Annotated in this window: 100 protein-coding genes, 6 tRNA genes, 1 other RNA gene and 1 pseudogene (2 of these 108 cut by a window edge); 37 read left to right on the top strand and 71 right to left on the bottom strand. The window is 66.2% G+C overall.

What is annotated here, in order from left to right; all coding sequences use genetic code 11:
• The 23 genes from rpoC to ACS8Y6_RS01965 all read right to left on the bottom strand — a co-directional run.
• Window positions 1-3969: the 5' portion of a DNA-directed RNA polymerase subunit beta' gene (gene rpoC / locus ACS8Y6_RS02075; RefSeq protein WP_440850410.1), read on the bottom strand. It extends 315 nt beyond the left edge of the window; the window shows 3969 of its 4284 coding nt (coding positions 1-3969); its start codon is at window positions 3967-3969; its stop codon lies off the left edge, out of view.
• A gap of 94 nt (window positions 3970-4063) precedes the next feature.
• The gene (gene rpoB, locus ACS8Y6_RS02070; protein WP_440850409.1) at window positions 4064-8146 is read right to left on the bottom strand and encodes a DNA-directed RNA polymerase subunit beta; all 4083 of its coding nucleotides are present in this window, start codon (window positions 8144-8146) and stop codon (window positions 4064-4066) included.
• A 243-nt stretch (window positions 8147-8389) separates the two neighbouring features.
• On the bottom strand, window positions 8390-8770 hold the full coding sequence (gene rplL / locus ACS8Y6_RS02065; protein ID WP_440850408.1) for a 50S ribosomal protein L7/L12: 381 nt from the start codon (window positions 8768-8770) through the stop codon (window positions 8390-8392).
• 69 nt (window positions 8771-8839) lie between these two features.
• Window positions 8840-9361, bottom strand: a complete 522-nt coding sequence (rplJ, locus tag ACS8Y6_RS02060; protein WP_440850441.1) for a 50S ribosomal protein L10 — start codon at window positions 9359-9361, stop codon at window positions 8840-8842.
• A gap of 260 nt (window positions 9362-9621) precedes the next feature.
• Window positions 9622-10317, bottom strand: coding sequence for a 50S ribosomal protein L1 (rplA, locus tag ACS8Y6_RS02055; protein ID WP_440850407.1), 696 nt, complete (start codon window positions 10315-10317; stop codon window positions 9622-9624).
• A gap of 3 nt (window positions 10318-10320) precedes the next feature.
• Window positions 10321-10749, bottom strand: coding sequence for a 50S ribosomal protein L11 (rplK, locus tag ACS8Y6_RS02050; protein WP_109992538.1), 429 nt, complete (start codon window positions 10747-10749; stop codon window positions 10321-10323).
• An 80-nt stretch (window positions 10750-10829) separates the two neighbouring features.
• On the bottom strand, window positions 10830-11363 hold the full coding sequence (nusG, locus tag ACS8Y6_RS02045; protein WP_440850406.1) for a transcription termination/antitermination protein NusG: 534 nt from the start codon (window positions 11361-11363) through the stop codon (window positions 10830-10832).
• A 16-nt stretch (window positions 11364-11379) separates the two neighbouring features.
• A complete protein-coding gene (gene secE, locus ACS8Y6_RS02040; protein WP_440850405.1) occupies window positions 11380-11754 on the bottom strand; it encodes a preprotein translocase subunit SecE in 375 nt (124 codons plus the stop codon).
• A 40-nt stretch (window positions 11755-11794) separates the two neighbouring features.
• Window positions 11795-11870, bottom strand: a tRNA-Trp gene (locus ACS8Y6_RS02035).
• A 160-nt stretch (window positions 11871-12030) separates the two neighbouring features.
• Complete coding sequence (gene tuf / locus ACS8Y6_RS02030) at window positions 12031-13221, bottom strand: elongation factor Tu (RefSeq protein WP_440850412.1); 1191 nt, start codon at window positions 13219-13221, stop codon at window positions 12031-12033.
• 106 nt (window positions 13222-13327) lie between these two features.
• Window positions 13328-13402 (bottom strand) — tRNA-Thr (locus tag ACS8Y6_RS02025).
• Window positions 13403-13438: 36 nt separating this feature from the next.
• Window positions 13439-13512 (bottom strand) — tRNA-Gly (locus tag ACS8Y6_RS02020).
• A gap of 157 nt (window positions 13513-13669) precedes the next feature.
• Window positions 13670-13802: non-coding RNA, RtT sRNA (locus tag ACS8Y6_RS02015), on the bottom strand.
• A gap of 45 nt (window positions 13803-13847) precedes the next feature.
• Window positions 13848-13932 (bottom strand) — tRNA-Tyr (locus tag ACS8Y6_RS02010).
• Between the two features lie 140 nt (window positions 13933-14072).
• A complete protein-coding gene (locus ACS8Y6_RS02005; RefSeq protein WP_440850404.1) occupies window positions 14073-15074 on the bottom strand; it encodes a transporter in 1002 nt (333 codons plus the stop codon).
• A gap of 179 nt (window positions 15075-15253) precedes the next feature.
• Entirely contained in the window at window positions 15254-16870 is a 1617-nt protein-coding gene (locus tag ACS8Y6_RS02000) for an APC family permease (RefSeq protein ID WP_440850403.1), read from the bottom strand.
• Window positions 16871-17136: 266 nt separating this feature from the next.
• Window positions 17137-17212 (bottom strand) — tRNA-Thr (locus ACS8Y6_RS01995).
• 295 nt (window positions 17213-17507) lie between these two features.
• Complete coding sequence (locus tag ACS8Y6_RS01990) at window positions 17508-18641, bottom strand: carbohydrate porin (RefSeq protein ID WP_440854892.1); 1134 nt, start codon at window positions 18639-18641, stop codon at window positions 17508-17510.
• A gap of 443 nt (window positions 18642-19084) precedes the next feature.
• Window positions 19085-20080 (bottom strand): biotin--[acetyl-CoA-carboxylase] ligase, encoded by a 996-nt coding sequence (locus tag ACS8Y6_RS01985; protein ID WP_440850401.1) that lies wholly within the window; start codon window positions 20078-20080, stop codon window positions 19085-19087.
• Window positions 20077-20700 (bottom strand): glycerol-3-phosphate 1-O-acyltransferase PlsY, encoded by a 624-nt coding sequence (gene plsY, locus ACS8Y6_RS01980; RefSeq protein ID WP_440850400.1) that lies wholly within the window; start codon window positions 20698-20700, stop codon window positions 20077-20079. Before plsY ends, ACS8Y6_RS01985 begins: the two co-directional genes overlap by 4 nt.
• 4 nt (window positions 20701-20704) lie before the next feature.
• Window positions 20705-22570, bottom strand: a complete 1866-nt coding sequence (locus tag ACS8Y6_RS01975) for an AMP-dependent synthetase/ligase (RefSeq protein WP_440850399.1) — start codon at window positions 22568-22570, stop codon at window positions 20705-20707.
• The gene (locus ACS8Y6_RS01970; protein WP_440850398.1) at window positions 22551-24350 is read right to left on the bottom strand and encodes a M61 family metallopeptidase; all 1800 of its coding nucleotides are present in this window, start codon (window positions 24348-24350) and stop codon (window positions 22551-22553) included. Before ACS8Y6_RS01970 ends, ACS8Y6_RS01975 begins: the two co-directional genes overlap by 20 nt.
• A 368-nt stretch (window positions 24351-24718) precedes the next feature.
• The gene (locus ACS8Y6_RS01965; protein WP_440850397.1) at window positions 24719-25378 is read right to left on the bottom strand and encodes an HAD family hydrolase; all 660 of its coding nucleotides are present in this window, start codon (window positions 25376-25378) and stop codon (window positions 24719-24721) included.
• Between the two features lie 133 nt (window positions 25379-25511).
• On the opposite strand from ACS8Y6_RS01965, the gene murB reads away from it, so the two are divergent.
• From murB to ACS8Y6_RS01935, 6 genes are all read left to right on the top strand, one after another.
• Window positions 25512-26501, top strand: a complete 990-nt coding sequence (gene murB / locus ACS8Y6_RS01960; protein ID WP_440850396.1) for a UDP-N-acetylmuramate dehydrogenase — start codon at window positions 25512-25514, stop codon at window positions 26499-26501.
• 252 nt (window positions 26502-26753) lie between these two features.
• Window positions 26754-28406, top strand: a complete 1653-nt coding sequence (locus ACS8Y6_RS01955) for an acyl-CoA dehydrogenase family protein (protein WP_440854939.1) — start codon at window positions 26754-26756, stop codon at window positions 28404-28406.
• A 96-nt stretch (window positions 28407-28502) separates the two neighbouring features.
• Window positions 28503-28940 (top strand): MarR family winged helix-turn-helix transcriptional regulator, encoded by a 438-nt coding sequence (locus ACS8Y6_RS01950; RefSeq protein WP_440854891.1) that lies wholly within the window; start codon window positions 28503-28505, stop codon window positions 28938-28940.
• On the top strand, window positions 28937-30355 hold the full coding sequence (locus ACS8Y6_RS01945) for a TolC family protein (protein ID WP_440854890.1): 1419 nt from the start codon (window positions 28937-28939) through the stop codon (window positions 30353-30355). The genes ACS8Y6_RS01950 and ACS8Y6_RS01945 overlap by 4 nt, the downstream gene beginning before the upstream one ends.
• The gene (locus ACS8Y6_RS01940; RefSeq protein ID WP_440850393.1) at window positions 30352-31518 is read left to right on the top strand and encodes an HlyD family secretion protein; all 1167 of its coding nucleotides are present in this window, start codon (window positions 30352-30354) and stop codon (window positions 31516-31518) included. The genes ACS8Y6_RS01945 and ACS8Y6_RS01940 overlap by 4 nt, the downstream gene beginning before the upstream one ends.
• Window positions 31515-33146, top strand: a complete 1632-nt coding sequence (locus tag ACS8Y6_RS01935) for a DHA2 family efflux MFS transporter permease subunit (RefSeq protein WP_440850392.1) — start codon at window positions 31515-31517, stop codon at window positions 33144-33146. The genes ACS8Y6_RS01940 and ACS8Y6_RS01935 overlap by 4 nt, the downstream gene beginning before the upstream one ends.
• 16 nt (window positions 33147-33162) lie before the next feature.
• Here the strand turns inward: ACS8Y6_RS01935 and ACS8Y6_RS01930 are convergent, their stop codons facing one another.
• The 3 genes from ACS8Y6_RS01930 to ACS8Y6_RS01920 form a co-directional block, all read right to left on the bottom strand.
• Window positions 33163-33933: a PilZ domain-containing protein gene (locus tag ACS8Y6_RS01930; protein WP_440850391.1), complete on the bottom strand. Its 771-nt coding sequence runs from the start codon at window positions 33931-33933 to the stop codon at window positions 33163-33165.
• 66 nt (window positions 33934-33999) lie between these two features.
• Window positions 34000-34833, bottom strand: a complete 834-nt coding sequence (locus ACS8Y6_RS01925; RefSeq protein WP_440854889.1) for an MBL fold metallo-hydrolase — start codon at window positions 34831-34833, stop codon at window positions 34000-34002.
• The gene (locus ACS8Y6_RS01920; RefSeq protein ID WP_440850389.1) at window positions 34820-35503 is read right to left on the bottom strand and encodes an NUDIX hydrolase; all 684 of its coding nucleotides are present in this window, start codon (window positions 35501-35503) and stop codon (window positions 34820-34822) included. The genes ACS8Y6_RS01925 and ACS8Y6_RS01920 overlap by 14 nt, the downstream gene beginning before the upstream one ends.
• A 39-nt stretch (window positions 35504-35542) precedes the next feature.
• On the opposite strand from ACS8Y6_RS01920, the gene ACS8Y6_RS01915 reads away from it, so the two are divergent.
• Together ACS8Y6_RS01915 and ACS8Y6_RS01910 are read left to right on the top strand one after the other, a co-directional pair.
• Window positions 35543-35923: a gamma-glutamylcyclotransferase family protein gene (locus ACS8Y6_RS01915; RefSeq protein WP_440850388.1), complete on the top strand. Its 381-nt coding sequence runs from the start codon at window positions 35543-35545 to the stop codon at window positions 35921-35923.
• Window positions 35920-37263: an MFS transporter gene (locus tag ACS8Y6_RS01910; RefSeq protein ID WP_440854888.1), complete on the top strand. Its 1344-nt coding sequence runs from the start codon at window positions 35920-35922 to the stop codon at window positions 37261-37263. Before ACS8Y6_RS01915 ends, ACS8Y6_RS01910 begins: the two co-directional genes overlap by 4 nt.
• 563 nt (window positions 37264-37826) lie before the next feature.
• Here ACS8Y6_RS01910 and ACS8Y6_RS01905 read toward each other — a convergent pair.
• From ACS8Y6_RS01905 to pyk, 4 genes are all read right to left on the bottom strand, one after another.
• The gene (locus ACS8Y6_RS01905; protein WP_440854887.1) at window positions 37827-38036 is read right to left on the bottom strand and encodes a hypothetical protein; all 210 of its coding nucleotides are present in this window, start codon (window positions 38034-38036) and stop codon (window positions 37827-37829) included.
• Complete coding sequence (locus ACS8Y6_RS01900; RefSeq protein WP_440850385.1) at window positions 38033-38635, bottom strand: Maf family protein; 603 nt, start codon at window positions 38633-38635, stop codon at window positions 38033-38035. The genes ACS8Y6_RS01905 and ACS8Y6_RS01900 overlap by 4 nt, the downstream gene beginning before the upstream one ends.
• The gene (locus tag ACS8Y6_RS01895; protein ID WP_440850384.1) at window positions 38632-39711 is read right to left on the bottom strand and encodes a patatin-like phospholipase family protein; all 1080 of its coding nucleotides are present in this window, start codon (window positions 39709-39711) and stop codon (window positions 38632-38634) included. The genes ACS8Y6_RS01900 and ACS8Y6_RS01895 overlap by 4 nt, the downstream gene beginning before the upstream one ends.
• Window positions 39712-39811: 100 nt before the next feature.
• Entirely contained in the window at window positions 39812-41233 is a 1422-nt protein-coding gene (gene pyk, locus ACS8Y6_RS01890; RefSeq protein ID WP_440854886.1) for a pyruvate kinase, read from the bottom strand.
• 219 nt (window positions 41234-41452) lie between these two features.
• Between pyk and ACS8Y6_RS01885 the strand changes: the two genes are divergently transcribed.
• Entirely contained in the window at window positions 41453-42634 is a 1182-nt protein-coding gene (locus ACS8Y6_RS01885; RefSeq protein WP_440854885.1) for an MFS transporter, read from the top strand.
• Here ACS8Y6_RS01885 and uxuA read toward each other — a convergent pair.
• A complete protein-coding gene (uxuA, locus tag ACS8Y6_RS01880) occupies window positions 42622-43797 on the bottom strand; it encodes a mannonate dehydratase (RefSeq protein WP_440854884.1) in 1176 nt (391 codons plus the stop codon). The two genes, ACS8Y6_RS01885 and uxuA, sit on opposite strands and share 13 nt — an antisense overlap.
• Before the next feature lie 192 nt (window positions 43798-43989).
• Between uxuA and ACS8Y6_RS01875 the strand changes: the two genes are divergently transcribed.
• Window positions 43990-45027 (top strand): LacI family DNA-binding transcriptional regulator, encoded by a 1038-nt coding sequence (locus ACS8Y6_RS01875; RefSeq protein WP_440850380.1) that lies wholly within the window; start codon window positions 43990-43992, stop codon window positions 45025-45027.
• Window positions 45024-45971 (top strand): sugar kinase, encoded by a 948-nt coding sequence (locus ACS8Y6_RS01870; RefSeq protein WP_440854883.1) that lies wholly within the window; start codon window positions 45024-45026, stop codon window positions 45969-45971. Before ACS8Y6_RS01875 ends, ACS8Y6_RS01870 begins: the two co-directional genes overlap by 4 nt.
• A gap of 27 nt (window positions 45972-45998) precedes the next feature.
• Here the strand turns inward: ACS8Y6_RS01870 and ACS8Y6_RS01865 are convergent, their stop codons facing one another.
• The gene (locus tag ACS8Y6_RS01865; RefSeq protein ID WP_440851552.1) at window positions 45999-46208 is read right to left on the bottom strand and encodes a hypothetical protein; all 210 of its coding nucleotides are present in this window, start codon (window positions 46206-46208) and stop codon (window positions 45999-46001) included.
• A gap of 146 nt (window positions 46209-46354) precedes the next feature.
• On the bottom strand, window positions 46355-47479 hold the full coding sequence (locus ACS8Y6_RS01860) for a nucleoside hydrolase (RefSeq protein ID WP_440851553.1): 1125 nt from the start codon (window positions 47477-47479) through the stop codon (window positions 46355-46357).
• 246 nt (window positions 47480-47725) lie between these two features.
• Here ACS8Y6_RS01860 and ACS8Y6_RS01855 point away from each other — a divergent pair, with 246 nt between their 5' ends.
• Together ACS8Y6_RS01855 and ACS8Y6_RS01850 are read left to right on the top strand one after the other, a co-directional pair.
• The gene (locus tag ACS8Y6_RS01855; RefSeq protein ID WP_440854882.1) at window positions 47726-48601 is read left to right on the top strand and encodes an ABC transporter ATP-binding protein; all 876 of its coding nucleotides are present in this window, start codon (window positions 47726-47728) and stop codon (window positions 48599-48601) included.
• Window positions 48598-49533 (top strand): hypothetical protein, encoded by a 936-nt coding sequence (locus tag ACS8Y6_RS01850; protein ID WP_440854881.1) that lies wholly within the window; start codon window positions 48598-48600, stop codon window positions 49531-49533. Before ACS8Y6_RS01855 ends, ACS8Y6_RS01850 begins: the two co-directional genes overlap by 4 nt.
• 41 nt (window positions 49534-49574) lie before the next feature.
• Here the strand turns inward: ACS8Y6_RS01850 and nadA are convergent, their stop codons facing one another.
• From nadA to nadB, 3 genes are read right to left on the bottom strand one after another with little or no spacing between them, the layout of a single operon-like run.
• Window positions 49575-50522 carry a quinolinate synthase NadA gene (nadA, locus tag ACS8Y6_RS01845; RefSeq protein ID WP_440854880.1) on the bottom strand — a complete coding sequence of 316 codons (948 nt, stop codon included), beginning with the start codon at window positions 50520-50522 and terminating at the stop codon, window positions 49575-49577.
• A 53-nt stretch (window positions 50523-50575) separates the two neighbouring features.
• Window positions 50576-51448, bottom strand: a complete 873-nt coding sequence (gene nadC, locus ACS8Y6_RS01840) for a carboxylating nicotinate-nucleotide diphosphorylase (protein WP_440854879.1) — start codon at window positions 51446-51448, stop codon at window positions 50576-50578.
• Window positions 51448-53010 (bottom strand): L-aspartate oxidase, encoded by a 1563-nt coding sequence (gene nadB, locus ACS8Y6_RS01835; protein WP_440854878.1) that lies wholly within the window; start codon window positions 53008-53010, stop codon window positions 51448-51450. Before nadB ends, nadC begins: the two co-directional genes overlap by 1 nt.
• 362 nt (window positions 53011-53372) lie before the next feature.
• Here nadB and ACS8Y6_RS01830 point away from each other — a divergent pair, with 362 nt between their 5' ends.
• Window positions 53373-54803 carry an MATE family efflux transporter gene (locus ACS8Y6_RS01830; RefSeq protein ID WP_440851559.1) on the top strand — a complete coding sequence of 477 codons (1431 nt, stop codon included), beginning with the start codon at window positions 53373-53375 and terminating at the stop codon, window positions 54801-54803.
• A gap of 59 nt (window positions 54804-54862) precedes the next feature.
• On the top strand, window positions 54863-55651 hold the full coding sequence (locus tag ACS8Y6_RS01825; protein WP_440851560.1) for a hypothetical protein: 789 nt from the start codon (window positions 54863-54865) through the stop codon (window positions 55649-55651).
• Between the two features lie 194 nt (window positions 55652-55845).
• Here ACS8Y6_RS01825 and sthA read toward each other — a convergent pair.
• Window positions 55846-57234, bottom strand: a pseudogene (sthA, locus tag ACS8Y6_RS01820) (Si-specific NAD(P)(+) transhydrogenase); the annotation flags it as partial.
• Between the two features lie 124 nt (window positions 57235-57358).
• On the opposite strand from sthA, the gene ACS8Y6_RS01815 reads away from it, so the two are divergent.
• Complete coding sequence (locus ACS8Y6_RS01815) at window positions 57359-57934, top strand: DUF2452 domain-containing protein (RefSeq protein WP_440851561.1); 576 nt, start codon at window positions 57359-57361, stop codon at window positions 57932-57934.
• 101 nt (window positions 57935-58035) lie between these two features.
• Here the strand turns inward: ACS8Y6_RS01815 and ACS8Y6_RS01810 are convergent, their stop codons facing one another.
• From ACS8Y6_RS01810 to ACS8Y6_RS01800, 3 genes are all read right to left on the bottom strand, one after another.
• Window positions 58036-59091: a 3-deoxy-7-phosphoheptulonate synthase gene (locus ACS8Y6_RS01810; RefSeq protein ID WP_440854877.1), complete on the bottom strand. Its 1056-nt coding sequence runs from the start codon at window positions 59089-59091 to the stop codon at window positions 58036-58038.
• A 417-nt stretch (window positions 59092-59508) separates the two neighbouring features.
• Window positions 59509-61485 (bottom strand): bifunctional tRNA (5-methylaminomethyl-2-thiouridine)(34)-methyltransferase MnmD/FAD-dependent 5-carboxymethylaminomethyl-2-thiouridine(34) oxidoreductase MnmC, encoded by a 1977-nt coding sequence (mnmC, locus tag ACS8Y6_RS01805; RefSeq protein WP_440854876.1) that lies wholly within the window; start codon window positions 61483-61485, stop codon window positions 59509-59511.
• A gap of 136 nt (window positions 61486-61621) precedes the next feature.
• The gene (locus ACS8Y6_RS01800; RefSeq protein ID WP_440851478.1) at window positions 61622-61777 is read right to left on the bottom strand and encodes a hypothetical protein; all 156 of its coding nucleotides are present in this window, start codon (window positions 61775-61777) and stop codon (window positions 61622-61624) included.
• Window positions 61778-61999: 222 nt separating this feature from the next.
• Between ACS8Y6_RS01800 and ACS8Y6_RS01795 the strand changes: the two genes are divergently transcribed.
• Window positions 62000-62407 carry a YbaN family protein gene (locus ACS8Y6_RS01795; RefSeq protein ID WP_440851477.1) on the top strand — a complete coding sequence of 136 codons (408 nt, stop codon included), beginning with the start codon at window positions 62000-62002 and terminating at the stop codon, window positions 62405-62407.
• 125 nt (window positions 62408-62532) lie between these two features.
• Here ACS8Y6_RS01795 and ACS8Y6_RS01790 read toward each other — a convergent pair whose 3' ends face one another.
• A complete protein-coding gene (locus tag ACS8Y6_RS01790; protein WP_440854875.1) occupies window positions 62533-64977 on the bottom strand; it encodes a membrane-bound PQQ-dependent dehydrogenase, glucose/quinate/shikimate family in 2445 nt (814 codons plus the stop codon).
• Between the two features lie 244 nt (window positions 64978-65221).
• On the opposite strand from ACS8Y6_RS01790, the gene ACS8Y6_RS01785 reads away from it, so the two are divergent.
• Entirely contained in the window at window positions 65222-65554 is a 333-nt protein-coding gene (locus tag ACS8Y6_RS01785; protein WP_440851475.1) for a hypothetical protein, read from the top strand.
• A gap of 223 nt (window positions 65555-65777) precedes the next feature.
• Here ACS8Y6_RS01785 and ACS8Y6_RS01780 read toward each other — a convergent pair whose 3' ends face one another.
• Window positions 65778-66776 carry a LysR family transcriptional regulator gene (locus ACS8Y6_RS01780; RefSeq protein ID WP_440851474.1) on the bottom strand — a complete coding sequence of 333 codons (999 nt, stop codon included), beginning with the start codon at window positions 66774-66776 and terminating at the stop codon, window positions 65778-65780.
• Window positions 66777-66870: 94 nt separating this feature from the next.
• Here ACS8Y6_RS01780 and ACS8Y6_RS01775 point away from each other — a divergent pair, with 94 nt between their 5' ends.
• Window positions 66871-68064, top strand: a complete 1194-nt coding sequence (locus ACS8Y6_RS01775) for a CynX/NimT family MFS transporter (RefSeq protein ID WP_440851473.1) — start codon at window positions 66871-66873, stop codon at window positions 68062-68064.
• Between the two features lie 107 nt (window positions 68065-68171).
• Here the strand turns inward: ACS8Y6_RS01775 and ACS8Y6_RS01770 are convergent, their stop codons facing one another.
• The 3 genes from ACS8Y6_RS01770 to ACS8Y6_RS01760 all read right to left on the bottom strand — a co-directional run bounded on the left by ACS8Y6_RS01770 (window position 68172) and on the right by ACS8Y6_RS01760 (window position 70490).
• Window positions 68172-68966, bottom strand: coding sequence for a metallophosphoesterase (locus tag ACS8Y6_RS01770; RefSeq protein ID WP_440851472.1), 795 nt, complete (start codon window positions 68964-68966; stop codon window positions 68172-68174).
• A gap of 167 nt (window positions 68967-69133) precedes the next feature.
• Entirely contained in the window at window positions 69134-69868 is a 735-nt protein-coding gene (locus ACS8Y6_RS01765) for an SDR family oxidoreductase (protein WP_440851471.1), read from the bottom strand.
• An 85-nt stretch (window positions 69869-69953) separates the two neighbouring features.
• Complete coding sequence (locus ACS8Y6_RS01760) at window positions 69954-70490, bottom strand: asparaginase domain-containing protein (protein WP_440854874.1); 537 nt, start codon at window positions 70488-70490, stop codon at window positions 69954-69956.
• A 203-nt stretch (window positions 70491-70693) separates the two neighbouring features.
• On the opposite strand from ACS8Y6_RS01760, the gene ACS8Y6_RS01755 reads away from it, so the two are divergent.
• Window positions 70694-71770, top strand: a complete 1077-nt coding sequence (locus ACS8Y6_RS01755; RefSeq protein WP_440854873.1) for a hypothetical protein — start codon at window positions 70694-70696, stop codon at window positions 71768-71770.
• Between the two features lie 8 nt (window positions 71771-71778).
• Here ACS8Y6_RS01755 and ACS8Y6_RS01750 read toward each other — a convergent pair whose 3' ends face one another.
• A complete protein-coding gene (locus tag ACS8Y6_RS01750; RefSeq protein WP_440854872.1) occupies window positions 71779-73407 on the bottom strand; it encodes a dihydroxyacetone kinase subunit DhaK in 1629 nt (542 codons plus the stop codon).
• Window positions 73408-73438: 31 nt separating this feature from the next.
• A complete protein-coding gene (locus tag ACS8Y6_RS01745; protein ID WP_440854871.1) occupies window positions 73439-74302 on the bottom strand; it encodes an EamA family transporter in 864 nt (287 codons plus the stop codon).
• Here ACS8Y6_RS01745 and ACS8Y6_RS01740 point away from each other — a divergent pair.
• From ACS8Y6_RS01740 to ACS8Y6_RS01710, 7 genes are all read left to right on the top strand, one after another.
• Window positions 74301-74828, top strand: coding sequence for a DUF6314 family protein (locus ACS8Y6_RS01740; RefSeq protein WP_440854870.1), 528 nt, complete (start codon window positions 74301-74303; stop codon window positions 74826-74828). The two genes, ACS8Y6_RS01745 and ACS8Y6_RS01740, sit on opposite strands and share 2 nt — an antisense overlap.
• Window positions 74818-75177 carry a DUF427 domain-containing protein gene (locus tag ACS8Y6_RS01735; RefSeq protein ID WP_440854869.1) on the top strand — a complete coding sequence of 120 codons (360 nt, stop codon included), beginning with the start codon at window positions 74818-74820 and terminating at the stop codon, window positions 75175-75177. The genes ACS8Y6_RS01740 and ACS8Y6_RS01735 overlap by 11 nt, the downstream gene beginning before the upstream one ends.
• Window positions 75178-75239: 62 nt before the next feature.
• Window positions 75240-75848 carry a rhomboid family intramembrane serine protease gene (locus ACS8Y6_RS01730; protein ID WP_440851464.1) on the top strand — a complete coding sequence of 203 codons (609 nt, stop codon included), beginning with the start codon at window positions 75240-75242 and terminating at the stop codon, window positions 75846-75848.
• Between the two features lies 1 nt (window position 75849).
• Window positions 75850-76062, top strand: a complete 213-nt coding sequence (locus ACS8Y6_RS01725; protein WP_440851463.1) for a hypothetical protein — start codon at window positions 75850-75852, stop codon at window positions 76060-76062.
• A gap of 2 nt (window positions 76063-76064) precedes the next feature.
• Complete coding sequence (locus ACS8Y6_RS01720; protein ID WP_440854938.1) at window positions 76065-77234, top strand: FAD-dependent oxidoreductase; 1170 nt, start codon at window positions 76065-76067, stop codon at window positions 77232-77234.
• Window positions 77235-77248: 14 nt separating this feature from the next.
• Window positions 77249-77324 (top strand) — tRNA-Glu (locus ACS8Y6_RS01715).
• A gap of 237 nt (window positions 77325-77561) precedes the next feature.
• Window positions 77562-78353, top strand: coding sequence for a YrhK family protein (locus ACS8Y6_RS01710; RefSeq protein WP_440854868.1), 792 nt, complete (start codon window positions 77562-77564; stop codon window positions 78351-78353).
• 113 nt (window positions 78354-78466) lie between these two features.
• Here ACS8Y6_RS01710 and yccS read toward each other — a convergent pair whose 3' ends face one another.
• Window positions 78467-80650, bottom strand: a complete 2184-nt coding sequence (gene yccS / locus ACS8Y6_RS01705; protein ID WP_440854867.1) for a YccS family putative transporter — start codon at window positions 80648-80650, stop codon at window positions 78467-78469.
• A gap of 404 nt (window positions 80651-81054) precedes the next feature.
• On the opposite strand from yccS, the gene ACS8Y6_RS01700 reads away from it, so the two are divergent.
• Complete coding sequence (locus ACS8Y6_RS01700; protein WP_440854866.1) at window positions 81055-81783, top strand: sulfite exporter TauE/SafE family protein; 729 nt, start codon at window positions 81055-81057, stop codon at window positions 81781-81783.
• On the opposite strand, the gene ACS8Y6_RS01695 is transcribed toward ACS8Y6_RS01700, so the two are convergent.
• On the bottom strand, window positions 81725-83863 hold the full coding sequence (locus ACS8Y6_RS01695; protein WP_440854865.1) for a putative bifunctional diguanylate cyclase/phosphodiesterase: 2139 nt from the start codon (window positions 83861-83863) through the stop codon (window positions 81725-81727). The genes ACS8Y6_RS01700 and ACS8Y6_RS01695 overlap by 59 nt on opposite strands.
• 408 nt (window positions 83864-84271) lie before the next feature.
• On the opposite strand from ACS8Y6_RS01695, the gene ACS8Y6_RS01690 reads away from it, so the two are divergent.
• Both ACS8Y6_RS01690 and ACS8Y6_RS01685 read left to right on the top strand, forming a co-directional pair.
• Window positions 84272-85252, top strand: coding sequence for an SAM-dependent methyltransferase (locus tag ACS8Y6_RS01690; RefSeq protein WP_440854864.1), 981 nt, complete (start codon window positions 84272-84274; stop codon window positions 85250-85252).
• A 192-nt stretch (window positions 85253-85444) separates the two neighbouring features.
• On the top strand, window positions 85445-87586 hold the full coding sequence (locus tag ACS8Y6_RS01685) for a carboxy terminal-processing peptidase (RefSeq protein ID WP_440850731.1): 2142 nt from the start codon (window positions 85445-85447) through the stop codon (window positions 87584-87586).
• Window positions 87587-87699: 113 nt separating this feature from the next.
• Here the strand turns inward: ACS8Y6_RS01685 and ACS8Y6_RS01680 are convergent, their stop codons facing one another.
• From ACS8Y6_RS01680 to ACS8Y6_RS01670, 3 genes are all read right to left on the bottom strand, one after another.
• The gene (locus tag ACS8Y6_RS01680; protein ID WP_440854863.1) at window positions 87700-88122 is read right to left on the bottom strand and encodes a DUF6789 family protein; all 423 of its coding nucleotides are present in this window, start codon (window positions 88120-88122) and stop codon (window positions 87700-87702) included.
• Between the two features lie 508 nt (window positions 88123-88630).
• A complete protein-coding gene (locus tag ACS8Y6_RS01675) occupies window positions 88631-90004 on the bottom strand; it encodes a BamA/TamA family outer membrane protein (RefSeq protein WP_440850733.1) in 1374 nt (457 codons plus the stop codon).
• Between the two features lie 147 nt (window positions 90005-90151).
• The gene (locus ACS8Y6_RS01670) at window positions 90152-90646 is read right to left on the bottom strand and encodes a cupin domain-containing protein (RefSeq protein WP_440850734.1); all 495 of its coding nucleotides are present in this window, start codon (window positions 90644-90646) and stop codon (window positions 90152-90154) included.
• Window positions 90647-90843: 197 nt separating this feature from the next.
• On the opposite strand from ACS8Y6_RS01670, the gene ACS8Y6_RS01665 reads away from it, so the two are divergent.
• Window positions 90844-91251, top strand: a complete 408-nt coding sequence (locus tag ACS8Y6_RS01665; protein WP_440854862.1) for a hypothetical protein — start codon at window positions 90844-90846, stop codon at window positions 91249-91251.
• A gap of 62 nt (window positions 91252-91313) precedes the next feature.
• Here the strand turns inward: ACS8Y6_RS01665 and ACS8Y6_RS01660 are convergent, their stop codons facing one another.
• The 8 genes from ACS8Y6_RS01660 to ACS8Y6_RS01625 form a co-directional block, all read right to left on the bottom strand.
• Window positions 91314-91979, bottom strand: coding sequence for a DsbA family oxidoreductase (locus ACS8Y6_RS01660; RefSeq protein WP_440850736.1), 666 nt, complete (start codon window positions 91977-91979; stop codon window positions 91314-91316).
• A gap of 166 nt (window positions 91980-92145) precedes the next feature.
• The gene (locus tag ACS8Y6_RS01655; protein ID WP_440850737.1) at window positions 92146-93381 is read right to left on the bottom strand and encodes a cation:proton antiporter; all 1236 of its coding nucleotides are present in this window, start codon (window positions 93379-93381) and stop codon (window positions 92146-92148) included.
• A gap of 177 nt (window positions 93382-93558) precedes the next feature.
• Window positions 93559-94257 carry a hypothetical protein gene (locus ACS8Y6_RS01650; protein WP_440850738.1) on the bottom strand — a complete coding sequence of 233 codons (699 nt, stop codon included), beginning with the start codon at window positions 94255-94257 and terminating at the stop codon, window positions 93559-93561.
• A 135-nt stretch (window positions 94258-94392) separates the two neighbouring features.
• Window positions 94393-95811 (bottom strand): sugar porter family MFS transporter, encoded by a 1419-nt coding sequence (locus ACS8Y6_RS01645; RefSeq protein WP_440850739.1) that lies wholly within the window; start codon window positions 95809-95811, stop codon window positions 94393-94395.
• Between the two features lie 166 nt (window positions 95812-95977).
• Complete coding sequence (locus ACS8Y6_RS01640) at window positions 95978-97435, bottom strand: UdgX family uracil-DNA binding protein (RefSeq protein WP_440850740.1); 1458 nt, start codon at window positions 97433-97435, stop codon at window positions 95978-95980.
• Between the two features lie 2 nt (window positions 97436-97437).
• Complete coding sequence (locus tag ACS8Y6_RS01635) at window positions 97438-98211, bottom strand: DUF3307 domain-containing protein (RefSeq protein WP_440850741.1); 774 nt, start codon at window positions 98209-98211, stop codon at window positions 97438-97440.
• Window positions 98212-98313: 102 nt separating this feature from the next.
• Window positions 98314-98958 (bottom strand): hypothetical protein, encoded by a 645-nt coding sequence (locus tag ACS8Y6_RS01630; RefSeq protein WP_440850742.1) that lies wholly within the window; start codon window positions 98956-98958, stop codon window positions 98314-98316.
• Between the two features lie 22 nt (window positions 98959-98980).
• Entirely contained in the window at window positions 98981-100258 is a 1278-nt protein-coding gene (locus tag ACS8Y6_RS01625; protein ID WP_440850743.1) for a putative DNA modification/repair radical SAM protein, read from the bottom strand.
• A gap of 121 nt (window positions 100259-100379) precedes the next feature.
• Between ACS8Y6_RS01625 and arfB the strand changes: the two genes are divergently transcribed.
• Window positions 100380-100805 (top strand): alternative ribosome rescue aminoacyl-tRNA hydrolase ArfB, encoded by a 426-nt coding sequence (gene arfB / locus ACS8Y6_RS01620; protein ID WP_440850744.1) that lies wholly within the window; start codon window positions 100380-100382, stop codon window positions 100803-100805.
• Window positions 100806-100808: 3 nt separating this feature from the next.
• On the opposite strand, the gene ACS8Y6_RS01615 is transcribed toward arfB, so the two are convergent.
• Window positions 100809-101693, bottom strand: coding sequence for an AraC family transcriptional regulator (locus ACS8Y6_RS01615; protein WP_440850745.1), 885 nt, complete (start codon window positions 101691-101693; stop codon window positions 100809-100811).
• Between the two features lie 248 nt (window positions 101694-101941).
• Here ACS8Y6_RS01615 and ACS8Y6_RS01610 point away from each other — a divergent pair, with 248 nt between their 5' ends.
• Window positions 101942-103006: an NAD(P)-dependent alcohol dehydrogenase gene (locus ACS8Y6_RS01610; RefSeq protein WP_440850746.1), complete on the top strand. Its 1065-nt coding sequence runs from the start codon at window positions 101942-101944 to the stop codon at window positions 103004-103006.
• 87 nt (window positions 103007-103093) lie between these two features.
• On the opposite strand, the gene ACS8Y6_RS01605 is transcribed toward ACS8Y6_RS01610, so the two are convergent.
• Both ACS8Y6_RS01605 and ACS8Y6_RS01600 read right to left on the bottom strand, forming a co-directional pair.
• The gene (locus ACS8Y6_RS01605; RefSeq protein WP_440850747.1) at window positions 103094-103447 is read right to left on the bottom strand and encodes a hypothetical protein; all 354 of its coding nucleotides are present in this window, start codon (window positions 103445-103447) and stop codon (window positions 103094-103096) included.
• Between the two features lie 62 nt (window positions 103448-103509).
• Window positions 103510-104343, bottom strand: coding sequence for an alpha/beta fold hydrolase (locus tag ACS8Y6_RS01600; RefSeq protein WP_440850748.1), 834 nt, complete (start codon window positions 104341-104343; stop codon window positions 103510-103512).
• Between the two features lie 262 nt (window positions 104344-104605).
• On the opposite strand from ACS8Y6_RS01600, the gene ACS8Y6_RS01595 reads away from it, so the two are divergent.
• Together ACS8Y6_RS01595 and ACS8Y6_RS01590 are read left to right on the top strand one after the other, a co-directional pair.
• Window positions 104606-105271, top strand: a complete 666-nt coding sequence (locus ACS8Y6_RS01595; protein WP_440850749.1) for an MtnX-like HAD-IB family phosphatase — start codon at window positions 104606-104608, stop codon at window positions 105269-105271.
• A gap of 27 nt (window positions 105272-105298) precedes the next feature.
• Window positions 105299-106711 carry an aspartate aminotransferase family protein gene (locus ACS8Y6_RS01590; RefSeq protein WP_440850750.1) on the top strand — a complete coding sequence of 471 codons (1413 nt, stop codon included), beginning with the start codon at window positions 105299-105301 and terminating at the stop codon, window positions 106709-106711.
• Window positions 106712-106801: 90 nt separating this feature from the next.
• On the opposite strand, the gene ACS8Y6_RS01585 is transcribed toward ACS8Y6_RS01590, so the two are convergent.
• A complete protein-coding gene (locus ACS8Y6_RS01585) occupies window positions 106802-108025 on the bottom strand; it encodes a beta-ketoacyl-[acyl-carrier-protein] synthase family protein (RefSeq protein WP_440850778.1) in 1224 nt (407 codons plus the stop codon).
• 36 nt (window positions 108026-108061) lie between these two features.
• Entirely contained in the window at window positions 108062-108328 is a 267-nt protein-coding gene (locus tag ACS8Y6_RS01580; RefSeq protein ID WP_440850751.1) for an acyl carrier protein, read from the bottom strand.
• Window positions 108329-108534: 206 nt separating this feature from the next.
• Between ACS8Y6_RS01580 and ACS8Y6_RS01575 the strand changes: the two genes are divergently transcribed.
• Window positions 108535-109518, top strand: a complete 984-nt coding sequence (locus tag ACS8Y6_RS01575) for a peptidogalycan biosysnthesis protein (protein WP_440850752.1) — start codon at window positions 108535-108537, stop codon at window positions 109516-109518.
• Window positions 109481-110380, top strand: a complete 900-nt coding sequence (locus tag ACS8Y6_RS01570) for an arginase family protein (protein ID WP_440854861.1) — start codon at window positions 109481-109483, stop codon at window positions 110378-110380. The genes ACS8Y6_RS01575 and ACS8Y6_RS01570 overlap by 38 nt, the downstream gene beginning before the upstream one ends.
• Window positions 110381-110429: 49 nt before the next feature.
• Here the strand turns inward: ACS8Y6_RS01570 and ACS8Y6_RS01565 are convergent, their stop codons facing one another.
• From ACS8Y6_RS01565 to ACS8Y6_RS01540, 6 genes are all read right to left on the bottom strand, one after another.
• Complete coding sequence (locus ACS8Y6_RS01565) at window positions 110430-110810, bottom strand: DMT family transporter (RefSeq protein ID WP_440850754.1); 381 nt, start codon at window positions 110808-110810, stop codon at window positions 110430-110432.
• The gene (locus tag ACS8Y6_RS01560) at window positions 110807-111166 is read right to left on the bottom strand and encodes an EamA family transporter (RefSeq protein WP_440854860.1); all 360 of its coding nucleotides are present in this window, start codon (window positions 111164-111166) and stop codon (window positions 110807-110809) included. Before ACS8Y6_RS01560 ends, ACS8Y6_RS01565 begins: the two co-directional genes overlap by 4 nt.
• A gap of 40 nt (window positions 111167-111206) precedes the next feature.
• A complete protein-coding gene (locus ACS8Y6_RS01555; RefSeq protein WP_440850756.1) occupies window positions 111207-112043 on the bottom strand; it encodes an alpha/beta hydrolase in 837 nt (278 codons plus the stop codon).
• Window positions 112044-112113: 70 nt separating this feature from the next.
• The gene (locus tag ACS8Y6_RS01550) at window positions 112114-113091 is read right to left on the bottom strand and encodes an efflux RND transporter periplasmic adaptor subunit (protein ID WP_440854859.1); all 978 of its coding nucleotides are present in this window, start codon (window positions 113089-113091) and stop codon (window positions 112114-112116) included.
• 23 nt (window positions 113092-113114) lie between these two features.
• Window positions 113115-113837, bottom strand: a complete 723-nt coding sequence (locus tag ACS8Y6_RS01545; protein WP_440850758.1) for an ABC transporter ATP-binding protein — start codon at window positions 113835-113837, stop codon at window positions 113115-113117.
• Between the two features lie 4 nt (window positions 113838-113841).
• Window positions 113842-114190, bottom strand: partial view of an ABC transporter permease gene (locus ACS8Y6_RS01540; RefSeq protein ID WP_440850759.1) — the 3' portion only. 785 nt of this gene lie beyond the right edge of the window; 349 of the gene's 1134 nt are visible here — the last part of the coding sequence; the start codon falls outside the window, past its right edge; it ends in the stop codon at window positions 113842-113844.

The raw sequence follows: 114190 nt of genomic DNA, 5'->3' as shown, positions 1-114190 counted from the left end.
GGCCGCCGAAATGAACGACTCGGTCGACAGGCTCGCCTTGGTGATGCCCAGCAACAGCCGGTCGAAGGTCGCGGGCTGCTCGCCCTTGGCCTCGACCCGGCGATTCTCGTCCAGCACCGCCTGGTACTCGGCCTGCTCGCCCTGCAGGAACTTGGTATCACCCGCGTCGACAATCTCGACCCGACGCAGCATCTGGCGAATGATCACCTCGATGTGCTTGTCGTTGATACGCACGCCCTGCAGCCGGTAGACGTCCTGAATCTCCTTGACCAGATAGTCCGAGAGCTTCGGAATCCCCTGGAGACGCAGGATGTCGTGCGGCATCGGCTCGCCGTCGGACACGATTTCGCCCTTCTCGACGTACTCGCCCTCGAAGACGTTGATCTGACGCCACTTCGGCACCAGCAGCTCGGTCTCGTAGCCATCGGAATCGACGATCTTGAGGCGCTGCTTGCCCTTGGTCGCCTCACCGAAACGCACGGTGCCCGCGGCTTCGGCGAGAATCGCCGGCACCTTGGGCTTGCGCGCCTCGAACAGGTCGGCCACGCGGGGCAGACCACCCGTGATGTCGCGGGTCTTGGACGATTCCTGCGGAATACGGGCGGTGACGTCACCCACCACGATCTCCTGCCCGTCCTCCACTACCACGATCGCCTTGGGTGGCAGACTGTACGCCGCCGGGATCTCGGTACCCGGGAAGTTCAGCTCATTGCCGTCGCCGTCGAGCAGCTTGATCACCGGGCGCAGGTCCTTGTTGGCCTGGCCGCGCGATTTCGGCTCGGTCACCACCAGCGTGGAAACGCCGGTGATTTCGTCGATCTCGCGCTGCACCGTCACACCTTCGATGAACTCCTCGAACTTCACCTTGCCGGCGACTTCCGAGATGATCGGATGGGTATGCGGATCCCAGTCGGCGAGACGCTTGCCGGCCTCGACCTGATCGCCCTCGCCGACGTGCAGCCGCGCGCCGTAGGGGATCTTGTAGCGTTCCTTTTCGCGGTAGTTGTCGTCCATGACGCCGATTTCGCCCGATCGCGACACCGCGACCAGATGCCCGTCCTCGGCGTGCGCCACGGTCTTGATGTTGTGCAGCTTGACCGTGCCGTCGGTCTTGGTCTCGACGCCGTCGGCCGAAACCGCACGCGAGGCCGCGCCGCCGACGTGGAAGGTACGCATGGTCAGCTGCGTGCCGGGCTCGCCGATCGACTGCGCCGCAATCACGCCGACGGATTCGCCGATCGAGACCCGCTCGCCACGCGCCAGATCCCGGCCATAGCACTGCGCGCACACGCCGAACGATGCTTCACAGGTGATCGGGCTGCGCACATGCACCATGTCGATGGAGTTGACCTCGAGCTTGTCGACCTCGCGCTCGGTGAGCAGCGTGCCGGCATCGATCAGGGTCGTGTTGTCGGCCGGGTCGACCACGTCGCGCGCCAGCACGCGACCGAGCACCCGTTCGCGCAGGGGCTCGACCACGTCGCCGCCTTCCACGATCGGGTACATCGGAATACCGCCCTCGGTGCCGCAGTCCACGTCGGTGATAACAACGTCCTGCGACACATCCACGAGACGCCGGGTCAGATAACCCGAGTTCGCGGTCTTGAGCGCGGTGTCGGCCAGACCCTTGCGGGCGCCGTGCGTGGAGATGAAGTACTGCAGTACGTTCAGCCCCTCGCGGAAGTTGGCCGTGATGGGCGTCTCGATGATCGAGCCGTCCGGTTTGGCCATCAGGCCACGCATGCCGGCCAGCTGGCGGATCTGGGCCGCGCTACCACGGGCGCCGGAGTCCGCCATCATGAAGATCGAGTTGAACGAGGTCTGGTCGACGGGGTTGCCCTCGCCGTCCACGACTTCGTCCAGGCCGAGCTTGTCCATCATGGCATTGGCGATCTGCTCGTTCGCCCGGGACCAGATATCGATGACCTTGTTGTAACGCTCGCCCTGGGTCACGAGACCAGAGGTGTATTGATCCTCGATCTCCTTGACTTCGTCCTCGGCCCGCGCCAGCACGGTCTGCTTTTCTTCCGGAATCACCATGTCGCCCACGGCGATCGAGATACCGGCCTTGGTCGACATGCGGAAACCGGTGTACATCAACTGGTCGGCGAAGACCACGGTCTCCTTGAGACCGACGTTGCGGTACGCCTGATTGATGACTTCGCTGACCGTTTTCTTGCCGAGCTCCTGGTTGATCATGGCGAACGGCAGGCCCGGGGGCAGGATGTCATAGAGCATCGCCCGGCCGACGGTGGTCTCGACGATGCGCGTGACCGGCGTCGTATTGCCATCCTCGTCCATGTCGACGTCGTCGAGACGGACCTTGATCAGGGCCTGCAGATGCACCTGCCCGGCGTCATAGGCGCGATGCACCTCGGCCGGATCGGAGAAGGTCATGCCCTCGCCGGCCTGGTTCACCCGCGAACGGGTCATCCAGTACAGCCCGAGCACGACGTCCTGGGTGGGCACGATGATGGGCGCGCCGGAGGCCGGCGACAGCACGTTGTTGGTCGACATCATCAGCACGCGCGCTTCCAGCTGTGCCTCGACGGACAGCGGCACGTGCACGGCCATCTGGTCGCCGTCGAAGTCGGCGTTGAAGGCGGTGCAGACCAGCGGATGCAGCTGGATCGCCTTGCCCTCGATCAGCACCGGCTCGAACGCCTGGATACCCAGGCGATGCAGGGTCGGCGCGCGGTTGAGCAGCACCGGATGCTCGCGGATCACGTTTTCCAACATGTCCCAGACTTCCGGTTCTTCGCGCTCGACCATCTTCTTGGCCGCCTTGATCGTGGAGGCGTACTCCAGACGCTGCAGGCGGGAATAGATGAACGGCTTGAACAGCTCGAGCGCCATTTTCTTGGGCAGGCCGCACTGGTGCAGCTTGAGCGTCGGGCCGACCACGATCACCGAACGGCCCGAGTAGTCGACGCGTTTGCCGAGCAGGTTCTGGCGGAACCGGCCCTGCTTGCCCTTGATCATGTCGGCCAGCGACTTCAGCGGGCGCCGGTTGGAACCGGTGATCGCCCGGCCGCGGCGGCCGTTGTCGATCAGCGCATCCACCGATTCCTGCAGCATGCGCTTTTCGTTGCGCACGATGATGTCCGGCGCGTTCAGGTCGAGCAGCCGCGCGAGGCGGTTGTTGCGGTTGATCACACGCCGGTACAGATCGTTGAGATCCGAGGTGGCGAAGCGGCCGCCATCCAGCGGCACCAGCGGACGCAGGTCCGGCGGCAGCACCGGCAGCGCCCGCAGGATCATCCACTCGGCCTTGTTGCCCGACTGATGGAAATACTCCAGCAGCTTCAGGCGCTTGCCGAGACGCTTGATCTTGGTGGCCGAACCGGTCGCACCCAACTCCTCACGCATGCGCTGCGCTTCGGCGGCCATGTCCATGTTCTTGAGGATGTCGAGAACGGCCTCGGCGCCCATCTTGGCGGTGAATTCATCGCCGTACTGCTCCACCGTTTCGAGGTATTCCTCTTCGGACAGCAGCGCATAGGGCTCGAGCGGCGTCATGCCGGGATCGGTCACGACGTAGGCTTCGAAATACAGCACGCGCTCGATCGCGCGCAGCGGCATGTCGAGCAGCAGGCCGATACGGGACGGCAGGCTCTTGAGGAACCAGATATGGGCCACCGGCGCGGCCAGGTCGATATGACCCATGCGCTCGCGCCGCACCTTGGTCTGGGTGACCTCGACGCCGCATTTTTCGCAGATCACACCGCGATGCTTCATGCGCTTGTACTTGCCGCACAAGCACTCGTAGTCCTTGACCGGGCCGAAGATGCGCGCGCAGAACAACCCGTCGCGCTCCGGCTTGAAGGTCCGGTAGTTGATGGTCTCGGGTTTCTTGACCTCGCCAAAAGACCAGGAACGAATGGTCTCGGGCGAAGCCAGGCTGATTCGAATGGCGTCGAACTCTTCGACGTCGTCCTGGCTCTTGAACAGATTCAGCAGATCTTTCATGTCCTACTCCGGATCGTGAGGGGCGTGGTTGCAACGCGCACGGTGGGTCGCACCGTGCCGGCGGCCGGTTGCCCGGCCGCCACCGCGTTCCTCACTAATCGTCTTCCTCGAGTTCGATGTTCAGACCGAGCGAACGGATTTCCTTGGTCAGAACGTTGAAGGACTCCGGCATGCCGGCGTGCATTTGATGGTCGCCGTCGACAATGCTCTTGTACATCCGCGTGCGGCCGGCGACGTCGTCCGACTTGACGGTGAGCATTTCCTGCAGCGTATACGCCGCGCCATAGGCCTGCAGGGCCCAGACTTCCATCTCACCGAAGCGCTGGCCGCCGAACTGGGCCTTGCCGCCGAGCGGCTGCTGGGTGACCAGGCTGTACGGCCCGGTCGAGCGGGCGTGCATCTTGTCGTCGACCAGGTGGTTGAGCTTGAGCATGTACATATAGCCCACGGTCACCGGACGATCGAAGGTCTCGCCGGTACGGCCGTCGATCAGGTTGGCCTGGCCGGACTCGGGCAGGCCCGCCAGCTTGAGCAGCTCGCGGATCTCGTCCTCGTTGGCCCCGTCGAATACCGGCGTCGCCGTCGGCATCCCGCCGACCAGGTTATGCGCCATGGCCAGCATCTCCTCGTCGGTGAGCTGATCGACGTCTTCCTGCGTGCCCTCGTCGACGTGATACGCCTTCTTCAGGAACGCACGGATTTCACCGACCGCCTTCTGCTGCTCGAGCATCTCGCCGACCCGCAGACCGATACCGCGCGCGGCCCAGCCCAGATGGGTCTCCAGAACCTGCCCGATGTTCATGCGCGACGGCACGCCCAACGGATTCAGCACGATGTCGGCCGGGGTGCCGTCTTCCAGATACGGCATGTCCTCGACCGGCACGATCTGCGAGATCACACCCTTGTTACCGTGACGGCCGGCCATCTTGTCGCCCGGCTGCACACGGCGCTTCACGGCCAGATAGACCTTGACCATCTTGAGCACGCCCGGCGCCAGTTCGTCACCCTGCGTGATCTTTTCCTTCTTCGAGGCCAGCTGGCGCTCGAAGTCGGCTTTCTGGTCCTTGAGACGCTGCGCCACCGCCTCGAGCTGCGCCTGCGCCTGTTCGTCGTGCAGGCGAATATCGAACCACTTCTCGCGATCCAGGTCGTCCAGATAGCTCGCGGCGATCTTGCTGTCGGCCTTCAACCGGTTCGGGCCACCGTCGGCCACCTTGCCGAGCAGCATGCTGCGCAGGCGATCGAACAGATCGTCCTCGAAGATACGCTGCTGGTCGGCCAGATCGCGACGGACCTCGTCCATCTCTTCTTCTTCGATGGACAGGGCACGGGCGTCCTTCTCGACGCCGTCGCGCGTGAACACGCGAACGTCGATCACGGTACCGTCCATGCCCGGCGGCACCCGCTGCGAAGAATCCTTCACGTCGGATGCCTTCTCACCGAAGATCGCCCGCAAAAGCTTTTCCTCCGGCGTGAGCTGTGTTTCGCCCTTGGGCGTGACCTTACCGACCAGAATATCGCCGGCCTTGACCTCGGCGCCGATGTAGGCGATGCCGGAAGCGTCCAGCTTGGACAGCGCCGACTCGTTGACGTTCGGGATATCGGAGGTGATCTCCTCCGACCCGAGCTTGGTCTCACGCGCGACACAGGTCAGTTCCTCGATGTGCACCGAGGTGAAGCGGTCTTCCTCGACCACACGCTCCGAGATCAGGATCGAGTCCTCGAAGTTGTAGCCATGCCAGGGCATGAACGCCACCAGCAGGTTCTGGCCCAGGGCCAGCTCGCCCATGTCGGTGGACGGGCCGTCGGCCAGCACGTCGCCACGCTCGATGACGTCGCCCGGGGAGACCAGCGGCTTCTGGTTCAGGCACGTGTTCTGGTTCGAACGCGTGTACTTGACCATGTTGTAGATATCCACGCCCGATTCGTCGGCGGACGTCTCGGAGTCGTGAACACGCACCACCACGCGCGAGGCGTCGACCTTGTCGACCACGCCGCCGCGGCGCGCGGTCACGGCGTTCCCGGAGTCGATCGCCACCTTGCGCTCGATGCCGGTGCCGACCAGTGGCTTGTCGGCACGCAGGCACGGCACGGCCTGACGCTGCATGTTCGAGCCCATGAGCGCACGGTTGGCGTCGTCGTGCTCGATGAAGGGCACCAGCGAGGCCGCGACCGACAGGATCTGCTTGGGCGACACATCCATGTACTGGACCTTGTCCGGCCCCGACATGGTGAATTCGCCCTGATAACGACAGGACACGAGCTCGTCGGTGAACTGGCCGGTCTCGTCGACCCGGGCGTTGGCCTGGGCGATGACGTAACGGCCTTCCTCGATCGCCGACAGATATTCGATCTCGCCGGTGGCCCGGCCGTTTTCGACCTTGCGATACGGCGTTTCCAGAAAGCCGTACTTGTTGGTGCGGGAATACACCGACAGCGAGTTGATCAGACCGATATTCGGGCCTTCCGGCGTCTCGATCGGGCAGATGCGACCGTAATGGGTCGGATGCACGTCGCGCACTTCGAAGCCGGCGCGCTCGCGGGTCAGACCACCCGGGCCGAGGGCCGACACACGGCGCTTGTGCGTGACCTCGGACAAGGGGTTGTTCTGGTCCATGAACTGCGACAGCTGCGACGAGCCGAAGAACTCCTTGATCGCGGCGGCCACCGGCTTGGCGTTGATCAGGTCCTGCGGCATCAGGCCTTCGGATTCGGCCACCGACAGCCGCTCGCGGACGGCACGCTCGACACGCACCAGGCCGGTGCGGAAGGCGTTCTCCGCCATCTCGCCGACCGAGCGCACGCGCCGGTTGCCGAGGTGGTCGATGTCGTCGGTCTGGCCCACGCCGTTACGGATCGAGACCAGCTCCTTGAGCACATCGATGATGTCCTGGTTGGACAGCACCGATTCGCCCTCGGCCTCCTCGCGGCCCAGACGACGGTTGAACTTCATGCGGCCGACCGCTGACAGATCGTAGCGCTCGGGATTGAAGAACAGATTGTCGAACAGGTTCTCGGCCGCATCCTTGGTCGGCGGCTCGCCCGGACGCATCATGCGATAGATCTCGACCATCGCCTCGAGTTTCGAGGTGGACGGATCCTGCATCAACGTGCTCGAGATATAGGGGCCGTGATCGAGATCGTTGATGTACAGCGTCGGCACATCGGTGATGCCGGCGGTGCGGAACGCCTCGACCAGCTCCTCGGTAATCTCGGTGTTGGCGGCGGCCAGCTCTTCACCGGTGTCGGTGTCCACGATCGCCCGCGACAGCACCTTGCCGATCAGGTAATCGGCCGGCACTTCCAGCTTGGAGACGCCCGCATCCTCGAGCTTCTTGATGTGACGCACGGTGATCCGGCGTCCTTCCTCGACGATCACGTCATCGCCGGCCTTGATGTCGAAGGTCGCCGTTTCGCCGCGCAAACGCTCGGGCACGAGCTCCATCTCCACGCCCTTGTCGGACAGGTGGAACATCGTGGTTTCGTGGAAAATATCGAGCATCTGCTCGGTGTCATAGCCGAGCGCGCGAAGCAGGATGGTTGCCGGCAGCTTGCGACGCCGGTCGATACGCACGTAGACGTTGTCCTTGGGATCGAACTCGAAGTCGAGCCACGAACCACGATACGGAATCACGCGCGCGGAGTACAGATACTTGCCCGAGCTGTGCGTCTTGCCGCGGTCGTGATCGAAGAACACGCCGGGGCTTCGATGCAGCTGGTTGACGATGACCCGCTCGGTGCCGTTGATAATGAAGGTGCCAGTATCGGTCATGAGCGGCATCTCGCCCATGTACACTTCCTGCTCCTTGATATCCTTGACCGGTTTCGGGTTCGCCTTACTATCCTTGTCGTAAATGATCAGGCGAACGGTCACGCGCAGCGGCGCGGAATAGATCATGCCGCGAACACGACACTCTTTTTCGTCGAACACCGGCTGGCCCAGCCGGTAGCTGACGTATTCGAGCGCGGCGCTGCCGGAATGGCTGGCCATCGGAAAGACCGAGCTGAAGGCGGCATGCAGCCCGGCTTCGGCGCGCTTGTCCGCATCGAGGCCCTGCTGGAGGAACTGGCGGTAGGAATCGATCTGGGTGGCCAGGAGAAACGGCATCTCCAGCACCGACGGCTGTTTAGCGAAATCCTTGCGGATTCGTTTTTTCTCGGTAAACGAGTAGGCCATGTCACTCAACCCTCTTGGTTGGACGGACCGCGAGTGGGGCACTCTCGCGGCGGGTAGCGCGGACTTGTCAAAAGCTCCAGTCTGACCCGGCCGTGGTTGCCGTCGGGTCACACTGCAGATTTCGAATGCAGCGACAACGGGAAAAGGCCGGCAGCGTCATGCGCTACCAGCCATTTCACCAAACGCGTCAAGTTATCGTCTTGATCAACTCGCTATGCGTTTTCCCAGCCGCAGAAAAGCGGATTACTTGAGTTCCACCGTGGCGCCGGCGTCCTCGAGATCCTTCTTGATCTTGTCGGCCTCTTCCTTTTCCACACCTTCCTTCAGCGTGGCCGGAACACCTTCGACCATTTCCTTGGCTTCCTTCAGACCCAGGCCCGTGATGGCGCGAACGGCCTTGATGGCACCGACCTTGTTATCGCCAAAGCTGGTCATCACGACGTCGAACTCGGTCTGCTCTTCTTCAGCAGCAGCCTCGCCACCGGCACCAGCGCCGGCGGCCATGGCCACCGGCGCAGCGGCCGAAACGCCAAACTTCTCTTCCATCATTTCGACGAGCTCCACGACGTCCATCACGGACATCTCGGAGATCGCTTCGAGTACTTCTTCCTTCGTAGCAGCCATTGTATAGCTCCTGTTCAATATGTTGGGATCAACCGATCCGTTTCAACAACGGGTTTTCAGCTCGGATTATCAAGCAGCCTGCTTTTGATCGCGGACTGCTGCCATGGCGCGGGCAGCCTGGGCGACCGGCTCGCGTGTCGTGCGGGCCAGCTTGTCGATGGGCGCCTTCATGACGCGCATCAGCTGGGCCAGCGCTTCGTCGCGGGTCGGCAGCTTCGCCAGACGGTCCAGCTGATCGCCGGGCAGCAACTGCCCGTTGAACGAGACCGCCGTGACTTTCAGGGCTTCGTTGGACTTGGCGAATTCGCTCATGACGCGTGCCGCCGCACCCGGATCCTCCAGCGAAAAGCCGAGAATCACCGGGCCGACGAACGCTTCACTCATGCATTCGTAGTCCGTGCCCTTGAGCGCCAGCTTGGCCAGATTGTTCTTGACCACCTTCAGATAGGCGCCGCCGTGGCGACCCTCGATCCGAAGCCGGTCCATCTGGCCCGCGGTGAGACCACGATATTCCGCCAGAACGGCGGAATGCGCGCGGGTCGCCACATCGCTGACTTCTGCCACCATGGCCTGCTTGGCTTGAAAACTCATGGCCATAGTCATCACTCCTTACACATGCCGACGACCATCCGCCGGCGGTGACTGAATCCGCCTCGCGACGGACCCATTCGACGACTGCGATGCCACCGGGGTCGCATCGCACACGTCATCTGCGCAGGCTGATCTATCGATCTTTAAGAACCGGACGGCCGGTTCGCCTGGCGGTCTTTGACGACGCAGCCATCTCGGAGCGGGCTGCGCTACAAAGAACGGTTGACACCCGGGTGCACGCACCCGGCCATCTCGATTACTTACGCCGCGACGCTGGAATGGTCCACGGTCAGACCGGGACCCATCGTCGTCGACAGCGACACCTTCTTGAAATAGATGCCCTTGGCGTTGGGCGGCTTGGCCTTCTTCAGGTCCTGGATCAGGGCCGAAAGATTTTCCACCAGGGCCTGGTTGTCGAAATCGGCCTTGCCGATGGGCGCATGAATGATACCCGCCTTGTCGGTGCGATACTGCACCTGACCGGCCTTGGCATTCTTGACCGCGGTTTCCACGTCGGCGGTGACCGTACCCGTCTTGGGATTCGGCATCAGCCCCTTCGGACCCAGGATCTGGCCCAGGCGACCGACCACCGGCATGGCGTCGGGCGTAGCCACGACCATGTCGAAGTCGATCTGGCCGTTTTGCACCTGCTCGGCCAGGTCGTTCAGGCCGACCACGTCGGCGCCGGCCGCCTTGGCCTTCTCGACATTGTCGCCCTGCGTGAACACCGCCACGCGGACGCTCTTGCCGGTGCCGTTGGGCATGACCGTCGAGCCGCGCACGTTCTGATCCGACTTGCGGGCATTAACGCCGAGATTGACCGAGACTTCGACCGTCTCGTTGAACCGGGCGCTGGCCAGCTTCTTCAGCAGATTCAGGGCCTCGTCGACGGGATACACCTTGACCGGATCGATCTGGTCGCGGATTGCCGCCTTGCGCTTGGACACTTTCGCCATGGCTTAGCCCTCCACCTTGATGCCCATGGAACGGGCACTGCCCGAAATAATACGGACGGCGGCCTCCATATCGGCCGCATTCAGATCCGGCCACTTGGTTTCGGCGATCTGTTCGACCTGGGCACGGGTGACCGTCCCCACCTTGTCGCGCAGCGGATCCGCGGCGCCCGAGGAAATATTCGCGGCCTTTTTCAGCAGGATGGACGCCGGCGGCGTCTTCTTGATGAAGGAAAAGCTGCGATCCGAAAACACGGTAATCACGACCGGCGTCGGCAGACCCGGCTCCATGTCCTGTGTTTCGGCGTTGAAGGCCTTGCAGAATTCCATGATGTTGACGCCGTGCTGACCCAGCGCCGGACCCACGGGCGGGCTCGGGTTCGCCTTGCCGGCCGGAATCTGCAGCTTGATATATCCGGTGACTTTCTTAGCCATTGATTTACTCCTTTCAGGTACTCACGCCGCGGGGTCGGCCCGGGCTCCCTGTCATTGCGCCATGCGGCAGCGCGGCCGGATCAGGTCTTCTCGACCTGATCGAATTCCAGATCCACCGGCGTCGAACGACCGAAAATGGTCACCGCGACACGCAAGCGGTTCTTGTCGTAGTTCACTTCCTCGACCACGCCATTGAAGTCGGCGAACGGGCCGTCGATGACACGCACTTCCTGACCCGGCTCGAACACGGTCTTCGGGCGCGGCTTGTCGACCGACTCCTCGACCCGATTGAGAATCTGGTCGGCCTCCGAGTCCGAGATCGGCGCCGGCCGATCGGCCGTGCCGCCAATGAAACCCAGCACGCGCGGCACGCTCTTCACCAGATGCCAGGTGTCGTCGTTCATTTCCATGTGCACGAGTACGTAGCCCGGAAAGAACTTGCGCTCGGTCGTGCGGCGCTGACCATCGCGCACCTCGACCACCTCTTCGGTCGGCACCAGCACCTCGCCGAAGTAGTCCTCCATTTCATGGCGCGCGATGTAATCCTTGAGGGAATCGCGCACTTTCTTCTCGTACTGAGAGAAGGCTTGAACGACGTACCAGTGCTTGGCCATATAAACAGCTCCGCGCTCAGGCGCGCCCGGTCAACAGAGTGACGGCGTAACCGAGAACGATATCCAGCGCCCAGATGAACGCCGCAAGGATCAGAACGAACACCACGACGAGCAGCGTGGTCTGCATGGTTTCGCGGCGCGTCGGCCACACCATGCGCCGCAACTCGGTGCGCGACCCCTGGACATACGACCATGCCGTCCGGCCAAGCGCCGACTGGAAGGCGATCAGCGCCGCCACCGCGACACCGGCCAGCATGCCCAGCACGCGAACCACGTCGGTGTACGCCGTGAAATAATAGTAGCCGGCGATGCTGGCAATCAGCACCACTATGGCCAGCCATAGCAGCGCCGTATCTAGCGCGCTTGCCGTGCGTTGTTCGGAGGTTGCCATCGACTACTCGACCGAAGACGAAAAACCGTGCGTCTAAAAGTGGCAGGCCAGGAGGGACTCGAACCCCCAACCTGCGGTTTTGGAGACCGCTGCTCTGCCAATTGAGCTACTGACCTAGACGCAAACTTTCTTCTTTACCACGAAAAAGATCGCGGATGGTACCACAGATCGCGGGCTTGGCAACTCGCGCAGCCATGATACCAGACCTTGAAGCCTAATCGGCCCGCGACGCATCACGCCGCGGGCCGATCAGGCGACAGCCTCAGCGCAAACGGCTCAGGCCGTGATCTTGGTCACGACGCCCGCACCCACAGTGCGACCGCCTTCACGAATGGCGAAGCGCAGGCCTTCTTCCATCGCAATCGGATGAATGAGCTCAACGTTCATCGTCACGTTGTCGCCCGGCATCACCATCTCGGTGTCCGCCGGCAGCTCGCAAGCGCCCGTCACGTCCGTCGTGCGGAAGTAGAACTGCGGACGATAGCCCTTGAAGAACGGCGTATGACGACCGCCCTCTTCCTTCTTCAGCACGTACACTTCGCATTCGAAGTTGGTGTGCGGCGTGATCGATCCCGGCTTGGCCAGCACCTGACCACGCTCGATGTCTTCGCGCTTGGTGCCGCGCAGCAGCGCGCCGATGTTGTCGCCTGCCTGACCCTGGTCCAGCAGCTTGCGGAACATCTCCACGCCGGTGACCGTCGTCTTGGTCGTGGGGTTGATGCCCACGATTTCGATGTCGTCACCCACGTTGACCACGCCGCGCTCGACACGACCGGTGGCGACCGTGCCGCGGCCGGAGATCGAGAACACGTCTTCGACCGGCATCAGGAACGCTCCGTCGATGGCACGCTCGGGGTCCGGAATGAATTCATCCATGGCCCGCACGAGCTTGGCGATCGATTCCGCCCCGTGCTCGCCTTCGTCGCCTTCCAGCGCCTTGAGCGCACTGCCGATGATCACCGGCGTGTCGTCGCCCGGGAAGTCGTAGGCGTCCAGCAGTTCGCGGACCTCCATTTCCACCAGCTCAAGCAGCTCTTCGTCGTCCACCATGTCGGCCTTGTTCAGGTATACGACAATGAACGGCACGCCCACCTGGCGCGCCAGCAGAATGTGCTCGCGCGTCTGCGGCATGGGGCCGTCGGCCGCCGACACAACCAGGATCGCGCCGTCCATCTGCGCGGCACCCGTGATCATGTTCTTGACGTAGTCCGCATGGCCCGGGCAGTCCACGTGCGCATAGTGACGCGCTTCACTCTCGTACTCGACGTGCGAGGTGGAGATCGTGATGCCGCGCGCCTTTTCTTCCGGCGCCTTGTCGATGGCATCAAACGCCGACAGCTCCGAACCGAACAACCGGTTCGACACCACCGTCAGCGCGGCCGTCAGCGTCGTCTTGCCATGGTCCACGTGACCAATCGTGCCGACGTTGACGTGCGGCTTGTTACGCTCGAATTTTGATTTGGACATTGCCTCGCCTTTCGCCGTTGGGCCTGCGTATATCAACCGAGACGCGCACAGCTCTTGGAACTGACGCCTCGACACCAAAACGCGGGCGATGCACACCCGCCTGACTTGGAGCCCATGACCGGAGTTGAACCGGTGACCTCATCCTTACCAAGGATGTGCTCTACCTCTGAGCTACATGGGCTAAGCAAATTGTCACCCAGGACGCCGCATTGCGACCTGGAGCGGGCGACCGGAATCGAACCGGCATCATCAGCTTGGAAGGCTGAGGTTCTACCGTTGAACTACGCCCGCACGCTCAACGCCGACAAACTCTCGCCAATCACCGCGCGCAATGCAAGCGCGATCAATCGACGCTGGCTCGATCCGATGCCATCGAAGCCGACCACGCCGACTTGGATGCGCCAAGCCTCGATGCCGCACCGCGGATTCGAAGCCCGAATTGTTCGCCTGGTGGCGGAAGAAGGATGACTCGCCGCTTCGCGTCTCACCCTGCGGGCCGGTCGCGTGCCGCGACCGTTCTCGGTCGCTTCGCGCCCTCGTCGAACCTCTATCGGTTCGAACCCTCCTCGGTCTAACTCCGTGCCAACCAGATGTCTGTGTTGTCGTTACCTGCGTCGATATTCAAATGGTGGAGGGAGGAGGATTCGAACCTCCGAAGGCTGAGCCGACAGATTTACAGTCTGTTCCCTTTGACCGCTTGGGTATCCCTCCACGAGAGCCGCGCATTGTTGTGAATCCGGACACGGTTGTCAACCGCGAATTTGTCAGCCGCCCGCGCGTGGCCGGCACACCGCGCCCACGCATTTCGCCGACGCAACAGGCCCCAGGCGCACATGCGCTCGGGCGCGTGGCTAGTAGTAGATATTGAAAGCGGCCTGCGGTGTGACCGCGTCCCCGGTATTGCGGCCGGCAACGACGACGTCAGCGCCGACAATGACGCCGTAGTGGCTGTTCCAGTTGTATTCGATGGCCGGCGCGACATCGACCGCCTCGCTGGCATTGGCATTCGTGTTGACGGAGGTCACAAGCCCATTGCTCGCCTGAACCCCTCGCACCGAATCACCTCCGGAATGGCTGTAAATGACGTCCACGGCCGGCGCCCAATGACGCGTCATGCTGTACTCGAACGCCAGATCGGCGGAAAACGTGTTGCCGGCATCGACCGTGCCGTTGAAGCCGCGGCCGGTACCGTAGACGCTGACGCCGTTCACCGAAGCGTTGTCGTCGGGAATGGTGTAGGTCAGATCGAGGCGAGAGCGCAGAATCCGCCCGTTCGGCATCCAGAAATAATCCTGGGTGAACAAACCGAGAGTGCTGGTCAGAAGGCCGCTACCCAGCCCGTTCGCCGGATGGTCGCCCAGCCCATCGTACTTGCCGGTCGGAAAGACTTCCGAGAACGCCAGCGCCGTGGTCGGCAACCAGCTGCCTTCGTGGAAGGCGTGCAGCATGTACTGAAAGCGAAGCTTGGTGTCACCGAGCCGTATCCCCTGACTATCAGCGCCATGCTCGACCACGTTGTAGCCGAACTCCGGCAGCACCGCGACCAACAGCCTGTTGGTCAGGCCGTATTCCAGCAGTGAGACCGAGCGCAGCGCATGAACGTTCGGCGTGTTGCGGCTGTGCCAGTTATTGTCGTAGTGGCCGTGCTGAATCGAATCCAGCACATAGGGCTCTATATCCCAGTGCCCTTGCGGCAGCGAGGTCGCGTTGGGTGCGGCGAGCGGCCCAGTGAACAAGGCGTCGTCGAGCGATTGACGCGAGGCGCCGGCGGCCAGCGCGCCAGCGCTCGCCTGCGCCAGCGTCAACGCGAGGCCGGCACAGATAGCGGCGCGATTGATGGTTCTCCTCGACATGGAGTTCACCTCTTTTTAGCTGATGCTTTTTAGTTGCTGTCTTGTTTGCGGGGAATCGGCAAAGCGGCGCCGACCGGCGCCGCTTGTGACCGTCGGCCCGGCCGCCACCGGACCGAACCGACAAGCTCAGCGGCGCCACCTCGCCGGAGGCGACACCACCGATGCGCCGCGCGCGGCGACTATGGCAGCGAGGGCGCGTTCTCGCCGGGATCGTCTTCCAGAATGCGGGCGATCGCACGCTCGGTCTCGGCCGGCGACAACGAGGTCTTGTAGGCAATCGCAAGGACCACGAGGCTCCAGATCGCGATCAGGATCAGTTCGACAACGAACGGGAGCACGCCCGCTCCACCGCCGATACCGCCCAATGCCGAGAGCACCCACATGCCGCCGAACCAGGGCAGCAGCCACGAGATATAACGCCAGCCGAAGTCCTCGGCCGGCATCCGCGCAACCAGGTGGTAATACAGCGCATAGATCACGAAACCGACAGCGATCAGGATGAACAACACCGAGTTGGTGTAGAAGCCGGCCCAGTAGATGATCCAGTTACTCAGGATGAAGGTGATCGGCGCCAGCACTTTCGCCCCGGCCAGCTTGAACGGGCGCTCGGCGTTGGGCGCGTTGCGGCGCAGGCACAGCAGCACGACGGGGCCGATGCCATAGGTGAGCACGGTGATCGAGGTGATGTACTCGACCATCTTCTGCCACGCCGGGAACGGCAGCAGGAACAGACAGCCCACGATCCACATCACCAGCACGCCGACCCACGGCACGCCCTGCGGGCTCAGTTTGGCGAGCCCCTTGGGCCCGGTGTCGAGCTGGCCGTTGGCCAGCAGGATGCGCGAGCCGCCGGTCATATACATCAGGCCGGTGCCGCCGGGCGAAACATAGGCGTCGACGTAAAGGATGGTCGCCAGCCAGGTCATGCCGAGGCCGGCCGCCAGACCCGCGAACGGGCCGAGATCGCCGGCGAACGACAGCGTCGCCCAGCCGCTCGTAAGCTGGTCCGGGGACAACGCCATGATGAAGGCGATCTGCAGGCCGACATAGACCACGCTGGCCAGCACGACCGAGCCGATTACCGCAAACGGCATGTTGCGATGCGGATCACTGCTCTCGCCGGCCAGCTCGATGGCGGTACGAAAACCCAGGAAACTGAACACGATGCCGGCGGCCGGCAGCGCGGTGAAGATACCGGAGAACTGATAGCTGTGCGGCGCGGCGTGCATGTTCTCGGGATGCCAGGCCACCACGATCAGCCCGATGATCGTCGCCACCGGCACAGCGATTTTCCACCAGGTGATCGCGGAATTGACCTGCAACAGCTTTCGAATTGCCAGCAGGTTCAGCAGCGCGAATATGCCGAGCAGAACGACCGACGCGAAAAACCCGATCACCGTCAACACCCCGTTTTGGGGACTGACCAGGAACGGTAGATAGTTGTTGGCGTAGGTGACCACGGCCTCCGCCTCGACCGCGGGCACCGCGACGTAGGCCAGAAACAGCATCCAGCTCCAGATCCGCCCGAGACCGTCGCCATGGCTGGCATGGCTGATGTGCACGAGCGCGCCACTGCGCGGGAACATCGTTGCCAGCTCGGCGAAACAGAACGCCAGCATCATGATGATGATGGCGCCGATCACCCAGCTGAGAATGCTCCAAGGGCCGGCCAGCTTGGCCGCATGATAGGCACCGAACAGCCATCCCGAACCGATCATGCTGGTCGTGCTGGCAAACAGCAGCCCGATCGGTCCGGCGTGGCGCTTAAGCTGCCCGCCCGATTGAGATGAGGCCATGACATGTCCCCCTTTGTTATCTGCGTGTATTGATTTGGATATCGATCAGCGCGCGCCGGACAGGCGACGGCACGTCGGCGGAACGCCGATGGGGGCGGACTTGCGAAAATCGCGCCAACCCGATCAAGGTTCAAACACCACGCATGCACCGCCCGCCGCGACAGCAACGCCGCCTCTGGCTGACAACGCGACCGAGTGCTGCAAGGCATGCGGTCTGCGTAAGCCCTGAATAATGCACCAAAACCAAGCAGCGCACGAGAGGAGGGTGGAGCCCGCGACCGGAGTCGAACCGATGACCTGCTGTTTACAAGACAGCTGCTCTACCAACTGAGCTACGCGGGCGAAAAGGCAGTGCGCGCCTATTCTGACGGCTCATGAGGCGCCTGGCTACCCGGACGCCTCATGCGCGAACGCAACCGACCCGAAGACCAGCGAGCCGCTGCACTGCCCCGGCTTTGATGTCTAGTCTTTTCGTCGCATACACCGCCGCGCCCGACATCGGAACGCGGCCGGGCGCGGCCTGATGCCATCCGCCCAGACAGCCTGCCGCTGGCCACCGGTGTCGCCCGCTGGCCACCATGCCCGGCTATTCCGCGCGTGATCGCCGGGGCCCGATACCCCGAGGCCCGGCAAGCGCCTACCAGGTCAGCGACACGCGCCCCCCCACCACAGTGGCATTGTCGACGGCCCGATTCGCCCCCGGATTGATGATGTACTGAACGTCCGGCTGCACCGTCAGATAATTGTTGATCGGCGCCTGATAGGTCAGCTCGACTGCCGTTTCGGCCCGGTCGCTGTTCGCTGTGGCCTGTCGAAAGACCCGCGACACATGGGCCCGCGCAACGGCCAACCCGAGAACATCGTTCGGCCGCCGGCGCAGCAGGCCGGTGACATCGAATCCACCGCCGAGATAGCGATTCAGCGGATTCCGGTCGCTCTCGGCGCCGCCGATCTGGGCAAACGCATCCAGTTTCGGCGTATTCGCCCCTCCGAGCAGGCGCTGCTGACCAATCACATAGAAACCGTGATCGCGATCGCGCGCCCGACCGGCCGGGTCGTCGTACTTGCTGGTCTGGTACCAGCCGCCGACCGCCAGCTTGTAGGGCTTGTCGCCGTCGCCGGAAATACCGGCCTCCACGGACGAAAAAATACCGTCTCCCGAGCGGAAAGCGATGTGCGTACCTGCCGGATGGCCGGGCAGGCCCGGCACCCCGTCGAACACACTGCCCATCACATAGGCGCCGCCGGAAGACTGCCAGCGCACCACCGCCCCCACGGCCGTGGTCGGATACTGGGACACATTCGATATCGCGGTGGTGGCGCCCAGACCGAAGGAGCTGTTGATGAACACGCCGGCCGCATCCAGCGTATCGAACAGGGCGTTCCAATCCTGCAGGCCGAGCCGAATCATCAAGCCCGAGTCGCCGAAATCATGTTGATACCAGGCGGAATACAACTTGGTCGTATTGCGGGCCTCGATGTTGTCGAGCCCCTGCAGATCACCGACATCGTTTGAAATCGAACTGCCGAAGGTGCCCAGATAATCGAAATAGAACCGGTTATCGGCCGAGCCACCCCAGACGCGACCGTCGATGCCGGCACTCAGGTTGATCGCGCCCGGCGCGGCGGTGCCATGACGCAATCCCCCGCCGACGTCGCTGAACAGATCCTGGCTGTAGGTGGCACCGAGATCGACCCCCGGAGCGACGGTTGCCGCCAGAGCACACGGGGCGACGACGGCGCCCGCCGCGCAGCACGCCATGAGGCGCATGCTTTTCCGCGAAAAAACGTTCAAGAGTTCATTCCCCCCAATTTCAAAATGACACGCGTCAGTAAAAGGTGTAGTGCTTGACCCCGGAACCGCCATCGGCGCTGGCGGCATAAGGCAAAATCGGCCCGGGTCAAGCGATCAGGATATATGCAAATGATTCGCATTTGCAATACGGAATCATCGAAGCATGAACCCGCTGCCTGTCTGCCGGCCTTCAGCGCAAGGCGGCAGGTCAGGCGCGACCCGCGCGGGGTTGCATGTGGCCCCGCGCGCTTGATGGCCGGTTTGCGACTGGCTGGTGGTACCGTGAAGCTGCGGCACCGGCGGCTGCGGGGGCAATTGCGGCAGGCCGATACAACGGTGGCGGCGCCGATGGTAACCACCGCCCGTGGTTACCGGCCATGGCGCGTGAATCCCGGCGCTCGCGCCGGCGGTCTTCAGGGTCACACCGGCCGCAGACTGACATCCCCGGAGTAAACCGCCTGGCGGCGACCGTCGATCTCCACCATCAGGCTGCCATCGGCGCCAATGCCACAGGCCACGCCGCGACGCCGCTGGCGCGCGTCGATCAGATCCACCGTCTGCCCCAGCACGCGATCGAATGTGCGCCAGCGCGCGGCGAACGGCGCAAAACCGGCCCGCTCGAACTCATCCAGCGCGCCCAGTATCGCCGCCAGACAACGGCCGGCGACAACACTGCGGGGCGGGGCATCCCGCAGGTGATCGACCAGTCGCGTCCAGGGCTGGCCAATGCGCTCGGATTCGCCGCGCGGCATGGCGATGTTGAGGCCGACGCCGATGACCAACCGTGCACTGCCGCCGGCCTCGGCGCGCGCTTCGGTGAGAATGCCGCCGACCTTGTCGCGCCCGATCCATAGATCGTTGGGCCATTTCAGCCCGGCGTCCTCGACCCCGAGCGCCTGCAAGACCTCGGCGATCACAACCCCCACCCCCAGACTGATTGTCGCGACCGGCGAGCGCGGCGCGGCCAGATCGTAGCCCACCGACAGGTGCAGATTGCTGCCGAAAGGCGACACCCAGGGCCGCCCCGCGCGCCCGCGCCCGGCGGTCTGGCGCTCGGCCAGACAGGCCCGGGTCGCGCCGTCGCCATAGGCCGCCAGCACGCTGTTGGTCGAATCCACGCTCTGACGCAGGATCAGTTGATCGAGCATGCCGCCATGCTGCGGCGACAGCTGCGCGCGCACGATGTCGGCATCCAGCAGATCCATCCCGCCGGCGAGCCGGTAGCCCTTGCCCGAAACCGCATAGACATCCAACCCGCCCCGGCGCAACCGTGCGATGCGCGCCGACACGGCGGAGCGCGTCACACCCAGCCGCGACGCCAGCGCCGGGCCCGAAATCCAGCCGCCGCCGGCCAGCGCGGCGATCAGTGGATCGGCTGGCTCGACCTCGTCGACCTGGGCGCCCGCGCCGCTCACCGCCGCCGACGCCAGATCCGTGCGCGCTCGAAACGGTTTTCGTTGCCGGCGCGCATGCGCGCGATATTGCTCCGATGCGTGTAGATGATGATCAGACTGGCCGCGACCACGAACACATGCCCGGCCGGCGGCACCGCCGGCACGAAGAAACTGGCCAGGGCGACGGCGAGCATGCCGATCATCGTGGCCAGGCCGACGAAGCCCGAGGCCACGAGCACGGCCACCCATACCGCCGCGCCGAACAGCAGTGAGCCGGGCAGCAGCACCGCCAGCACTCCGATGCAGGTGGCCGCTCCCTTGCCGCCGCGGAAGCCGTAGAACACCGGGTAGACGTGGCCGAGAATGGCCATGATGCCGCATACGAACGGCCACGGACCCAGCGTGTGCAACAGGACCGGCACGAAGCCCGCCGCGACCGCGCCCTTGACGATGTCGAACACCAGTACCGCCAGCCCATAGCCGCGCCCGCCGGCGCGCAGTGCGTTGGTGGCACCGGCATTGCCGCTGCCGCTGGAACGCAGGTCGTCCTGGTCGAACAATGGCCCGAGCAGCAGGCTGCCGGACAGCGAGCCGATGAGATAGGCCGCGCTCACGGCCACGATGATCAAAATCAGTTGCATGAACTCACCCCAGGTTCGTGTTCTGCGACACGTCGCTTTTCTCCGCGGCGGCACGACGGCCGTAAAGCCGGTCGATTTCGCGAGCATAACAGCGCGCCACCCGTCGACGCCGGATCTTGTCGGTGGCCGAAAGCAGGCCATTGTCCTGCGTCCAGCGATCGGTGGTGACCGCGACCCGCCGGATCTGGGCGTGGGCCGGGAAGCCGGCGGTCAGCTTGGCCAATCGATCGATGAAGTAATTCTCCAGCCGCGAACTGTGCAGGCTGGCCGCCAGGCCCGGATCGAGTCCCAACCGACGCATGATCGGCACCAATCGATGGGCCGGACAGCTCACCACCGCCGCCAGCACCGGCCGCGCCTCGCCCACCACGATGGCGCGGGCGATCAGGGGGTCGAGGCGCAGGGTGTCTTCGATCGGCTCGGGCGAGGCTTTCTCGCCCGAAGTCATCACGATGATCTCCTTCATCCGGCCGGTGAGATACAAGCGCTTCTTGTCCAGCCGGCTGACCTTATCGCCGGTATGCAGCCAGCCGCCCGCGGCCAACACCCGCGCGGTCGATTCCTCGTCGTTCCAGTAGCCACGCATCACGCCCGGCGAACGCACCAGCAGCTCGTTGTCCGGCCCGATCTTGGTGGCCACGCCATCGATCACCAGGCCGACACTGTCGAGTTCGTTGTCGTCGACCCGGTTGACGCTGACCACCGGGCCGGCCTCGGTCAGACCGTAACCTTGCAGAATCGGCAACCCGAGCCCCACCAGCGTGCGCGCCACCGGGTAGGGCAACGCCGCCGCACCGGATACCGCGACCTGCATCTGGGCACCGAACAGGCGCAGGCAACGCCGGGCGACGAAATAACGCAGCAACGGCCAGACCAGATGCGACAGCCGGAAGCCGGCGCGGCCCTGTTCGCGCTCGAATACGCTCTCGCCGATATTGATGGTGGCCACGACCAGACGGCGCACGATGCGCGGGCGACGCGCCATCCAGCGGGTCAGCTCGACGTAGAACCGCTCGTAGACACGCGGCACGCCGATCAACGTGGTCACCGGTTCGCGCGCCAGCGTCAGGCCGAGGAAGCGCGGATGCCGGCAGAACACGATGCGCGCCCCCACGATCATTGCCCGGTAGGCGTCCACTACGCGCTCGTAGCTGTGCGCCAGGGGCACGTAGGACAAGGCGCATTCGGCGTCGATTGCGGGCAGCGCATCGGCCACGCTCTGCGCGTTGGACAGCAGATTGGCGTGGGTCAGCATCGCGCCCTTCGCCCGACCCTGCGACCCCGAGGTATAGATCAGGCTCGCCAGATCCTGCGGGGCCGGCGGCTCGACGCGCGGATCGGGGCGATCGCGGGCCTCGGCCAGGGCGTCCTCGGCCGCGACCAGCCGGGCCTCGCCGGCCCGCTCGCCGGTGAACACGAAGGCATGGATCAACGTGTCACAGGCCTGCTGATCGAAAATACGCCGAACCCAGCGCGACTTGACCGCCACCATGACCTTCGCCCCGCTGTCGGCGACGAGGTGGGCGTTGCTGGCCGGCGTATCGGCACAGAACAGGCCGACCGTGATCGCGCCCAGACTCATCGCCGCCTGCTCCACGCACAGCCACTCGGGCGAATTACGCAGCATGATCGCCACACGATCGCCGCGGACCACGCCGTGCGCATGCAACACCCGCCGCCAGGCGGCCACACGCTGGGCCGCCTGGCGCCAGCTCAGATCACGCCAGACATGCGTGCGTGGCGAGTAGAACCGGTAGGCGATCGCATCGGGCGAGGCCGCCACGCGCGCATCGAACATCTGGCACAACGTGGCCGGGCCTTCGCGGTCCAGCCAGTGCGCCGGCCGACGCTCAGCTGTCGCCGGGCTCACGATGCAGCCAGGCCGCGCGGCGGGCATGGGCGGCCTCGTCGGCGGTTTTATCGATGGACAGATGCCATTCCGGCGCGGCATCGCCCGCAAGTGCCATCTCGCGAACCAGGAGCTGATCGCCCCGGAACAGATGCACACGCAACGCCGCGCCGGCCGGGTAACGGGCCAGCTGGCGCGCCAGTTCGCGCCCGACCTCGATACCGTCGAAGGCGAGCATGCGATCGCCCGGCGAAATGCCGGCGGCCTGGGCCGGGCCGTCGTCCAGTACATGCATGATGCGCGCCGGGCCCGAGCCCTCGGAAAGCATGAGCCCCATGCGCCCACGCACGATCGAGGCATCGTCGGTGGCCGGCTCGGCCAGGGCGCGAATACCGAAATCGCCGAGATAATCGGCCCAGGGCGCATCGGCCGTCGTCTGCAGATGAAAATCGAAGAAATCGACCAGATCCAGCCCCGACACCTCCGCGGCCAGACTCGCCAATGCGTTCTCGGGCGCCGGACGGTCGTCGCGACCATAGCGCTGCCAGGCGGCCTGCATGACCGTATCCAGCGAAATCCGGCCTTCGGTTTCCAGACGAATCTTGAGATCCAGGCCGAGCGCGAGCTGCGCGCCCTTGCCGTAATAACTCACCACGGCATTGGGCGTGTTCTCGTCCGGCTTGTAGAACTTCAACCAGGCGTCGAACGAGGACTGCGCCAGGCTCTGCCGGTGCCGCCCCGGCGTGCGCTCGATGCGCGTGGCGAGCTTGGCCAGCCGATCCAGATAACCCTGTTCGTTGATCACCCCGGCACGCACCAGACCGAGATCATCGTAGTACGACGTCACCCCCTCGTAGGCCCACAGATCGCGGAAATACGCTTCGCTTGTGAGATCGGACCCGGCCACCGCGGCCGGCCGGATGCGCTTGACGTTCCACAGATGAAAATACTCGTGGCTCGCCAGGCCGAGCAGATTTTCGTAGGCCGGGTCGCGCTTGCCGGTCGACGCCACGCGGGCCGCGCTGGGCAGCGCGTTGCGCGGGACCTGCAACACGCTGGAATCGCGATGCTCCAGGCCGCCGAAACCGGCATCGGTAACCTGCGACAGAAACAGATAGCGCTCGGCAGGCAACTCGCCGAACACATCGGCCTGGGCATTGCAGACCGCGGCGAGATCGATCGCCAGCTGGCGGGTATCGGCATCGTGCGCACCGAGCAACACGAAGGCATGCGCCACCCCGCGCACGCGATAGGGCACGGTCTCGATCGCCTCGCCCATGGCGACCGGCTGATCGATCAGACCCCAGTAGTTCGTGGCCTGATAGTCGCCGAACCCGAACTCATCGACCTCGGCCGCCGGCAGCGTGGTCACCAGCGACCAGTCATAGCGCGCGGGCGGGCGCGCCAGATGCAGCTTGATCGGCGCATGTTCGTGCCCGGCCGGACGCAGCGCCAGCGAGCTGAAATTGATGAACCCGCGCATGTCGTCCAGGTAGGCCGCGCGCACCGAGGCATCCCGGGCATAGAACTCACAGGTCACACAGACCCGCTCGGCCGCTTCGGCGAGCTGCCAGCTCGATCGATCAAGCGCCGTCACGGCAATCGGCCGACCGTCGGCCGCGTCGACGGCTTCGATGGTCAGCAGATGGCGCGCGAAATCGCGGATCAGGTAGCTGCCGGGAATCCAGGTCGGCAGATGCAGGGTCGGCGCCTCGGCCGCCGCCATGCTCAGTTGCAGCGTCACGCGCAGACGATGCGCCGCCGGATCCACCGGCGTCACGATGTAATTCAGTGTCGACATGCTTGGGTTTCAGGCGCCTCCCCGACCGGCGCGATATAGAACTCGGTTAGTGTACGGGCTCAAAGCGCGGCTGCCCACGCGGGCCTGTTGCCGTTTCGTACACGTGCCGCGTTGGAGACCGCAAATCGTGTCCGGCAAGGCGCGAGTCGCCGATCGTGGCGCGCCACGATCAAGACTTGCAACGCCGCCGGGCGCCCCTAGTAAATTTTTTTATGGGCGGCCCAATCCTTCGGGACAAGCGCTGTTTTGCGGCAAGACGAGGCGTAGCGAACGTGGCGTAGTGGTTCTACGTGAGAGAGCTACAACGCTGGATTGCCGCAAAACAGCGCTTGGCGCGGACGCGGACGAAACGGCAACAGGCCCGCGATTCACCAGCGCACCACCTCCAGCCCGAGCCCGCCGACCTGATGAAACAACCGCTTGGACGGACACACAGCGACGCCGTGTTCGGCCCAGGACAACAACGGCAGATCAGCATGCGAATCGGAGTAAGCCGCCACGCCCGCACCATCCTCCGGCATGCCGGACAAGGCCTTGACCCGGCGCAGTTTCTCGTCGTCGCGGCAGTTCTGGCCGTCCATACCCACCAGCCGTCCGCGGCTGTTCCACGCCGAGCGCGTGGCGAGCACTTCCTCGATGCCGAGTTTCGCGGCGATGCGCTCAACGTAGATATCGAAGCTGGCCGAGGCCAGGACCACGCGCACGCCCCGGCTCTGGAACTCGCGCAACTGCACCAGACCCTGCTCGCGCATCGCCTCAGCCAGCAGATCGTCGACGAAGCGCTCGGTCCATGCCGCCACCCGCGCCCGCGGCTCGCCGCCGATGAAGGCGCGCAGCATCTCGGTCTTGAGCCAGGTGCGGTCACCCCAGCGCCAGAACTTCAGCAGGGCCAGCGGCAGTCGCCACAACAACAGACTGCGGCGCTTCCGGTGATGGCGCAGATAACCCACGATGAACGGCAGGAACGTGTCGTATTCGGTGAGCGTGACATCCAGATCGAATACCACGATGCGCGGCGAGAATGACAATGCGACGCTCGCTGACTTAAAAATCCATCGTCACAGCTTAGCTCATCGCGCCGGGCAACCCACGCATGCCCCGTCTTGCAAAGGGCGGCCAGAGTCCCGACCATCGGCGCATTGCCACTCGCCCTTGAGCCCCATGCGCAGCCCCCGCTCTCCCAGCCTCTCCCAGCAACGCCGGCTCGCCGCCCGTCTCGGTTCCGGGCTGTCCCGGGACGTACCGCTGGCCGGCAAGACCAGCTTCGGCATCGGCGGTCCGGCCGCCCTGTATTTCGAGGCCACCACGCCCGAGGCCCTGGCCACCGCGGTCCGCGTCGCGCGCGAGGAAGACGTGGATTTCTTCCTGCTCGGCTCCGGCGCCAATATTCTGATCGGCGACCGCGGTTTTTCGGGCCTGGTGATTGCCAACCACGCCCGCGCGCTGACGGTGCGCGGCACGCGCGTGTTCGCCGCCAGCGGCGCGCTGATCTACCCGGACGTGATCGATGCCGCGGTCGGGCACAGCCTGTCCGGACTGGAACACTACGTCGGCATTCCGTCAACGGTCGGCGGCGCGCTCTGGCAGAACCTGCATTTCCTGTCGCCCGCGCCCGAGCGCGAGCGGACCCTGTTCATCGGCGAGGTGCTGGCATCGGCCGATATCCTGAGCGCCGACAACGAGCGCTGCATCGTCGATGCCGATTACTTCGAGTTCGGCTACGACCAGTCCGTGCTGCACCACCGCGACGACATCGTCCTGTCGGCGATTTTCGAACTGGAGCCGGCCAACGGCGAAGCGCTGGCCCGCGTGATGGAAGAGAATCTGCACTGGCGCGCCGAGCGCCATCCGCCGCTGGATACCGAGCCCTCGGCCGGCTCCATCTTCCGCAAGATCGACGGCATCGGCGCCGGCCGGCTGATCGACGAGGCCGGCCTGAAGGGCTTCACCTGGGGCGGCGCCCAGATTTCGCCGCGCCACGCCAACATCATCGTCAATCGCGGCGATGCCACGGCCGCCGATGTCTGCGGCCTGATCATGCACACGCAGAAAACGGTCGAGGCCGCCACCGGCTACTGGCTCACGCCGGAGATCTCCTTCGTCGGCGATTTCGCCCCGGTCAAACGGGTGCGTCAATCGGCGACCGGGTAACCGAACGGTCATCGCCCGGTCACCGATTCGTCATCGACAGCCGATAATTTCAGTTGTGTCGGCCCACACCGGCACACACCAACAATCGCATCGTGTTTGATACCGGTTTCGGGGGTATGCCCCGTGCCGGCGGCCGGCCCGAGGGCCGGTCTTTTTTTTGCCACAAACGGAAAATAAATCCTTTCGCTTATTTTCCAAGCGGCGTCGATCGTGCTAAACCGTCGATATAGTCATATTCCGCCGGAGCCGCGCGTGCATCGCCATCCCTATCGTCCGCGTCGCGAACTCGCCACCCACACGATCACCAACCAGCCGCCGCCGCTGGTCGATTACAACGCGTTCGCAACCGATACGGCGCTGGCGGCCGCGCTGGCGCGCGAAGGCGGCGGCTGGGGCGCCGAACGCGCCCGGGCGTACGGCGCGATCGCGGGTGGCGAATTACTCGATCTGGGCTTCAGCGCCAACGAAAATCCGCCGATGCTGCATGCGTTCGACCGCTACGGCGCGCGCATCGACGAAATCGAGTTCCATCCGGCCTATCACCGCGCGATGCAGCTGGCCAAGGAACACGGCCTGCATTCGCTGAGCTGGACCGCGGATCGTCCGGGCGCGCAGGTCGTGCGCAGCGCCCTGTACTACCTGCACAACCAGTTCGAGGCCGGCACCGCCTGCCCGCTCACCATGACGCATGCCGCCGCGCCGGTGCTCGCCCGCTTTCCCGAGCCCGGCGCCCGCTGGCTCGATGGCGTACGGGCCGCGGCCTACGACCCGCGCGTGATCCCGGCCGCCGACAAGACCGGGCTGACCGTCGGCATGGGCATGACCGAGAAACAGGGCGGCTCGGATGTCCGCACCAACACCACCGTGGCCAGCGCCACCGACCGCGCGGGGGTATTCACCCTGCGCGGGCACAAATGGTTCTTTTCGGCGCCCATGTGCGACCTGTTTCTGGTGCTCGCCCGCGAGGGCGATGGTCTGTCCTGCTTCGTGCTGCCGCGCTGGACCGAGGCCGGCGAGCGCAACGCCATCGATATCCAGCGCCTCAAGGACAAGCTCGGCGACAAATCCAACGCCTCGTCCGAAGTGGAATTCCGCGATGCCGAGGCCTATCGCATCGGCGAGCCCGGCCGCGGCGTGGCGACCATCATCGAAATGGTCGCCCAGACCCGGCTCGACTGCATGCTCGGCTCGGCCGGGCTGATGCGCCAGGCCGCGGTGCAGGCGATTCACCACGCGCGCCACCGCGAGGCCTTTGGCCAGCGCCTGGCCGATGCCCCGCTGATGCAGGAAGTGCTGGCCGATCTGGCGCTGGAATCCGAGGCCGCGATCGCCTACGCGATGCGCCTTGCGCGTGCGTTCGAAGGTGCTACCGAGCACGAGACGCATCTGGCGCGGCTCGCCACGCCGGTGGGTAAATACCTGATCTGCAAGGCCGCGCCAGCCATGGTCAACGAGGCCCAGGAATGCCTGGGCGGCGGCGGCTATGTCGAGGAATCGATTCTGCCGCGGCTCTACCGCCAGGCCCCGCTGAACTCGATCTGGGAAGGCTCGGGCAACGTGCAATGCCTCGACCTGCTGCGCGCGTTGGCCCGGAACCCGGACAGCATCGCCGCGCTGGAAGCCGAACTGGACACGGCCGCCGGACGCCACCCCGCCTTTGATGCCCACTGCGCCGCACTGCATACGCGTCTTGGCGAAAACGCGGACGACACGGCCGATGCGCGCCGCCTGGCGGGCGACATCGCGCGCGCGCTCCAGGCCGCGATCCTGCTCACCGGCGACGCGCCATGGGTCGGCGAGGCGTTCTGCGCGGCACGCCTGGCGCCCCGCCGGCCGGACGTCTATGGCACGGCCGGCCTCGGCGACGCCGCCACGCCTTTGATCGAGCGCGCGGCCGTGATCTGATTCGTGCCTGTCACGGTATGTTCACATAGAAATAGTCTTGACCGCTGACTATTTCCAAAGAATAATATCGGCCTGCTCCATCATGGAGAGCCGAGCGTGCCCATCCGTCTCCCCGATTCCATCCGTACGCGCCTGCCGTACCTGCTGGCGCGCGCGCATCAGCGTCAGCTCGATGTGCTGGCGCGGCATACCGCGGCGTTCGACATTGCCGGGCGCGACTACGCCGTCATGCTGCTGCTGGAGGCCCATCCCCGACTCTGGCAAAGCCAGATCGCCGAGGCGCTGGGGCTGGATCGCACCACGGTCACGTATCTGGTCGACGGGCTGGAAAAACGCGACTGGGTGGCGCGCCAGCGCGATCCCGCCGACCGGCGTGCGCACGTGGTCGGCCTCACCGATGCGGGCGAGCAGGCCCTGGCCGACATCAAGCCGGCGGTGATCGAAGCCAAGAAGGAGCTGCTCGCTCCCCTCTCCGATGATGAACAGGATCAGCTGCGCGATTTGCTCACGCGCCTGATCGCGGAGGCGCCATGAACCGTCGACTGATTCAGCTTGGCCTGCTCGGCACATTGGCCGCCGCGCCGATCATGCCGGCGCTGGCCACCGGGGCCCGGGCGCCCGGCGGTGGCGACGATTCCGCACTGGGGCCCACGCGCTCGCTATCGCTCGAACAGGCGGTGAACGATGCCCTGGCCACTAACGTCAATACCCTGATTGCGCGCGCGAAAGAGGATGAAGCGGCCGGCCAGCGGGTCTCGGCGCGCTCGGCCTTTCTACCGCATGTCTCCGGCCAGGTCAGCGAATCGCGGCAGAAGACCAACCTCGCCGCGCAGGGCTTCAGTTTCGGCTCCGATGTCGGCCCCCAGGCCGGGGCGGCGGCGGGCGGCCCGAGTTTCCCGAGCACGGTGACCTACAACAACTTCGATGCGCGGGCCAAGCTGCGTCAGACCCTGTTCGATTACAGCGCCTGGCAGGATTACCAGGGCGCCAGGCTCGGCGAGAAGGTGGCCGCTGACAAGCTCGCGGTGGCGCGCGAACAGGTCGCGACACAGACCGAGCTCGACTACGTACAAGCGCTGTCGACACGACGCGCGGTCGCGGCCGCGAAAGCCAATGTCAAGCAGGCGCGAACACTGCTCAAACTGGCGCGCGATCAGGCGCATGTCGGCGTGGCCACCGGCCTGGACGTCACCCGTGCGCGGGCGCGGCTGGCCCGCGATCAAGCCGATCTGGCACAGCGCCGGACCGAACGCACGCGCGCCGAAATCCAGCTCGCGCGGACCACCGGGCTGCCGCTGGATGCCCATCTCAAGCTGACCGATCCGCTGGTGTTCCGACCCATGCCGCTCGGCCCGATCAATACCGCGATCAACACGGCCCTGGCCGACCGGCCCGAGATCACGGTTGCGCGGATGCGCATCGCCCGCGGCCAGCGCCACCTGGCGTCGGCGCGGGGCCAGCGCCTGCCGACGCTCTCGGTCGAGGCCGACTACGGCGCTTCCGGCAATACACCGAGCCGTAACGACCAGCCCACCTACGCCTTCGGCGCCAGCCTGAGCCTGCCGATCTTCGCCGGCGGCCGGATTTCCGGGCAGATCGATTCCGCCGCCAGCCAGCTCGACCAGCAGCGTATCCGCTTCCACGATACGCAGCGGCAAATTGAACAGGACGTGCGCACTTCGCGGCAAACGCTCAAGACCCTGTCCCAGCGCGTGCGGGCCGCCCGCGCCAACCTCACGCTCGCCAAGCAGGAGCTGAGCCGCTCGCGCGACCGGTTCTCGCACGGCGTGGGCGACAACATCGAAGTGGTCGATGCCCAGTCCAATCTCGCCGATGCCCGCAACAGCCGCATCGATGCACTGGCCGAATACACCCGCGCCCGCATCAATCTCGCCGCCGCCCTCGGCCGCGCCCAGCAATTCAGTCTCACTCAGCCGGTAACGCCATGAGCTCGACCGATCATGCCAGCGAACAGACCGCCGAACCGGCCACCCCGCCGCGGAAACGCAACGGCAAGGGCCGCCGCGTGGCGCTCATTGCCGTGACCCTGGTGGTCGTCTGCGGCCTGGTCTGGTTCGTGTGGTGGTTCCTGCATCGCAACGACGTGTCGACGGACGATGCCTACGTACAGGCCAATATCGGCCAGATCGCGCCGCGCGTGACCGGCACGGTGGCCAAGGTGTTTGTACGCGACAACGAGCACGTCAAAAAGGGCGACGTACTGTTCACGCTCGACCCGGCTGACTTCAAGGCGGCACTGGCCAAGGCCGAGGCCAACCTGCAGGCGGCCAGGGCCTCCTACAACGCCAGCCAGCAGGATCTGTCGGTCACGCGCCAGACCAGCGCGGCCGACATCGACAATGCCAGGGCGGCACTCGAATCGGCCCAGGCCGAGGCTCAGCGCGCCGAGGCGGACGCCAAACGCTATCGTGCCCTGTACGCCCGGCACGAAATCTCCAAGCAGCAGCTGGACCAGAAGAACACCCAGGCGAAATCGACCGAGGCCCGGGTGCGCCAGGCGCGCGCCAAGCTGGCCCAGGCCAAGGCCTCGCCGGATCGAATCCAGTTGAAGCAGTCGCAGGCCTCCTCGGCGAAGGCCAGGATCGCCCAGGCCCGGGCGCAGGTGGATCAGGCGCGACTGAATCTCTCGTATACCGAGATCCGGGCCTCGCATGCCGGCAAGATCGCGAAGAAATCGATCGTCGCCGGCAGCCAGATCAGTGCCGGCCAGGCTGCCATGGCCCTGGTCCAGACCCATCCGTGGGTGGTCGCCAACTACAAGGAGACCCAGCTCGACCGGGTCCGCCCGGGCCAGCCGGTTTCCATCGCCATCGATGCCTATCCGGACCATGAGTTCACCGGCCGGGTGGAATCGATCCAGCCGGGCACCGGTGTGACCTTCTCGCTGCTGCCGCCGCAGAACGCGACCGGCAACTTCGTGAAGATCGTGCAGCGCGTGCCGGTGAAAATCATCTTTTCCAAGCCGGCCCAGCTCAAGGGGCTGGATGTCTCACCGGGCCTGTCCGTGGAGCCGACCATCAACGTGGCCGGGCCGATCCAGCATCTGGACCGGGCCGATATCCCGGCGACCGAGACCGGCCACGCGCAATGAGCAGCATCGACGCGGCCGGTGACACCCCGGCCGATCCGGCCACCATCGCCGCACGCGCCGATTATCCGTCCGGCCGCTGGCTGATCGCCGCAGTGGTCGGGCTGGCGGCGTTCATGGAGGTGCTCGACATCTCCATCGCCAATGTGTCGCTGTCGCATATCGCCGGGTCGCTGTCGGCCAGCCAGGACGAAGCGACCTGGATCCTCACCGCCTATCTGGTTTCCAACGCCATCGTGCTGCCCATTTCGGGCTGGTTCTCCCAGGTGCTGGGCCGCAAGCGGTTCTTCATCGGTTCGATCGTGTGTTTCTCGATCGCATCGCTGGCCTGCGGCATGGCGCCCTCACTGGCCTGGCTGGTAGTGTTCCGCATCATCCAGGGCGCGGCCGGCGGCGGCCTGCAGCCGGTCTCCCAGGCGGTGCTGGCGGATTCCTTCCCGCCGCGCGAGCGCGGCATGGCGTTCTCCATCTACGGCGTGGCCGTGGTGTTCGCGCCGGCGATCGGGCCCACGCTCGGCGGCTGGATCACCGACAACGTCTCCTGGCACTGGATCTTTCTGCTCAACGTGCCGGTAGGCATCGTACTCACCATCCTGGCCTGGGCTCTGGTCCACGACAGCGCCGCCTACGAAAAGGCACGCAAGGCCAAGATGGCCGATGGCTTTTCCATCGACTACATCGGCTTCGCCCTGCTGATCGTGGGGCTGGGCTGTTTGCAGATCATGCTCGACAAGGGCCAGGACAACGACTGGTTCTCGTCGACCTTCATCATCGCGATGGCGGTCGCCTCGGGCCTGTCACTGATGGCCCTGTTGTTGTGGGAGCCGTTCCAGCGCCATCCGATCATGGATCTGAGCCTGTTCCGCTACAAGAACTTTTCCATCGCCAACATCATGATGTTCATGCTGGGTTTCGTGTTGTTCGGCTCGACCCTGCTGATTCCGCAGTTCGTGCAGCAGGTGCTCGGCTATACCGCAACGCTGGCCGGGCTGGTGATCTCGCCCGGCGGCTTCGTGATCGTGGTGATGATGCCGATCGTGGGCATGCTCTCCGGCCGGTTGGATGCGCGCTGGATGGTCGGCATCGGGCTGACGCTGGTCTCGATCTCCATGTTCCACATGACCGGCTTCGACCTGGACAGCTCGTTCTCACAGCTGGTGCTCGCGCGCTGCCTGCAGACGCTGGGCCTGGCCTTCATCTTCATTCCGGTGACCAGCATCGCCTATGTCGGCGTGCCGGCGGACAAGACCGACCAGGTTTCGGCCATGGTGAACCTGACCCGCAACATCGGCGGCAGTGTCGGTATTTCGCTGGTCACCACCTGGCTGGCCCGGCGCGGCCAGTATCACCACGAAGTGCTGGCCTCGTCGGTCACGCCCTACGACCACCAGACCCAGGCCCTGCTGCATCAACTGACCCAGCACTTCATGGCCACCGGCGCCGCGATCAACGAAGCGCGCCATCAGGCCCAGGCCACCATCGCCCACCTTGTGGCCCAGCAGGCCCGGCTCATGTCCTATATCGATGATTACTGGATTCTGGGGGTCGTGATTGCCTGCCTGGTTCCGCTGGCGCTGCTGATGTCATCCGGCAAGGAACACGAAGACAGCGACCCCCCGGCGGCGCACTGAGCCCGGTCGCCCCGGGCTACGGCTTGGGCTGAAACAGCAGCGACGGGGCCAGCGACCGGAGTTCGTCGCGGTCGCTCTGGTGTCGCTCGGCTTCGCGATCGATTTCGCAGGTCAGAAACCACAGCCGCCGCGCCTGCTCATCGCTCAGCCCCGCGAACATGAGGCCGGCCTGGCGCCGGGCGCCGGAATACGCGGCCACGTCACGCACACGCGCGCCGAAAACGCCCTGCTCCCCGTTGGGGAACAGCAGGCGTACATTGACCGTTTCGTCGGGTTCGATCGGCGCGGCGTCGGCTGCCAGCGCGACCCGGCATCCGCCCACCGACAGATCGACCAACTGGCCGTGTATGTCCGGCGCTTCGGGCCGCGCCAGGCCGACCTCGACCCGCATGCGGCCGGGCACCGGGCGCGCGCGCCAGTCATGGCGTGCGTGGCGCAGCGTCAGCCGCAGGGGCAAACGGGTGCGCAACTCCGTGTACCCGGTGCGCGCATCCGGTGCCACCAGATCACAGCGCATCGCCGAGGAGACCAGATGCCCGGCACGCCGTCCCGCCTCGAGTTGCAGCATGTCGCCCACCGCGATCGGCACGGCATGGCCGGCGTCGGCGCGCAGCCAGCGCAGCCGCTCGGGATCGGCGCCGGTCTCGGCCAGCAGGACATGATGCCCGCGACCATCGGCCAGCCCGCGCAGCAGCACCGGTTCGCCCTGCTCGCAAAGATCGGTCAACGTCGCCGCCACGGCAGCAGGATCGGTAATCAGCGTGTACGAATTGGCGTCGATCGACATGACCGTAAAATGGCAGCGCGGATATCATCCTATCGGCCGCGGTGCGCGCGACTTGAACCCACTGGCTCAGGGACTGCGCCAGCCGCCCCCGTCGGCCACGGCCCGTCCCCGGGTTGCCAGGTGCAGCAGATGCGCATGGACCTGCAACGCAGCCATGGCCTGCAGTCGATCATGCAGCTGCGGATAGAGTGTTTGCGCGATATCTTCCGCCGTGCGCGGCGCATTGGCGGACAGCGCCGCCGCCACTTGCGACTCGCGCTGCCGGCGGTGGGCGATCACCTCGGCGATCGCCGAACCGGGATGTTCGATCACCCGCCCATGGGCCGGGGCGATACGCTGGACATGCAGACCGGCCAGGCGTTCCAGGGTCGAGAAATAGGCTCCCATATCGCCGTCCGGCGGCAGGATTACCACCGTGGCACCGGTCATCAAGGCATCGCCGGCCAACAGGACGCCGATGTCCGGGAGTTCGAAAGCCACATGGTCGGTCGCGTGCCCGGGGGTATGCCGGACCACCATCGACATGTCGCCCGCGGCGAGCGTCTCGCCGTCGGCCAGCGGCTGGTCGACCGGCACCGGCCGGTCGTAGTGGGCCAGCTCGGGCTTGGGCCAGGCCCGCACCGGCGCACCGGTGCGCTCGGCCAGCCGGCCCGCGCCGCCGACATGGTCCGGATGCCGATGGGTCAGACAGATCGACGCAATCTGGCCGTCGCAGGCCGCGATCAATGCATCGAGATGAGAATCGTCGTCCACACCAGGGTCGACGATCACGTACGGGCCCCGGCCCACGATGTAGCTGTTCGTGCCCGGGCCCGTCATCAGCGAAGGGTTGGGTGCGGTCAGACAGCGCAGCCCCGCGTCGACCGTCACCGGCCCGGCGATCCGGTCATGCCGCTCCATCATCCCTTCCCCCTTGTGCGAGACCGGCCAGCGCGGCGACCGTATTCCGATAATGCGTCAGTCTTGCCAGCGTGGCACGGGTCGGCGTCATCAGCCAGCGACGACCGGCGTCGGCGTCGGCGAGTGCCACGGCCGGCGCGACCCAATCCGCCGCTACCGTCTCGCCCCCGTCGGCGCGGGCCGGCTGATCGACCGGCGCGGCCAGCGCATAGAAACGGGTGGCATAGCGCTTGGGCGGGCCCGGCGGCGTCGTCCAGTGGGCAAAGGCCACCGGCGCGGTGAGGTCGAGGTCGAGTGCCAGGGCATCGACGACGTCCGCCCAGGCACGGCGACCGGCATTGAGCGCGATGCGCTCGGCCGCCACGCGCGCGGCGTCGAGCGCCGTCGCGGTGAACAGCAGCCCGGCTTCCTCGAAACACTCACGCAGCCCCGCCATGCGCCACGCCGCATCCGGCAACCCACAGCCGGCGCGACAACGTTCCGCCAGCGCCGTATCCGCCGCGTCCACCGCCCCGCCCGGAAATACATCGGCACCGGCACCGAAAACGTGGCCGTGATGACGGCGCAGCAATAACACTTCGAGTCGGCCCTGCCGGCCGTCGCGCAACACGGCCACGGTCGCGGCGTTGCGGATCGCTACCGAATCATGCGGATGGGGCGCCTGCGTCATATTCGATAGGATACCGACATTACCTCTGTACACTTCATCATGCATCGCGTATTCGTCTACGGCACGCTGCGTGCCGGCGAGCTCAACGAGTCCTGGCTCGGCGGTGCCGTGCATCGCGGTTCCGCGACCACGGCGCCAACGTTCACGCTGGTCGACGCCGGCGTCTATCCGGCGGCCCTCGACTACGGCCGCACGCCGATCCGGGGCGACATATACGCCGTCGATGCCGCCACCTTCGCCGATCTCGACACGCTCGAAGGCTATCCGGTGTTCTATACCCGTCGTCGTATCATAACCTCGGCCGGCGAGGCCTGGATCTACCTGTGGGCTGCCGCGCGCAACCGGGTCTGGCCCGTGATCGATTCCGGCGACTGGCCACGCTATCGGCGTTTACGCGATCAACCGGGAGAACTTTCGTGAGCCGTAGCGCGCCACCGCCACCAGAATCGGGCCGCAGTCCGATCCGCGATCTCTACGACTTGATTACGGGCGACGAGAACGCCCGTGTCTGCACCGACATCTCGGATGAGGCCTGTCGCGAGCAACCGACCAATTTCTTCGTCCACCTCGTGTCGCTTTTCGCCAACAAGGCCGGCGATCTGGTGGCCAGTCCGAAACTGGTGCTGCCGTGGCTGATGGCCGTGCTCGGCGCGCCGACCTGGATGGCGGGCCTGCTGGTCCCGATTCGCGAATCTCTCGCCCTGCTGCCCCAGCTGGTGATTGCCGGCTGGATGCGTGCGCATCCGATCCGCAAGTGGTTCTGGGTCGCGGGCGCCGCGGTGCAGGGGCTGTCGGTACTGGCCATGATCAGCGCCGCGCTTGCCTTCGACGGCGCCGTGGCCGGCGGCCTCATTCTTTTGCTGTTGATCGTTTTCTCGCTCGGACGCGGTGTGTGCTCCGCGTCCTACAAGGACGTCCAGGGCAAGACCATTGCCAAGACCCGGCGCGGCACGCTCTCCGGCTACGCCTCCAGCGCGGCCGGCGGCCTGGCCGTGCTGCTGGGCGCAATCCTGTGGTTCGTGCCGGCCAGCCAGCACCTGAAGCCGATTCTGGGCCTGCTCGCCCTGGCCGGCGTGCTGTGGGTCGCCGCGGCCTTCATCTTCGCCGCCCTGCGCGAGTTTCCCGGCGCGACCGAGGGCGGCGGCAACGCCCTCAAGACCGCGGCGGACAGCCTCGCGCTGCTGCGCGACAAGCCGGCATTCGGCCGCTTCGTCGCCGTGCGTGGATTGTTGATCGCCACCGCGCTCGCCGCGCCCTATTACGCCCAGCTCGCCCGCGCCGCCGGCGGCCCGAGCCTGGCGCATCTGGCGATCCTGTTGCTGGTCAGTGGCCTGGCCTCACTCGTGTCCGCCCCGTTCTGGGGGCGTTTTTCGGATTATTCGTCGCGTCAGGTCCTCATACTCACCGGCGTGGCGGCGGCCGTATTGAATGCGCTGGTCGCCCTCGCCGTCTGGACCGGGTTCGGTCATATCGCCGGCGTATGGCCATTTGCCGTGGGTTATTTCATGCTGGCCGGCATCCATGCCGGCGTCCGGCTCGGGCGCAAGACCTATCTCACCGACCTCGGTAACAGCGAGGATCGCGCCCGACTCACGGCGGTGGCCAACACCACCATCGGCGTGATCCTGCTGGCCGGCGGCGGCCTCGTGGCGGCGATCGGCCAGGCCGGTCCGGCCGTGGCGGTGGCCGTGCTCGCCCTGCCGGCGCTGGCCGCCGCCGCCCTGGCGCGCGGCCTGCCCGAACTCGAACAGGCCGCATGATCGATGACGACCGAACGACACCGGGCGCCGTTATGCTTTTCGGGCTTCGTTTGGCGAAGAAAACTGTCCGCAGATCAACACAGATTTACGCAGATGCGGTTCTGCTTTCGCGGCATAGTGGATTCGAGGCGCGCACCGGCGACGGCGTCGGATGGGCTCGAAGTGAACAAGTCCGGCGGAGAACAAAGCGGTAGGTCGGATTAGCGCGCAGCGCGTAATCCGACGCTCGATCGGCGGACTCTGTGGCTCGGCTGTCGGATTACGGTGCAAGCACCTAATCCGACCTACGTAACTATCCTTGGGAACAAAGCGCAGGCAACCGTTCGCGCCACGCTCGAACCAACGCCCCAAACGACTAACCGCCATCTGCGTACATCTGTGTTGATCTGCGGACAAATGCCTTAAGGAACGAAGAGAAAAGTCACGCGGAGCCCGAAACCACGGACGTTGCGAGCCCAGTCCGCCAATGGTCGCTTCGATGAATCAAAAGCCCACTACGAGGCGGTTGTTGCCATGGCCTGTACGCTGCTTTGGCTGTCTATGTGATGAAACATCGACATGCCCTAACCGGCGGCATTCAGCGATCGATCGTATTCGCGCCAGCCGTCGAAGCACTTGCAGAGCGCGGCCACGCCGGCGCCCGACAGCCGAAACGGCGCGATGAGAAACGCGCCCGGCTTGAACAGGGTCGGCCACAGATAGCCGGCGATCGCGAGTGCGGCCGCCCAGATCGGGAACAGTACCGCGATACGGGCCGGACTCGGCGCCCTCATGCCATCACCCCGGCGGCGCTCGCCTGGCGCAACGGATCGAGCCCGGTCGCGCGCAGCAGTGCCGCGGTTTCATAGACGGGCAGGCCCATCACCGCCGAAAAACTGCCCGACAGATGCGAGATGAACTGCCCGGCATGGCCCTGGATGGCATAGGCGCCAGCCGCGCCCTGCGGCTCGCCGGTGGCCCAGTAGGCCGCGATCGCCGCCTCGTCGAGCACATCCAGGGTCACCTCGCTGACCACCGTCGTGGTTTCGGTCACGCCGTCCGCGAACAGGGCCACGCCCGTGATCACGCGATGCGTGGTTCCGCCGAGCGCACCCAGCATGCGCTGCGCGTCGGCCAGATCGACCGGCTTGCCGAAGGCCTCGGCGCCGTGTGCGACCACCGTGTCCGAGCCCAGGATCCGGGCGGCCGGGTAAGCCGCCGACAGGGCCTCGGCCTTGGTTCGCGCCAGTCGCTCGGCCAGCGCATCGGGCGTCTCGCCCGCGCGCGGGGTTTCATCGATATCGGCCGGGATCGCGGTGAACGCCAGCCCGAGTTGTTGCAGCAGGCGGGCCCGCTGCGGCGAGGCCGAGGCCAGGATCAACGCATCGCTCATAGGTTCTCCACATGCTCGATCAGGCGCCCGGTCGCGACCAGATCGAAGAAAGCATCGCGCATGAAACGCCCGGCATCGACCGCCTGGCGCCAGGCCCGTTCACGCCGGGCGTCGTCGCCGGCATAACGATGAAAATCGCGCCGCCCGGGCACCGCGCCGTCGACCAGGCGATCCCTGAACGCCGGGCCGGGGCCGACCAGCAGCACATGATCGGCATGGCGCGGCGCCCGCCAGCCGAGCCGCTTGTCGAGCCAGCCCGGCACCAGCCGCGTGTCGAAATGCGGCATGAGCACGATCGGCGCCGCGGTATCGGCCGCCAGCAACGGCTGGTCGATGTGATAATCGGTGAGGCCGCCGTCGCGGTACAGCCCGGGCGGCGCGCCGGCCGGATTCTTCACGGCCTGCATGATCAACGGCACATTACCACTGGCGAAGACCGCATCCCGCAGATTGTCATCGGTCAGCGCCACCGTGCGGCTGGCGATGCCGTCCTCGGCATAGATCATCGACTGGCCATCACGGGCAAACACCACGCGTTCGAAGAACGCGCCCAGCCAGCGGCGCGAGGCCGCATTGGCCAGCCCCGCGGCCACCGAACCGGCGGCCAGCAGCGCGCGATGATCGGTGGCCATCGCCGCGCGCGAGCGGACCGTCATCGCATGCAGGCGATAGCGCGGATGGGTCAGCACGCCGCGGCGCACCTCGGGGGTAAGCACTTGATCGAGAATAGCCGCGAGCGTCGCGGTGATCTCGGCGGCATCCGGCTTCATGCTGTAGCGCTGGCCGATATAGGCCTCGGTCAGCGCATCGATCGCCGCGCCCGGATCGCTGGGGTGACAGGCCACCGCGCCCGCCCAGGCGCCGATCGAGGAGCCCACGATCGGCAGCGGCGCTTCGCGTTCGGCGAACCAGTCGGTGAACAGCGCGCGATAAAAGGCGGCAATCGCCAGCCATTTCGGCCCGCCGGCCGCGCCCGCGACTGCGCCCACCCGCGCGGGGGTGAGCGCGCCTTCGGCGAGCGCGCCGCGCGCGGCGGGCCCGGCCTTCAGGGTCAGATAGCGGGCGCTGTCGGTCATGGCATGTAACGAAAAAGCCGGCGCACCGCAGTTCGCGATACGCCGGCCGCGGCGAATATCACGGGGTGTATCTCACGACGACACGCCCTGGCGCCGTCGATTACTCGACGGTCAGGATCTTCATCGTGTTGGTACCACCCGGACCGGTGAAATCGCCCTTGGTGATCAACACGCGGTGGCCGGCACTCACATCGCCACGCGCCCTGAGGCAGGCCATGGCTTCGGTACTCGGCACCATGCTGTCCAGCTCGCTCGGCTTGAACGCCACCGGATACACATTGCGGCACAGGGCCAGATACTGCTCGGTGCGCGGATAGTGCGTCAGCGCGAAGATCGGCACCGGTGCGCCCTGGCGCGACATCAGCATGGCGGTGGTGCCCGACTCGGTCAGCGAGATGATGGCATCGGCGTGCATGTTGCGGGCGGTATAGACCGTGGCCATGGCGATGGCCTCGTCGGTGCGCCGGAAATGCGCCGCCAGGCCGGCGGGCGCGCGTTCGGCCACCGCCTCACGTTCCGCGCCCTGGCAGATGCGGCTCATGGCTGCGACCGTCTGCACCGGATACTTGCCCACGGCCGATTCGGCCGACAGCATCACCGCATCGGTGCCGTCGAGCGTGGCGTTGGCCACATCCAGCACCTCGGCGCGGGTCGGCGTCGGGTTTTCGATCATCGACTCCATCATCTGGGTCGCGGTGATCACCAGCCGGTTCATCTCGCGCGACTGGGCGATGATGCGCTTCTGCACGCCCGGCAGTTCGGGATCGCCGATCTCCACGCCGAGATCGCCGCGGGCCACCATGACCACATCGGAGGCACCGATGATTTCCTCGAGCGCATCCAGCGCTTCGGCGCGCTCGATCTTGGAGCACAGCCGGGCACTGCCGCCGGCCTCGCTCATCAGCCGGCGGGCCTGATGCATGTCGGAGGCACCACGCACGAACGACACGGCCAGGAAGTCCACTTCCAGCGACGCGGCGAGCTTGATGTCTTCCATGTCCTTTTCGGTCAGACCGCCGGCCGACAGGCCGCCGCCACGCAGGTTCACGCCCTTGCGCCCGGACAGCTTGCCGCCGACCTCCACGCGGGTGACGATGCGCGGGCCGTCGACCTCGGTCACGGTCAGCGCGATGGCGCCGTCGTTGACCATCAGCTGGCTGCCCTTTTTCACGTCCGCGAGCAACGGCTTGAAATGGATGGCAACCGCATCCTTGGTGCCGGCGCCGGCCTCCATCTCGGTATCGAGCGTAAACGTCTGCCCGTTCTCGAGTTCCACCGAACCGTCCACGAACGATTCGATGCGGATTTTCGGGCCCTGCAGGTCACCCAGCACGGCCACGGCCTTGCCGAGTTCCCTGGCGACCTTGCGCACGGTATCCACGCGCCGGCGGTGCTCGTCGGCAGCGCCGTGGGAGAAGTTGATGCGCACGGCGTCGACGCCGGCCTCGATCAACTGCTTCAAAGTTTCCGGGCTGTCGCTGGCCGGGCCGAGGGTGGCGAGTATCTTGGTTTTGCGATGCATGCGGGGGACGCTAGCACAACCATTTGAAAAGCGGCAGACCCCCGGGCCGTGAGCCGCGCCAGCACATCGCCGACGCGGATGGGAACGTGCGCGAACCCGGCGGTCCTGCGCAGTGGCGCGCGCCCGGTCACGGCTCGATTGGACACGCCGACGCGGCGCTCGCACGCAACGGCAACAGGCCCTAGACTGCGGCCGGTCATCCGTTAACGTCCGTTGCCGATGTCCGCAACCCCGCCCGGCGTGCTGGCGCGCGCCGGAATCTTCGTTCTGCTGTGGCTCACCGGGATGACGATGCGCGCGCCGATTCTGGTGGCCGCCCCGCTCGGCCCCCGCATCGCCGAGGCGCTGTCGCTGAACCAGACCGGTGTGGGTGCACTGACCACGCTGCCGGTACTGGCACTGGGCCTGGGCGCGGTGCCAGCCGCCTGGCTGATCGCCCGCTTCGGCGCCCGCAATGCGCTCATGCTGGCGGTGATTCTGACCGGCGTGGCCTCGGCGGCGCGCGGGGTGGCGCCGGATGCCGGCATCCTGCTCATCGCCACCGCGGCTACGGGGCTCGGCATCGCCATCATGCAGCCGGCGCTTCCGGCGCTGGTCGCGCGTTGGTGCCCGGGCTTTGTGGCCCTGGGCGCGACGGTCTATCTCAACGGCATGATGGTGGGCGAATTCGTCGGCGCGGGTCTGACGCTGCCGGGGCTGCTACCGGCGGTCGGCGGCAGCTGGCGCGCGGCGCTGTTCGCCCTGTCGATCCCCATCGTCGTACTCGCGCCGTTCCTGCGGATCCCACGGCTGCACGGCGAGCGTCCCACGCTCGATCAGGTCGCGCGCTGGCCGGACTGGCGCGACGCGCGCGTCTGGCGCTTCGGCGGCCTGCTGGGGCTGACCGCGTCCACGTTCTTCGGGTTGAACGCCTATATGGGCGCGATATTGGCCAGCAAGCATCTGGCGTCGCATATCGATCTGGTGCTGGCGATCTTCAATGCCGTGCAGCTGTTCGTCTCGCTACTGCTGATGGCCACGATACGCCGCCTGCTGGCACTGCCACGGCTGCTGTTCGCCACCGTCGTGCTGCATATCGCGGGGCTCGCCGTGGTGATGGCCAGCGATTCGCTGTGGCTGATCGGCGGCGTGGTGGCGATCAGCCTGGCCTCGGCGGTGCAGCTGATTGCGTTGACCAGTCTGCCCGCGCTGATCCTCACGCCCGCACGGGCCGGGGCGGTGGCAGCCGGCATGTTCGCCGTCGGCTATGTGCTGGCCTTCATCGTCCCGCTGCTCGCCGGCAGCCTGGTCGATGCCAGCGGCACCACCGCCAGCGCGCTGTATTGCCTGCTCGGCCTGAACATGCTGTGCCTGCCGCTGGGCTGGCACACGATCACCGGCCTGGAGGGTCAACGCGCATAGCGCAGCCCCTGTTCCAGACCGCGCAACTCGGCCAGCCCGCGCAACCGGCCGTAAAGCGGATAGCCGGCACGGGTGGCGCGCGCGGCGTCGCCGAGCACGTGATGGCCGTGGTCGGCGCGCATCGGCAGCAACGCGCCGCCGGCGGCCTGTCTTCGATCCTCCTCGTCGAGCAGCACCGCCATCACGCCCGCCATATCGGCATCGCCGCCCAGGTGCTCGGCTTCGGCGAACGAACGGGGCTCGACCAGATCGCGGGCCACCGAGCGCAGATGCACGAAGTGGATACGCGCCGCGAGCGCGCGGACCATCGCCACCAGATCGTTGTCGGCGGCAGCGCCGTAGGAACCGGTACAGAACGTCAGGCCGTTGGCCGGGCTATCGACGGCGTCGAGAATCCAGCGGGCATCGTCGGCGCAGGAGACGATGCGCGGCAGGCCGAACAACGGTCGCGGGGGATCATCGGGATGAATCGCCAGACGCACGCCGGCGGCCTCGGCGACCGGCACCACGCGCTCCAGGAAGTAGCGCAGATTTTCGCGCAGTCCGGCATGGCCGATGCCGCGATAGGCCGCGATCGCTTGCCGGAACCCGGCCAGATCGTAGCCGGCGTCGGCGCCGGGCAGCCCGGCGGTGATGTTGTCGGCAAGACGCTGGCGCGCGGGCTCATCCAGCGCATCGAAATGCGCCTGCGCGGCGGCCCGGTCGGCCGGGTCATAGTCGTTCGCCGCGCCGGGGCGCTCCAGGATGAACAGATCGAAGGCCGCACAGGCAATGTAGTCGAAGGCCAGCGCGGTGCCGCCGTGGGGCAACGGCCGCGCGAGCTCGGTCCGGGTCCAGTCGGCGACCGGCATGAAGTTATAGGCCACGGTCTGCACACCGGCCGCGCCCAGCCGGCGCAGCGTGCTGGCCCAGGCATCGATGTCGGCGTCGCGGTCGGGGCCGCCGGTGCGGATCGCCTCGGTCAGCGGAATACTCTCCACCACCGACCAGCGCAGTCCGGCCTCCTCGATGGCTGCCTTGCGCGCCTCGATCGCGTCAACCGGCCAGGCGGTGTCGTTGTCGATCTCGTGCAGCGCGGTGACGATGCCGGTCGCACCGGTCTGGCGGATCTCGGCGAGCGTGACCGGGTCCGGCGGACCGAACCAGCGCCATGTGTATTCCATGGTCCTCTCCTGTTGTTCGTACGCCCCGTGGCATCGGCAGGCACCGACCACGATGTCTATACTTGCACCATAACGATAGTGTCATCTTCGGCCAGACAGCCCCGTACGGTCGAACGATGCCCATTGGCGTCCCCTGCTCGATACCGCGGCACTCTGGCCGAATCGGGTACGGGGCGTGTTTCGAGGAGTCCGATGAGCGATTCGCGGCCGCAGGCCCACGACAGTACACGTCGCCCCACCATTCGCGATGTCGCGCGCGACGCGGGTATTTCCAAGACCAGCGTCTCGCGTTATTTCGGCGAGGAGCGTCATCGCCTGTCGGAGGCCATGCAGGCCCGCATCGAGCGGTCGGTGAAACGCCTCGGGTTCCGGCCCGATCGCATCGCCGCCAGCCTGCGCGGCGGGCGCACCCGACTGATCGGCGCGCTGGTCGCCGATATCCGCAACCCCTACAGTGTCGCCCTCATTCATGCCGCCGAGCGCGCCTGCGGCGAGGCCGGCTATTCGCTGATGGTCTGCAACACCGACAACGACGAAACCCTGGAGCGCCGGCACCTGGAGGTGCTCGACGGTTACAGCGTGGACGGCCTGATCGTGAACACGGTTGGCCGCAATACCGAAGCGCTCGAGGCCATGCGCGAGCGCGGACTATCGATGGTGCTGGTGGATCGCCAGATCGACGCACTGGATTGCGACATGGTGGGGCTGGACGATGTCGCCGCGGTGGACGAAGCCATCGCACATCTGGTGGCGCGCGGCTATCAGCGGCTGGAACTGATCATCGAGCCGGTCGCCGGCATCAGTTCGCGCATCGCCCGCGCCGAGGCCTTCACGACGGAATGCCGGCGCCGCGGTCTGGCGGCGGACCGGCACGAAGCCGTGATCGAACAGGCCGGTGCGCCAGGGCTCGACGAACGGCTGGCCGAGCTGATGGCCGAGCCCCGCCCCACCGCCGTACTGTGCGCCAACGGCGTGGTCACGCTCGCCGTGTGCCATGCACTGCAGCGCCTGAACGGCTTCCACCGGCTGGGCGTGCTGGGCATCGACGAACTCGCCTGGTGTGCTCTGGCCGGCCCCGGCATTTCCACGCTGGCACAGCCCGTCGATGCCATCGGCCGCCGCGCCATCGGGACGCTGCTGAACCGTATCAACGGCGACGCCGCACCGGCCGCGGTCCATCGCCTGCCGGCCACGCTCAAGGCCCGCGGCTCGACCGCGCCCCCGGCATGACGACCGGGCCGCACGACGCACGCGTGGATGTAGTCACCTTCGGCGAAAGCATGGCCCTGTTCGCGGCCGACACGCCCGGCGATCTGGCGCACGTGACCCATTTCACCCGCCGGCTCGCCGGTGCGGACAGCAATGTTGCCATCGGCCTGGCCCGGCTCGGGCTCGCCGTGGACTGGACCAGCCGCGTCGGCAACGATGCCTTCGGCCGCTTCATCGTCGAATCGCTGGCCGCCGAGGGCATCGACGGCCGCCACGTGGTCGTCGACGACACGCGCCCCACCGGCCTGCAGATCAAGTCGCGCAGCGAGGATGGCAGCGATCCGGAGACCGAATATTTCCGCCGGGGCTCGGCCGCCAGCGCCCTCGGCCCGGCCGATTTGCCGGCCGAACGCATGGCCGGCGCGCGGCATCTGCATTGCACCGGTATCCCGGCGGCGATCAGCGGTTCCGCGCAGGCCTTGTGTCATCACGCCATGGATGCCATGCGCGCGGCCGGCGGCACGATCTCGTTCGATCCCAACCTGCGGCCGAGCCTGTGGACAAGCGAACAGGCTATGCGCGAGGCGATCAACGCCCTCGCGGCCAAGGCCGATTGGGTGCTGCCCGGCATCGACGAAGGCGAGATTCTGACCGGCTCGCGTGTGCCCGAGGCCATCGCAGATTTCTATCTCGGCGCCGGTGCCGGCGAAGTCGTGGTCAAGCTCGGCGCCGAAGGCGCGTACTGGCAGTCGGCCCAGGACCGCTGCCGGGTGGCGGGCCGGGCGGTCGAGCGGGTCGTGGATACGGTCGGCGCGGGTGACGGTTTTGCGGTCGGCTTCATCAGCGCCCGGCTGGAAGGCGCTACGCCGCGGGCCGCGCTCGAGCGCGCCAATGCGATCGCCGCCCGCGTGATTCAGTATCCGGGCGATTCGGACGGGCTGCCGCGCCGCGACGAGGTGGACTGACCGACCGGTGGCGCGACCGCCCGGCGATCAGTCGTGGTCGGGGTCGCGCCCTTCGTGATCGCCGTGGTCATCATCCCGGTCGTGGCCATAACCATGATCGTCATTGTCCCGGCCACGGTCATGGCCGTGCCCGTAACCGCCGTGGTCTCCATGGTTCCAGCCGCCGTGGTCGTGATACGGCGGCACGCAGGCGGCCAGCAACACCAATAACGGGGCCGCGAACAGAAGTCGTTTCATGGCCATGCTCCGTTGCACTTTCTTTGTACAGGCTAAACTGTACAGCCTGAACAATGCATGAAACCGCCGGGGCGAAGCCCGGTCACTTGCGACCGGCTGGTGACCACCGAACTCGCGCGGCGACAATACGAGTGCGCGGGCCGCGCTCAGTCGTGTCGACGCACCGCCGGATCGCGGGCAAGCGGGGTCGGCGCCCGCATGAGCGCGATGAACGCGCGGTCGAAGGCGGCGCGATCCAGCTTCATCTGCACGATCGCCGGTGGCCCAGCGGTCTCGGGTTTGCTGCGCTTCGTCCAGGCGAGCGTATTACCATAGCTCGGGCCATGGCTCATATCCGCATCCAGGTACAGCTGGCGCGTTTTCGTCACCAGTGCCGGGTGCAGCCAGGCCAGCGCGGCGATCTCGTCCCACATGTAGTAGCGCTCGGTGTCGTACCGGGCCAGGTACTGCGCCGCCGGACTGTGCGATTTCGCGATCGCCGCCTGCATTTTGTCCGAATACCAGCTCTGCAGCGAGATATCCACGGGCGTATCGATGATCTTGCGCCAGTCGGCCGTGAATACGATATGCGCCGCTTCCGGATCGAACCAGACATTGAATTCATGACTCGGGGTGGTGCTGAACTCGGCATCGTCGGTCGTCGGCGAGATCGAACCGCCCATCACGACAAGCTGCTTGGCCGTGCGGGCGAAGCTCGGATCGATGCGTTGGGCCAGCGCCAGATTGGTCAGCGGCCCGGCCGCGAACACCGTCACCTGCCCCGGATGGGCATGCACGGCAGCGATCAGGAAATGGGCGGCATCCTCTTGCCGCGCGGCGATCGAGGGCCGCCCTTCGGGCATCGCCTGGCGCGCATTCGGGTCGCTCGGATACGCCTTGGGGTCGGTTCCGTCGCCGCCCCAGGCGCCGAGCCAGGCAACATGCCCGTCGAGTTTCTGCTCGGCGAGCGTTTTCCTGCGGCTGCGCACCAACGGATGTACCGCCCCCTCATACACCGGAATATCGCGCCGTCCGATGAGTTCGAGCATGCGCAGTGTGTGTTGCGTCTCCGCTTTCATCCACGCATTGCCGGTGACCATCGAGATACCCAGAACCTTCACCTGCGGCGCCTGGATGAGCGCCAGCATCGCACGCATGTTGCTGCCGCCGGGCCCCGAACCGTCCTGATCGATGACCACCAGCCGCGGGGTGGATGCCGGTGCGGCGAAGGCCGTGCCCCCGATACAGATCAACACGCAAGCCAACCAGCACAGGCCCAAACAACGTCTCATGGCTTTCCCCCTGACGAATACGCGGTCCGGCGACGCGCATGAATCCGATTCATCGCACGGCGCCATCGGCCTCGCGGCGCATAAATCGGCGCTTTGAATCGTGACACGCCGGGGCTATTCCGAAAAGTGGACCGCCCACCGGGCGCCAGCCGAGAAAAACAGACGGCATGGCGCCGGAGATTGGGGTGGATTCAGAAAGGACATGCCAAAATCATGCGCCGGCATTCCTCCCGCGAGTCATAGGTCATGAACGACACCCCGGTCATCCACGCACGCGGGCTCGGCAAGCGTTTCCAGCGCAAGGTCGCGCTCGCGGATGTCGACCTGAACGTGGGCCCGGGGCGCATCGTCGGCCTGATCGGGCCCAACGGCGCCGGCAAGACCACGCTGCTCAACCGGCTGCTGGGGCTGGCCAATGGCGAGGGCGAACTGCGCATTCTGGGCCACGACCCGATCCGTGATCGCGATGCGCTCATGCGCGAGGTGTGCTTCATCTCGGACGTCGCCACCCTGCCGCGCTGGCTGCGGGTGCGCGAGGCGGTGGCGCTGGTCGGCGGCCTGCACCCCCATTTCTCACGCGCGCGCTGTGAGCGTTTCCTCGCCCGCTCGGCACTGGATCCGGCGAGTCGGGTCGGCCAGCTGTCCAAGGGCATGATCGTGCAATTGCATCTCGCGCTCATCATGGCGATCGATGCCCGGCTGCTGGTGCTGGACGAACCCACGCTCGGCCTCGACCTGCTGTTCCGGCGCTCCTTCTACGACAACCTGCTCGGCGACTATTTCGACGCCAGGCGCACGATTGTCGTCACCACCCACCAGGTCGAGGAGATCGAGCGCATCCTCACCGACGTCATCTTCCTGCGCGACGGCCGCAAGATTCTCGATGCCTCCATGGCGGAGCTGGCCGAACGCTTCATCGAGGTCCGCGTGGCCCCGGCCCGGCTCGCGGCCGCCCGCGCGCTCGGCCCGATCGGCGAGCGGCGCCTGCCCGGCGCCCACGCCCTGATCTTCGATCGCGGGGCCGGAATCGATCGCAACGCCGTGGCCGCGCTCGACGACAACCCGCGCCCCCCCGCTCTGGCCGATCTGTTCACGGCCTGCATGCACCCGGAGCCCGCATGAACACCGCCTGGCACAACATCCGCTGGCTGCTGCGGCGCGAAGCCATGGAGCATCGTCGCTTGATCATGGCGCCGGTGCTTCTCGGCGGCGTCATGATCCTGCTCAACCTGCTGCTGCTCGTCTCCAGCCTGTTCGGCCACGGCGGTCGCCGGATCCATTTCGAATTCGACAACGGCAGCGTGCTGAACATGCTCGCGCTCAACCTGCAGCCGCTCGGCCCGGGCAACGCTGCCGATCTGGGTCCGGCGATTTCGCTGCTGCTGCTGGCCACACTGCTGCTGTTCGCGCTCGCGCTGGGGGCGGCGATGGTGTCCTACGCCCTGGGCTGTCTGTTCGAGGAACGCCGCGATCGCAGCATCCTGTTCTGGAAATCGCTGCCCGTGAGCGACGGTCAAAGCGTGGCCGCCAAAACACTCATCGTCATGATCGCCGTGCCGGCGATCTACACGGCCGCCGCACTCGTGACCGGCTGGATCTGCATCGGCATCTACATTGTGCCCCTGCTCGGCGCCGGGGCCGCGGCCCGCGATCTGATCGCCCAGACTCATCTGTTGGCAATCAGCGGCCTGACCGTGGCCGCGCTGCCGGTCTATCTGCTGACACTGGCGCCGGCGGTCGGCTGGCTGCTGCTGTGTTCGGCCACGGCCCGCCGCCATCCGGCGCTCATGGCCGTGATCGTGCCGGCATTTTTTGCCATGCTCGGCGGGCTCGGGCTGCCGAACCCGGTCTGGCATCTGCTGGTCGGCCCGATCCTGCCCACCGGATTCACCCGCGCCCTGTCCGCGCTCGGTGCCCAGGGCGGCCTCGGCCCGGCGCTGGCCGCCGTTTATCGTCCCGTCACGACCCTCGATCTGTGGCTGGGGCTACTCTTTGCCGCGGCCTGCCTGATCGCGGCGACAATGTACCGGCATCGGTTCACAACGCTGGTGTAAAGAGCGCGCCCATCGCCACGACCGGCGGGCGACAGGCCGCGTCAGCCGATCGCCAGCATCCGGTCGATGGGACGGCGCGCGGCCTCGGCCAGCACCGGGTCGACCTTCACCTCATAACGATCGTAGGCCAGTGCATCGCGCAGCTTGGCCAGCGTGGTCAGCTTCATGTACTCGCAGACCGAGTTCTCGCTGGCCGGGTGGAAGGTCTTGCCGGGATTTTCCTTTCTCATCCGGTGCAGGATGCCGGTCTCGGTCGCCACCACGAATTCCTGTGCCTCGGACTCGTGCGCATGCGTGAGCATGCCGCTGGTGGAGTGGATATGGGCATCCTTGCAGTCGAAGCTCATCGCCGAGTTCATCATGCAGGCCGTGGAACAGCCGCATTCCGGGTGAATGAGGATCTCGGCGTTGGGGTATTCGCGCTGCTTGGCAGCCAGATTCATGTCGCCGATCTTCTCGTGCACGTGGCAGGAGCCCGGCCAGATGTGCAGCTTGCGCCCGGTGATCATCTCCACATAGGTGCCGAGGAAGCGATCCGGCAGGAACAGAATCTCTTCGTCTGCCGGAATCGCCTCGATCACCTGTACGGCGTTGGATGAGGTCACGCAGTAGTCGCATTCCGACTTGATCGCCGCCGAGGTGTTCACATAGGCGACGACGGTCGCGCCCGGATGCTCGGCCTTCCAGGCCTGCAGCTGTTCCAGCGTGATGCTCTCGGCCAGCGAGCAGCCGGCGTTGAGGTCGGGGATCAGCACCGTCTTGTCCGGCGAGATGATGGATGCCGTCTCGGCCATGAAGTGCACGCCACAGAATACGATCACATCGGCATCGGTAGCCGCGGCCTGGCGCGATAGGCCGAGCGAATCGCCGAGATAGTCGCAGATATCCTGAATCTCGGGGCGCTCATAGTTGTGCGCCAGGATGACGGCGTTCTTGGCGGCCTTGAGCCGCTGGATGTCGGCGACGAGCTGTTCGTTGTGGGTGGTCATGTCGTGCTTCTCCTCCCGGCCGATAACGGCGGCCGGCCTCGCATGAGGCCGGATTATGACTGAATGCGATCGACGCGCTGGCTGATATCGAAAGCGATCACCGAATGGGTGAGCGCGCCGATCGAGATGAAATCCACGCCGGTGGCGGCAATGCTGGCGATATTGTCGCGCCCGACATTGCCGGACGCCTCAAGCCGCGCCCGCCCTGCGGTGCGCTCGACCGCGGCGGCCATGGTGTCGGGCGTCATGTTGTCCAGCATGATCAGGTCGACGCCCGCGGCCAGGGCCTCGTCGAGTTCATCCAGCGTGGTGGTCTCGACCTCGATGCCGATGGCCGGCGCGTAGGCCCGTACCGCCGCCACTGCCGCGGTGATGCCGCCGGCGGCGGCGATGTGGTTGTCCTTGATCATGGCCAGATCGTACAGCCCGGCGCGATGATTGACGCCGCCGCCGATGGCCACGGCCTTCTTGTCCAGATCGCGCAGCCCGGGCACCGTCTTGCGGGTATCGAGAATACGCGCGCGATGGCCGGCGACCCGGTCGACGTAACCCCGGGTGGCGGTGGCAATGCCGGACATGCGCTGGGCGATGTTGAGCGCGGTGCGCTCACCGGTGAGCACCGCCCGCCCGGCGCCTTCGAAGGCGACCAGTTCGGTCCCGGCGGTCACAGCGTCGCCCTCGGCCACCACCGGGCGCCAGTCCAGATCCGGATCGAGCCGCCGGAACACGGCCTCGGCCTCGGCCAGCCCCGCGATCACGCCCTCGGCCTTGGCCACCCAGCGCGCGGCAACCGGCGCGCCCGCATCGAGCACGGCGTCGGTGGTGACGTCGCCGGTGTGCACATCCTCGGCCAGCCAGCGGTCGATGCGGGCCGGGTCGATCGTGGATTCGATCTTGGATTGGATAGGGGCGGCGGGCTGATTCATTACTTTACCGATACGAATACGGGCCGATCGCGATGCACGGCGGGGCGCGTATCGCGCCGGCAATGTACGCCGACACTGGTCTCGCGGGCCAGTGCGGCCCGGGCGATGGCGTCGGCCAGCGCATGAACATGGCGATCGAGGAAGGCGAAATAGTCGTCGGCCCGATCCGGGGATGCCGACAGCGGCGCGGCCCGGGCCGTTTCGATGGCAGCGAGCGCGGCCTCCAGCCCGGCGCGATCCCGCTCGATCCCGACGTGGCGCATCATCAACGCACCCAGATCGCGGCGCCGCGTGGCGAATGCGTCAGCGTGCCCCGGCTCGACCCGCCATATCGGCCCGTTGTCGACCCGGCCGGGTCGCGGCGCAGCGCGCTCGGCGGCGTGGGCCACGGCACGCTGCGCGAACACCAGGCATTCCAGCAACGAATTGCTGGCCAGACGATTGGCGCCGTGCACGCCGGTGGCCGCGACCTCGCCAGCGGCATACAGGCCGGGCACATCGGTCGCGCCGTGGTGATCGGTGGCCACGCCGCCGATGCAGTAGTGGGCCGCGGGCGCGACCGGCACCGGCTCGCGTCGCCAGTCGATACCACGCTCGGCGATCGCCGCCATGATGAAGCCGAAGGACTGTTCCAGCATCGCCGGATCGAGATGGCGCAGATCCAGTCCGACGTAGGGCACGTCCTGGCGCGCGATCTCGGCCGTGATGGCGCTGGCCACGACATCGCGCGGCGCCAGTTCGGCACCCGGCGCATCCGCCAGAAAGCGCTCGCCGGCGGCGTTGACCAGCGTCGCCCCGGCCCCGCGCAGCGCTTCGCTGATCAGAAACGTCCGCCCGCTGGCTTCGTGGAACGCGGTCGGATGAAACTGGACGAACTCCAGGTCGGCCTGGCGCGCGCCGGCCGCGCGCGCCAGGCCCACACCCACGCCGAGCGCGCCGGCCGGGTTGGTGGTGCGCTCGAACAGCGCGGAATAACCGCCGGTAGCGAGAAGGGTCGCCGGCGCCCGCACCCTGAGTTCGCCGTCCACGTCCTGTCGGTGGATCCGCGCGCCCGCGCAGCGACCGTCGGCATCGCGCAGCAGCCGATGGGCGAAGCCGTGCTCGACCACCGTAATGGTGTCGCACTCACGGATACGCGCGATCAGGAAATCGACCAGCGCCTTGCCGGTCTGTACGCCCAGCGCGTGCAGGATGCGGTGATGCGAATGCCCGCCTTCCAGGCCGCGTCGCAGGCGACCGTCGGCGTCGGTGTCGAACGGCATGCCGGCGGCGATCAGCGCGCGTACCACGGCCGCGCCCTCGGCCACCAGGATCTCCACGGCCGCACGGTCGCACAGGCCGCGCCCGGCGGCCAGCGTATCGGCGACATGGGCTTCCAGCGCATCGTCGTCGGTCGTGACCGCCGCAATGCCGCCCTGGGCCCAGTAGCTGCTGCCCGAGGCCAGCGCGCCGTCGGTGACCAGGACCACACGCCCGAGTGCAGCCGCCTGCCAGGCCGCGTAAAGGCCGGCCGCGCCGCTGCCCAGCACCAGGAAATCGCAGTCCAGGGTGTCCACTGTCACGTTCGCTCTGTGCGGGGCGTTTCAAGCCCGGTTCAATCGAAAGACGGTGGCTGGCCCGGGTCGCGCCTCGGCGCGTTGGCTCCCGGGCCCGCCACGTCCAGCGGGCGATGGCGATCATCGCCGCTGTCCTCGCATCGTCCCCTGTTCCGGGAGCGCGGCGCCAGCGACGCGCGTCGCCCGGCCGGGCCGAGATGCTTTTGGCACAATGCCAGCCCTACAACATACCCCATTACACGCCGAATGTTCAGCCCGACCGATTCCGGCGACGCGGCCCGGCGCGTTCGATCGACGAACGCCGGCCGATCGCGCAAGATGGCGGCCCCGCGGTTGCCGGCGATGCCCCGGCCTTCGTAGTCGTTGCCATGTCCTTTTACCGTCGCGCCCGATTGTCCCGCATCGAAGCCGGTCGCCTGGCGCGCCTGGCGCTGCCCATTCTGGGCGCGCAGCTGGCACAGATCGGCATGGGTACGGTCGATGTCGCCATGGCCGGCCATGTCGATGCGACCACGCTGGCCGCGGTATCGGTCGGCTCGAGCGTCTGGATTCCACTGGTGGTGTTCATGGTGGGCACACTCATGGGGCTGACGCCGATCGTGGCGCAGCATGCAGGCGCACGCCGCCCGGACCTGATCCGCCCGGCGGTGCAGCAGGCGCTGTGGGTCGCGCTCGTGCTGGGCCTGGCAAGCGCGCTGGCCGTTGTCTATGCCGGCCCGCGAATCTTCGCCCTGATGCAGGTGCCGGCGGATATCGCCGCCCTGGCCACGATCTATCTCGACGCGGTCGCCTTCGGCCTGCCGGCGATCGCGATCTACGAGACCCTGCGTTTTTTCTCCGACGGCATCGGCCACACCCGCGCCTCGCTCATCTTCGCCGTCGCCGGGCTGGCCGTGAATATCGTCGCCGATGGCGTGTTGATGTTCGGCGGCCCGGGGCTCGCCGACGTGTTTGGCCCGGCTCTGCCCGGCTGGCTCGCCGGCCTGCCGGCGCTCGGCGCGGCGGGCTGTGGTATCGCCACGGCGGTGTCGATGGCGTTGATGGCACTGGCGCTGTTCGTCTACACCCGGCGCGCGGCGGTCTATACCGCCTCACGGACCGGGCCGGCGTGGTCGGCGCCGTCGCCGTCGCTGATCCGCGAGCAGCTTCGCATCGGCTTTCCGGTCGGCGTCGCGATCTTTGCCGAGGTGTCGTTGTTCACCGCGATCGCACTGTTTCTCGCCGGTTACGGCGAAGTGGTGATCTCCGCCCATACGGTGGCGCTCAACTTCAGTTCGGTATTGTTCATGCTGCCGCTGTCGCTCGGCATGGCGCTGACCGTGCGCATCGGTCAGGCACGCGGGCGCGGCAAGTACCGCCATGCGCGCTTCGTGGCCTGGAACGGCGTGCTCTGCGCGCTGATCGTCGCCGTGCTGATCGATGCCATCCTGATCTTCGGCGGGCCATATGCCGTACGCCTTTATACCGACGAACCCGCCGTACAGGCGCTGGCGATCAACCTGCTGCTGGTGGCCGCGATCTATCAGTTCTCGGACGCCGCCCAGGTTTCGATCGCCGGGGCGCTGCGCGGCTACAAGGACACGCGCATCATCATGGCGGTCACCGTGTTTGCCTATTGGGGCGTGGGACTCGGTACCGGCTATATCCTGGGTGAAGGCTGGCCGGGCGTGTTTGCCGGGCTCGGCGTCTACGGCTACTGGATCGGGCTGATCGCGGGGCTCAGTGTGGCCGCGGTGCTGTTGGGCTGGCGGCTACGCCACACCGCGGATACCACCCGGCCGCAGGAGATCGGGCATTGAACGCCACGAGATATTCCCGCGCTGATAGATTAAGCGCATTCTGATCGTCCGCCAGGCTCATGCGCTTCCGTTCGTCGTTGGTTTTCTCCGCATTTCCGTTGTATCGGCCGGCCCTCGGCCTGGCTATTTTCGCCGCGCTGGCGAGCGCCGGCTGCGCGACGCAGGCGCCGCCGGCCTCGCGCGGGGTAAAGCAAAAACCGGCGAAATCGGCCACCGCACCCGCCGACCCGGCCCAATGGGTCGGCCGTTGGCAGGGCCCGGGCGCGGCCGCGCTCACGATCATGCCGCGCGCCGACGGCCATTTCGAGATCAATCGCCGCAACCGGCAGGGCGTGAGCACGCACTACCAGGCCACAGCGGCCGGTGGCCGCCTGTATTTCCAGCGCCTGGGCAAGACGCTTGCGATCCGGCCCGGCCGCGGCAGCGAAACCGGCAATCCGGCACTGGCCGACCTCAGCGATTGTCTGCTGATCGTACCCGGGGGCGGCGGTTATTGCCGGCGCGCCGACTCCGCCGATGCCCTGCCGCTGACGCCCGGCGCCTACGTGGCGGTAAAAACCGCATGCGACGCGGCTCAGCGCACCAACACGGTGTTTTTTACCGGCACCGGTATCGCCCGCCCGGGCCAGAATGGCTGTCGGGCAACGCTGGTGAGCCAGCAGGGCATGATCTTTCATCTCGACGACAGCTGTGCCGGCAACACGGCCGGCAGCGGCGCCAACGAAACCGTTTCCGTGCCCGACGCCCATCACATGGCGTTGGCAGCCAACGGGCAGCCAGTAACGCTTTATCGCTATTGCGCGACCGGGCTGTTACCGCCTGCGCTGCAGGCCGAGCGGCCCCATTGACTGCGGCAGCAAAACCAGGGGCACGAACGGCTGCGGGCGTGGCGCTGTTTTCAGGCGCGCTTAGCATCCCGCGCTGCGGATGACTCGACAGGCTCGACTCGTTCGGCATCGCCAGTGGCATCCTGCGCCGGCGCCATCGCATCGGCGGGCGTCGGGTCGGCCAGTTTTTGGGCCGGTTCGGTGAACACACCATCGATCCGATTCAGACCATCCAGCGCCGCGGTGCGATACGCCTCGGCCATGGTTGGATAGTTGAAGGTGGTGTTCACGAAGTAGTCGATGCTGTTGCCGGCCCCTTGCTGGCTCATGATGGCCTGGCCGATATGCACGATTTCCGAGGCCTGGTCGCCGAAGCAATGAATCCCGAGGATTTCGTGCGTGACCGGGTCGAACAGCAGCTTGAGCATGCCGACCGTGTCGCCGGTGATCTGGGCGCGCGCGGTTTCCTGGAACAGCGCCTGGCCGACTTCGTAAGGCCGGCGCGATTCGGTGAGCTCGCGCTCGGTGGGGCCGAGTGAGCTGATCTCGGGAATGGTATAGATGCCGGTCGGCACGTCGTCGACATAGCGAAATCCCGGCACGCCAATGGCATCGGCGCTGGCGGCCCGCCCCTGGCCATAGGCGGCACTGGCCAGGCTCGGCGTACCGATGGCATCGCCCACGGCATGGATGTGCGGGAATTTTGTGCGATAACGCTCGTCGACCGCGACCTGGCCGCGCTGGTTCGGCTCGATGCCCAGCTGATCCAGCCCCATGTCGTCGGTGTTGCCGGTACGGCCGTTGGCCCAGAGCAGCGCATCGGCGCGCACTTTCTTACCCGATTTCAGATGCAGCGTCACGCCGTCGTCGTCGGGCGCGATGCGATCGTATTCCTCATTGTGCCGGATCAGCACGCCGTAGGTCAGCCGCAGGTGATACGACAAGGCATCGCTGATCTCGTCGTCGAGGAACTCGAGCAGTCGTTCGCGGCTGTTGATGAGCTGCACGCGAACACCGATACCCGAGAAGATCGAGGCATATTCGCTGCCGATCACGCCCGCGCCGTAGATGATCAGCGAGCGCGGCGTAAAACCGGGGTCGAGAATGGTGTCGGAATTGAATACGCGCGGATGTGAGAAATCCACATCCGGCGGCTCGTACGGTCGCGATCCGGTGGCGATTACGGCCTGATCGAAGACCAGCGTATCGACCTGGCCGTTGCTGCGGGTTACCTGCAGGCGATGCGCGTCGACGAACCGGGCATGGCCGGCCAGAACCTCCACGCCGTTGCGGGCATAGAAGCTCGAACGCATCTGGATCTGCTGGCCGACCACGCGATGCAGCCGTTCGAGCAGCCACGACAGGGGCGCGTCCGGGGTGCGCAAATCGTAGAGCATGCGCGAGGACTGCACCGACAGCAGCTGCTTGACCGCTTCGCGCAACGCCTTCGAGGGAATGGTGCCGCGGTGCGTGCAATTGCCGCCCACATCCGCCAGACGCTCGACCACCGCGACCGATCGCCCGTGCTTGACCGCGTTCAGGGCCGCACTTTCGCCGGACGGGCCGGTGCCGATCACCACGACTTCGTAACGCTTTTCCGCCATGAATCGCTCGCTCGAACCTGTATAAAGCACGAATTGTCGCATGTTGCGTGCCGACTCGCCGCTTCGCGGGGACGGCCGCCGGGGCTTACACTGACGTCCGACCATTCGCTCGCTAATCGCGCGCATGACGAATCCGAATCCCGACGGCAAGGGCGTGTCGCCGGTTCTCGCCACGCTCGACGAAGCCCGTGGCGGTCTGGCGGCTGCCGCGCCCAAGCACATCGATCAGGTCGCCACCGAGCTGTTTACGTCGCTGTTCGTGCTCGAATCCGAATTCCGCTTCAAGCCGGTGGTCGGCAAGACCTATTATCTGTACCGCCAGCCCGAGCGTTTCTGGCTCGGCATCACGCCACCCGACATGCTCGGCGAGACGGTGGCCGGGCGTTTCATCGGCACCTGCGTGCTGCAACCCGACATGACCTGGACGCTGGAACTGGCCGCAACCGTTGCCGCCGACGCGCACTTCATGGCCTGGCTGGCGGCCAGGCGCGCCGCTTTCGAACGCCGCCTGGGCGAGGCCGAGACGGTGGACGACATCCTGCCGGTGTATGAATCGCGGCTGTCGTTCTATCGCCGGGCCTCGGCCTTCGGCGTAGCGCATTCCCTGTCGCGTTCGATGAGCGCCTCGGGCATCAGCGGATTATCCTACGACGAGGCACGCGGCCTGTTGACCGACGCCTGTGCACGCGACCGCGACTGAAGACACGCAATTCATGCCGCGAACGGACATTACACAGCTGGCCACATGCCCGCTCGCGGCCGGCCAGTGACCGGCCGCGATCCAGCGGTTGGTTTCGCGGGTCAGCGATCACAGGCGGCGCGTATCGCCTCGGCCGTGGCCTGCCAGCCCAGGCATTCGTCGGTGATCGACACGCCGTAGGCGAGATCGCCGCCGAGGGCCTGCTTGCCGTGCTCGATATGGCTTTCGAGCATGACGCCGGCGATCGCCTGCTCGCCCGCCCTTCGACGCGCGCCCAGTTCGACCATGACCTCGGCCTGACGGGCCGCGACCTTGCCGCTGTTGGCATGACTGCAATCGACAATCAGGCGCTCGGGACAGCCCAGTGCCGCCAGCGCGCCGCGCGCCCGGGCCACGCTTTCGACGTCGTGATTGGCCCCGCCGCGGCCGCCGCGCAGGATCAGGTGCGCATCCGGATTGCCGGGCGTGGCAATCGCCGCCGGCCGGCCGTGGCGATCGGTGCCGAGATAGTGCTGGGGATGCGACGCCGCGGCGATGGCGTCGATCGCGGTGCCGATCGCACCGTCGGTGCCGTTCTTGAAACCGACCGGCAGATCGAGCGCGCTGGCGCGCTCGCGATGGGTCTGCGATTCGGTGGTGCGCGCCCCGATCGCGGCCCAGGACAACACATCCGACAGATAATCGGCCGCGATCGGGGTGAGCAGCTCGGTGGCGACCGGCAGGCCCAGCTCGGCCAACTCGATCAGCAGGCCACGGGCGGCGGCGAGACCGGCGCCGATGTCGTTGCTGCCGTCGAGATGCGGGTCGTGCAGCAGGCCTTTCCAGCCCACGGTCGTGCGCGGTTTCTCGACGTAGGCGCGCATTACCAGCACGGCATCGTCGGCGCATTCGGCGGCCAGTTCGGCCAGCCGGGCGCCATAGTCGAGCGCCGACGCTCGGTCGTGCAGCGAGCACGGGCCGGCGACGATCAGCAGGCGGTCGTCACGGCCGGCGAGAATATCGCGGATCAGATCCCGTTGATGCCCGATGCGGGCCGCCAGCATGGGGGCGATCGGCAGTTTCTCGGACAGCTCGGCGGGCGTGGCGACGAGCGTGGGCGCGATCGCGGGCGTGGCCTGGGCGTCGAGATTACAAGCAGTGGCGTGTTGCCGGGACATGGTCGGCTCCCTGGTGGCACAGCGCGGACAACGCGCTGATGGCTTGCGTGGTGGCTGTCTGAGCGGCCGCAAACGGCCCGTACGCGCTGCCCCGGTAAAACGGCTGGGTGCTGAACATCGTGGTCATCCTTGCGTTGCATTGATGCCGCATTCGCGGCAAGAAAAAACCCCCGGCCGGGAGATCCGACCGGGGGTTTTGGCAAACGCCGGGTCAGGCTCCCGAATCCGGGCGCCTGTCCGTATCGGTTCAGGCGCCTGTGCGGCTAAACCAATACCCGTAAAACATGTTCGATTGCGGTTCCACGCGAACGCACGCTGTCGCTGCGGCGACGGCGGTGAGTACGGGTTCGATAGTGAAATCACACATAGCGGGAATGAGGTTAGGCCATGTCGGCCGGGAAAATCAACAGCCATCGGTCAACGCCCGCGAATCAGTTCGCGAATCAGCCAGCGCCCCGGATGCAGCGCATCGACTTCGGTCGCAGCACGCGGCATTGGCTCGTCGCACAGCCGCGAGGCCAGCACTTCGGCGCTGAGCGGCGCACTCACCATGCCATGCGCGCCATGCGCGAGGCTTGCCCACAGCCCGCGGCGATGCGCGCCCGGGACCGCGGCGATACGCCGGGCATCGAGCGCCAGTTCGGCGTAGTCGCGGCGCCAGGCCGCGGCGTCGGGCACCGGCCCGACATACGGCAGTCGATCGTGGCCGGTGCAGCGAAAGGCGACCCGCGCGGCCAGCGGCGGACCGAGCCGGGCGGCCAGATCCGGGGCGATCTCGGCCAGCATGGCGCGGTTGGCGTCATCCTCGGCGGCGCGCGGTGCTGCGTCGACCGCGTCGCGCCGGAAGCTGGCGCCGACGTGGAGCCGGCCGTCGACCGGCGGCAGGGCATAGCCGCGCCCACAGAGCACGCAATTCGGGGACGCCGATTCCGGCGGCAGGCCGAACACGCTGACCTGGCCGCGCACCGAGGGCAGCGGCGGGAGGTCGCGACACAGCGCGCTGGCGGCACCGGCACAGGCCAGTACCACCTGGGCGTATTGCGCCCGCTTGCCATCGGCGGATGTCAGCCGCCAACCCGCGGGAACCGGCTCGAGGCCGGTGACAGCCACGCGATGGAGCGCCGCCCCGCTGCACTCGACCAGCCGCCGGCACAATCGATCCGGCCGTACCCAACCCGCGTTCGGGTAATACAGCCCGCCGTGCACGCCGGCGGCCAGCGCCGTGCCGGCGAGGCGTTGCGCCGTCTCTCGCCCCACCCAGCGGACCAGCGAACCCGGCAGGTCGAGTCGGTCGAGACAGCGCTGCTGCCGGGCCCGCGCCTCCGGATCGCGCGCCAGCTGCAACAAACCGACGTCGGACCAGAGCGTGCGCGCGCCGTCCAGATCGGCCAGCCAGCGCCCGAGATAATCGAGCGCGGCGAGCTGGAAGCGCGTACGCGCGTCGCCATTCGCCGCGGGACGGACATGCAATGCCGCCCGGGCATGGCCCGACGCGCCACCGGCGACGCCCGCCGGGTCGTAGAGATCGCAATGCAGGCCCCGCCGCGCCAACGCGTCGGCCACCGTGGTGCCGGCGATGCCGGCGCCGATCACGGCCACCGGGCCCGGGGCGGACGCCGGCGGCGGTTCGAACCACGGCCGGCGCTGGCGTGCCGGCGCGGCCGGCATGCGGGCCGTGCGCTGCCCGCGCAGCATCTCGCGCTTGTGTCCGGCGCCCGGCATCTTCTGCCAGGCGAAGCCGGCCGCCGCGGCATGCTCGCGCACAACCCGCGCACAGCTATAGCTGGCGAAGGTCGCACCGGGCCGGCTGGCCGCGGCCAGGCCGCGAAACACGGCCGCGCGCCACATCGCCGGATTGCGGGCCGGCGCGAAGCCGTCCAGAAACCATGCATCGGCAAGCCCGTCCAGGCCGGATAGCGCGGCCTCGACATCGTCGAAAACCAGATCCAGCGTGACGCGGTCATCGAGATGCAGCCGGTGGGTGCCGCGCACGAGCGCCGGCCACTGGTCCGCGATCCGCGCGGCATCAGCCGCCAGCGCCGGATGCCCGCGCCAGAGTGCGCGCAGATCGCCGGCGGTCAGCGGATGACGCTCGATCGACACGATATGCAAGCGCGCGGTGGCCGGTGCCAGGTCACGAAACAGCCGCCATGCCAGCATGACGTTGCGCCCGGTGCCGAAGCCCGTCTCGCCAATCACGAACGGACGGGGCTGCCGCCAGTGCGCCCAGCGTGCCGGCAGATCATTGCCCTCGATGAATACATGACGCGATTCGGCCAGGCCATCGTCGACCGAAAAGTAGACATCGTCGTAGGCCGGCGCGCGCGGTGCGTGCCGGTCGATCTCGATCGTGCCCGGCTCGATGCCGAGGCGTTCGCCCTCGCGTGGGCTCACGACGACGCCCGGACACGCCTGGTCAGTTTCTGCGCAATACGCCGCGGGCGCCCGCGCCGCGGCCGATCGCAGCGGTTCGTCACGGATCGCGCACAGGGTTGTCCACAGAGACTGTGTGTAATGTCAGGCACGGGCGCTATCGGGTCAGAGACTGAAATGCATGCTCGATGCCGAACGGCACGAACGGCAGGCCGATCAGCGCCAGCATCAGCAGCCGCACGGCCGCGCTGGCCATGCCGGCCGCGAAGATCAGCATCGGCACGCCCAGCCGCCGGGCCTTGGTTGGGATCATCGTAGGGGCAGTCTTTATTCGCCCTGCATGATAGACGAGGCGGCCGACCAGGGCGTACACACGAGACCGGGCCGCGCCCGTTGGTCAGAATCTGACCAGAGGCCGTCCCGACGCCCGCGGGCTGTGGATTCCGCGCACTTCGCCGGGTGTTGCGAACAGGGTTATCCACAGATGGTGTGTACAACGGTCGCCGCCGAACCATCGATCTGCGATCATCGCCGCATGGCAGAATCCGGCGTCATCCGATCACGTGTATTGCGGTGGCTTTTGCGCGCTCTGGCCTTCGCCTGCATTGGCCTTGGCGCCATCGGCGTGGTATTGCCCGGCCTGCCCACCACGCCCTTTGTTCTGGTCGCGGCCTGGGCGGCCGGCAAATCCTCGCCCGAGCTGCGGCGCCGGCTGCGTTCACATCCGCACTTCGGGCCTGCGCTGGTGGCCTGGGAAGATGAACGCGCGATCCCGCGCCGCGCCAAGTGGCTCGCGGTGGCGCTGATGGCGACCAGTTGGATCCTGCTCTGGTGCACCATCGAGCATCGCGGCGTGATCGCTCTGGTCGGCGCCATGCTGGCGGCCATGGCGGTGTTTGTCTTCACCCGGCCGGAGCCATCGGCACGGGGCATCGACAAGTAGCCCCGCGGCCCGACCAAGGGCCGTTGTACTGCCGGGTCGCGGGCACCGGGCCACCCTGTTATCGCCGTATTCCGGCCATCTTTTCGCGCGCTTCGCCAGCGCCTGAAACGGCAACGGGCCCGCACTCAGCCCTTCGTCGCCAGCCTGTAGGCGATCACATAGTCACCCGCTGTCGTGCCGGACGTGCCGTGGCCACCAGCCGTCACCAGCAGATACTGCCGCCCCCCGGCTTCATAGGTCATCGGCGTGGCATCGCCGCCGGCCGGGAGTCGCGCCCGCCAGAGCTGTCGGCCGGTCGCCATGGCGTAGGCGCGCACGTAATCGTCCAGCGCGCCCGTTTCGAAGGCCACGCCGCCGGCGGTGGCGATCGGCCCGCCGAGCGCCGGTACGTCCACCGGCAGCGGTAGCGACAGGATCCGGGGGCGATCGCGCGCGGCCCCGCTGGCATGGCGCCAGGCGATCCGGCGCTTCTGCAGATCGATACCGGCCACGTCGCCCCAGGACGGTGCCTGACAGGGCAGACCGAGTGGCGATATGAACGGCCCGGTCTTCACGGCATACGGCGCGCCCGTATTCGGCTGCGGCCCCCCGTTACCGGAACCGGCCTTTTCCTTTCGTTTCGCCTGCTCACGCGGCACCAACCGGCGCACGGAGGCGAGGTACGTGGGCGCGACGAACAGACTCTGATCCGCCGGATCGACAGCCACGCCGCCCCAGTTCATGACGCCGGGGTTGCCGGGATACGAAATTGAGCCCCTGCGCGACGGCGGCGTGAACGGGCCGTCGTAGCGCAGCGCGTGAAACCGGATGCGGCACGCCAGTTGATCGAACGGCGTGACGCCCCACATGTCGGCACCGGTGAGCCGACGCGGCACGAGGCTCAACGCCGAATGCGGCTGGGTCGGCGCGGTATGCACACCCGCCACGGCGCCCTGCGGCGCGGGCCGCTCGTGGATCGGCACCACCGGCTTGCCGGTCACCCGATTGAACACATACAGCTGCCCCTGCTTGGTCGGCTGGATCACCACCGGCTGCATGCCGTGGTGGCGGGTGGCCATATCGGTCAGCACCGGCTGGGCCGGCGGGCCCAGGTTCCAGAGATCGTGATGGGTCAGCTGCCGGTGCCAGGCCACCTGCCCGGTTTTGACATGCAGCGCGACCAGCGACGCACTGTATTTTTTGTCCGCGGCCGAGCGCTGGCCGCCGAACTGACCGGGCCTGGCATTGCCGACTGGCAGGTACAACAAGCCGCGCTTGAGGTCGACGCTCATCGGTGCTCCGACGTTCGGCGCGTTGCGCGTGTCGTGCGGGTTCGCCCCGGTCGGGTTGCCGGCGTCCCAGCGCCACACCTGCTTGCCCGTCCTGGCGTCATAGGCGCGCACCACGCCCGCGGGCTCGTCGGTCGCGCTATTGTCGATGACGCGGCCGCCGACGATCACCAGACCGTCGGCCACCACGGGCGGCGAGGTCGAATAATAGCCGCCCGGCTTGAGCGGACGCTGGTGTCGGGCCAGATCGATCTGGCCGTCGTGGCCGAAATTCGCGCAGCGCTGGCCGGTATCGGCATTGATCGCGATCAGGCGCGCATCCGCGGTTGGCAGGAATATCCGGCGCGGACAGGCCTGTGCCGCCGGCGCGTTCTGGGTGTTGTTCCTGTCCGCGACCGGCTTGACGCCGGCGGCCCCGTCTTGTTTCGGCTCGCTGGCGGCCTGATACGCCACGCCGCGGCAGGTCATGCGGGCCCGGCCCGGGGAATTTTTCGCGCCCTGCGGGCTGAACTGCGTGTTGTAGCGCCAGCGGATGCGGCCGGTTTCGGGATCGAGTGCCAGCAGCTTGCTGTGCGGCGTGCAGACGTAGAGCGTGTGATTGACCTTGAGCGGCGTGTTCTCGTCGCTGCCCCCGGCCGCATCGTGCGCCCCGGGCCGATCCCCGGGCCGATCCCCGGTCCGGATCTTCCAGGCCACCTTGAGCCGGCCGACGTTTTTCGTATTGATCTGATCGAGCCGCGAGTAATGCGTACCGGCATCGGTGCCGCCATAGGACGGCCAATCCGCCCCGGCGGCGTATGCCGGTTTCACCGGATGATCGCGATGGGCCGGGATCCGACCGGTGAGGCGGCCGGGGTCGGGCGTGAACTGGCTGCCGACGGCGAGCCCGAACACCGCCAGCACCGCGACCGCCAGAGTCGGGGTGGCCAGACCATTACCGGCTCGCCGCCGACGCGCGGCCAGCGGCCGGCGAATCCACGGCAACAGCAGGATCGCGCCGATCACCGCCCATAGCGCCAGCCGCGGCACCAGCGCCCAGCCAAAAAAGCCGGCCTCGTAGACCGACCACACGGCCGAAGCCATCAGGATCAGGCCGTACAAGCCGAGCGCGGATGAACGCGCGGCGATGAACAGCACCCCGTCGAGCGCGAACGCTGCTCCGGCGCTGGCGTAGTACGCCGAGCCGCCGACCATGACAAGCTTGATGCCACCGGCGAGCAGGGCCAGGCCGGCCAGCAGCAGGACCAAGCCGATACACACCGGCAGGACACGTGAGGCCAGGCGTTGGTCGGTGTCGTTCATGAGGTCATCCCGAAGGCGGTGCCATCGCACGCGCGCCGAACCGGCGCCGGGCGGCACAATTTACGGCCCGGGCCCGGGCCTGTCGACCGGCGACTGTTATCACGCCTGATTCGACGTTTTTTTAACGCGGCGGACACACTGTCGCGCCCATCCGTCAAGCGTCGACTTTTCACTTAGGAAACACAGGTATATGATCGTAGAGTAGTTGTCGCCCTCTGTTATCAAACCACGCGAAAGAAGATCGATGCGTCGCCCCCTCATTCTGGCCCCGATCCTGCTCATCGCCGCGCTTGCGGGCTGCCAGTCCGATAGTTCGATTTCCTCTTCCTCGCCCGAGGTGTCACCTTGCAACCGACTGCGCAACATCGATGTGCCGGCGCAGGGATTCGACGACACGGCCCATTCGCTGGCGCGCACCACCGGCTGCTTCATCAAGACCGATCTGGCCGACACCGGCTCGATCCACGTGGCTGCGGTATCCGGCCACCTGTCGATTGCCGCGGCCCTGTCGCGCGCGCTGGCGCCGACCCAGCTGCAGGTGACCCAGAACGGCGACACGCTGATCGTGCATTCCTGAAACGGCCGCCGATCGCCGGCCACGTTCGCAGCGACGACTGGCGATGACCACCGTCGACCGCGATGGTGGGCCAGCAGCAACCGCGCGCCGCTCAGACCCTCCGGCTTGCCGAGCCGTTGCTGCGGGATGCACCGGATCATGCGCCGGCTGGCTTCGGTGGCGAAGGCGTCGCGATACGCGAGGCGTGGTCACAGGCTCGTGCAAGCATCGCGCGCTCGGCGCATCAATCGAGGGTTTCGCGCGCGATGCGCACGATGCGCTCGCGCAGCCAGCGATGCGCCGGGTCGTGATGATCGAGCGCACCCCAGGCGATGCCGACCTGGAACTCGGGCAGTTCGACTGGCGGGTCGAGCACGGCAAGGCCGAGATGCCGCGCCTGGTAACGCGCGATGCGCGCCGGCAGGGTCGCGATCATATGGCTTTCGGCGACCAACTGACGCGGCAATTGGTAGTGCCGGGTGAGCACGCTGATCTCGCGCGCCAGGCCGCGATCGGCCAGCACCTCGTCCAGACGCGATAGGCCGATGCCGGTCTGGGTGATCAGAATATGCCGCTGGGCCAGAAAGGCCTCCAGCGTGAGCTCGCCGCCGGCGGCCGTCAGCGCCGGATGATCGCTGCGAATCAGGCAGGCCAGCCGGTCCCGCCACAGCCGCTGGTGGTGAAAATTGGCGGGCAACTGGCCGAACTGATTGACCAGGACATCGGCCTCGCCGCGCTCGATCTGGCCGATGGCGTCGCCCGAGGCCGACAGGATGTTGAGCGCGATGCCGGGCGCCTCGGTTTCCAGCACCGCGACCACATGCGGCATGAGCACCGAGGCCGCATAGTCCGTGATCAGGATGGTGAACAGGCGCTCGGCGGTGGCCGGCTCGAACGCGCGATTGGGCGCGATCGCGGCTTCCATCTGAGCGAGCGCGTTGCGCACCGGGCGCTGCAACTGCTCGGCGCGGGCCGTGGGCTGCATGCCGCCGGCCGTGCGTACCAGGATCGGATCGCCCAGCAGCTTGCGCAGACGCTTGAGCGCGTTGCTCATGGCCGGCTGGGTGATGTTCATGGCCTCCGCCGCCCGCGTGACACTGCGTTCGCGCAGCAGCGCATCCAGCATCACGAGCAGATTGAGATCGACGTCGCGAATATTCATCGGATGAATATAAAGGGCCGCGGGCGCGCCACGCGAGATCGCCCGGATCGCGGCTCTGGCCTCGGGGCCTGGTGTATTCATGACCCGCGCGCTGCCACCTGACGCGGCATCGCATGGGTGCATTAACCTACCGTCGACCGCAGAATAGCCCGCTCGCCCATTCACGCTGGCGCCCATGACCGATTCACGCTCTGCCTCCGAGCCGGCCGCGCGCCGGCTGCTGACCCTGGCCGGCCTGCTGCTGGTCGCCCTGAACCTGCGCCCGGCGCTGACCAGCGTATCGCCGGTGCTCACGCGTATCGGCCACGATCTGGGCCTGGCCTCGGCCGGCCAGGGGCTGCTCACCACCCTGCCCGTGCTCTGCCTCGGGCTGGCGGCTCCGCTGGCCCCGCGTCTGGCACGCCGTGCGGGGCCCGAGCGCGCCGTGCTCGTAGTGCTTATCGTACTGGCGCTGGCCATTCTGGTGCGGCCCTACAGTGGCGAGGCCGGGATGTTCGTCGGCACCGCACTCGCCGGCGGCTGCATCGGTGTGCTGGGTGTGCTGCTGCCCGGGCTGGTCAAGCGCGATTTCCCGGATAACGTCAGCGTGATGACGGGCCTGTACACCATGTCGCTTTGTCTGGGGGCATCGCTGGCGGCCGGCGCGACCGAGCCGTTGCGGCTCCTGTTTTCCGGCGCCTGGCGCCCGGCGCTGGCGTTCTGGCTGGTGCTGGCCGTGATCGCGGCCGTGGCCTGGATCGCGCAGATGCACACCGTGCGCAAGCCGGCCGCGCCGTCGGGCGGGCCGCGCCGCGTGCATCGCGATCCGCTGGCCTGGCAGATCACGGCGTTCATGGGGCTGCAGAGTTCGCTGGCCTATACCGTGTTCGGCTGGCTGCCGACGATTCTGTCGGATCGTGGCATGGCCGCCGTGTCGGCCGGGCTCGCACTGTCGGTGTCGATTCTGGTGCAGCTGGCCAGCGCGATCATCGCGCCGGCGATCGGCGCTCGCATGCGTGATCAGCGCGCCGTGCTCACCACCGTCATGCTCATCACATTGATCGGCCTGGGCGGCTGTCTGTATGCCCCGATCGGCGGCATCTGGTTCTGGGTGGTCGTGCTTGGGCTCGGTCAGGGCGGCACCTTCAGCATGGCGCTGACGCTGCTCGCGTTGCGGGCACCGAATGCCGAAACCGCCGCCGAACTGTCGGGCATGGCCCAGGGCGTGGGTTATGTACTGGCCGCGCTGGGCCCGCTCGCGGTGGGCCTGATTCACCAGTTCTTCGGCAGTTGGTCGGCGGTCGGCGTGCTGGTCGGGCTGATCGGACTGGCGGCGATTGCCGCCGGCCTGGGCGCGGGGCGTGACCGCCTGGTCACGGCGCACCACTGAACGGCGCGCGCCGCCATCGGCCGATTCCGCCGCGCGCCTGGACCGTCTCGATCACAGGCGCCAAACGACCGGGCCCCGCACCGAAACCATTCGGCGAGGTATCCCGCTCAGCCGGGCACGCGCCATTCGTGCCTGATGTCTTGCGCATCGCCTGCCGCGAACGACCACAGGCTGTCATCGGAGGCGGCCGCGATCGACAGCCGGCCCCGCGGCAGGAACACGCCGGTATCGAGCCAGCGGGTATTGCCGCAGGCCACGGCCGACGGCATCGGCGTATGGCCGAAGAACACGCGATCTATGCCGGCGACATCGATCTCGCCACGCGGGCGCCGTCCCTCGACCCTGCCCACAACCTTGCCTGCCCGATCGCGGCTCCACAGGGCGTGCTGCAGTATCGACGACCCGGCGGCGGCATCGGCGATGGCGGCGGTGGTGGCCGGCCAGCTCGCCGCCGGCACATCGGCATGGAGCAGTCCGATCTGCCGGCCATCGGCCAGTTCCACGGCCAGCGCGTACGGCAGCGCGGCCAGCGCCGCAAGCAATGGGCGGGCCCGGTTTTCTTCCAGGCTTTCGAACCAGTGCCCGCCGTTCTGGTACCAGAGCGCGCGCGCCGCCCGGTCGGCCGCGTCGCCGCCCACACCCACGGCATCCAGCATCATCTGTTCGTGGTTGCCGCGTACCGCGAAGAACCAGGGTTGACGCAGAAAGTCCGCCGCGCGGTGGCTTTCCGGCCCGCGGTCGACGAGATCGCCCACCGACAGCAAGCGATCGCGATGGATATCGAAGCCAAGATGCGACAGCGCGGCTTCCAGTACCGGGAAATAGCCGTGGATATCGCCGACGATGTAATCCTCGCCCCGGGTGTTCGGCGGTAACCGTTGAATACGTGGCGCGCTCTGCATGGGCCAAGCATCCCATGCCCGGCCCCGGCGCGTGAAGAGACGCCGGCCCGGGGCACGTCCGGGCGCGTACTGTTGCCGCATCGCGCCGGTTACGGGCCAGCCCACGCGAGACAAAAAACCGGCCGCCTCGCCGACGGCCGGTTTGATTCAAGCGCTAATGCCCTGGCTTACGGCGAGACCTGCTTGGTCGGCATCACCAGGATTTCCTGGGCATTGACGTGGCCGGGCTGGGCGAAGGCATAGACCAGCGAACTGGCGATGTCCTCGGGGTGCAGCGCATCGACCTTGTCGCGGCGCTCCTGCATGGCGTCCTCGCTCACATTGAAGCCCCAGTTGGTATAGACCGCGCCGGGTTCGATCAGCGATACGCGGATACCGTCGCCACCCAGCTCCTTGCGCAGGGTGTCGTGGAAACCGACCACGGCAAACTTGGTCGCGCAGTAGACCGACCAGCCGGGCACGCCGAAGCGGCCACCCACGCTGGAAACAGTCGAGATCATCGGCGCCTCGCGCCCCTTCATCAGCGGGATCGCGGCCTGGGTGCAGTTGAGAACGCCGTACAGATTGGCGTCGATCTGCTTCTTCCATTCCTCGGGCCTGGACTCGGCGAACGGGTCGTTGTAGCCGACGCCGGCGTTGTTGAACATCAGATCCACCGCGCCGTAGTCGGCCTTGATGCGCTCGAACAGCCGGGCCACGGCCTCGGCATCACCGACATCGGTGGGCATGGCACTCGCCTTGGCGCCGAGTTCGTCGGCGAGTTTTTCGATTTTGTCGGCGCTGCGCGCGACGAGGATGACCTGGGCGCCTTCGGCGACCAGCGCCCGCGCCGTGGCTTCACCGATGCCGCTGGAGGCGCCGGTGATGACACAGATGTTGTCGGTCAGATCGCGATATTGCATTGGCAGGGATCCTCTAGTCGGCCACGCGTCATGGCGCGGCCATTGAAGTGTTGACCCTCAGAACCTTGCGCGCGATCGACTTTTTTCAAGTCTCGGCTTCGACCAGCGTCAGCCGCTCGTAGTCCTTGACGATGCGCCCGGCCGGGATCACGCGGCCATGGAACGCGGCATACACGCCGGGCACGACCAGGCGTGCGGCCATGACGGCCTGGGCCACGTTCTGGGCGGCATCGCTGTCGGCCACGCGATACGGTCGCATCGCGCCGGTGAGCACGATCGGGCAACCGGGGCCGTCCAGGGCTTCGGCAAGCGCCTCGGCCGTACGCGCCAGCGTATCGGTGCCGTGGGTGATCACGATGGCATCCGCGTCATCGGCCGCCAGGCAGTCGCGTGCCGCGGCCACGACCTCGGCGCGCTCGGCCTCGCCCATCGCCAGTGAGTCGATCGACATCACACGCCGGACCTCGATCCGCACGTCGGGCTGGTCGAGATGCGCGAGCAGTGTCTCGATAACCGGTCTGTCCAGCGTGAGCGCGCCGGCAGTGGCGTCATAGCTTTTCTCTATGGTGCCGCCGGTGGCCAACAGCACGATACGAAACGGCGAGCGCGATGAAACGTTCATGTTGAATGCCCGAAACAAGGGGAAACCCCCAGTCTACCGCCAGCACCCATCGAATCGGTGCCGCAACGTGCCAAACTGGCGGCAGACCGTCGACTCCTCGAAGCGACACCGCGCCCGTCGGATCGCGAGGCGCCGGCTCGGGGAGCGCGCAGACGTCGCCCGGCCGTAGGGCCGCTGCTTGGATTTGCCCGGGGACAGACCACTTGGCATCGATCTCACATTCCTCCGCCAACCGCTTCGAGCGCGGTGTCTGGTGGGCTGCCGCGCTGCTCGTGTCGCTGTTCTGCACCGCAGTCCAGCTATCGATCACCGCACCGTACCGCCTGACCAGTTTCGCCCGCATGACGCATTTCACCGCCGTGGAGCCGTTCCAGCACCGGGTGTTGATCCCGGCCCTGGCGGCTGCCATCGAGCATCTGGCGCCGCTCGGACCGCATCTGGTATTCGGCCTGCTGGAAGTGGTGGCCTGGATGGCGCTGATCATGCTGGCCTACCGCGCGGTCGAACGTTTCGGCATCGCCGAAACCGAAGCGCTCAAGCGCCTGCTCGCACTCTCGATTGTCCTGCCGCTGGCGATCGTGGTGCTCATGCCCGATCTGCGGGTCTGGCCGCTGATTTCGCTCGACGGCGGCACCCTCGACCTGGGCAACTGGAGCGCGCGCACGCTGTTCTATTACCCCTACGACCTGCCGGCCGCGGCCTTCACCCTGGCCCTGCTGCTGGCGGTGGCCGACTGGGGCGATCGCCCGGAATGGCGGCGCCTGGGCGGATTCGCGATCCTGTTCGCGCTGGCGACCGTCAATCGCGAGACCACGCTGTTCGTCATCCCCATGGCCGCGTTGATGCTCGCCGGGCGGCTGCCGATGACCCGGTTCGCCGCGCTGCTCGGGCTGATGCTGGCATTGTATGCCGCCGTCGAGTGGCCCCTGCACTGGCTTTTCTCCAACCAGCCGAATCCGCACGCCGCGCTCGGCGACACCCAGTACGAGCTGCACATCACGGAAAACCTGCGGCTGCTGTCGCATCCGGCTTATCTGCTGACCGAGCCGGTCCGATTCGTGGGCGGCTGCTGGCTGGTGGTCGTGCTGTGGTGGCGCTGTATCGATCGCCGCCTGCGGGCGGCGATCCTCGGTCTGGCCGTGCCGCTGATCCTGGTCGGCATCGTGGTCGGGCGCATCGCCGAGCACCGCATCTTCATCGAGGCCGTGCCCCTGTTCTGGCTGGCCGGTCTGCAGGCCATCCGCGGCCGGCTCGCGGCCGAGGCCGCGCCGCCCCAATAGCGTATCGATCAGCCGGCCAGTGCCTCGAACACACGCGCCACCGCCTCGGCGCCGGGATCGACCACGCCGGTCAATGCCTCGTCGCGGACATAGGCCGCGCGACCGGCGCCGGCATGGCCCATGTCGGCCGTGGCGTCGGCACCGGCGCGCGCCGCTTGCGCCGCGTCGCCAAGCGAACCACCGTCGGCCAGCGCCTGAGCCGCGGGGACGAGCGCATCGAGCATGGTGCGATCACCCGCTTGCGCGCCACCGTAATCCTGCATGCGGCCGATACCGGCCGCCAGCGCCGCGCCGAAGGCATGGCCGTCGCGCAGGGCCGCGGCGGTCGCGGTGAACAGGATCGACAGCAACACGCCGGACGAGCCGCCCATCTCGCGCGCCAGCAGATCGCCGATTTCGTCGGCCAGCAACGCCGGCTCGCCGGTGGACACGCGATCATCATCCAGCGCGCCGCGGATCGCCTTGGCGCCTCGATTGAAGGCGGTGCCGGTATCGCCGTCGCCGGCCGCGGCGTCCAGATCGTCGAGCTCGGCGCGGGCCGAGGACAGGGCATCGGTGGCCGCCCGGATGCGATCCGCGCGCGCCGGATCACGCCCGCCGGCGCCGGGCGCCTTGTGCTCGCTGACAGTCGGCACGAAGGTCTCGGGCGCGGCCACATCGCACAGCCCGGGCCAGCCGATGGCAGCCACCGGGCTGGCCAACGCGGCCCGTGCGTCATCGTCGATCGGCAGCAGTGTGATCGAGAAGCCGTGCATGTTCATGGAACTCATCACCGGTGCCGGTACCACTGCCGCGCGCACTCGATCGGCCGGCAACCGGGCCAGCACTTCGCCGGTAAGTACCGCCATCTCCTGGGTCGAGCAGCCGCCCAGGTTGTTGATCAGGACCACCCAGCGGGCATCGCCGTCATGACGCGCCTCGGCGGCCTCGATCAGCGGCTCCAGCGCCAGCCGGACGGCATCGGCGGCGTTCTCGGGCGCGACTTCGCGCACACCCGGCTCGTTGTGGATGCCCAGCCCCAGTTCCGGCGAACGGGGCTCGCGTTTGCCGCCCGGCAACGTCGCGCTGGACAACGACAGGCCGATCGAGACCAGCCCGTCTATGGTCGTCTGTGCCGCACGCGTCACCGTATCGATATCCGCACCGGCGGCGGCATGATGGCCGGCGATCTTGTGCACCAGCACCGTCCCGGCCAGCCCGCGCGCGCCGACGTCCTCGGGTAGCGAGATATCGTCGGCCACGATCACGCTGCGCACGGTGTAGCCCTCGCGGGCGGCGCGCTCGGCCGCGAGGCCGAAATTGAGCCGGTCGCCGGTGTAGTTCTTGATCACCAGCAGACAGCCGGCCGGCCCGGTCACTTCGCGGATCGCGGCCAGCACGGCCTCGACGCTGGGCGAGGTGAACAAGTCGCCGGCGATGGCGGCGGCCAGCATGCCGTGGCCGACAAACCCGGCGTGGGCCGGCTCGTGACCCGCGCCGCCGCCGGAAATCACCGCCACCCGGCTGTTGTCGAAATCGCGATCCACGATCAACCGCATGCCGGACGCCCGCTCGCTCACGCGTACCGGCGCGATCCGGGCCAGCCCCGACAGGCCCTCGTCGACCACGTCATCGGCGGCATTAAAGAAGAAATCCATGGCCGGCTCCCGTGTATTGTCTGCCGCCAGACTACCGCGGTACAGGCCGCCGAGCCCAGCCGGCGTTGACGGCGAGCGCGCCGCCGATGATCGCCGCGCCGATCGCCAGCCGCAACAGATCGGCATCGCGATTCCAGATCAACAGATTCACCACCAGGCCGGCCGGGATCAGGGCATTGTTCATGACGGCGAGCGTGCCGGCATCGACCATCGCCACGCCGCGATTCCAGGCATAGTAGCCGGCACCGGAGGCCGCGATCCCGAGCCAGAGCAACACGCCCCACTCGACCGGCGTGTCGGGCAGGGCCGAACGGTCGCCGAACAGGGCGAAGCCGAGCGCGGCCACCGGCCAGGCGCCGGCGAAGAACCAGCCGAACTGGCGATGCAGCGGCACGGCGGCAGACAGCCGCGGCGCCAGTCGCCGATAGCCCACCTGACCGATCGCGAAACACAGGTTCGCCCCCTGCATGAGGGCAAAGCCAAGCCAGACGTTTTCGCCGACGTCGGTGTAGCGGATCACGCCCGCCCCGGCGACGGCCAGCAGCGCCACCAGCAGATACCGCGGCGCGAACCGGCCGGCCAGCAGATCATCGAGCAGGGTGATGTAGACCGGGGTAAGAATCGAGAACAGCAGCACCTCCGGCACCGACACGAACAAAAACGACTGATAGAAAAACAGATACATCAGCCCGATCTGGACCGCCCCGACCGCCATCAAGCCCAGCGCGGGCCCGCGCCCCGTGGCGTGCGGGCGCAGCATCGGCGCAAACACGGCGAACGCCAGCGTAATGCGTGTCAACACGGCAAAATAGTCATCCACCTGGCCGGCCAGATAGACGCCGATCAGGCTGAAGGAAAACGCCCAGAGAACAGTGACGGCAACGAGATAGCTCATGACAATCGCAGCGACGGCGGAAGACGGGGCAAGCGACACGATTATACGGACCTGGCAGCGGCTGCCCGGGCTGCGTGCGCTGTCGTTCGTGGCCGAACCGGGCGCGGCCTCCCAGACCGGCTGGCGCGGTGCCGGCCGCGCCGAGATCACGGCCATGCCCGACGGCGACGCCTGGCGCCTGACCGAGCGCGGCCGGTTCTCACCGGCGGGCGCGGCGCGCCCGGTGGCATTCCATAATGTCTATCGCTGGGTGCGGGCCGACAACCGCCTGCGGCTCTACCACGAGCGCTTCGGCACGGCCGCGGCCGTGTTCCTGTTCGAACTGGTGGCCGACGGCAGGCGGCGCCTGGTCTGCCGACAACCCCATCTTTGCGGCGACGATGTCTATCGCGGCACGCTCGAACTGGTCCACGATGGCTTCGATCTGGACTGGTCGATCACCGGGCCACGCAAGAACGAGCATCTGTACTATCGCTATCGCGCGTCGCCGATCGCGCCGAACGACGAAATCCGCCATGACCGATAACGACAGCGCGCAACGCATCACCACCGAACCCGTGGCCACGACCGTCATCGTGAGCGTCGACACACGGTTGATCGCGCACTCCCGCCGCGCCGCGTTGCTGACCGAGCGCGGCTACCGACCGAGGCTGTACCTGCCGCGCGGCGATATTGCCGCCGGCGTGCTGATCGATTCGGATACGCGCACGCATTGCCCCTACAAGGGCGACGCCCGTTATTTCCATGTGACGATCGACGGACAGCGCTATACCGATGCCGCCTGGTCCTACGACGAGCCGCTCGCCAGCGTGGCGGCGATCGCCGGCCGGGTGGCGTTCGACCACCCGGCGATCCGGGTCGACCAGCGCGGCTGAGACCATCGCCCGGGCAGGGCCGTATACTCGGGCGGGTTTTCGCCCGCCAACCGGGAATCATTATGTGGGTTACCGTCATCCTGATCGCGATCACCTGCGCGGTCTCGATCACTTGCTTTTCCAACGCGCGCCTGCTCGATCGGCTGCTGCTCTGGCCGCCAGCGGTAAGTCGCGGTGAATACTATCGGCTGCTGACCAACGCCTTCGTGCATGCCGATGGCGCGCACCTGGCCTTCAACATGATCACGCTGTTCTTCTTCGGCCGCGTGATCGAGGGCTTTTTCGAGCGCTATATCGGCGCGACCGGCTTCGTCGCCTTCTACCTGGCCGCCGCGGTGGTTTCGACAGTGCCGAGCTATCTCCAGCACCGCAACGACTCGCGCTATCGCAGCCTCGGCGCCTCGGGCGCGGTATCGGCCGTGCTGTTCGCCTTCATTCTGCTGGCGCCCTGGTCGACGATCTATGTGTTCGTGGTGCCGGTGCCGGCGATTGTCTACGGCGTGCTGTTCACCGCCTACGGGCTGTACGCCAACCGGATCGGGCACGACCACATCAACCACAGCGCACATCTGTGGGGCGCGGCCTTCGGCGTGGTGTTCACGCTGATCATGGAACCGCGGCTGGGGCCGCTGTTCCTGGCGCAGATCACCTCGCCCGGCGCGCAGTTCTGACATGCGCGTTCTGTTCTGGCTGGCCGCGATTGCCATCGTCGTGCTCTTGGTGCGCGCGCGCTGGCAACGCTGGCAGCGGCGACGACGCGGCGAGCCGGAACCGGTCCAGCAGGGCCCGCGCACGATCACGCTGGTCGTCATCGCCCTGCTGCTGGTCTACGGGCTGCTGATCGGCTATCGCCTGTTCGTCGGCGACTGGAACACGCTTCATTGAGCATGGGCGCGATGCGCCGAGGCCCGCGGGTGGTGCTGGCCGGCGGCGGCCATGCCCACGTGGAATTGTTGCGCCGCCTGGCGCTGCGGCCGACGCTGCACGATGCGTTTGCCGCCGTCGACCTGATCGAGCCGGAACGCCACATGGCCTATTCCGGCATGCTGCCGACGACCGTGGCCGGGCATTACACGTGCCAGCAGATGCAGGTCGATATCGGCCGGCTCGCGCGGCTTGCCCGGGTGACGCTGTACCGCACGCGGGTCACGCAGATCGACGCCGCCGCCCGCACGGTCACCCGCGCCGACGGCACGCGCTGTTGCTATGACCTGCTGTCGCTGAATATCGGCGCCGTACCGCGATCGATCGCCGGCGATCATCACGCGCATGTGGTGCCCGCCAAGCCGGTGACCGCGCTCTGGCACGGGCTGTCGGCGACCGAACGCCGGCTCGACGCCAGCGACCGGGCACTGGAGATCGCGGTCATCGGCGGCGGCGCGGGCGGCGTCGAACTGGCGCTCGCGCTGGCGTATCGTTGGCGCCATCGGCGGCCGGCGCCGCGCATCGCCTTGTACCACCGCGGCGACGCGCTGCTCGGTCGCGGCGAACGGGCCGCGGCGGCGGTACTGGCCGATGCACTGCTCGATGCCGGTATCGCGCGCCATCCCGGCACGACCATCGCGCGCATCACCCCGGGTACGATCGAGAGTGCCGACGGCCGCGAATTCGTTGCCGATGCGGTATTCGTGGCCACCGGCGCCGCGGTGGCGCCCGGCCTGGCGATGCGCGGTCTGGCACGGGACGAGCACGGCTTCATCCGGGTCGACACGCAGCTCCGGAGCGTCGATGCGCCCGGCGTGTTCGCCGCCGGCGACATCGCCAGCCTGCCGGTGCCCCGGCCCAAATCCGGCGTGTACGCCGTCCGCGCCGCGCCCGTGCTGGCCGACAATATCGAACGCGCCGCAACCGGCCGGCCCCTGCGTGAATTCCGCGCGCAACGGCAGGCGCTGGCCCTGATCGGTCTGGGCGCGCGCCGCGCGGTCGCGGTCCGCGGCTGGCCGGTCGCGCCCACCGGCTACGCCGTATGGCGACTCAAGCAGGCAATCGACAAGCGCTTCATCGCTCGCTACCAGGCCGGGAAAATCGCTCGCATCATGCATCGGTCGGGCGTATAATCCGCCGCCAACGCGCTCCCTTCGTCTAGCGGTCCAGGACGTCGCCCTCTCACGGCGAAAACACGAGTTCGAGTCTCGTAGGGAGCGCCATTTCCTAGCGCCGAAAGCCCCGCGTTTGACGCATTCCGGCCCGATGATTTTCGGCTGCCGCCATGGTTGCCCCGGGTCCCGGCGACAGCCGGCGCTCGCCGCGCTTCGCCAACCGCTATAAATCACGTCGTTCCCATGATCGTGGCGCCGCCGCGGGCCCATGAGGGCACGCGAATATCACGCACGCGCTGTCCGCGGTAGGCTGGTTCGGCCCCCACCCGACAGGCCGTGCTGTTCATGCCGCATCTGATCACCCATCGCCCGCGCGTCTCCAACCTCGGCTCACTTAACGAGCACAGCACCTCGCACAAGGTCTGGGAGACGATCAACGCCTTCAGCTACAAGCTGGGCGGGCTCGGATTCGTCGCCGGCAGTGTGTTCTTCTTTCCGGCCCTGTCGAAGTATCTGGCGGTGGGCGACTGGCTGTTCTTCGCCGGTTCGCTGCTGTATCTGCTGGTCACCGGTCACGACCTGCTGGAAGTGATCAAATACTGGCGCCGCCACCGGACCAACAGTTTTGCCGATTACATCGAATTCGTCGCCGCCTGGTCGTACGTGCTCGGCTCGGCGTTGTTCGTGGTCGGCAGTCTATGCTTCCTGCCGTCGCTGGGCGCAACCGTGCCCGGAGCGTGGTGTTTCATCGTCGGCTCGGTACTGTTCGTCGTTGGCGGGATGGTCAATATCCTGCAGGTGGTGGAAGCGCCTTCGCTGATCTACATGCAGTTGTTCAACGTGACCGTGGCGATGTTCCTGATCGGCTCGGCGTTGTTCACGGTGGCTTCGATTCCCTATCTCTGGGACCTGTCCGGCCCGATGAAGACCCCGATCACCACCTTCGCCGCCGCCCAGTTCCTGTTCGCGAGCATTCTTTTCTTCGCGGGCGGCATCGTCGTTTACTATCGCAAGCTGGTGCGCGACAAGCTGGAAGCGTTCTGTCATGCCAGCGGTCTCGGCACCATGTTCATCCGCGAGCTGCAGAGCGAGATCCACGACAAAGCCAAACTCGGTCAGACCTATAAGCCCGGTTAGCTGTGCCAACCCACCAACTTTCGTCCGGGCGGACCGCCTCGAAACGATTCGAGCTTTCGCAAGACAATTCGACCGGCAAGCATCATCCGGCGGCGGTACTGTGACCAGGCGCCCTATGGTCGGTCCAGGGCGTCGGGCGTCGGCGCGCGCTGCTCGCCGACCAGCCGGGCGCTGATGCGGCGCAGTTCGGGCAGTTCATCGAGCAGCAACTGAAGTTGCCCGGCCACCAGGCGCACGGTGCCTTGACGTTCCGCGCGCAGGCGGGCGAGTTGATCATAGATACGCGCGGCGGCCCCGCCGTCGAACGGCGCCGGCTCCGAGCGGATCAGCCCGTGGGCCACGTGGTCCAACGCTTCGGCAATGTGGGCGACCGCCTCTTCCAGGATATCGGCATCGGCCGCGGCCAGCCGCTCGCGGTGCGCGCCCAGGGTGGACAGATGCCCGATCAGGGTCTGGGCACAGGCCAGAACGGCCAGCGCTTCACGGCTGTCGGTACGGGCGCCGTGCGGATCCTTGAGCGCGGTGGCCACATGCGTGCTCACCGCCGCGTCGGCGTTGTGCGCGTCGCGCCGGGCGATGCGATAGGCCAGGTCATCGGCGCGGCCCTGCCTATACTGCGCGAACAGCAGCCGCAGATAGGCCGCCTGCGCCGCCAGTGCGTCGGCCAGCCGATGATGCAACTCGCGCTCGCGCCAGTCCGGCAGCACCAGGAGCATGACCACGGCCGCCAGGCCGCCGCCGATCAGGGTGTCGATAAAGCGTGGCCAGATCAGATCGAAACCGTTGCCGATCTGGTTGAACGAGACCAGCACCAGCACGCTGATCGCCGCTGCGGCCGTGAAGTAGTAACGAAAGCGTGCCGCGAAGAAGACCACGCCCGAGGCCACGATCAGCAGCAACTGGACCGGCGGCGCCGGAAACAGGCGCATCAGCGCCCAGCCGATCACGAGGCCCACAACCGTACCGCCCACGCGCTGGAGAAAACGCGTGCGCGTGGCGCCATAGTCCGGCTGGCATACCAGCATGGTGGTGAGCAGGATCCAGTAGCCCTGGGTCGGATGTACCGCCAGCAGCACGAGATAACCCGCCCACATCGCCAACGACAGGCGCAGGGCATGCCGGAAGCGCGCCGAGGCCGGGGTGAGTTGAACGCGAATACGCTGCCAAATCTCCAGCGACGATTGCGGCAAAGGATTCTGCAGCATCGTATCGCCCGGTTCGGCGTCTGCGTCGCCGGCCCCGGTCACGCGCTCGGCCAACCCCCGGAGGTTGTCGGCGACGTCGTCGACCGCGTACAACAAGTCCGCCCCGGGCGCTGCCGTGAGCCTGCGACGGTAGGCGATGGCCGTGTCGAGATCGGCCACGGCGGTGTCGACTCGGCCATCATCCAGGAACGGCTCGTCATAGCGCAGCGCCTCGGCGCGGGCGCCGCAGGCCGCCCCGGTAATGCGCAGCAGGCGCTGGCAGCGGAACAACAAATCGCTGTGGTAGAACGCCTCGGTCAGCGTCTTGTACGGGTAATGGGCGGAACTGGCGCGTTCGTGGATATCCTGGGCAGCCAGATACAGGCGCAGGTTCTCGCTCATGGCCGAGCGCGAACGACGCCCGGCCAGGCGATCCATCAGGGCGAGGCGGGTATCGTTGAGCGCGCTGACGACGCGCGCGTTGGCATGGGCCAGATCGCTGCGGCGCGCGGCCACGTCCAGATCGCGCACCGGCTCGAACAGCCAGGATTTGCAGCGCAGATAGTCATCGAGCGCGGCATACAGCCGTGCCAGCGACTGGCGCACCGGCCGATGCACGAACACGGCGTTCCAGGCCAGCGCCAGCACGCCGTACCAGCCCGCGCCCACCACCAGCAGCAACGGCTCCACCCAGAACGCCCGCGGCGTGCCGGTATGCTGGGTGACGCCGATCATGGTGTAAACCGACAGCAACAAGGTGGCGTTGCCGATGGTCGCGAACCGGCCACTGGCCGCCCCCAGCATGATCAGCACGAACGTGCCCGCCGGCAACGCGAGCGCAAACGCCCAGGGTATGTCGAGCAACGCCTCGACCGCGAGCGCGGCCACCGAAAAACAGATCAGCGTGAGCAGCAGGGCCCGGGCGCGCCGGCGCCAGCTGTCGTCGGTCTCGGCAATGGCGCTGGCGATCACACCGAGCATCAGCGGAATCAGCGCGTGGGCATCCTCGCGCAGACCGGAATACAGGATGACGCCGGACAGCGCGACCAGCACCCGGATGGCATCGGCGAAACGATCGAACGCCGTGACGCGTTGCAGACGAAACCAGCGCAATGACATTCGTAACCGTCGACCCATGAAGGCGAGTGTAGCGCGGGCGCCAGCGGGCTTCGCGCAATGGCGGCGGATCAAGCCGGGCGCCGGATGATCGGCTACACTACGCGGCGCATTATACTTTAGTCTAGGGCCTGTTGCCGTTTCGTACACGTGCCGCGTTGGAGACCGCAAATCCGTCGAGACAAGGCGCGCGTCGCCGGTCGTGGCGAGCCACGATCAAGACGCGCAACGCCGTATCGGGGGATTTGCGGCCCAACCCTTCGGGACAAGCGCTGTTTTGCGGCAATCCAGCGTTGTAGCTCTCTCACGTAGAATGACTACGCCACGTTCGCTACGCCTCGTCTTGCCGCAAAACAGCGCTTGGCGCGGACGTGCACGAAACGGCAACAGGCCCTAATATCTTGCAGGTTCTTCTGTTCAACCTGGCCGCCCTGGTGGGCGCCGCCTCCCAGGGCCTGACCGGTTTCGGCAGCGGCACCCTGATGGTCAGCAGCCTGGTGCTGCTCTATCCGTTTCGCGATGTCGTGCCGGTGGTCGCCGTCGTCGCGCTGGGCACCAATCTGTTGATGATGGTACTGGCCCGGCGCGAGTTCGACTGGCGGCGTGGCCCGATCGCCGCGCTGTCGCTTTCGACCGGCGTGCTCGGCGGCGCGCAGCTGCTGGCCATACTGCCGGTGGACGTGCTGCAACGCACGCTCGGCGCGGTCATCCTGTGTTATGTGGCGTTGAATCTGTTCCGGACACCGGCGCCCGAACGCATGCCACAGCTGGGCTGGGCCGATACGTCGGGACTGGCCGGTTCGTCGGTGTTCTCCGGCGTGATCGTCGGCGCGGTCGGCGTTGCGCCCATTCCGCTGTTGATCTACGTGAACATGCGTTACCCGAAGCGTTATTCACGCTCGATTCTCACCATGGCATTTCTGTTGAGTTCGGCCGTGCAGGCCACGATCTACACGCATCTCGGCCTGCTCATGCTGCACTCTTGGTGGCTGGCCGCGGCCAGTCTGCCGGCCGTGCTGATTGGATTGATCGCCGGCCACAAGCTCCACTACCGGGTCGACCAGAGAACATTCAGCCGTATTCTGGCACTCGTTCTGGCGCTGCCGGCTCTGCGCCTGGTAATTGGCTGATGTCGCGCGCCCCGGCCAGCAGCCGGGCGAAATCCGCGGCCGGTACCGCGCCACTGAACAGATAACCCTGCATTTCGTCGCACCCCAGCTCGATCACGTAGCGCAGTTGTTCGGCGGTCTCCACGCCTTCGGCCACTACGTCGAGCCCGAGATTGTGCGCGAGCGTGACGATCGAACTCACGATGGCTGCCTGTTGCGGCATCGACGCCCCGAGCTCGCGGATGAACGATCGATCGATCTTGAGTTGCTGGATCGGCAGTTTCTCCAGATAGGACAGGCTGGAGTGACCGGTGCCGAAGTCGTCCAGCGCCACATCCAGCCCCATCCGGGAAAAGCACTTGAGCGTGTCGATCGCTTCCAGCATGCCCTTGATTGCCACCGACTCGGTGATCTCGAACATCAGCGAACGCGCTTCGAGGTCATAGCGATCGAGATGACGGCGCACCAAGCCCGGCAGTCGCGGATCGCCGACCCGGGCCGCCGACAGATTGACCGAGATCCGCGGCACAACGAGCCCGGCGTCACGCCATGCCCGAATCTGAGCGCAGACGGAACCGAGTACGATCCGCTCCAGCTGGTCGATCTGGCCCGAGCGCTCGGCCAGCGGAATGAAGCGATCCGGCATGATCACGCCCCGCTCGGCGTGGTGCCAGCGCACCAGCGCCTCGGCGCCGCACAACGTGCCATCAGCCGGGCGATACTTGGGCTGGTAATAGACGACGATCGCGCCGGCTTCGAGCGCCTCGCCCAGCGCCCGCTGGAGTTGAAATTCATCCTCCGCGAGATGCGCCATCTCCGGGCGAAAGCCGACGCAGTTGTTCTTGCCGTTGTGCTTGGCGTGATACATCGCGCGATCGGCCGCGGTGATCAGCGCCTCCGGTTTATTGCCATGATCGGGGAAACGCGACCAACCGATGCTGGCCGACAGGCCGGGTATGGTGTCGCCGGCCTGGCGAATGGCCGTCAGCAGACGATGCGCCAGCCTGTCGATATCGGCCGTACCGTCGGCACCGGCCGCCAACACCACGAACTCGTCACCCCCCATCCGCGCGACCGTATCGTTGTCGTGCATGGTGTCGCGCATGGCGTTCGCGACCCGCTCCAGGACCTCGTCACCGGCGCGATGCCCGAGGTGATCATTGAGCAGCTTGAAGCCGTCGAGATCGACATAGAACACGGCGAAGCTGCCGCCGCGGCGGCCGGCGTATTCGATCTCGCGATCGAGTCGCTCGTGCAGCAGTCTGCGATTGGCGAGATTGGTGAGGGCATCATGGTGGCTGTTGTGGCGCAGTTGCTCGTTGGCCGTCTGCAATGAAGCAATCAAGTCCGCCGTTTGCGTTTCCAGCCGCCGGTCGAGCGCCGAGGCCAAAAGGGTGGCCGCCAGCAACACCACCGACAACGAACCGATCAACAACGCCAGCCAGGTCTTGTCGACACCACCGGCCACGAGACTCTGACTTGCCAGCGGGAACTGGGCAGCCGCCATGCCGGAATAGTGCATGCCGGCGATGGCAACCCCCAGAAAAACCGCGGCCGCGCTCTTCTTGGTCGTACGCAAACGCTGGCGCGCCTGCCGCAGGGCGAACGACAGTCCCAGTGCGGCCGCCGACCCTGTCAGCGCAACCAGCACCGACAGCACCACCCAGACCGGGTCGTAGACGATGCCGGGCTTGATCTCCATCGCGTACATGCCGGTGTAGTGCATGCTCACGATACCGAGTGCCATGAAAGCCGATCCGCCCAGCCAGGCGCCCCGATCCAGGCGCGCCCGGCAAGCCAGCCGAAGCGCCGCGGCCGAGGCTGCGACCGCCATGAGCCAGGACAACGCAGTCGGCACCACTGCGTAGCTCATATGAATGGGCAGCCGCAACGCGAGCATGCCAATGAAATGCATGGCCCATATCCCGGACCCCAGGACGACCGCGCCCGCGGCCAGCCAGATCCACGAGTAGCGCCGCTGGGCAGCGTGGACGCGATCGGTAAGATCGAGCGCGGCATAACCGGCCAGAATCGCAACCGCGATCGACAACAGCACGAGCCCGGGCCGATAGTGTGACGTCAGAAAATCGGCGGCTTCCATAAAACGACAACTCCCGTATTGACCCGATAGACGGCCGAAGGGCGCGAACCGTTCACGACGACGGCGCATGTCCCATGCGCGCGTTTCGCGGGGCGTTGTCGTTAACGGCGGGCGCGCCGGATACTACGCATCGACCCGGCGTCGCGATGCCCGCGCTACCGTTACATGACCCTCCGGCGCGGCGGACGCATTAAATTTTATACAAAAAGATGGCCGGCGACCGACCCTTCGCGTCGTGCAGCCCAGGCGAGGGCCTGGGCACGCCATTCGGCGTTGCCCGGCCCGGCCGTGGCACGGCGACGCTCTGGCTGACACACCTTCGGACCGCGACGCGGCGTCGCATGACACCGCCGCAGGCCCTAAACTGACGTCTTCGCAAGCACTTCATTCCGCAACCATCGCCTGCCGATGCCAAGCGACTTCCCTGCCGCGCTGCCGATCGCTTACAACGTCGTGCATCTCGCCGCCGACGGCCACCGCCAGGCGCTGATCGACGAACTGGTCCATCGCGGCGATCGTATTGTTGACGCGATCGATTCGCTGATCTTTGTCCACGGTACCTCCGGCCCGGCGGCCTGGGCCCGCAACAGCTGGCTGGCCCCGGCCGAGTACCGCGTGGCTTCGATCGGCGAAGCCGCGCGCCTGCTGGCCTCAGTACAGCGCAACTGGCACCTGCACTCGATCTCGCATCATCGCCGCGCGCGGCTGATCGCCGACAAACTGGCGCCGATCCGCTTCCGGCCCCTCGGCTTTCCGGCGCCCGTGCCGTCCGCTCCGCTGGGCGTATTCGGCCTGCTCGACCGGGATCGGTTGCTGGCGTCGCCGCTCTGCTCCAGCGCCTTTGCGGACGGCCGGCCGGTTTTCGCCGAGGATCGTGAAGGCCCGCCCAACCGGGCCTATCTCAAGCTCTGGGAGGCTTTGACCCTGGCCCGAACGCAGCCGGGCCCGGGCGATGTCTGTCTCGACCTGGGGGCGTCGCCGGGCGGCTGGACCTGGGTACTGAACCAGCTCGGCGCCGACGTCGTCGCCGTCGATCGCGCCCCGCTGGTGCCAGAGCTCGCGGCCGCGCCACGCGTGACCACGCACCGCGGCGATGCATTCGGCCTGACGGTCGCAGACCTGGATCGGCGCCCCGACTGGATCCTGTCGGACCTGATCGCCTATCCTGCTCGGATTCTTGCGCTGGCGCGCTACTGGTGCCGCGCCTGCCCACAGGCTGGAATCGTCATTACCGTAAAGTGCCAGGGCGTGGTCGACCCAGCCGAAATCGACCATTTTCTCGATATAGACAACGCCCGACTGCGTCATCTGAGCGCCAACAAGCACGAGCTGACATTCTTCCGCCTGCCCGATGCCGGCCCGCCCGAAGGCGCCTCGCGCCGCCCTTGATGCGGCGACGCGCGGGCCCCGCGGCACCCCACCCCGTAGGAGTGCGTATTCCTGCATACGGTATCGTTCATGTATCGTTGCCCTCGTGCCGACAATTTCGACGATTCTCGGCGGCGCCGATACACCGTATCCGGCCCTCCACGACTCCGATGCCGTGTTCCCGCGGTCAACTCGATAGGACACGTGATTTTCATGCGCTATCTAGCCCTGTCTCTTGTGCTTCTGGCGATGCTCTTCGCCCAGACCGGCTGTGCCGCTTCGGAAAACCAGCCGACGCCGGTCCCCGATGCCGGGGCGGGCTTGGCCCAGGGCTATACCCCACTGACGCCCGACAACGACCAGAGCAAGATCGATCAGGAAGTCGTGCGCGAGCTGCAGGACAACCACTACAACAAGATCAAGCTCGATAACGCCTTTTCCGAGAAATTCTTCAAGGCCTATCTGGATGACCTGGACGGCACCCACAGCGTGTTTCTCGCTTCCGACGTGCAACGCCTGAAGAAGAAATACGGCGACGAGCTCGACAATCAGCTCAAAAGCGGCAAGCTGACCGCCGCCTACGCCATCTTCAACACCTACCAGAAGCGCCGCATCCAGATCGATCAGTGGGCATTGCACCGTATCGATCGGGGCCTGAATTCGTTCAATCTCGATGATCAGGAATCCTTGAAGGTGGATCGCGAAAACGCGCCATGGCCGGCCGATGCCGCGGCCCGCCAGAAGCTCTGGACCAAACAACTGGAAAACCAGGTCATCGACCTGCGGCTCAACGACGTCAAGCCGGCCGAGATCAAGAAGCGTCTGACGCAGCGCTACACCAACGAACTCAAGCAGCTGCGCCAGGCCGAGCCGACCGATGTGTTCTCGGTCTACATGGATGCGTACACCCACTGCTACGATCCGCACACGGATTATTTCTCGCCGCGTCGCTCCGAGGATTTCAACATCGACATGAACCTGCAGCTGCAGGGCATCGGCGCGGAATTGCGCTCGAAGAACGGGTACGCGGAACTGGTGCGCCTGATTCCGGGCGGCCCGGCGGCCAAATCCGGCAAGCTCAAGCCCACCGATCGCATCATTGCCGTGGGCCAGGGCAAGCAGGGCGACTTCACCGACGTGATCGGCATGCGACTCGACGAGACCGTGCAGCTGATCCGCGGCAAGGCCGGCTCCACTGTGCGCTTGCAGGTCTCGCCGCCGGACAACAGCCAGACCAAGACCGTCACGCTCACCCGCGCCAAGATCAAGCTCAAGGACCAGGCCGCCAGCTCGCGCGTGATGCACGTCAAGCACGACGGCACCGAGCACAAGATCGGTATCGTCACCCTGCCGTCGTTTTACAACGGCACCGCGGACGACGTGAAGAAGCAACTGATCAAGCTGAAGAAGGATAATGTCCAGGGCGTGATTCTCGACCTGCGCAACAACGGCGGCGGCGCGCTCGGCGAAGCCATGAAGCTGATCGGCCTGTTCATGAATTCCGCGCCCGGCGTGCAGATCCAGGACGCCAACGGCAATATTCAGGTCCTGGGCGATCGCAACAACGGACCGGTCTATTCCGGGCCGCTGGCCGTGATGACCAACCGCCTGTCCGCCTCGGCCTCTGAAATCGTCGCCGGTGCGCTGCAGGACTACGGTCGCGCCCTGATCCTGGGCAGCCAGACCTTTGGCAAGGGCACGGTCCAGACGCTGCTGCCCCTGTCCTCCGGCCAGCTCAAGCTGACCGAGGCCAAGTTCTATCGCGTCTCTGGCAAGAGCACACAGGACCGCGGCGTGACCCCGGATATCACCTATCCCTCGGCGATCGATCCCAACAAGATCGGCGAATCCGCGCTGCCCAACGCACTGCCCTACGACACGATTCCGCCGACCGCCTATCCGTCCTCGGACGCGATCCAGAAAATGCTGCCGACGCTCAAGAAGGATCACCAGCAACGCGTGGCGCACGATCCGGACTTTCAGTATCTGGTCAAGCGGATCCATCTGGCGCGCAAGGAAAGCGACCAGAAAACCGTATCGCTGGATATCCACAAGCGTCGCCAGGAACAGCAGCAGTTGGAACACAAACTGCTGGCGCTGGCCAATACCCATCGCAAGGCGACCGGCAAGCCGCCGTACAAGAACTACAAGGCGCTCGAAGACGCCCAGGACGACGGCGCCTCGAGCGAGAACGGCAAGGACAACGCCAACAAGCCCGATGACACCCTGCCGACCCCCACCCCGGGCGACACCGGCAGCAAGGGTTTCGATGCTTACGAAACGGAAAGCGCCAACATTCTGCTCGACATGATCCACATTCGCGCCCAGCCGCAGACCGCCAGGAAAGCGGCCTGAGGCCGGGAGCCCGGCAACCGGACTCCCGGTAAACGCGGGTGGCAACAGCCCGCATGCCGCGGCCCGGACCGATAATCAGACTTGCGGCCGGCTTCATGCCGGCCGCTCTCTTGTCAGCCCCGGGCGGTCAACGTGGCATAAGCAGACCCGAGCACGGCCCCGTAGATCAGGTGCAAAACCAGCGTGAGCCCGGCCACGGGCCAACCGATCGCCAGCCCGAAGAATCCATAGCCGGCGACCGGTAGAAACAGCAGCATCATCGCCAACCAGGCCATCAGGCCAAACACGACGCCGCGCACCCATCCCTGCCCGCCGGGCAGGCGCGAATACAACACGGCGAAGAGCACGCCCCATAGGATCGAACCGATCGCGAAATGCCCGACCCAGCCCATGACCAGCGGGCCGCCGGTCAGCCGATGAATACCCTCGATCGCGTTAAACGCCGACAGCCAGTGCGAAAACGCCTTGACGATCATCAGGATGGAAAGCACCACCGTGGCGATGAAGCCGGCCACAATGCCCTTGAATGGGTTCATGGGTCTCTCTCTCGCGGTTGCAAAGTGCCCAGCCTACCGCACCGACTTCGGCGACCGGCTTATGACAACCCCGGCGCTCAAGCGCCGCAGGGTTGCCTTGAATCATGGTCAGCCCGAGACGCACCCCCGCCGACCGGGCGGCCGCGGTGACAGACCTTTCAACCGGTCCGACACAACCGTGCCAGCTGAAAAAAACGATCCGGCGTCTCAGGCTGCGGCGACTCGCTGCCATGGCCACGCTGTTGGTATACCCGCGCAACGGGGTTTTGAACACAACCCAATACACGTGACCGGAGACGCGTGTCCCGCCACGTCAGTTCGCACCATGAATTTCGAGCAACTTGTAGGCCGGTCAATACGCGGCGACGGCCGTGCGCAATGTAAGGTTACTTGCGAGACAGGACACTGATATGGATTGCATCGCAAATATCTGTGCCAAAAAGACTTTTTTGGCGCTGGTTTGGGCCGACCCCAAGGGCATCATGGATTGCGATGCAATCCATATGGTCTAGAAAGCATTGCCGAACGACAGATAAATGAGCGCATTACTCTCGCCGGAGAAACCAACATCGAGTCGGGTCGACAGTGCCTCGCTAAGCGCGGCGCGCAGGCCGACACCATAGCTAAGCTGGATATCGTTGCTCAGCCCCGGCGCCACTTGGGGTGTATCCGCCAATAGGTCGCCGGGAAGCCGCGAACGGTCGAGAAAGACTCGCCCGGCGCTACCGAATACGGTGCCGTCCAGCCGAACGCGCCACAGATGCCGGAAGTCGAAATCGGCCAGTAGTTGCTGGTAGCCGATGCGCGCGAAAATCCGGCTCTGGCCCAGAAAGCGATCCGGCTCGAAACCTTCCAGACTATCGAAACCGCCCAGCGAGGAGAATTCATAAAACGGCAGATTGTTGCCGCTGCCGGTGACATATTGACCATCGACACGGAAGCCGAGCAGGCGCTTGGACGAACCGAGCGGGTGCACATAGCTGGCGTCGCCGGTAAAGCGGGCATAGTTGAAATCGTTACCCAGTTCCGGGCCCACGTGGGTAACTTTTCCGATCACGTTCCAACCCTGCTCCGGCCGTGTGAGATCGCGCTGGGTGTTGTAGATGATCGACAACGACAACGGGTTGTTATAGCCGCCCTTGATGCCGGGCAGATCGCCGAACTCACGGGTGGTCGACTGTTTTCCGTTCTGGGGGTCGCCGGGTCCGATGGTGATTCGGTTGTAGCCGATGGTGCCGGCCACGACCCAGTGCGGCGCCAGGCGCCGGCCGAGCGTGAACATCAGCGACGTGCCATGGTATTCATGCTGGCTGATCGCATGGTCTCCGACGCTGTTGTTGCCCAGCCCGTAGAAGTTGGTGGTCGGCTGCAATTCGTAATGAAACCGCACCAGCCCGATGAAACTGCTGCCGAACACATGGGGGACCCCCCATATGCCATCCACGGCGGTCTCGCCTCCGGTCGATTGCGTGGCGCCGATATCGAGATTCATGTGCGAATCGCCGAAATTGATATCGCTGAACTTGCCGCCAACGATGAACCCGACTTCGGGGGCATAACCCAGCTGCGGCAGCAGGGCCACGTTGTGCGACGACTCCAGTTCCTTGGGCGCCTCCGGCTGCGCCGACACGGCACGATCGGACTCACCGGCCGTCGCGGCATTATGCTCGGCCAACGCGCGCCGCTCATTGTCGATAACAATGAACTGGCCCACGCTCCGATCCAGGCTCAGATCGCCGGTGGCATGGGCCGGAACGACGAGCGCCCATGGCAGCCCCAGAGCGAGCGCACACAGCGCGAAACCACGCGGCACGATGCCGCCGAGCGAATACAGTCGCCCGGGGCGCACCGCTGAACCCGCAACAGCGCAAAGCTTGTTCATCAAAGAATATCCTTAATTCCACGGTCCGCCGCTCGGCCCCGCGTGATGCCGAGCGTCATGGCGTAACCCGAGCGTTACGTTACCGTAACCTCGGCAACTGCCGGTATCGGGGTCGTCACGGACTTGCTTTACCCGAACACGTCCGGGTCACGTCAGCCACTGAACCAGCGCCCTATGCTGCGGCCAGACAGCACTCAAACCCGTTCGATCGGCCCATTCGAAATCCTCGAAATCGAAACCGGGCGCCACCGTGTTGCCAACGAGGGCGAAACCCGTGTCACCCTGCATTGCCGCCCCGAACCATACGCCTCGAGGCACGACGAGCTGGGGCACCTGGCCGGCCATCAGGTCCTGGCCCAGCACCTGATCGATACGCTCGCCCTCTGGCGTGAGCATGTGCACCACCAACGGATTCCCGACATAGAAGTGCCAAACCTCGTCGGATTTCAGGCGATGCAGGCGGGAAACCTCCGCATGACGCAACAGAAAATAGATCGCGGTGGAGGCCGCGCGCGGCCCATCGTAGCGATCGGGCAAATCGTCGCTGGATAGCGTATCGACCGCCCGATAAGTCTGGCGATAATAGCCGCCCTCGGGATGGGGCTGGAGATGCAGCATTTCGATCAGGTGGTCGGCGGTCATCACGCCTCCGCAGGCGAAAACAAGGACACCGCCCATCGATACCACAGACCGCGGCGATGCGCCGGAAACGAAAACATGCGGGCCGGGTGAATGGAAGCCGCCGGCGCGACGATCCTGGCGGCATTCAAATCCGATTCATGCATTTTGGCGTAACCATAGATCTCCTTCCGAGTGCGCTTTTTTGCGCGGCGACTGCCATGAAATATTTGATTGTTGCGTTGGCCCTGGCCCTGACCGGCGCCGGCTGCGCCCCCGAGTCGCTCGATGGCAGCGTGGGATATGGCCGGATCTACCATAGCTATGGCTATGGATACGGCTACCCCGGCTATGTGACCTACCCGATCTACGGATATGGCGACCGCGACCGGGTTGACCGCCACGCCGGGGATCGCGAATACGGCCATTGGTCCAGCGACCGCGATCGGTGGCGCGATCACGGTGAGATCCCGCACCATCGCGCCTGGCCCGGGCCCGGGTATGGGTATGGACCGGCCGATCATGAACACGATGATGGCGAGTGGCGCCACGACGCGGCGCCCTCAATGCGCGAACATCGCTGGCATGACCTCGACCGCCAGCGCGGCGATTCGCGAGCGTCGCCGTAAGGGCCGAGCTACCGCAAGGCAAGGCGCAACGAGCGCGACAAGACCCCGCTGACCGGCGGCGGTTACGCGGGCGAGCCCGCCTCGTCGGTGAGTTCGGCGGCGATCTGGCGCAGGGCGTCGGCCAGCACCTCCGGTGGCTGGGCTCCGGAAATGAGATAGCGCTCGGCCACGACGAACGAGGGCACGGCCGTCACACCCAGCTGCTGATAGTAATCGATCTCGGCACGAACGGCGTCGGCGTGGCGTTCGCCGGCCAGAATTTCGTCGATATGGCTGGCGTCCATGCCGAGCGCCATGCCGATCTCGCGCAGCAGCGCCGGATCGGTGGGATCGGCGGCTTCGCGAAAATAAACGTCGAACAACTGCTCGTTGAAAGCCTGGTCGACGCCGGCCTCACGGGCCTCGTGCAGAACACGGTGCACGTCGAACGTGTTCCAGGATCGGCGCTCGGCCGCACGCTTGAAGTCCAACCCGGACTCGGCCGCGGCCGCAATGATCTGCTGCTGCGACTCACGGACTTCGTCCGGCGTCTTGCCGTACTTGGCCGCCAGATGCGCGACCATGTCGCGGCCCTCGGGGCCGATATCGGGATTGAGCACGAACGGATGCCAGTGCAGCCGGCACTCGATGTCGTCCAGACGGTCGGTGGCCTGCTGCAGGCGCGCCAGGCCGATGGCACACCAGGGGCAGACAATGTCGGAGACGAGATCGATATCCAGCGTAATCATGTAGAGCTCCGGCTTGGAATTCGGGCGCCGGCCGGCGCGCCGGCAAACGCCCGCGCGGGCGGCAAAACGCCTGTCCCGCGATGATCGGCCCGTCCGCGCGATGAATCAATGGCCGTGTCGTAGCGCGCGCCGCGAGCCTGGCCGCGCCGCGTGTACGCCCGTCGGCTCATTCCTCGAGCAGATCGAGCTTGGCGGCCCACCACCGCGTGGTCGTGGCCTGGGCGAGAATGGTCACCAGCACCGCCACGAACACCACCGAGGCGATCAGGTGAGCATGGGGGGCGTTCTCACCCAACAGAATACCGGCCAGCGCACTCGGGATGACGCCGGTCTCGCGCACCCAGCTCATGAACAGCAATTCCTTGAACGTCCACTTGGCCCGTCGGTCGGGCAGCGTACACAGGAATACGTTGAGCGGGCGTGCCACGAACATGAACACGGCCACCACGATCAGCGCGCCCAGCCAGTGCTCGGCCAGCAGGCTGAATTTCACCTGGCTGCCCAGCAGAATGAAAATGAACATGCGCATGATCAGCGCGGTGGTGCCCACGAAGTCGTGCAGGCTGCGCTGTTCCTCGGCGCCGATGCGATAGCCGAAAAGCGAGCGGTTGCCGATCACCACGCCGGCGACAAAAGCCGCCATGAAACCACTGGCCTGCAGGTCCACCGCGCCCAGATAGGCGCCGATGACGGCCATCAGCGTGACCAGCGGCATGTACTCGCGCAGGAACGAATACTTCTCGTGCGCGATCACGAACAGCGCGACGAAACCCAGCAGGACACCGGCGATGATGCCGATCACCGACTGCTCGAGCAGATCCAGCAGCGCATGACCGTACGACAGGTGGCCCGAGCCGGCCAGCACCGACATCAGCGTGACCACGATGATCGAGCCGGTCGCGTCGTTGAACGCCGACTCGCTGATCACGGTCTGGGCCACGCGTCGGCGGATCGAGACCTGCTTGAACACGGGCATGAGCGTGGCCGGGTCGGTCGGCGCGATGGTCGCGCCCAGCAGCAACGCGACCATGAACGGAATACCGAACAGATACTGCGCCACCGGCGCCACCACCAGCGCGGTAATCAGCACACCGACGGTTACCAGCAAGAACAAGGATATCCAGACATCCTTGACTACGCCGAGATGCGTTTCCGCCCCGCCATCGAACAGAATGTAGGAAGCACCGAAAATCAGGATGATCTGGTTGAGCGCACTGCCCGTGGGCACATCGACGACACCGGAGATCTCCGGACCGAGCAGGATGCCGACCAGCAGGAACAAGGCGATGTCGGGCACCTTGATCTTCTGCGCAAAGAAACCGATCAACGAGCCGCAAGACAGCACGACGCCGAAGATCAGCAGGACGTGCTGGGCGGTCTCGATCGCTGGATTGGATTCCATAATCCCCCTACTGGAAAAAGACGGCGAATCCGCGCTTGGATCGCCATGTGCAACATGGTCGGCGGGTAACGCCATACGTGAACGGCTGCGGGCCCGACGTGCCGGCAATCATCGCCGATGCGATCGTGCTTTTCCAATACGCCCCAATCCGGCCCGGGCGCTCGGTGCGCCACCGGGTCAGGACGCCGCGCCGGGTTTGTCGTGCCGCGCGCGTTGCGCGGCATTGTCGGCGGCGGTTGCCGCATCGCCGCTGTCCGACGCCTTCGGCGGCGTCCAGTGGCCGGCGCGCAGCGTCATGGCCGTTTCCATCGAGCTCTTGCAGAACGCCAGCACCTGATTGAACTCGGCCTCGGGCAACTGACGTACGGCGTCGTTGCCACGATAGATGTTCATCCACTTGCGATCGCGCTCGATCATCGTCGGCAGATGGCCGATGCCCCAGTCCTCGGCCAGCGCCCACAGACGCGGATTGAAACCGCGTACGAGGCTGATCAGGAACGGAATCGGATCGTTGCGGGCGAGCAGCGAGGTCAGCCGCAGAATGAGTTCGAAGGACACGGTCGCACTGCCCTGCTCCATCGCCTGGAGCACGGTCTTGTCCTCGAGATCCAGCGCCTCGGCCAGGCCGTCGATCGACAGCCCCGCGGTGGTGCGGGCGTCGTGAATGGCAACGCCCGCGCGTTGCATCCAGGCGCGCTGTTCAGCCGAAAGACGCGTGCGCTGGCTGTTGTCCAGAATGAGCGTGGAGCCGATCCGAAGCGTCAGCCCGCCGACCCGGCCGGCCAGTGCGCCCACCGCCTGACGCGACAGGTTGAACGTCAGATTGGAGACCTGATCGAAAAGTCGGGCCCGCGTCGAATCCTCTGAACGGCCCATGCTCGCCTCCCCTGGATGTGAGTGCGGCGCTCGGCTTGTGCGAGCACGAAGGTCGAGCATAACGCGATTCGGCGAACAGATTGAGATGGGCCAGATGGACCGGCAGCCGCCCGGCCGAGTGGGCGGCCACGGGGGTCAGCGAAGTGGCACCGCCGCCGCCTGATCGCGACGCCGATCCGCCGGAAAGAATTCGCCAGCCTTGAGATCGGCCTCGATCTGCTCGAGCGAACGGCCGTTGGTTTCCGGCACATAGCGCACGATGAACACCACGCCGAGCGCGCTGATCGCCGCGTACAGCCAGAACGCACCCGCGGTGCCCAGCGCATTGATCAGCGTGAGCGTGGTGAGCGTGACCAGCAGGTCGAAGGTCCAGTGCGAGAACGCGCCCACACTCGCCCCCTTGCCGCGCACAAACAACGGATAGACCTCGGCGTTGATCAGCCACAGGGCGACGCCGAAGCTGCAGTTCAAAGCCATGTAGATGGCCATGCAGACGATCAACAGATCCTGCTCGGCCGAGGCCTGCGGCATGCCGCCCGTGAACAGAATGGCCATCACCGCCATGGCCACGGCGGATCCCGGCACCATCCACAACAAAAACCGGCGCCGGCCAATGCGATCGACCATCAGGATACCGAAGATCGTGCTGATATTGACCAGCACGATGGCCCCGATGGACGCCAGAATCGAGGCGTTATCGCCGAAGCCGGCTTCGGTGAGAATCGTGGGCGCGTAATACAGCAGCGCGTTGTTGCCCGTGATCTGCGAAAACATCGCGATGCCGGCCCCGGCAACCAGCGCCGGCCGAATCCACGACGAAAACAGGTCCGACCAACTGCCCTCCGGCCGGGCCGAAATTTCCCTGATTTCGCCGACCTCGTTTTCAGCGGCCGAGCGGCTCAGACGCACGCGGGTAAGCACGCCGATCGCTTCCGCCTCGCGATCCTGGTTGACCAGCCAGCGCGGCGACTCCGGCAACAACAGCATGCCCAGCATGAGGATGAGCGCCGGAAGCATGCCGAGGCCGAACATCCAGCGCCAGGCATCGCCCAGCGCATAGCCGGTGAGATAGGCCACCAGAATCCCGAACACCACCATGAACTGGAACATCACCACCAGCTTGCCCCGCGAAGCCGGCGGCGCGACCTCGCCGATGTAGACCGGGATGATCTGGGTGGCGCTGCCGGCCGACAGGCCGAGCACGAAGCGCGAGGCGACCAGAAAGAGCACCGTCGGCGCCATGGCCGACATCAACGACCCGATCGTGAAGATCAGCCCCACGAGCATGATCGAACGCCGGCGCCCGATCTTGTCCGAGATCGCGCCGGTGCTGAACACACCGAACAGCGCGCCGAAGATGATCGCGCCGGTGACCACCTGCTTGAGGGTGTCGGTCAACGCAAAATCGTGGGCAAGGCCGAGCAGGGCCACGCCGATGATGCCGGTGTCGTAGCCGAACAACAGCCCGCCGAGGGCCGCGATCACCGACACCATTCCGATCAGCGGTTTACCTTTCAGCCCCCCTGCGGGCGCCGTGCTGGCCGATTCGCTCATTAGTTCTCACCTGCATGAAAAAAGACGCGCCCCCGGCCGGAACCGATAGAAACGCGCGGCTTGCTGAATCGATTCATTATCCCGTTGGTTGTGCCATACAGCACTACATCTTTGGGATGAGATCGAGGCCATGGCGCGACCTCGCAACGGCCGCGGGCTCGGGGCCTCAGGCCGCGGCAACGGCCTTCAGATCGGCGACGAAGCGCCGGTACTCGTCGTCGCGGTGCGCGCGCGAGCGCAGGATGAAAGCGGGATGTACGGTCAGTATTAAGCACCGTCCGTGCCAATCGATGCGCCGTCCCCGGTCGCGCGTGATCGACAGCGGGCGTTCGAGCAGCGAGCCGGCCGCCGTGGCGCCCAGCGCAACCACGATCTCGGGCGCGACGCACTCGATCTCGGCTTCGAGCCACGGCCGGCATGCGCGCACCTCCTCGTGATCCGGCCTGGCATGCAGCCGCGCCCTGCCCCAGGGCGTGAACTTGAAATGCTTGACCGCGTTGGTCAGATACAACGCGCGTCGGTCCAGGCCCGCATCCATCAGGGCGGCATCGAGCAGCCGGCCCGCGGGCCCGACGAACGGCCGCCCGGCCACATCCTCCGCGTCCCCCGGCTGCTCGCCGACCAGCATGATGCGCGCAGGCGACGGGCCTTCGCCGAACACCGTCTGGGTCGCCGGGCCACACAAATCGCAGTTTCGGCAACGCGCCGCGCGCAGCGCGAGCTGTTCCAGCGATCCTGGCCCGGCCGCCTCGGCCCGACGCGTCAGAGTGGTCTCGGGCGAGGCCGGCGTGGGCCCGCAGTGCAGCGTATCGTGCTCGCGGCGCGTCGCTTCCATGGCCGCGACAGCACGATCGGCACCGGCGATCAGGCCCGGAATCAAGGCAGCTTCCGGTAGATTCTTCCAATACTTCGCCGGCATCTCCGACATCATCGCCCGAACCTTGACCCGCGCCGGATTGAAGATGCTGCGGTAATACACCTGCCAGGCGTTTTCGGTGACGTCGCCATCCGGCGCCGCCCTCTTGTCGGTGCCGGGCGAGAACCAGACCGTGCCATCGCCCTCCCAGTGCACACAGCGATCCGGCGTGAGGATCGACCAGCGCATGTTGGCGAAGCGGCGTTGGAAGAATCCGGCCGCGTAATCGACGATTTCGTGTTCCGGCTCGAACCAGGCAACGTATCGCGGCTCATCGAAACCGGGCTCCGCCACGGTGCGGAATCGCACGAATGCCTTCATCTTGTGCACGTCGCGCCGCACCGCCTTGGCATAGCGATTCAGCCGTGCCACGTCGGCGTCGCCTGCCCGCGCCAACAAATGACGCTCGCCGTGGGTCAACCGCCAGAGCAGCCGATACAGCAATGCCCAACGATCGGCGCCGCGATGACAGGCCGCCGCCCGCGCCAGCGCGACGAACCGTTTCGGTACACGCGGCCCGTCGCTGCCGGCGGCGGCGGGCGGCGCGACCGCTTCGCGGTCGGGATGCCACCAGAGCGCGTCCGGAGCCAGACCGGCCTGCCATTGCAAACGCGCGGCCGCCTGCCAACCCGCAAAATCCGGCACGAAGGCCACCGCCACATGGCCGGCGGCGGTATCCCGGGCGCCGAACAACGAAACCTGTTCCATGGTCAGCCGGTACCCGGCCAGAGCGCGATCAGGGCGGCATGCGTGAGCAGCGCCACGATAATCGCCCAGCCGAAGCTGGCCAGCGTGCCGATGATGACAATCTCGCTGACCCGCGGCTCGCGCGCGTATTGGAAGCGCAGGATCGACTTGGCCGCGATCACGAAACCGATGGCGTTGAACTGGCCCAGCAACACGAACAGAAACACCAGCGTGCGTTCGAGCCAGCCGATCCAGGCCCCGGCGCCCGGCATCTGCGGGCTATCCTCGCCGTCCATTGCGCGATGCAGCCGATGAAAGCCAGCCATCAACAACGCGAGCATCAGATCGCCGACCCGGGTCGCGAGCCAGAAGCCGCCGACCAGCGCAAAGCCGATCGGTATCAGGCGCGCATGCGCCGGGCTCAGCAGGACGGTCCAGAAACCCTGCGCGAAGGCCTGCGGCCAGAGCAGGCTGGCGAGCCCTATGAACAGCAGATGGCCGACCTGGTCGATCGCGAACAACTGCAGCGGCCCGAACGGCGCCGCGGCCGCCCGCGCCTCGACGGGCGGCTGGATCTTCACGGCGTCGAGCGCGGCATGCGAGGCGACGACCAGCGCCACCGCCGCCCACGCGCCGAGCGACGCGGCGCCAAGGGCGAGCACCGAGAACGCGCCCACCCAAAAGATATGCAGCGTGAACACAGCCGGTTGTCGCTTGGCCGCGATCATCCAGCGTGTCTGGGCGACAAAATCGGCGGCCACGTGGGCAAACAGCAAAGCGATCAACGTTTCGAGCATCACGAGCCGCCCCCCTCGCCGCGCCGGCGCAGCATCGAAATAACAGCCGTATTAAGCTGTTTATTAATAATCAGCCGAATACGGCTGTTCTTTTTTTGCGGCTCATGCATCGCGTTCAACCGATTCGAATGCCTCGATGGCTTCGAGCAGCGCATGCCCGCCGGCGCGTGCGAAGTGCGTTTGCACGGTCTGCGGTTGAACCGACAACACCTCGGCCACCTCGGCCATCGGGGGCGCGTCGGGTGCCGCCAGCCGCATGAAGATATCCGCCTGACGGCCGGTCCAATGGCGCGAACGTTCGTCGCAGACGGCAAACAGCGCCCGCGTCAACGCATTTTCGCCGGGTGAGGCGCGTTGCCCTTCAATCCGCCAGAGTTGGTGCACACCCAGCTGCTCCAACCCGTGCCCGGACAGCTCGAAAGCCGCGCCCGAGGACTCGGCCAACGTCGCGGCCGCTGTCGCCGCGCCCACGCCGACGCCGATGCGCGTCTCGCCCCGGTCACTCACGCGGCGCACGGCCGCACGCGCGAACAGGCAGGCACGCAAGGCATGCGCCGGGCGGTTGATGAGCAGCTGCCAGCCGTCGCCGCGGAAACGCTCGTAGCAAACGCCGGACTCGCCCGGCCATGTGCCGATGATCGTTGCCAGATCGGCGAGCGCCGCCATGACGGTATCCAGGCCATCATCGGATAGCGCCGATGACTTCACGATATCGCCGGTCAGAACACAGACGGTCGGTTGCTGCATGAACGGGCTCTCTTCGACAGACCTAGAAATCGAAACTGTGCTGCGCGGTCGCGGCCGGCGCAAACCGCGACCGCAGTAACGCGCTGCTCACCTCGCCCACCCCCGGATGATGATTGGCACAGATCACGAACGGCATGGCTTTTTTCACTCCGGCCTTGAGCGCGACCAGATCCTCGAGCCGCACCTTCTGCCAGCGCCGCATGGCCAGAATACGGTTGACCGATTTCACCCCGAGGCCGGGCACGCGCAACAGTCGTTCGCGGTCGTCCCGATTCAGGTTCACCGGAAAATAAGCCCGGTTGCGCAACGCCCAGGCAAGCTTGGGGTCGACCTCCAGATCCAGCATGCCGGCCGCGGCCGCATCGTCGCCGCCGGCGGTGATTTCGTCGTGGCGATAACCATAGAACCGGATCAGCCAGTCGGATTGATACAGCCGATGCTCACGCATCAGCGACGTACGCCGTGCCGGCAACTTGGCCGAGGCATCCGGGATCGGCGAAAACGCCGAAAAATAGACACGTTTGAGCCGATAGGACGCGTACAAATCGGCCGTAGTCGACAGAATGGCGGCATCCGTGGACGGCTCCGCGCCGATGATCATCTGCGTCGACTGCCCAGCCGGCGCGAAGCGTTCGATCGGCGCCGGCGTCGGCCGCGCGTTGGTGATGCGTCGGGCGGCCCGCCGCGCCTCGGCCTGCTCGTCCTGACGAGACCGGATACGCGCCATCGACAGCTTGATGGTGCGGTGATCCTTCTCCGGCGCCAGATCGTGCAGGGCCGCCGGCGTGGGCAGCTCCACGTTGATCGACAGGCGATCGGCGTATTGGCCCGCCTCGGCCAGCAGCCCGCCGTCGGCATCCGGGATGGTCTTGAGATGGATATAACCCCGAAAATCGTGATCGACACGCAGGCTGCGCGCCACCTCGACGAGCCGGGCCATGGTGTAGTCGGCGGTCTGGATCACGCCCGAGGACAGAAACAGCCCCTCGATGTAATTGCGCTGGTAGAAATCCAGCGTCAGGTTGACCACTTCCGCGGTCGAGAATCGCGCCCGTTGCACGTTCGACGAATTGCGGTTGATGCAATAGCTGCACTCGTAGATGCAGAAATTGGTCAGCAGGATCTTGAGCAGCGAGATGCAGCGCCCGTCCGGCGCATAGGCATGACAGATACCCGAGCCCTCGGCCGAGCCGACGCCGCGCCCGCCGCGCGACGAACGCGACACCGTACCGCTGGACGCACAGGAGGCATCATACTTGGCGGCGTCCGCGAGGATCGCCAGTTTCCGGATCGTTTCCATACTGGCTATTTATACAGTTTCTGCGCGAATGGATGCACCCTCGGCTGGTCTCGCATACCCGGCTTGCCGTAATCGCCGCGCTGACCGACGATGACACCATGCACACACGCGGATCACCCCGATGCTGCGGATCTCCAACACCGTCGTTCTGGAGGAACACGAAATCGAATGGCAGGCGGTACGCGCCCAGGGCGCTGGCGGGCAGAAGGTCAACAAGACCAATTCGGCCGTGCATCTGCGGTTCGCCATTCCGGGCTCGTCGCTGCCCGAGGTCTACAAGACCCGGCTGATGGCCCGCGCGGGCAGCGATCAACGCATTACGCGCGACGGCATCATCGTGATCAAGGCCCAGCAGTATCGCAGCCGCGAGGCCAACCTCGAGGACGCGCGCCAGCGCCTGGCCACGATCGTGGCCGCCGCCGGGCAGACTCCCAAGAAACGCCGTCCGACGCGGCCGTCAAAATCCGCGCGGCGCAAACGGACCGATGAAAAAAAGCAACGGGGCCGGCTCAAGGCCATGCGCGGCCGGGACTTGCCGCGCGATTGAGCCTCAAGACGCCAGCGATTCGTCCACGGAGTCGACGCCGAGCCCGTGGTCATGCGTCGGCGCCACCCCGAAGTAGCGCTTGTACTCGCGCGAGAACTGAGATGCGCTCTGATAGCCCACGGCACTCGCCGCGCCGCTGACGTTGGCGGCGTTCTGCACCAGCAGGTCGCGGGCCTTGAGCAGGCGGATGCGCTTTTGATATTGCAACGGCGAGATCCGCGTGAGCTGCTTGAAGTGGGCATGGAAGCTCGACACGCTCATGTGCGCCCGGGCCGCCAGCGCGGGGACCGATAGCGGCGAGGCATACTCGGCACGCAGCAGCTCGATGGCGCCGCCGATGCGCGCGTAGACCCCCTGGGATTGCAGCAGTTGACGCAGCAGATGGCCCTGGGGCCCACGCAACGCCGCGAAGATCACTTCGCGGATCCGCGCCTGGCCCAGCGCGCGCGCGGCCGACGGATCCTCCAGACAGGCCAGCAACCGCTCCAGCGCATTCCCGATGGCGCCGTCGAGCGTCACCGCCGCCATGGGCAGGGTATCCTCGACCCGCGCCGCGCCGCGTCCGGACTCTGCCGGGCTCACGGCCCCGGCGAGTTCGGCCAGTAATTCCGGGGCGATTCGCAGGGCCGCGCCCAGCAATGGCGCATCGGCCGATCCGGCGGTTTCGCATTCGAACGGGAGCGGGATGGCCTGAACCAGATAATGGCCGGCCCCGTAACGGATCACGCGATCGTCGATGAAGCCGGTTTTTTCGCCCTGAACAATGAAGATCAGGCCAGGTTCGTACACGATCGGCTCGCGTTGTCGATGACAATGCGAAGCGACCAGCGACAACGCATGCAGGGCGGTATCGTTGAAACCGTCATGGCATACGTGGCGCTCGATCATGCGCGCCATTCGCTGAAGGTCTGTCGGCCCGGCCTTTGTCATCGGATCGGTCATTACACTGCTGCACTGTTGAACCGAAATACGATTGTGCACGGAATCGCGTAGTTTTCCCGTGTCATGCCCCCGCGGCTCATAGTTTCGGGCATAAACAAGCCATGAATGCCTATGGTTTCAAGCCGCTGCCGGACCAATCTAAGACGCCGACGGCAGGCCGACGCCTGCACTCTTTGCCATCACAAGGAAGCTTCATGCCTACCGAGACCCAAGCCTACGCGGCCCACGCCGCCGACAAACCACTTGAACACTGGCACCTCGAGCGGCGCGACCCGCGCCCGGACGATGTCTCGATCGAGATCCTCTACTGCGGCGTCTGTCATTCCGATCTGCATTTCGCCAGGAACGACTGGGGTTTCACCGAATTCCCGATCGTGCCGGGCCACGAGATCGTGGGCCGGGTGACCCACGTCGGCCCCGAGGTGAAGCACTACGCCGAGGGCGATCTGGTCGGCGTCGGCTGCATGGTCGACTCCTGCCGCGAATGCGATGCCTGTCACGACGGCCTGGAACAGTATTGCCTCAACGGCTTCACCATGACCTATGGCAGTGAGGATCGCCACGACGGCAGCATGACGCAGGGCGGGTATTCCACCTTTGTGGTCGTGTCCGAGCGTTTCGTGGTCAGGATGCCCGACGGCATCGATCTCAAATCGGCGGCACCGATCATGTGCGCCGGCATCACGACCTACTCCCCGCTCAAGCACTACGGCGTCAAGGCCGGCGACAAGGTCGGCGTGATCGGCATGGGCGGCCTGGGCCACATGGGCGTCAAGCTCGCCAAGGCGCTGGGCGCAGAAGTGACCGTGTTCACCCGTTCCGAATCCAAGGTGGCCGAGGCCAAGTCCAATGGCGCCGATCATGTCGTGGTCTCGACCGACGACGCACAGATGAACGCGGTGGCCGAAACCTTCGATTTCATGCTCGACACCGTGCCGGTACAGCATCCGATCGATCCCTATCTGGGCACGTTGAAGTACGACGGCACGCATATTCTGGTCGGCCTGATGGATCCGATCGAACCGGCCATCACCGGCATGAATCTGGTGTTCAAGCGCCGCGTGGTCGGCGGCTCGTTGATCGGTGGCATGCCGGAAACCCAGGAAGTGCTGGATTTCTGCGCACAAAAAGGCATCACCTGTGATGTCGAAATGATCGACATGGACTACATCAACGAAGCCTTCGAACGCATGAAGGATGGCGATGTCCGCTATCGCTTCGTCATCGACATGGCGTCGCTGAAAAACAAGGCGGCGTAAGCCGCTCGATCCGCCCGGCCAGCGCGGCCGGCAAACCGGCGCCCGTCGTGGGCGCCGGTTTTTTCATGCGCGGCGTCTAGGTGTCGTTCACGAGCCGTGACCTTTGTCGGCCTTGGCTGCCGCCATCTTCCCGGCCGAGCGGATCGGCTTGTAGATACAGGTCGCGCCCACCGGGGTCACCGCCACCGAATACCGCATATCGCAATTGGCGGCGGCAAACAGCACGGGCGCATCGTCGGCGGCGGATTTGTCCGGGCGGAACAGCACTTTCTGGCCGGCCTTGCAGCTGTGGGCGACCGTCACCGGTTTCCAGGTATCGACCTGGCACAACTTGTCCTGATCCAGGCCGGTAGCGTTACTGCCGACGGCGCTTTGCTGACAACCGCTCAAGCCGGCGGCGACCAGCCCCACGCCCACGACACCCCGAATTAGTTTGTTCATCGGTTGGTTCCGGTTCGATGCCGAGCCCGTCCGGGCACCCTGCCCGACGGGCCGGGTGCGAATTAATCGAGAAACTCGATCAATGCCTGGTTGAACTCGTCGGCATGCGTGGCGTTGATGCCGTGCGGCCCGCCCTGAATGACCACCAGCGAGGCATCCGGAATGCTCTCGGCGGTGCGCTTGCCCGAAACCTCCAGCGGCACGATGGCATCGGCATCGCCGTGAATGACCAGCGTCGGCACATCGATCCGTTCCAGATCGGCGCGGAAGTCGGTGCGCCCGAAGGCCGCGATGCAGTCCAGCGTGCCCTTGGCCGAAGCGCCCCAGGCCAGATTGCGGTGATAGATGCGGGCGGCTTCACTGACCAGCAGGCCGCCCTCTTCGGTGGAAAAGAAATTCGACGAGAATTCCTCCATGAAGGCTAGCCGGTCGCCGGTCACACCGGCCTCGAACTGCGCGATGGTGGCCTCGTCCAGGCCGCCTTGCGGATTGTCGTCGCTGCGGTACAGATACGGCGGCACGGCCGCGGCGAACACCGCCCCGGCAATCCGCGAGCTGCCGTAGGTGCCGAGATAACGCGCGACTTCGCCGCCGCCCATGGAAAACCCGACCAGGGTGGCGTCGTGCAGGTCCAGCCTCTCCATCAGTGCATGCAGATCCGCCGCAAGGCTGTCGTAATCGTAGCCCTCCCATGGCTGGGACGACTGGCCGAAGCCGCGCCGATCGTAGGTGATCACGCGATAGCCGGCCTCGACCAGTGACCGCACCTGGTTTTCCCAGGACCGGCCCGACAACGGCCAGCCATGAATGAGCACGACCGGGCGACCGGCGCCGACATCCTCGTAGTACAGCTCGATCGGGGCCGTGTTTTCGGTGCCGATTTGCACATAAGCCATGGGGACTCTCCATCAGGAACGAATAATCAACCCGCCCAATATGCGCCAGCTCGACCGGCCAGAAAAGCGTTCGGCGGTCGGCGCGCCGCATGCGCGTGGCGCTGCGGATTCGGTGCCATCCTGGCGCCCCGGTCCTGTACGCCGGGCGCACGGGCCCGACGATTGGCGCATCGATGCCCGCCGCCGGCCGAGGCCGGAAAGGGCGCCGAAAGAAAACGTCGATAGCCTGACGCCCAGTTAAAGCTTAAAGCCGGAGTGCTTCTTGCGCGATTGCATGATCCTGTGTGATTTCGACGGCACGATCGCCGTGGATGATGTCACCGATGCCTTGTTGACGAAATTCGCGCCAGCCGAGTGGATGCGCATCGAAGCGGATTGGCGTGCGGGCCGCATCGGCTCGCGTGAATGCATGACGGCCCAGGTGGCCCTGATCGATGCGCCGCAGCAGGCCGTCGATGCATTGCTCGACAGCATGATCATCGACCCGGCATTCCCGGCATTCATCGCCGATGCCGTGCGCATGGGCATGTCCGTGACCGTGGTCAGCGACGGCCTGGACTATGCCATCCGCCGCATTCTCGCCGGCTATGGCCTGGATCACCTGCCGATTCGCGCCAATCAACTGCTGCACGACGGCGACCGCGGCTGGTCGATGCGCTCGCCGTTCGCGAGTCCGGCCTGCGCCGCGGCCAGCGGCACCTGTAAATGCCGCATCGCCACGGATCAGGCCCCGACACTTCTCATTGGCGACGGCCGATCGGATTTCTGTGTCGCGGGCACCGCCGACTACGTGTTCGCCAAGGACCGCCTGATCGAACACTGTCGCACCAAGGGCATCCCCCATTCATCGATCAGCGATCTGCGCGATGCACGGCGGCTGTTGCCGCGCCTGCCCGAATTGGCCGGCCTGGCGACCGTCTTTTCCTGAAACTTCCCCCTGCGAAGGCAAATGGCTATGAGTAGCGTTTTGAACACGGATGCCATCGGCATCGAGGCCACGGATGAAGCCTTGCTGGCCGACGAGGCCCGGTACTGCTCGTTCGGCGACACCGTCCACTACACCGACCCGCCGAAACTGTTCGAAGGCTGCGAAGGCAGCTATATGTACGACTCCTCCGGCACCCCGTACCTCGACCTGCAGATGTGGTATTCGGCGGTCAACTTCGGTTACGCCAACCCGCGCCTCAACGACGCGCTCAAGCGCCAGATCGATCATCTGCCGCAGGTTGCCAGTCAGTATCTGCATCGCGAGAAGATCGAGCTGGCCAAGACCATCGCCGTCGACGCCGAGCGCAAGTTCGGCCTGCCCGGGCGCGTGCACTTCAACGTGGGCGGCGCGCAGGCGATCGAGGATTCGCTCAAGATCGTGCGCAACTACACCGGCGGCAAGAGCCTGATGTTCGCCTTCGAGGGCGGCTATCACGGCCGCACCCTCGGCGCCTCGGCGATCACGTCGAGCTACCGCTACCGCCGCCGCTACGGCCACTTCGGCGAGCGCGCGATGTTCCTGCCGTATCCGTACCCGTTCCGTCGCCCCAAGGGCATGGGCAAGGAAGAGTACGGCGAGCACCTGGTGGCCGAGTTCGCCCGCCTGTTCGAAACCGAGTACCACGGCGTGTGGGACCCGAAGGTCGGCGAGTGCGAATATGCCGCATTCTACGTCGAGCCGCTGCAGGGTACCGGCGGTTACATCATGCCGCCGATGAACTACTTCCAGGGCCTGAAGAAGGTGCTGGACCAGTACGGCATCCTGATGGTCTGCGACGAAATCCAGATGGGTTTCTATCGCACCGGCAAGCTGTGGTCGATCGAGCACTTCGGCGTCACGCCGGACATGATCGTGTTCGGCAAGGCGCTGACCAACGGCCTGAACCCGCTGTCGGGCCTGTGGGCGCGCGAAGAGCTGATCAACCCCGAGGTATTCCCGCCCGGCTCCACGCATTCGACCTTCAACGCCAATCCGCTGGGCACCGCGGTGGGCCTGGAGGCCATGAAGATGATGCACGAGACCGACTACGAGGCCATGGTCATGGCCAAGGGCGCGCACTTCCTGGAAGGCCTGCAGGACTTGCAAAAGCGCCACAAGGAGATCGGCGACGTCGATGGCCTGGGCCTGGCCCTGCGCTGCGAGATCTGCGCCGAGGACGGCTTCACGCCCAACAAGGCGCTGGTCGATCGCATGGTCGACATCGGCCTGGCCGGCGATCTGGAGCACAACGGTCGCAAACTGGGCCTGGTGCTGGACATCGGCGGCTATTACAAGAACGTGATTACGCTGGCGCCCTCGCTGCATATCAGCACCGAGGAGATCGACCTCGGCATCGCCCTGATCGATCAACTGCTGACCCGCGCCAAGCGCGCCGCCTGAGCGGCGCTTTGGCCGATGCCGGAAGCGATATTCACGATCCAGCGTTCGCCGCATTCCGGTTTCGACGGGGCCGCCTTCGGGGCGGCCCCGTCAGCTTTGGAAGCGACGCAGCGCGAGTACCGCATTGAGCCCGCCAAAGGCGAACGAGTTGGACAACAACGTGTCGACACGTTGTTCCCGCGCGACATTGGGCACGTAATCGAGATCGCAGGCCGGATCGGGATCGAGAAAATTGGCCGTGGGCGGAATCAGATCCTGTCGCAGCACCCCCAGTGCCGCGACCAGTTCCAGCGCACCGGACGCGCCCAGGGCGTGGCCGTGCACCCCCTTGGTCGAGGACACGGCAAGACGCGCGGCGTGCTCGCCGAATACCGCGTGGATAGCGCGCGTCTCGGTGGCGTCGTTGGCCATCGTGCCGGTGCCGTGCGCATTGATGTAGCCGACCTGTGCGGGCTGCAGGCCCGCATCGTCGAGTGCCGACTGCATGGCACGCATGGCGCCCTGTGCCGAGGGCGCCACGATGTCGCCGGCATCGGCGCTCATGCCGAAACCGGCCAGTTCGGCCAGAATCGTGGCGCCCCGCTGCTGCGCATGCGCCAGCGTTTCGAGAACACAGATCCCGGCGCCTTCGGCCAGCACCAGCCCGCGACGCTGCTTGCAGAACGGGCGACAGGTATCGTCCGCCACCACGCGCATCGCCTCCCAGCCGCGTATGCCCGACAGGCTGAGACAAGAGTCGGTGCCCCCGGCCAGCGCGACATCGGCCAGGCCGCAACGCAGCATCGTGGCCGCCTGGGTCACCGCATGGTTGGACGATGCGCAGGCGCTGACGACACCGAAGGCCGGGCCGGCCAGGCCGTGCTCGATACTGATCTGGCTCGCCGGTGCATTGGGCATCAAGCGCACGATCGACAGCGGATGAATACGGGTCGAATTGTCGCGATAAAGACGCTGGCTCTGTTCGTCGCGCGAAAACTCGCCGCCCACGCCGGTGCCCACGACGGTAGCCGCACGCCTGCAAAGCGCTTCATTCGCGGCGAAATCGAGCCCCGATTGCGCGACCGCCTCGCGGGCGGCCAAAAGTGCCAGTTGCGAGACCCGGTCGAGCAGGCTCAGTTGGCCGCTTTCAAAATGAACGCTCGGATCGAAGTCTTCCAGCTGTGCCGCAACCTTCATGCGTAAGCTGACATTCTCCGCCGGCGACTGCAGGGGACGAATGCCACTGCGGCCTTCCACCATGGCGCGCCAGAGCGGGTCGGCTCCGAGGCCGAGCGCGCTGACCGCTCCCATGCCGGTAATCACGACACGATGCATGCCCTGGGTCCGGGATGACGCTGAGTCGCTCAAGGATCAGTTTCCCGTCGACTTTGCCGCCGCGCCGGCCAGTTCGGCCGTGACCACGTCGATCAGCCCGCGGACCGTGCCGGTATCGAAGTTCGGATCGCGCTCGGGCAAGGTGATATCGAAGTGCTCTTCGAGATCGAACAGGATTTCGATGGCTTCCATCGAAGCGATGCCGAGATCGTCGAGGGTGGCATCGAGTCCGATGTCATCGGGGCCGACGTCGGTGTGGGCCGCGATGATCTGGAGAATCTCGGTCTGGACTGTCGCCGACATCTTGTTGCTCCCAGGCACGTATGGAATCCGCCCGCGGTCGCGCGCCCGACGTATGCCGCCAGCGCGAAAGCCCCGAACCCGTTTCACAGCGTAGGAGACGAACCTTGCCGCGACCTTTCATCGGGCAGTTGGAGCCCGCCTCACTGGTCCGCCATTTTCAGGCCCATCCACCGACCGGATTTGCCGCAGGCGCGGGCCCCCGGGCAATGCCCGTCTTCTCCACCCGATTCGATCTGCTCACCACCGCCGAGCCGGCATTTCGTCGTCGCATGGAAAAACTGCCGCTGTTTCGCTATTGGCGGCGTTGGCTACAACCGCGCACGCTCTTTGCCGGTGCAACCGTCAGCGAATACGCCTGGTTGCCGGCCGGCGGCGACGCCCCTGCCCTGGCCCGGGAACTGGTGGCGGCAAACCGCAAGTCATGGCCGTTTCTCATCGTCAAGGATCTGCCGCAGGCTTCGCCACTGCTGGACGCAGACGCCAACGCGTTCGTCGACGACTTCGTGAAGGCCTGCGAGGCGGCCGGCTTCGTCATCGTGGAAGGTCAGGCCCTGGCCTGGGTGCCGATCGATTTCGATAGCGAAGATACCTATCTCAAGCGCCTGTCACGCGGGGCGCGGCGCAATATCCGGCGCAAGCTGCGATCACGCGATCAGTTGGAGGTACAGGCGTTGCATACCGGCGGCGCCGAACTGCTCGACCCCGCCCTGCAGGATGCCTGCATCGCCCTGTACGAGCAGGTCTACGCCCAGAGCGAAGTACACTTCGACCACCTCGACGCGAGCTTCTTTCGCGCCGTTTTCGAAGATGCCGACAATGGCGGCGTGATGTTCGTCTATCGTCACCAGCAGCAGATGATCGGCTGGAACCTGTGCTTCGAGCATGCCGGCGGGCTGGTCGACAAGTATGTCGGCTTCGACTACCCGGCCGCGCGCGATCACAATCTCTACGCGGTAAGCTGGATGCACAATCTGAGCTATGCCCGCGAGCGCGGCCTGACGCATTACATCGCCGGCTGGACCGACCCGGAGGTCAAGTCGCATCTCGGCGCCCACTTCACCTTCACACGACATGCGGTACGGCCGCGCAACCGCCTGCTGCGCGCGATATTGCGCCGCCTGGCGCCGTATTTCGAAAGCGACCGACAATGGTATGAACAGCGCACCGCCCATGTATCCCATCGCACTTGATCTCGATGGGTCGATCGGCCCGCTTGAGCGCGGCATCCGGATTGCGCTCGACGGCTGGACGGAACGCCTGCGGTTCGCCTGCAGCCGCCGCGCGTTACGGGGCTTCGGCCGCGAGCTCGCCGGCAAGATGCCGCGGGATGCCGGCCCGGTCTTCATCGGCAGCGGCGATTTCCATCACCTGAGCCTGCCATTGATCGAACGAACCAGTGCCCGGCTACCGGGCCTGGATGTCGTCGTATTCGACAATCATCCGGACAACATGCGCTTTCCGTTCGGAATCCATTGCGGCTCCTGGGTCCGCCGGGCGTTGGCGCTGCCGGGCGTGCGCCAGGTACATGTGGTCGGCATCACATCCCCGGACATCGGCCTCGGTCATGCCTGGGAGAATTATCTGCGACCGCTGTATTCGAAGCGTTTGCGCTATTGGTCCACGGGCGTCGACGTCGCCTGGGCGCGGCGGCTGGGACTGGGCCATGCATTTTCAAGTTTCGACGACATCGAGACGCTGCACCGGGCGTTTGCCGAACACATGGCCCGCGACCGCTCGCCGATCTACCTGTCCATCGACAAGGATGTGCTGAGTGTCGAGGATGCACGGACCAACTGGGACCAGGGCCTGATGCGCGAGTCGCAGTTGACCGCGGCGCTGCAAGCGCTGCGCGGACGTATCGTCGGCTGCGATATCACCGGGGAAGTCTCGGTCGCGCACTATCGTCAATGGTGGAAACGCCTGCTGTCGTCGCTCGACCAGCAATGCGAGGTGCCGGCCGACCAGCTCGCCGACTGGCAAGAGACACAACACGCCCTGAACCGGCGTCTGCTGCAACGGATACAGGCCGCCTGGCGCCCCGATCCGGCATAGCGGGCACCGATGACGCGGCCGCGCTCAGTCAGAGCCTATCCAATAGGCCTTAATGCCCGGCGCTATCGGGTTCGCTCAGCGCCAGACAAACGATGCCGGCGACGATCGCCACAGCGCCGAGCGCCTGACTCCAGCCGATGGATTCGCCGAAGATCGGGACCGAAAGCAGCAGCACGCTGACCACCTCGAGATGCGATGCGGCGAACGCGGGGCCGATCGGGGCCCGCCGCAGCAGCGTCATCCAGGTGAAAAAAGCGCCGATGTAACCGATGACCGCGCCATAGACCCAGGGTTGCGTGAATACGCGTTCCAGCCACGCCAGATTGGCCTGTACCGGCAACGCACGGTCGCCGGCGTATTTGAAGCTGAGCTGCGCCAGGGTGTCGAAACTCAGCAGAACCGCGAATCCGATGAGATAAAAACGCTTCATGTGCCGGCCCCGACAATCGCCACGCCGAGCGCGACCAATGCAATACCCAGCACGCGCAGCCGGGTCAGACGCTCACCGAACAGAAGACGGCCGGCCAGCATGATCGCCACGATGTTGATCGAGCCGAGCAGAATGCCCCGGCCCAGCGGTATCAGCGACAGAAACGCGATCCAGGCCAGAAACTCGAACACATAGCAGGCCCCGCCGAGCCAGATCCACGGCCGCACCAGCATATGCCGCCAGTGCGCCAGGCCATCGCCCTCGAGCCCATGACTGGCCGCGGCCTTGAAGGTCAGCTGGCCGGTGGTATCGAACAGTTCCACGATCAGCCAGAGCAGCAGAACGGTCGGCGTCATGGGCTCGACCGGGGCACGGAGCGCGATGCCATGCCATCGATCACGCCGCGTTCTCCAGCGCGGTCGCGTTGTCGATCGTACGGTTGAAGAAATCCGCCGCGCCCGTGATCAAGCGACGGCGCTCACGATCGATGGTGATCATGTGATAACTGTCTTCAAGCCAGAGAAACTCCGATGGCCCGCCGACGTGCTGTGCCACCAGTTCGGCGTTCCAGCGCGAGGCGATATCGTCCTCGGTCGCGTGCGCGATCAGGCAGGGCGCGGCCACCCGAGCCAGATCACGCCGAACCCGACGCGACAGCAGATAAAGCTCGGCCAGCGAATGCCAGGGGTTACCCGGCAAGCCGGCCGCTGAACTGTCGCCGCTGGCCATGGCCTGGCTGATCTGGCGCCGCAGGTTCTCGTCGCGCAAACCATACGGCGGCTGCTCCATGAACATGCGATCACGGCCTATCCCTAGACGCTTGAGCATGGGCAGCAGAAACGCCAGTCGGTTCAGCGCCGGCAGGCTCCAGCCATCGTAGCGAAACGTCGCGCCCAGCACGCCCACGCCATCGACCCAGCCCGGCTGTTCCTCGGCCAGCCGCAGCGCCAGCAAGGCGCCCATCGACAAGCCGGCGACAAACAGATGCTCGACCGAATCGCGCATCTCGCGCGCGGCCGCCTCCACACTGCGGTACCAGTCCGGCCAACCCGTGGCCAGCAGATCGTCGACGCTGCCGCAATGCCCGGCCAGCTGAACGCCGCGTGTGGTAAAGCCCCGATTGTTCAGCCCCTTGCCCAGGATCCGCATTTCCTGGGGGGTGCCGGTCAGGCCATGGATCAGAAGCACCCCGCGACTGTCTCCGGGGAAGCAAAACTCGACATTGGGGGTCATCTACAGGCTCGATCCTCGAATCAGGCGCCATGCGCGCAATCGATCGTCATCAGCATGCCAGCAACGGGTTTCAGGAGCCTTTCACCGGAGCCTTGGCGGTATCATGCGCCGGCTGCGACCCGCCGGGCAGAATGCGTACCAGCACCCGCTGACCAATACGCCGGTGCGACGGTTTGTCGAAGGCGAGTACGCACAGCACGGTGCGTATCCCGGCGTTCTGACCCGGGTCGTTATCCAGCGTGGGCTTATGGAATACGTCGCCGACACGCACGATATGCGCGCTGCCGAGCGGGGTCTGGCCGGCATCGTCGAGCACCACCTGGGCCGACATCCCCTTGTGCACGGCGCCTACGTATTCCTGGTTCAACTCGGCGCGTACGATGCGCGCGCGATCGGGCAACAACTCGAATGCGGGACCGGCGTCGGCCGCCACGTGGTCGCCCGCATGAATATGGACCTGCACGATACGACCCGCGACCGGCGCTTTGATCCGGTGCTGGACCAGCCGCCGCCGGGCAATCGCCAGTTTGCCCTGGGCAATATCGATCCCGGCGCGCGCGCTGTCGAGCTGCCATTTGAGATCATGCACTTTCCCGGCTGCGGCGTCGGCGTCGTGCGTCGACCCGGCACCGGCACGGGCCGCCGAACGCAGGGTGCCGGCCCGGCGGCGCGCCGCTTTCAGCCGATCCGCGAGAATATGGCTCTGGCTCCGTGCTTGCGACAACTTGCCCTGGGCGATCTGAACCCGGGCCTGCGCGACGTGCGCATCCAGGCGGGCCAGCACCTGGCCTTTTTCGACCCGGTCGCCCGCGTGCACCGTCACCGCCTCTACGCCGCCCGACACCGGCACATGCAGCTCCAACAGCCCGCCTTCGACATCGATACGACCGCGGGCCACCGCGGCATAGTGACTGTTGCCGGACTTTGCCCCCGGCTTGGCCGAGCCGTGGTCGGCGGCTGTTGCCACCGCAATGGCCGCAGTGAGCAGCAATACAGCCAGCAGCAGCGCCGCGTAGCGCGTGCGCCCCGCATATCGATTGTTCGCCATGAACATGCCCCCTCGTGGCGGCCTCATTCGGCCTCGCCCCATGAATCGTTGAGAATGCGCCCGTCCTCCATGGTCAACACCCGATCGGCATGGCTGATCAGCCGTGGATCGTGGCTGACGCACAACACCGTAGTGCCGTGTTTCCGGGCAATGCGATGCAGCAGATCGATCACGGCCTGGCCATTGGCGGCGTCCAGCGCGCTGGTCGGCTCGTCGGCGAACAGCAGCGCGGGTGATTTCGCCAAGGCCCGGGCGATCGCGACGCGCTGTTTTTCACCGCCGGAAAGCTCGGCCGGGCGCAGATTCTGGCGGTGCGCCATACCCATCTCGTCGAGCGCCTCGTCGACGCGGCGCGTAATCTCGCGTGATGACAGATCAAGATACTGCAGCGGCAGTTGTACCTGTTCGCGTGCCGTCAGGGCCGGGAACAGGTTGAATCCCTGGAATACGAACCCGGTGTGGTGCAGACGAAAGGCCTCTACATGCTTCGGGTCCATTTCCTGCAATGGCTCGGAAAGCGCCAGCACGCGCCCCTGATCCGGCGCCTGCAGCCCGCTGAGAATCGACAGCAGCGTACTCTTGCCGCAGCCGGACGGCCCCGAAATGAGCGTCAGCGCGCCCGCCCGGATCGCCACCGACAAGTCATTCAGAATACGCGTGGTCAGCCGGCCCGAGGTAAAGGACTTGGTCAGATTTTCTGCAACGAGCGTCACCCCGTCGTCGATTTCTGGATTCAATCGGGACATCGACTCACCTCAGAAGCGTGGCAGGATCGGCGCGCCGGATACTGCGCATCGCGATCAACCCGGACACCGCCACCAACGCCATGACGAGCCCGAGGCACCCCGCGGCCACGGATGGCTGCATGGCCACCGGTACGTTCTCGCTATGCGCCAGCCAGATCAGCAGGGCCGCCAGTACGCTGGCCAGCACGACACCACAGGCCCCGACCCAGAAGGCCTGCTCCAGGACGACCCAGCGCAGGGCACGCTTGCCGACCCCCAGGGCATTGAGCGTGGCGTATTCATTGACCGAGGCCGCCACCGCGGCCATCAGCGCCTGGCTGGTGATGATGGCCCCCACCGCAAACACGATGACC

Source organism: Salinisphaera sp. RV14, from assembly GCF_052044135.1.
In the GTDB taxonomy this organism is placed as follows: Bacteria; Pseudomonadota; Gammaproteobacteria; order Nevskiales; family Salinisphaeraceae; genus Salinisphaera.
The sequence above is the reverse complement of the archived record's forward strand: the minus strand, read 5'-3'. Positions and strand labels throughout refer to the sequence as shown.

Coding starts and splice junctions, on each gene's coding strand:
- ACS8Y6_RS01850 (WP_440854881.1), top strand. CDS start 48,598: ATGAACACCGCCTGGCACAACATCCGCTGGCTGCTGCGGCGCGAAGCC.
- ACS8Y6_RS01635 (WP_440850741.1), bottom strand. CDS start 98,211: ATGCTCGAAACGTTGATCGCTTTGCTGTTTGCCCACGTGGCCGCCGAT.
- ACS8Y6_RS01640 (WP_440850740.1), bottom strand. CDS start 97,435: ATGGAACAGGTTTCGTTGTTCGGCGCCCGGGATACCGCCGCCGGCCAT.
- uxuA (WP_440854884.1), bottom strand. CDS start 43,797: ATGGAATACACATGGCGCTGGTTCGGTCCGCCGGACCCGGTCACGCTC.
- ACS8Y6_RS01650 (WP_440850738.1), bottom strand. CDS start 94,257: ATGGGCCGTTCAGAGGATTCGACGCGGGCCCGACTTTTCGATCAGGTC.
- pyk (WP_440854886.1), bottom strand. CDS start 41,233: ATGCATCGCAAAACCAAGATACTCGCCACCCTCGGCCCGGCCAGCGAC.
- ACS8Y6_RS01875 (WP_440850380.1), top strand. CDS start 43,990: ATGAGCGATTCGCGGCCGCAGGCCCACGACAGTACACGTCGCCCCACC.
- ACS8Y6_RS01565 (WP_440850754.1), bottom strand. CDS start 110,810: ATGAAGCGTTTTTATCTCATCGGATTCGCGGTTCTGCTGAGTTTCGAC.
- nadA (WP_440854880.1), bottom strand. CDS start 50,522: ATGACCACCCACAACGAACAGCTCGTCGCCGACATCCAGCGGCTCAAG.
- ACS8Y6_RS01785 (WP_440851475.1), top strand. CDS start 65,222: ATGCGTCGCCCCCTCATTCTGGCCCCGATCCTGCTCATCGCCGCGCTT.
- ACS8Y6_RS01590 (WP_440850750.1), top strand. CDS start 105,299: ATGAGTAGCGTTTTGAACACGGATGCCATCGGCATCGAGGCCACGGAT.
- ACS8Y6_RS01655 (WP_440850737.1), bottom strand. CDS start 93,381: ATGGAATCCAATCCAGCGATCGAGACCGCCCAGCACGTCCTGCTGATC.
- ACS8Y6_RS01750 (WP_440854872.1), bottom strand. CDS start 73,407: ATGGATTTCTTCTTTAATGCCGCCGATGACGTGGTCGACGAGGGCCTG.
- ACS8Y6_RS01615 (WP_440850745.1), bottom strand. CDS start 101,693: ATGATCGAGCGCCACGTATGCCATGACGGTTTCAACGATACCGCCCTG.
- ACS8Y6_RS01560 (WP_440854860.1), bottom strand. CDS start 111,166: ATGACGCCGACCGTTCTGCTGCTCTGGCTGATCGTGGAACTGTTCGAT.
- ACS8Y6_RS01675 (WP_440850733.1), bottom strand. CDS start 90,004: ATGAACAAGCTTTGCGCTGTTGCGGGTTCAGCGGTGCGCCCCGGGCGA.
- ACS8Y6_RS01585 (WP_440850778.1), bottom strand. CDS start 108,025: ATGCATCGTGTCGTGATTACCGGCATGGGAGCGGTCAGCGCGCTCGGC.
- ACS8Y6_RS01720 (WP_440854938.1), top strand. CDS start 76,065: ATGGGCGCGATGCGCCGAGGCCCGCGGGTGGTGCTGGCCGGCGGCGGC.
- ACS8Y6_RS01610 (WP_440850746.1), top strand. CDS start 101,942: ATGCCTACCGAGACCCAAGCCTACGCGGCCCACGCCGCCGACAAACCA.
- ACS8Y6_RS01770 (WP_440851472.1), bottom strand. CDS start 68,966: ATGCAGAGCGCGCCACGTATTCAACGGTTACCGCCGAACACCCGGGGC.
- ACS8Y6_RS01990 (WP_440854892.1), bottom strand. CDS start 18,641: ATGCGCCTCATGGCGTGCTGCGCGGCGGGCGCCGTCGTCGCCCCGTGT.
- ACS8Y6_RS01775 (WP_440851473.1), top strand. CDS start 66,871: ATGACCGATTCACGCTCTGCCTCCGAGCCGGCCGCGCGCCGGCTGCTG.
- ACS8Y6_RS01930 (WP_440850391.1), bottom strand. CDS start 33,933: ATGTCGATCGACGCCAATTCGTACACGCTGATTACCGATCCTGCTGCC.
- ACS8Y6_RS01605 (WP_440850747.1), bottom strand. CDS start 103,447: ATGAACAAACTAATTCGGGGTGTCGTGGGCGTGGGGCTGGTCGCCGCC.
- ACS8Y6_RS01545 (WP_440850758.1), bottom strand. CDS start 113,837: ATGTCCCGATTGAATCCAGAAATCGACGACGGGGTGACGCTCGTTGCA.
- nusG (WP_440850406.1), bottom strand. CDS start 11,363: ATGGCCAAGCACTGGTACGTCGTTCAAGCCTTCTCTCAGTACGAGAAG.
- ACS8Y6_RS01710 (WP_440854868.1), top strand. CDS start 77,562: ATGCCGCATCTGATCACCCATCGCCCGCGCGTCTCCAACCTCGGCTCA.
- ACS8Y6_RS01695 (WP_440854865.1), bottom strand. CDS start 83,863: ATGGAAGCCGCCGATTTTCTGACGTCACACTATCGGCCCGGGCTCGTG.
- ACS8Y6_RS01895 (WP_440850384.1), bottom strand. CDS start 39,711: ATGACCGACAGCGCCCGCTATCTGACCCTGAAGGCCGGGCCCGCCGCG.
- ACS8Y6_RS01665 (WP_440854862.1), top strand. CDS start 90,844: ATGAAATATTTGATTGTTGCGTTGGCCCTGGCCCTGACCGGCGCCGGC.
- ACS8Y6_RS01780 (WP_440851474.1), bottom strand. CDS start 66,776: ATGAATACACCAGGCCCCGAGGCCAGAGCCGCGATCCGGGCGATCTCG.
- ACS8Y6_RS01825 (WP_440851560.1), top strand. CDS start 54,863: ATGCGCTTCCGTTCGTCGTTGGTTTTCTCCGCATTTCCGTTGTATCGG.
- ACS8Y6_RS01790 (WP_440854875.1), bottom strand. CDS start 64,977: ATGAACGACACCGACCAACGCCTGGCCTCACGTGTCCTGCCGGTGTGT.
- ACS8Y6_RS01760 (WP_440854874.1), bottom strand. CDS start 70,490: ATGAACGTTTCATCGCGCTCGCCGTTTCGTATCGTGCTGTTGGCCACC.
- ACS8Y6_RS01630 (WP_440850742.1), bottom strand. CDS start 98,958: ATGCAGCAACCGACCGTCTGTGTTCTGACCGGCGATATCGTGAAGTCA.
- ACS8Y6_RS01645 (WP_440850739.1), bottom strand. CDS start 95,811: ATGAGCGAATCGGCCAGCACGGCGCCCGCAGGGGGGCTGAAAGGTAAA.
- ACS8Y6_RS01580 (WP_440850751.1), bottom strand. CDS start 108,328: ATGTCGGCGACAGTCCAGACCGAGATTCTCCAGATCATCGCGGCCCAC.
- ACS8Y6_RS01660 (WP_440850736.1), bottom strand. CDS start 91,979: ATGATTACGCTGGATATCGATCTCGTCTCCGACATTGTCTGCCCCTGG.
- ACS8Y6_RS01730 (WP_440851464.1), top strand. CDS start 75,240: ATGTGGGTTACCGTCATCCTGATCGCGATCACCTGCGCGGTCTCGATC.
- rplA (WP_440850407.1), bottom strand. CDS start 10,317: ATGGCGAAAGTGTCCAAGCGCAAGGCGGCAATCCGCGACCAGATCGAT.
- plsY (WP_440850400.1), bottom strand. CDS start 20,700: ATGCAACTGATTTTGATCATCGTGGCCGTGAGCGCGGCCTATCTCATC.
- ACS8Y6_RS01810 (WP_440854877.1), bottom strand. CDS start 59,091: ATGTCCCGGCAACACGCCACTGCTTGTAATCTCGACGCCCAGGCCACG.
- tuf (WP_440850412.1), bottom strand. CDS start 13,221: ATGTCCAAATCAAAATTCGAGCGTAACAAGCCGCACGTCAACGTCGGC.
- ACS8Y6_RS01690 (WP_440854864.1), top strand. CDS start 84,272: ATGCCAAGCGACTTCCCTGCCGCGCTGCCGATCGCTTACAACGTCGTG.
- ACS8Y6_RS01970 (WP_440850398.1), bottom strand. CDS start 24,350: ATGTCGACACTGAATTACATCGTGACGCCGGTGGATCCGGCGGCGCAT.
- ACS8Y6_RS01765 (WP_440851471.1), bottom strand. CDS start 69,868: ATGCAATATCGCGATCTGACCGACAACATCTGTGTCATCACCGGCGCC.
- ACS8Y6_RS01685 (WP_440850731.1), top strand. CDS start 85,445: ATGCGCTATCTAGCCCTGTCTCTTGTGCTTCTGGCGATGCTCTTCGCC.
- ACS8Y6_RS01870 (WP_440854883.1), top strand. CDS start 45,024: ATGACGACCGGGCCGCACGACGCACGCGTGGATGTAGTCACCTTCGGC.
- ACS8Y6_RS01740 (WP_440854870.1), top strand. CDS start 74,301: ATGACAATCGCAGCGACGGCGGAAGACGGGGCAAGCGACACGATTATA.
- ACS8Y6_RS01670 (WP_440850734.1), bottom strand. CDS start 90,646: ATGACCGCCGACCACCTGATCGAAATGCTGCATCTCCAGCCCCATCCC.
- rplK (WP_109992538.1), bottom strand. CDS start 10,749: ATGGCTAAGAAAGTCACCGGATATATCAAGCTGCAGATTCCGGCCGGC.
- ACS8Y6_RS01735 (WP_440854869.1), top strand. CDS start 74,818: ATGACCGATAACGACAGCGCGCAACGCATCACCACCGAACCCGTGGCC.
- ACS8Y6_RS01940 (WP_440850393.1), top strand. CDS start 30,352: ATGAGCTCGACCGATCATGCCAGCGAACAGACCGCCGAACCGGCCACC.
- rpoB (WP_440850409.1), bottom strand. CDS start 8,146: ATGGCCTACTCGTTTACCGAGAAAAAACGAATCCGCAAGGATTTCGCT.
- ACS8Y6_RS01865 (WP_440851552.1), bottom strand. CDS start 46,208: ATGAAACGACTTCTGTTCGCGGCCCCGTTATTGGTGTTGCTGGCCGCC.
- ACS8Y6_RS01920 (WP_440850389.1), bottom strand. CDS start 35,503: ATGACGCAGGCGCCCCATCCGCATGATTCGGTAGCGATCCGCAACGCC.
- ACS8Y6_RS01570 (WP_440854861.1), top strand. CDS start 109,481: ATGAACAGCGCACCGCCCATGTATCCCATCGCACTTGATCTCGATGGG.
- ACS8Y6_RS01795 (WP_440851477.1), top strand. CDS start 62,000: ATGGCAGAATCCGGCGTCATCCGATCACGTGTATTGCGGTGGCTTTTG.
- ACS8Y6_RS01815 (WP_440851561.1), top strand. CDS start 57,359: ATGACGAATCCGAATCCCGACGGCAAGGGCGTGTCGCCGGTTCTCGCC.
- ACS8Y6_RS01800 (WP_440851478.1), bottom strand. CDS start 61,777: ATGATCCCAACCAAGGCCCGGCGGCTGGGCGTGCCGATGCTGATCTTC.
- ACS8Y6_RS01600 (WP_440850748.1), bottom strand. CDS start 104,343: ATGGCTTATGTGCAAATCGGCACCGAAAACACGGCCCCGATCGAGCTG.
- ACS8Y6_RS01555 (WP_440850756.1), bottom strand. CDS start 112,043: ATGACCCCCAATGTCGAGTTTTGCTTCCCCGGAGACAGTCGCGGGGTG.
- ACS8Y6_RS01900 (WP_440850385.1), bottom strand. CDS start 38,635: ATGAGCGATGCGTTGATCCTGGCCTCGGCCTCGCCGCAGCGGGCCCGC.
- arfB (WP_440850744.1), top strand. CDS start 100,380: ATGCTGCGGATCTCCAACACCGTCGTTCTGGAGGAACACGAAATCGAA.
- ACS8Y6_RS01860 (WP_440851553.1), bottom strand. CDS start 47,479: ATGAGACGTTGTTTGGGCCTGTGCTGGTTGGCTTGCGTGTTGATCTGT.
- rplJ (WP_440850441.1), bottom strand. CDS start 9,361: ATGAGTTTTCAAGCCAAGCAGGCCATGGTGGCAGAAGTCAGCGATGTG.
- ACS8Y6_RS01915 (WP_440850388.1), top strand. CDS start 35,543: ATGCATCGCGTATTCGTCTACGGCACGCTGCGTGCCGGCGAGCTCAAC.
- ACS8Y6_RS01905 (WP_440854887.1), bottom strand. CDS start 38,036: ATGAGGGCGCCGAGTCCGGCCCGTATCGCGGTACTGTTCCCGATCTGG.
- ACS8Y6_RS01885 (WP_440854885.1), top strand. CDS start 41,453: ATGTCCGCAACCCCGCCCGGCGTGCTGGCGCGCGCCGGAATCTTCGTT.
- ACS8Y6_RS02000 (WP_440850403.1), bottom strand. CDS start 16,870: ATGGCCTCATCTCAATCGGGCGGGCAGCTTAAGCGCCACGCCGGACCG.
- ACS8Y6_RS01935 (WP_440850392.1), top strand. CDS start 31,515: ATGAGCAGCATCGACGCGGCCGGTGACACCCCGGCCGATCCGGCCACC.
- rplL (WP_440850408.1), bottom strand. CDS start 8,770: ATGGCTGCTACGAAGGAAGAAGTACTCGAAGCGATCTCCGAGATGTCC.
- nadC (WP_440854879.1), bottom strand. CDS start 51,448: ATGAATCAGCCCGCCGCCCCTATCCAATCCAAGATCGAATCCACGATC.
- secE (WP_440850405.1), bottom strand. CDS start 11,754: ATGGCAACCTCCGAACAACGCACGGCAAGCGCGCTAGATACGGCGCTG.
- ACS8Y6_RS01575 (WP_440850752.1), top strand. CDS start 108,535: ATGCCCGTCTTCTCCACCCGATTCGATCTGCTCACCACCGCCGAGCCG.
- ACS8Y6_RS01830 (WP_440851559.1), top strand. CDS start 53,373: ATGTCCTTTTACCGTCGCGCCCGATTGTCCCGCATCGAAGCCGGTCGC.
- ACS8Y6_RS01680 (WP_440854863.1), bottom strand. CDS start 88,122: ATGAACCCATTCAAGGGCATTGTGGCCGGCTTCATCGCCACGGTGGTG.
- murB (WP_440850396.1), top strand. CDS start 25,512: ATGCGCAGCCCCCGCTCTCCCAGCCTCTCCCAGCAACGCCGGCTCGCC.
- ACS8Y6_RS01945 (WP_440854890.1), top strand. CDS start 28,937: ATGAACCGTCGACTGATTCAGCTTGGCCTGCTCGGCACATTGGCCGCC.
- ACS8Y6_RS01745 (WP_440854871.1), bottom strand. CDS start 74,302: ATGAGCTATCTCGTTGCCGTCACTGTTCTCTGGGCGTTTTCCTTCAGC.
- ACS8Y6_RS01550 (WP_440854859.1), bottom strand. CDS start 113,091: ATGGCGAACAATCGATATGCGGGGCGCACGCGCTACGCGGCGCTGCTG.
- ACS8Y6_RS01855 (WP_440854882.1), top strand. CDS start 47,726: ATGAACGACACCCCGGTCATCCACGCACGCGGGCTCGGCAAGCGTTTC.
- ACS8Y6_RS01925 (WP_440854889.1), bottom strand. CDS start 34,833: ATGGAGCGGCATGACCGGATCGCCGGGCCGGTGACGGTCGACGCGGGG.
- ACS8Y6_RS01625 (WP_440850743.1), bottom strand. CDS start 100,258: ATGGAAACGATCCGGAAACTGGCGATCCTCGCGGACGCCGCCAAGTAT.
- ACS8Y6_RS01725 (WP_440851463.1), top strand. CDS start 75,850: ATGCGCGTTCTGTTCTGGCTGGCCGCGATTGCCATCGTCGTGCTCTTG.
- ACS8Y6_RS02005 (WP_440850404.1), bottom strand. CDS start 15,074: ATGTCGAGGAGAACCATCAATCGCGCCGCTATCTGTGCCGGCCTCGCG.